This is a genomic window from Streptomyces sp. NPDC012510 (genome assembly GCF_042955065.1).
Lineage (GTDB): Bacteria > Actinomycetota > Actinomycetes > Streptomycetales > Streptomycetaceae > Streptomyces.
This window is the reverse complement of sequence record NZ_JBIBEN010000004.1, coordinates 237128-352470: the sequence shown is the minus strand read 5'-3', so window position 1 is coordinate 352470 and position 115343 is coordinate 237128. Positions and strand designations below refer to the sequence as shown.

The following is a 115343-nucleotide window of genomic DNA, read 5'->3' as shown; positions in this document are numbered from 1 at the left end:
TGGCACCCCCGACGGAGGAGGACCCCGGGTGAGCAGGAGACGCTACGTCGCCCGAGGCGTGCCCGGCGGCTACCGCATCTACGACAACCGCCCCCGGGGCTGGTGGGGCGACCTGTACGAACTCTGCCCGGACGACCTCCTGACCGAGCTGAACGCCGGCAAGGAGCCCGACAAGCTGTCCCGCCTCCTGAAGCGCTACCGAGCCCTGAAGCGATGACGACCGGAGCGATCCCCCACTCCCCGAGAGGGTGAACGACTCCCGGTCGCCCAGGCGCTCCGACGCTCGATCCGCTCAAGCACGTTCATGGTCGGACGCAGCCCAGGCGGCGCTCCGTCGGCCCCCACGAGGGCATGCACCGCATCTTCCCCGAACGGCCCGAGTCGCCAGTCGCACCGACCTCGACCGCCTCAACGACTGGCTCGACCGTGCGGGCACCGTCACCCGCGCGGAAGACCTGTTCGTCGGGAGCTCTGAGGCGTAGGCGGACGTCGTCATGCAGCCGCCGCGCCGACCTAGGTCACGTCGCCGCCGCGACCACCACCACCGTCGTCATCATCGTCGCCGCCGTGAGGGCCGCCGCGGCGGCCGTCGCCGTTTCAGCCATACGGCGGAGGGCGGGGTCGGCCCAGTGGTGTGCGGCGATCTCGGTCATGCGGCGCTTGGCCGGGGAGTCGTCGGAGCCGGCGTCCGGGAAGGCGAGGGTGTGGAGGTCGGCGTGGTGGAGGAGCGAGATCAGGGCGGCGGTACGGGGATCCGGTTCCGCGTTCGTCAGGACGACCTCCGTCAGACGGCCACGCAGGGCGGACTCCACCGTTCCGTCGGCCTCCGGATAGCGGGTGGTGCGGAAGACGAGGAGGACGCGACGCTTCTCCTCACGGATCAAGTCCTTCTTCAACAGGCCCCGCAGAGCGGTCTCGTACTCCCTCGTGCTGTTCGCACGGATCCAGGTCTCGGCGTCCTCCGGGAGGACCGCATCGTCCCCGGCCAGGGACCGCTCCAGCAGGGCCGCCGCCGCGATCGCGTAAGGCGTTCGCAGAGGGAGCCGTGCCTCACCCGTGGTGTCGTCCAGAGAGAGAAGGAGAATCTCCTCCCCGAGAGTCATGGGGGTGGGAGCGGCGCCGGGAAGAGCGTCGCCGAAAGGGTCGGACGACATGGTCATGATCAGCAGGACGCGGGCGGCGCCCCGGTAGTTCCTGAGCCGCCAGAGCAACGTACGAGAGGGCGCTCGGAGTTCCTCACGACCCGGACGCCCCGAACATCCTGGATGTTCTGAGTATCCCTGACGTCCTGAACCACCGGCTCCATGCCCAGCGCCGTGCGCGCCGCGTGCACATGGCGCAGTCCCTCGATCGCCGTCCCGGTGACCTGCGCGTACTCGTCGGACGTGCGAGCCCTGATGAGCTGGGCGCGAGCGGTGCGCAGGCATTCGGTGGCGTCGGTCAGGGACTCGGCCGCGCTGCCACCCGCTCCGGCCTGCGCCCGGACGTCGATGCCGGCCAGACTGCCGCCGAGCCGCACCACCCAGCGGTTGGCGTCGGCCTCCGCGTCCAGGTCGGACGTCGGTCCGGGCTCGTCCACGGACCGCCGCTGCGCGACGATCGCGACCACCGCCCCGACGATCAACAACACGGCCACCAGCACGGCCAGCTTCATGTCCTCCTCCAGCGTTCCGCTACGTTCCGTCCCGTACGGGGTTCCTCACCCTGTACGTCCCATGACATCCCTTCCCGCTGTGCCCCTCCGTCGAGAAACCTGTGCGTCCCCTGATGACTTGCCCCACCCCGACCCCGACAGCCACCCCGGCCCCAACAGCAACACCGACCCACACGGGTACCCGATTCCAGGGATGAGAGCACGGCGAAGGCTTGGAAGCCCTCGAATGGGAGTTCCGGGTTGCCGCAGCCGGAGGGCCCGAGCACGGCGGCCAGGGCACGCACCGCCCGGTGCCTTTTCCCGCGCATGCGAAAGGGACCTGAAATCGACGGACGATTCCAGGTCCCCTTCCGATGGGCCGAAGAGGCCCGTACGAGGGCTTGCCCTACTTCGGCTGCGGCTTCCGCACCGACAGGTGCAGTTCACGCAGCCGCGCCTCCTCCAGCTCCGTCGGCGCGCCCATCATCAGGTCCTGGGCGTTGCCGTTGAGCGGGAAGGCGATGGTCTCGCGGATGTTGGGCTCGTCCGCGAGAAGCATGACGATGCGGTCGACACCGGGCGCGATGCCACCGTGCGGCGGGGCGCCGAAGCGGAACGCGCGCAGCATGCCCGCGAACTGCTCCTCGACGGTGTCCCGGTCGTAGCCCGCGATCTCGAAGGCCTTGAGCATGATGTCGGGCTCGTGGTTCCGGATCGCGCCGGAGGACAGCTCGACGCCGTTGCAGACGATGTCGTACTGCCAGCCGAGGATGTCCAGCGGGTCCTGGGTCTCCAGGGCCTCCAGACCGCCCTGCGGCATGGAGAACGGGTTGTGCGAGAAGTCGATCTTGCCGGTCTCCTCGTCCTTCTCGTACATCGGGAAGTCGACGATCCAGCAGAACCGGAAGACGCCCTCCTCGAAGTGCCCGGCACGCTTGGCGGCTTCCACCCGCACCGCGCCCATGATCTTCGAGACCTCTTCGAACTCGCCCGCGCCGAAGAACACCGCATGGCCGGCGGCCAGCGACAGGCGCTTGGTCAGCTCGGCGACGTTCTCCTCGGTGAGGAACTTGGCGATCGGACCGGACAGCGAACCGTCCTCGGCGACCCGCACCCAGGCCAGACCCTTCGCGCCCTGCTCGATCGCGTACTCGCCCAGCTGGTCGAAGAACTTGCGCGGCTGAGCGGAGACGTCCGGCACGGCGAGCGCGCGCACGTGCTTGCCGGCGAACGCCTTGAACTCCGAGCCCTCGAAGACATCGGTGATGTCCACCAGCTCCAGCTGGGCGCGCAGGTCCGGCTTGTCGGAGCCGTACTTGAGCATCGCCTCGCGGAACGGGATGCGCGGGAACGGGGAGGTGACGTGGCGCCCGCCCCCGAACTCCTCGAACAGCTCGGTCATGAGCTTCTCGATGGGCTGGAACACGTCCTCCTGCTCCACGAAGCTCATCTCGACGTCGAGCTGGTAGAACTCGCCCGGCGAACGGTCCGCGCGCGCGTCCTCGTCACGGAAGCAGGGCGCGATCTGGAAGTACCGGTCGAAGCCCGAGATCATCAGCAGCTGCTTGAACTGCTGCGGGGCCTGGGGGAGGGCGTAGAACTTGCCCGGGTTCAGGCGCGACGGCACGACGAAGTCGCGGGCGCCCTCGGGGGAGGTGGCGGACAGGATCGGGGTCGCCATCTCGTTGAAGCCGAGAGCCGTCATCTTGTGACGGATGGCGCTGATCACGGCCGTACGCAGCATGATGTTGCGGTGCATGCGCTCGCGGCGCAGGTCGAGGAAGCGGTACTCCAGGCGCCGCTCCTCGTTGACCCCGTCCTCGGTGTTGATGGTGAAGGGGAGCGGGGCGGCCGCGCCGAGCAGCTCGACCTCGCCGACCTCGACCTCGATCTCACCGGTCGGGAGGTCCGGGTTCACGTTCTCGGCGCCGCGCGAGACGACCTTGCCGTCGACACGGACGGTCGACTCCTTGGAGATCTTGTCCAGCGCCTCGTACGCCGGGGTGCCCGGACGGGCCACGAGCTGCGTGATGCCGTAGTGATCGCGGAGATCGATGAAGAGGATGCCGCCCAGGTCGCGCCGATTGTGCAGCCAGCCGCTCAGCCGGACGTCGGTGCCGACGTCAGAGGCGCGGAGCTCGCCGCAGGTGTGGGACCTGTACCGATGCATCGTCGTTCATCCAGTCTTCGCTGATCGGGGATCTGGGCGGGTGTCTCACCACGGCCGGTCCGCGTCACCGTCGGCGGTCACGGCCGGTGTTTCACGTGAAACAACCCCCAGGGTACCGGCCACCCCGAGATCGCCTCCCCACCATTTACCACGAGGCGCCCCGGCCCTCACGACTCGCCGCCCCCGCACCGCCAGGGCACCGCTCGTACACCGCTGCCCAAGGAGCAAGCCATCTCATGCACTCAGCCGTCCTCCTGACCGGATACGCACGGTCATAGCCATGGGCAGGACCGCAAGCGGTTACTGTCGCTAGCGTCGATTGTCGTCACCTCCGTCGCCACCGGTCGTGGTCACTCGTCATGGCTTCGCCATGACCCCGGTACCGCTCGGTGCCCGCTACAGCTTCGGTGGCACGGTCCGATCAGCTGTTCTTAGAGTGGGTCAATGCGCACTGGTGAGCCCCCGCCCACCGTGGGGGACGTCCTGTCCGCCCTCGCGACGGGACTGTGGACCTGGGACAGCGCTGCCGGAACCGTCACCCTGGACGCCGAAGCCGCCCGGCTCATGGGTCTGCCCGCGGAGCCGACGACGCTCACCCAGGCTGGGGCACGGGCACGTCTGCACCCCGTCGACTGGAACGAGATCGTCTCGGTCGTGCAGCTCGCCGTCGTCGAGGACACCCTCGCCGAAGTACGGGTCAGGGTCATGGACGACCGGGGCCGCGTGATCCGCACGGTCCGCAGCCGCTCCAAGCCCGCCTTCGAACCGGTGCGCAAGTCCTTCGAGCTGATCGGCACCATCCAGGAGGTCACCGAGCCCTCACCGGAGAGCGCCGTCCGCGCCCCCGCCGTCACCGGCGACTGGCGGCGCTCACGCGAGGCGTTCCTGCTGGACGCGGGCCGGGCGCTGGCCGAGGCTCGGTCCACGGCGGAGGTGCTGCGGGTCGCGGCGGGCCTGGCGATGCCCGGCTTCTCCCCGGACGGACTCGCGGTCTTCGGCGTGGAGGCCGACCGCCTCACCGTCATCGGACACCACGGGCAAAGCCAGGGTGACGAGGGCCCCTTCACCCATATGCCGCTGGAGACGGACTACCCGGCCGCCGAGGTGGTCCGCACCGGCCGCGCCGTCTACCTCTCCTCCCCCGAGGACTACAAGGCGCGCTACCCCACGGCCTGGCCGCTCGCCGAACAGTTCGGCCGCCAGTCCTGGGCGTTCCTGCCGCTGATCGTCGCCGGCCGCACGATGGGCGCGTGGATGGCGGGCTTCACCTACCCCGTCACCTTCACACCGGACGAACGCTCCGTCCTGACCACCGTGGCCCGCATGCTCGCCCAGGCCCTCTCCCGCGCCGGCGCCGCCGAGACCGAACGCGAGCTGACCGACGGCCTCCAGCGCACGATGCTCCCCACGCTCGGCCCCGAGATACCCGGCATGAGCGTCGTCGCGCGGTACGTCCCCACCGGCGGCGGACTCCAGGTCGGCGGCGACTGGTACGACATGATCGCCCTGCCGAACGGCCGCTTCGCCCTGGTGATCGGCGACGTCCAGGGCCACGACGTACGCGCCGCCGGCCTCATGGGCCAGCTCCGCATAGCGCTGCGCGCCTACGCCTCCGAAGGCCATCGCCCGGACGCCGTCCTCTCCCGCGCCTCCCGCTTCCTGCACGGCGTCACCAACGACTCCGCCGCCGACTTCACCGACCTGCGCTTCGCGACCTGCCTCTACGTCGAGGTCGACCCGGTGTCCGGCGTCCTCGACATCGCCCGTGCCGGGCACCCCGACCCGGTGATCCGCATGGCCGACGGCACGGTCCTCGTCCGCCCCACCCCCGGCGGTCTCCCCCTCGGCATCGACCCCGACGCCGACTACCCCACCACCCGGCTCGTCCTCGAACCGGGCGAGACCATGCTCCTGTGCACCGACGGCCTCATCGAAACGGGCGGCCACGACCTCGACACGGGCTGGCGCCGCATCCGCACGATCCTCGAGTCCTTCGACTCCGTCGACGCGAGCGCGCACGAGGGGGAGGGGACGGCCGGGGGACCGGGCGTCGAAGCGCTGGGGGTCGAAGGACTCGGTGTCGAAGCGCTGGAGGTCGAAGGACTCGGTGTCGAAGGACTAGGTGTTGAAGCGCTCGGCGTCGAAGGAGTCGGCGTCGACAGGCAGAGGATCGGACGGCTGAGGGTTGAGGGGCCGCATGCCGGTGATCCGCGCGGCGGTGGCCTCACCGCCGACGGGCTGGACGCGGTCGGGCGCACACCAGCCCTCGATCAGGCTCGCGTCGAACCGAGCCGCCCGGAAGCGGCCGGCCTCGCCCCCGACCGTCTGGAGGCGCTGGCCGACGCGCTGGTCCAAGGAGTGCACGGGCCGTCGTCCCACCACACCCCCGGACCGCTCGCCGACCGGCGCGAGGACGACATAGCGATGCTGTTGCTGTGCCGGGAGAGCGAGGGGCCCGACCACGGGGACAGCACCGTCGTACGGCCTCCCGTACGCCGCACCGCGCTGACCGTCGCCCAGGCGGAGCCGGAGCGCATAGCCGGCGCCCGCCAGCAGGTGCGCGAACTCCTTCACGACTGGAACTGCGGCGACCAGGTCGACTCGGCCGTCCTCCTCGTCTCCGAGATGCTCACCAACGTTCTCGTCCACACGGACGCGGACGCACTCCTCGTCGCCGAGATGACCGGCGACGGCGGCAAGCGCCGCATGCGCATCGAGGTCACCGACGCCAGCGACGATCTCCCCCACAAGCGCCACCCCGGCGAACTCGCCTCCTCCGGACGCGGCCTCGTCCTCATGGACGTGCTCGCCGACGCCTGGGGCGTGGACCCGCGCGGCGAAGGCAAGAGCATCTGGTTCGAGCTACAGGAAGCGGCCCCACCGAACAGCTCGAACGGTGGCCCGCCGAGCTAGGGATCTTCGCCTCGCCCCCAGCCCGTCATCCCCGGTCGATCAGGAACACCTGCCGAGCCGCGTCCGCCCCGGCACGGCCCGCCCCCTCCACACACGGCTCCGCCACGGCCACCGACTCGACCTCCTCCGCACCCCCGCGGATCCCCACACACACCGACTCGCCCTCTACCGGCCGCAACCGCCACCCCTCGGCGCCGGCGGCCTCCGCGCCCTCCACCGACCCGGCCGGCTCGATACGGAACAACTGTGAGTTCCCCCCGGCACGACAGTCGGTCCATGGTTCGAACCTGTCCTTGAACTCCCCGTGCTTCAGCAGGGTCAGACACCCCGGGCCGTGCTGAGGGTGATCCCACTGGATGCGATACAGCCCGTCGTCCGCCTTCAGCAGATACGTCTTCGGCGGCACGGCCTCGGCACACGGCCGCTGCATGGCCACCACCTTCGACGTGCCGCTCTCCGCCCGCGCGTCCCCGTCAGTGACACACAGCTCGGGGGCGCGCGCGGGTCGAATACGGGAGAGCCCATGCGCCGGCCCGGCCCGCTCGGCACCCGACGGCCCGTCCCCCTGTGGCCACCACACCACGGCAGCCACGACGAGCACCGCGACGGCGGCGAGAGAAGCGACGACGGCCACGGAGGCGCCACGGGCCCGACCGCCACCAGCGGCAGCATCGGAGCCAGGCGTCCCAGTGGACCCCTCGTCGGCCATCGAGGCGAGCCGCTCCCGGGCGGCCAGCCACCCGGACTCGTCGACCCCCGGGCCCCCTTTCCCCGCCCCCTTCTCCACCCCGCAGGCGCGGACCAGCGCGGCAACGAGTTCGGCACGGGGCAGGGCATCACGCCGCAGCACGTCCGCGACGGTGCTGCGGGCCAGGACGTCCCCGCGCTCGGCGGCCCTCCGCTCCAACTGGCGGTACGTCAGCCCACTGCGCTCCTTGAGCAGTCGCAGCAGGGCGACGTACTCAGCGGGGTCGCGCGCACCGTGGGGATCCAGCTCCCCTAACTCCGCCGTGCCCCCGACCGCGTCTCCGGTTCTGTCCCCCGTGTTCGCCATGGGGTCATTCTGTTCCCGCCGACCACGGCCGACAACCCCCGTCCCGGCCACGTCGCGCGCCCCGCCCGTACCATCCGGACAAGCCCCTGACCAGCACGGACAGCCGTACGCCTGTCCGGGACAGGGGAAACCGTTGCCGGACAGGATCCGGCGCCCCAGGCTCGGTTGCTGTCGCGACGGCCGGCCCCACGGGGGTGGACCGGCCGCGCGTCCCCACTCGACCGACCGAAAGGAAGTCGCCCATGCGTACGTACTCCTCGCGTACCTCTCTCGCTCCGAAGGCCGCGGTCACCGCCCTGGCCGGCGGTGCGCTGGTGCTGGGCTGTCTGGCCGACCCGAGCTGGTCCGCCACAGCCGCGCCCGCCGCCAAGTACCCGGGACAGGGCAAGTGCCCGCCGGGCGACTACCAGCTCTGCATCAACGGTGGTCCCGGCGGCTTCACCATCAAGGGCCGGACGTTCTCCGGCCACGACAACGCGATCCTGCTCCGCAACGTCTCGAACGTCACGATCACCGGAAACACCTTCAAGAACCTCAGTGGCAAGACCGGTTACGCCGGCGTCCATGTGAAGAACTCCTCCGGCATCGTGATCAGGAAGAACACGTTCAGCAATCTCCGCAACGCGGGCCACATGCACGGCGTCTACCTCGTCAGGACCTCGGGCAGCACCATCACCGGCAACAAGTTCACCTCCATCACCGGGGACCCCGTACGCCTCCGCGACGGCAGCCGCAACACCACCGTCAGCGGCAACACGTTCACCAAGTCCGGCACCTACGCCATCGTCAGCGAGTGGCGCGACGCGAAGAAGAAGGAAGCCTGCGGAGCCGGCAACACCGTCAAGAACAACAAGTACGGCCCCGGCTACTACGGCAAGCGCCTCCCTCTCATCCGCTGGGGCGGCAAGGGCGGCGGCAAGACGGGCCCCGACAAGCTCACCTGGAACACCTGCAAGAAGGCGACCATCGTCAACAAGGGCGGCAACAGCAGGCTCTGACCCGGCACCGCCCGACGGCCGTGCGCGAAGCGTCAACCAGGGGGACGCTTCGCGCACCGTCGCAGGTCACGCGCTACCTGGAGCCGACCCGGGCTGCCGACCCTTCGCGGCGGCCGGTGACGCCGCCTTCCTCAGAGTCCGCCCTCGGTCATCCCGTGCACCGCCGGGATCGTCCCGAGCCGGCCCTTCTGGAAGTCGTCGAACGCCTGCTGCAGCTCCTCGCGGGTGTTCATGACGAACGGCCCGTAGTGGGCCATGGGCTCGCGGATCGGCCGGCCGCCGAGGAGCACGATCTCCAGGTCCGGCGCGTGGGAGTCCTGCTTCTCGTCCGCCCGGAAGGTGAGCGAGGAGCCCGCGCCGAAGACGGCCGTCTGGCCGAGGTGGATCGGACGCCGGTCCACACCGACGCTGCCGCGCCCGGCGAGCACGTAGGCGAGGGCGTTGAAGTCCTCACGCCACGGCAGGGTGATCTCCGCGCCCGGCGCGACGGTCGCGTGGAGCAGGGTGATCGGGGTGTGGGTGATGCCCGGACCCTCGTGGCCGTCCAGCTCACCGGCGATGACGCGGAGGAGCGCGCCGCCGTCGGGGGTGGTGAGCAACTGGACCTGACCCCCGCGGATGTCCTGGTACTTCGGGGCCATCATCTTGTCCCGGGCGGGGAGGTTCACCCAGAGCTGGATGCCGTGGAAGAGACCGCCGGACACGACGAGGGACTCCGGCGGCGCCTCGATGTGGAGAAGGCCCGAACCGGCCGTCATCCACTGGGTGTCACCGTTGGTGATGGTGCCGCCACCGCCGTGGCTGTCCTGGTGGTCGAAGATCCCGTCGATGATGTAGGTGACGGTCTCGAAGCCGCGGTGCGGATGCCACGGGGTCCCTTTCGGTTCCCCAGGCTGATACTCCACCTCACCCATCTGGTCCATCATGATGAACGGGTCGAGGTGGCGGTAGTCGATCCCGGCGAACGCGCGGCGCACCGGGAAGCCCTCGCCCTCGAAACCACTGGGCGCGGTCGTCACGGCGAGCACCGGACGGTCCACCGCGTCGGTCGGCGCGGCGACACGGGGCAGGGTCAGCGGGTTCTCGACGGTCACTGCGGGCATGTCGGTACCTCCTTGTGCGCTCAGTTTAGTTGATTGTTGAACTTTCCGCCAGACTCAACGGCACACAGACCGCATCTCATTCCCTCCCTCGACCGAACAGCAGAACGCCGCCGGCCACACTGGCCGGCGGCGAGGTCCCACCCTCCGACATGAACGGTTCAGCAAACCCACGAAGGGCCCGAGACAGCCAAGCGAAGGGGCGCGGGGAACTGCGCGAGCAACCCCCGCGACGAGCGGAGCCACTCGCGGAGCTACCCGTACATCCGCCGCATCGCGAACTCCACCATCTGCTCCACGGCCTTCGCGTCGAACACCATCCGGTGCTCCCCCTCCATGTCGAGGACGAAGCCATAGCCGGTCGGCAGCAGATCGATCACCTCCGCGCCGGTGATCACGAAATACTTGGACTCCTTGCCGGCGTACCGGCGCAGCTCCTTGAGCGAGGTGAACATCGGGATCACGGGCTGCTGGGTGTTGTGCAGCGCCAGGAACCCGGGGTTGTCGCCGCGCGGGCAGTACACCTTGGACGTCGCGAAGACCTGCTGGAAGTCCTCCGCCGCCATCTGCCCGGTGGTGAAGGCGCGCACCGCGTCGGCGAGGGAGGGTGGGGACGGCTCCGGGTACAGCGGCGGCTGCTGCCCGTAACCGCCGCCCATCGGGCCGCCGGGCATCTGCTGCCCGGGCATCTGCTGCTGCGGTGGCGGGGCGTACTGCTGCTGAGTGCCAGCGCTCTGGTCGTAGCCGTACATGCGGCAAAGCGTAACGAGTCACAGATGACCCGATCGGGGTTGCTTCTTATTACTGATGGGTAGCATCATCGACACAGAAGCTACTTGTTGGTATATGAACTAGCGCGAGGATCCAGTGCCTCGCCGATCTCTTTACGGAGCCGTCGCCATGGGGCACTACAAGTCGAATCTCCGCGACATCGAGTTCAACCTCTTCGAGGTCCTCGGGCGCGACAGGGTGTACGGCACCGGCCCGTTCGCGGAGATGGACACGGACACGGCCAAGAGCATCCTGGAGGAGATGACCCGTCTCGCGGAGAACGAGCTGGCGGAGTCCTTCACGGACGCCGACCGCAACCCGCCGGTCTTCGACCCGGAGACGAACACCGCTCCGGTCCCGGCCTCCTTCAGGAAGAGCTACAAGGCCTTCATGGACTCGGAGTACTGGCGTCTGGGCCTGCCCGAGGAGATCGGCGGCACCACCTCCCCCCGCTCCCTGATCTGGGCGTACGCGGAGCTGCTGCTCGGCTCGAACCCGGCCGTGTGGATGTACTCCTCCGGCCCGGCGTTCGCCGGCATCCTCTACGACGAGGGCAACGACGTACAGAAGAAGATCGCGCAGATCGCCGTCGAGAAGACCTGGGGCTCCACCATGGTGCTCACCGAGCCGGACGCCGGCTCGGACGTCGGCGCCGGCCGCACCAAGGCGATCCAGCAGGAGGACGGCTCCTGGCACATCGAGGGCGTCAAGCGGTTCATCACCTCCGGTGAGCACGACATGGAGGAGAACATCCTCCACTACGTCCTCGCCCGCCCCGAGGGCCACGGCCCCGGCACCAAGGGCCTGTCCCTCTTCCTCGTCCCGAAGTACCTCTTCGACTTCGAGACCGGCGAACTGGGCGAGCGCAACGGCGTCTACGCCACCAACGTCGAGCACAAGATGGGCCTGAAGGCCTCCAACACCTGCGAGATGACCTTCGGCGACCGCCACCCGGCCAAGGGCTGGCTGATCGGCGACAAGCACGACGGCATCCGCCAGATGTTCCGCATCATCGAGTTCGCCCGCATGATGGTCGGCACGAAGGCGATCTCCACGCTCTCCACGGGCTACCTGAACGCGCTGGAGTACGCCAAGGAGCGCGTCCAGGGCCCCGACCTGGCGAACTTCATGGACAAGACCGCGCCCAAGGTCACCATCACCCACCACCCCGACGTCCGCCGCTCGCTGATGACGCAGAAGGCGTACGCGGAGGGCATGCGCGCGCTGGTCCTGCACACCGCCTCCATCCAGGACGAGATCCAGGTCAAGGAGGCGGCGGGCGAGGACGTCTCCGCCCTGGAGGCCATGAACGACCTGCTCCTGCCCATCGTCAAGGGCTACGGCTCCGAGAAGGGCTACGAGCAGCTCGCCCAGTCCCTGCAGACCTTCGGCGGCTCCGGGTTCCTCCAGGAGTACCCGATCGAGCAGTACATCCGCGACGCCAAGATCGACACCCTGTACGAGGGCACCACCGCGATCCAGGGCCAGGACTTCTTCTTCCGGAAGATCGTCCGCAACCAGGGCGCCGCGCTGAACTCCCTCGCCGAGGAGATCAAGAAGTTCCTGGCGCTCGGCGAGGGCGGCGAGGAACTGGCCGGTGCCCGTGAGCACCTCGCCAAGGCCGCGGTCGAGCTGGAGTCCCTGGTCGGCCTGATGCTCACCGACCTCGCCGCCACCGAGCAGGACGTCAAGAACATCTACAAGGTGGGCCTGAACACCACCCGCCTGCTGATGGCCTCCGGTGACGTGGTCGTCGGCTACCTGCTCCTCAGGGGCGCCGCGGTCGCCGCCGACAAGCTGCCGACGGCCTCCTCCAAGGACGTGGCCTTCTACACCGGCAAGATCGCGGCGGCGAAGTTCTTCGCGGCCAACGTCCTCCCGGGTGTCACCCTCGCCCGCAAGGTCTCCGAGGGCGTCGACCTGGACCTGATGGAGCTGGACGAGGCGGCCTTCTAGGCACCGGACGAGGCGGCCCTTTGGACAACCGTCCCTCGGCCGCACCCCGGCCGTGGCGCCGGACGGACCCTGCCCGTCCGTCCGGCGCCCTCTTGTCCGCACGCTCACCACGAGGGCCCGTTCCCGTCCCCCGGGAACGGGCCCTCGTACGTCGTTAAGGTGAACCCCATGCGCACACCCCCACGCTTCGATCGCGGCCACACCGACGACCTCATGACCTTCCTGGCGAGCAGCCCGACCCCGTACCACGCGGTGGCGAGCGCCGCGGAACGGCTGGAGAAGGCAGGCTTCCGGCAGGTCGCCGAGACCGACGCGTGGGACGGCTCGCTCGGCGGGAAGTACGTGCTGCGCGGCGGCGCGATCATCGCCTGGTACGTGCCGGAGGGCGCCACGCCCCACACCCCCTTCCGCATCATCGGTGCCCACACCGACTCCCCCAATCTGCGGGTGAAACCCCGCCCCGACAGCGGCGCGCACGGCTGGCGCCAGGTCGCCGTCGAGATCTACGGCGGACCGCTGCTCAACTCCTGGCTCGACCGCGACCTCGGCATTGCCGGCCGCCTCTCCCTGCGCGACGGCACCAGCCGCCTCGTCAACGTCGACAGACCCCTCCTCCGCGTCCCCCAACTCGCCATCCACCTCGACCGGTCCGTCACCTCCGAAGGCCTCAAACTCGACAAACAGCGTCACCTCCAGCCCATCTGGGGCCTCGGCGACGACGTCCACGACGGCGACCTGATCGCCTTCCTGGAGGGCGAACTGGGCCTGCCCGCAGGCGAGGTCACCGGCTGGGACCTGATGACCCACTCCGTCGAACCCCCCGCGTACCTGGGCCGCGACAAGGAACTGCTCGCCGGCCCCCGCATGGACAACCTCCTCTCCGTGCACGCCGGCACGGCCGCCCTCGCCTCGGTCGCCGGCTCCGGCGACGCACTCCCGTACATCCCCGTCCTCGCCGCCTTCGACCACGAGGAGAACGGCTCCCAGTCGGACACCGGCGCGGACGGCCCGCTCCTCGGCGGCGTGCTGGAGCGCTCGGTCTTCGCCCGCGGCGGCTCCTACGAGGACCGGGCGCGGGCCTTCGCCGGCACGATCTGTCTCTCCTCCGACACCGGCCACGCCGTCCACCCCAACTACGCGGAGCGCCACGACCCGACCCACCACCCCCGCGCGGACGCCGGCCCGCTCCTCAAAGTGAACGTCAACAACCGCTACGCCACCGACGGTTCGGGGCGCGCCGTCTTCGCCGCCGCCTGTGAGAAGGCCGGGGTGCCGTACCAGACGTTCGTCTCCAACAACTCCATGCCCTGCGGCACCACCATCGGTCCCATCACCGCCGCCCGCCACGGCATCCGCACCGTGGACATCGGCGTGGCCATCCTCTCCATGCACAGCGCCCGCGAACTCTGCGGCGCCAAGGACCCCTATCTGCTGGCGAACGCTCTGGTGGCGTTCCTGGAGGGCTGACTCCCACGCCCCGTCCGCGAGGGCCCGTTACTGACCGCCCTGTCCGGGTACCCGGAAGCGACCGGTAGGACCGAACGACCGGAACGACCGGCCGACCCAACCGGACTTGGAGGGAACACTCATGGGCCTGGGCGGGTGCATCATCCTGATCGCCGTGGGAGCCATACTCACCTTCGCCACCGACTGGGACATGCAGGGGGTCAACCTCGACCTGGTCGGCATCATCTTCATGATCGTCGGACTCATAGGGGTCGCGACGTTCAGCAGCATCGCCAAGCGGAAGCGGGTCGTGGTGCCGCCCACGGCGCCGGTCCTCGACGAGGACCCGCACCGGCGGGGCGGGTACTAGGGCGAGTTACGGCCCCTCGTCCATCCCCGCCAGCACCAGCGGCAGCCGGTCCGCCCCGCCCTCCGTGAGCCGGACCGGCACGCCCCAGTCCTGCTGGTGGACGTGGCAGGCCGGGTACTCGTTGGCCGGGTCGTCGTCGCAGGAGGCCGCCATCGCCGAGACATGGAGCACGCCCTCGGATATGGACGGGTCCAGTTCGAGCACGCGGGACAAGGCCGTGTCCGTTCCCTCGCCCGCGAGCAGCAGTTCGGGCGGAGTGGCGGAGACCAGCAGCCGGGTCGAGGGCCCGTACCGTTCGTCGAGCTTCTGCCCCGCCGGGGCCTGGAAGACGACGTCCAGCCGCAGGCTGCCGGGAGCCACTTCGGTCGCCGCGCGCCGGGTGCGATGGGCGACGGCATCGACCCTCACCGTCTCCTCCGGCAGACGCAACCGGGTCAGCCGATGACGGGCGGACTCGACGACCACGATGTCCGCACCGACGAGCACCGCGTCGCTCGGCTCTCTCAGGTCCGTGGCCAGCGTGGTGACCTCACCTGTCGCCGGGTCGTAGCGGCGCAGCGCGTGGTTGTAGGTGTCGCTGACCGCCACCGACCCGTCGGGCAGGGCCGTGACCCCCAACGGGTGCTGGAGCAGCGCCTGTTCAGCGGCGCCGTCCCGGTGCCCGAAGTCGAAGAGCCCGGTCCCGACGGCCGTGCGGACCGTCCCGTCCAGGTCCAGCCAGCGCAGTGCGGACGTCTCGGAGTCGGCCAGCCAGAGCCGGTCGGCGGTGGCGGCGAGCCCGGAGGGCTGCGCGAACCAGGCTTCGGCGCCCGGCCCGTCCACGAGCCCCTCGTTCGTCGTGCCCGCCGCCACGGCGACCGTGTGGTCGACCGGGTCGTACGTCCACAGCTGGTGGACACCGGCCATCGCGATCCACACCTTGCCGCCGAAGAGGGCCACGTCCCACGGCGAGGACAGATCGATCTCCAGGGCGGGACCGGAGGTCGGCGCGCCCTGCCACCACTGGCGGCCCGTGCCCGCGAGTGTCGTGACCCGGCCGGTGGCCGGGTCGAGCCGGCGCAGCGCGTGGTTCACGGTGTCGGCGACGACCACGGCGCCGCCGTCCAGCAGCGCCAGTCCCTGCGGCTCGCTGAAGCGGGCGTGCTCCGCGTCGCCGTCGACGAACCCGCGTGCGCCGGAGCCGTAACGCCGTACGACGGTCTCACCGTCCGCCGCCAGCCGGACCAACTGGTGCCGGGTGGTGTCGCTGACGAGGAGGTCACCGTCCGGCAGGAGCAGCGCCTTGCCGGGGAAGCGCAGCACCGTCGGTTCGGGCTCGGGCGCCACATACGGTCCGTCGCCGCGCCGTAGCGTGCCCTTGCCCTCGTGCTCGGCCTCCAGCTCGGCGACCAGCCGCTCGATGGCGTGTGCGTGCCCCTCACCCGCGTGCTGGGCGACGACGTATCCCTCCGGGTCGATCACCACGAGCGTCGGCCAGGCCCGTACCGCGTACTGCTTCCAGGTGGCGAGCTCCGGATCGTCGAGCACCGGGTGCTCCACCCCGTACCGCTCGACGGCGTCTACCACCGCCCCGTGCTCGGCCTCGTGCGCGAACTTCGGCGAGTGCACACCGATGACCACCAGGGTGTCCCGGTGCTTCTCCTCCAGCTCGCGCAGCTCGTCCAGGACATGCAGACAGTTGATGCAGCAGAACGTCCAGAAGTCCAGCACCACTATCCTGCCTCGCAGGTCAGCGAGGGTGTACTGCTTCCCTCCCGTGTTCAGCCAGCCGCCCTTCCCGATCAGCTCGGGGGCGCGGACACGGACACGGCGGGATGCCGGGCGCTCGGTCGTGGAATCGCTCATGGATCAAGAGTGCCACTTGTCGGCGGTCCGCTCGCGAGGCTGTGGAAAACCTCGGACATCGGCCTGTGGAAAACTCCGCTGAACGGCCTCCACCTGCGGCGACAGGCCACCGGACGGAAACCGGACTGAGCCCTTCGGCCTACCGGCGACGTTTCGCAGCGGGTCGCGGGGAACGCCTGGATGCATGAGATTCCTCGTACGCGACCGGCTCCTCGGCCTCGGTGACGACTACTGGATCGAGGACGAGCACGGCACGAAGGCCTTCCTCGTCGACGGCAAGGCGATGCGACTGCGGGACACCTTCGAGCTGAAGGACCCCGAGGGGAACGTCCTGATCGACATCCACAAGAAGATGTTCGCCCTGCGCGACACGATGGTGGTCGAACGGGACGGGCAGCCCCTCGCCACCGTCCGCCGCAAACGCCTGTCTCTCCTGCGCAACCACTACCGGATCTCCTTGGCGGACGGCACCGAGCTCGACGTCAGCGGCAAGATCCTCGACCGTGAGTTCGTCGTCGAGTACGACGGCGAACTCCTCGCGCACATCTCCCGCAGATGGCTGCGGGTCCGCGAGACCTACGGCCTCGACGTCGTACGCGACGACGCGGACCCGGCCCTGCTGATCGCCGTGACGGTGTGCGTGATCCACCTGGCGGAGAAGGAGAGGGGGGACGACTGACCCGGGTGCCTCACGGCCGCCGACGGCCGGGTGGGTCAGCGGCGCGGGGGCTGCAGTCCCAGTGACCGGTCCTTCAGCGCCGGGAACTGCTCGCGGGTCGTCGCGACCTTCGCGGGGTCGAGGTCGACGGTGAGGACCTCCTCCTCGGAGCCGGCCTCGGCCAGGACCTCTCCCCAGGGGTCGACCACGATCGAGTGACCGGCCTGGGGAACTCCCGCGTGCGTACCGGCCGTTCCGCAGGCGAGGACGTACGCCTGGTTCTCCACGGCACGGGCCTGGGCCAGCAGCGTCCAGTGGGCGCGGCGGCGTTCGGGCCAGCCTGCGGGGACGACGAAGGTCTCGGCGCCGGCGTCGACGAGGCCGCGGAAGAGTTCGGGGAAGCGGAGGTCGTAGCAGGTGGCGACGCCGAGGGTCGTCTCCGGCAGGCGGAGCGTCACCAGTTCCGAGCCCGCGCCCATCAGCACGGCCTCGCCCTTGTCGAAGCCGAAGCGATGGATCTTGCGATAGGCCGCGGCGAGGTCCCCGGAAGGTGAGAAGAGGAGGGAGGTGTTGTAGAGGATTCCGCCACCCGAGGCGGAGCCACCGCCGGCTTCGGCCCGTTCGGGGATCGAGCCCGCGTGCAGCCAGACGCCCGCGTCGCTCGCCGCCTCGGCCATCGCCTCGTACGTCGGCCCCTCCAGCGGCTCCGCCGCCTCGTCGAAGGACTCGAACGCGAAAGCGCCGGTGGTCCAGAGCTCCGGCAGGACGACAAGATCGGCACCGGCCTGGTCCCGAACCAGCGACGCCACACGCCGCCGACGCGAATCGACCGATTCGTCCTCGTCTACACCGATCTGGATGAGGGAGGCGCGCACACTACCACCGTCCTGGCATTCGAGCCGTCCATACGGGCCTACGATCGTCACACGAAAGCACTGCCGGGGTGCCTCACGGCAGCGTAACTTAACGTTCCACAGCACCCACCGACAGCCGCCGACGCCCACTCACCGCCGTCAACGCCGACGCCCCTACTGAAAACCGTCTCCCCATACCGATACGCACCGACCGTACTGACAGGTACCGACCGCCCGAGGGGTCCCGTTCCGTGAGTCTGCATCCCACTCTTCAGCCGTACGCCGACGCCTGGACCCACTCCGTGGACGCGATATCCGAGCTGGTGACGCCGCTCGTGGAGGGTGAGTGGAACCGGCGGACCCCATGCCCCGGCTGGTCGGTGCGCGATGTGGTCTCCCATGTCATCGGTCTGGACTGCGAGATGCTCGGCGACCCCCGGCCGATCCACACCCTCCCGCGCGACCTGTACCACGTACGGACCGAGCACCAGCGGTACATGGAGATGCAGGTCGACGCCCGCCGCCACCACACCGCCCCGGAGATGACCTCCGAGCTGGAGTACACGATCATCCGGCGCAACCGCCAGTTGCGGAACGAGTCGCGCGACCCGGGTCACAAGGTGCGCGGCCCGCTCGGCACGGAGCAGACCCTCGAACAGGCCATGCGCAACCGCGCCTTCGACGTGTGGGTCCATGAGCAGGACCTGCGCGCCGCGCTGGGCCACCCGGGGAACCTGGACTCGCCGGGCGCGTACGTCGTCCGTGACGAGCTGCTGTCCGTGCTGCCGAAGGTCGTCGCGGAGGACGCGCAGGCGCCGCGCAGTTCGGCTGTCGTCTTCGATGTGCACGGCCCGGTGGAGTTCATCCGGACCGTCCGTGTCGACATCCAGGGTCGCGGCACCCTGGAGACCTCCCCCGCCCTCGGCCCCGCCGCCACCCTCACCCTCGACTGGGAGACCTACGTCCGCCTGGCCTGCGGCCGTGTCACCGCCGACCTCGTCGCCGACCGCATCAAGGCCGAGGGCGACCCCCATCTGATCGCGGCGATCCTGCGGGCCTTCGCGGTGACGGTGTAGCCGCCGGGCGTCGCGAGCTTTTGGGCAGCCCCGGCGCCGGGGTAGCCCCGGCCTCGGGTAGGCCATGTTCCATGCAGCCCCAGGACTCGGACAGCCCAGGACTCGGACAGGCCAGGGACTCGGAGAGGCCTTGTTCAGGCAGGCCAGGTCTCGGGCGGTCCCGGCCGCTACGCCGGTACGTGCACCGTCTCCACCCGGCTCGCGACCAGGCGTTCGCGTTCACGGCGGGCGGCGCGGCCACGCAGACGGAGGATCTGGCTGAGGCCCAGGGCCTGGAGGACGAAGACGGCGGAGAACGCGACGCGGTAGTCGTCACCGGTCAGGTCGAGGAGGACGCCGACCGCGAGCAAGGTCGTCATGGAGGCGACGAAACCACCCATGTTGGTGATGCCGGAGGCGGTGCCCTGACGCTCCGGCGGGTTCGCGGGGCGGGCGAAGTCGAAGCCGAGCATCGAGGCCGGGCCGCAGGCACCCAGCACCGCGCAGAGCACGATCAGGAGCCACATCGGCGCGTGCTCGCCGGGGTACAGCAGCGTGCTCGCCCAGACCGCCGCCGTCGCGAGGACCGTGCCCAGCGCCAGCGGAAGCCGCGCCGCGTGGTGCCGGGCGACGATCTGCCCGTACACCAGTCCGACGGCCATGTTGGACAGGACGACGAGGGTGAGCAGTTCACCGGCGGTGCCCCGGCTCAGGCCCTGCGCCTGGACCAGGAACGGCAGCCCCCACAGCAGCAGGAACACCATGGCCGGGAACTGGGTGGTGAAGTGCACCCACAGCCCGAGGCGGGTACCGGGCTCCCGCCACGACGCAGCGATCTGCCGCCGGACGTACGCCGCCCCGTGGTGCGGGAACGGCTCCGGCTCATGCCCCTCCGGGTGGTCCCTCAGGAACAACAGGGTCAGGACCAGGACGACGAGCCCGGCTACCGAGCTGCCCGCGAACGCCGCCGTCCAGCCCACCCCGTGCAGCAGCCGGGCCAGCAGCAGCGTCGAGATCAGGTTCCCCGCCATGCCGACCAGACCGGCCGTCTGCGCGATCAGCGGCCCCCGCCTGGCCGGGAACCAGCGGCTGCCCAGCCGCAGCACGCTGATGAACGTCATCGCGTCGCCGCAGCCCAGCAGCGCCCGCGAGGCCAGCGCCATGCCGTACGACGGGGCCAGCGCGAAGCCGATCTGGCCGGCTGTGAACAGCAGGATGCCCAGGGTCAGCACCTTCTTGGTGCCGAGCCGGTCGACCAGCAGGCCGACGGGAATCTGCATGCCCGCGTAGACCAGCAACTGGAGGATCGAGAAGGTCGACAGGGCGGAGGCGCCCACATGGAAGCGGTCGGCGGCGTCGAGGCCGGCCACCCCCAGCGACGTACGGAAGATGACGGCGACGAAGTAGACGGAGACGCCCACACCCCAGACGGCGAGCGCGCGGCGGCCTCCGGGCGGGTCTCCGGGCAGGGACCCGGCGGACGAGGACATGACGGGGCGGCTCAACGGACTTCCCCCCGAGCCAGGTTCGAGAACCAGCTGACGTGCCGGTGCACAAGGCCCACGGCCGCCTCCGCGTCGCCCGAGCGCAGCGCCTGGAGGATCTCCTCGTGCTCGCTGAGCGTCTTGGTGATGCGGTCGGGGTGGGCGTGCATCACGGCGACACCCATCCGCAACTGCCGGTCACGGAGCTGGTCGTAGAGACGCGAGAGGATCTCGTTCCCCCCGCTGCGGACGATCTCGGCGTGGAAGCAGCGGTCGGTCACCGCGGCGCCCGCCAGGTCCCCGGCGGCGGCCTGCGCCTTCTGCTGCTCCAGCAGGCCCTCCAGGCGCTCGATGAGCTGTGGCGAGGCGGGGACCGTCTTGCGCACCGCGTGCTCCTCGACCAACTGCCGGGTCTCGACCACATCGGCGATCTCCTGCGCGGAGACGGGCAGGACCAGGGCGCCCTTCTTCGGGTAGAGCTTGATCAGCCCCTCGACCTCCAGCCGCAGCAGGGCCTCCCGCACCGGTGTCCGGGACACCCCGACCGCCTCGGCCAGCTCGCCCTCGGTGAGCAGTGTGCCGCCCTCGTAACGACGCTCCAGGACACCCTGTTTGACGTGGGCGTAGACGCGGTCGGCGGCGGGGGGCTGCTTCACGGCGGGGGCGGGGGCGGGAGAGGGGGCGGAGGACATGCCCACAGCATAGATACAACACGTACCCATCGCCGCTCCCGTCCACGATCCGGGACGGCGAGCCGGCCCGAATCCACTCTGAACCTGTCAAAAAACCGTGAGATGGACCTGAATTGACCCCCGACTCACCCGGAGCACAACCTTTTGTGCTACTCACTTGTCACACGAGAAGCGGCCCTGCTTGCCCGAAACCCGGAGCCCAAGTGGCCGCGCTCCACAGACATTTGACGCAATCGGGGTACTTGACTTGATTACCGCCATAAAGGGCGCACGTGTCCGCAGAGCCGCTGCAGTCGTCGTAACCACCGGTGCGATGATCGCGACGGGAGTGGTCAGCTCCGCTCCCGCGCAGGCCGCTCCGGCGAAGCCCACGATCACCGCCAAGGGCGGGTTCGTGATGAACAACGCCAACAGCAAGGTGTTGTACACGAAGGCCGCGGACACCAAGCGGTCCACGGGCTCCACCACCAAAATCATGACCGCCAAGGTCGTGCTGTCGCAGAAGAACCTGAACCTGAACGCCAAGGTCACGGTTTCGAAGGCGTACAGCGACTACATCGTCAAGAACCAGGCGTCCCACGCAGGCCTGATCGTCGGCGACAAAGTCACCGTCCGCCAGCTCCTCTACGCCCTGATGCTCCCGTCGGGCTGCGACGCCGCGTACGCGCTCGCCGACAAGTTCGGCACGGGCACAACGCGTGCGGCGAGGGTGAAGTCGTTCATCTCCAAGATGAACTCCACCGCCAAGAGCCTCGGCATGAAGAACACGAAGTTCGACTCGTTCGACGGCATCAGCAACGGCTCGAACTACTCGACGCCGCGTGACCTCACCAAGCTCGCCAGCAACGCGCTGAAGAACTCCACGTTCAAGTCGATCGTGGGCACGAAGACCACCAAGCAGAAGGTGACCACCAAGAGTGGCGGCTACCGCTACTACACCTGGGAGAACACCAACAAGCTGCTCGGCTGGAAGGGAACGTTCGGCGTGAAGACCGGCTCCGGCACCCAGGCCAAGTACTGCCTCGTCTTCGCCGCGACCCGCAACGGCAAGACGATCGTGGGCACCGTCCTCACGTCCACCAATGCGACCACCCGCACAGCGGACGTGAAGAAGCTGATGGACTACGGCTTCGCGACGCTCTGAGCCCGCCACACCGGACCCATGGGAAGGGGGCCACCGCTCACCGCGGTGGCCCCCTTCCCATTTCTTGGCGCAAGCCAATCAGGCTTACTTACCTCGCAATAGTGAACTTGGCTAACCCAGCTGGCATATTCGATTTCCGCCTCCGTACGTTCCACAGCGGAGGTGGTTCACATGATCGAACCCAGCAAGCACCAGCCCAACCCGCGCACCCAGCGCGACGCGATCGACGCCGGCGACTTCGTCTACGCGGCTACCGGAGCCCGCGTCCGCCGACTGACCATGCCGGACGGGACGCACTGGTTCCCGGCGGTGGATGTCTGCAAGGAGTTGGGCTACACCACGCCTCGCAAAGCTCTCACCGACCATGTCCCGGAGGAGCATCGAGAAATTCTCGAGACAGTGACTGGAGGTCACGGTCTCAGCGTTCCCGCAGGTCGAGAGTGGCGTCGAGACCTGAATCTGATCGATCTCCAGGGCCTGATCCTTCTCGTCAGCGCCTGCACCAAGCCCGAGTGCGCGCCTTTCAAACAGTGGGTCGCCGAAGTGATCGAGACCATTCAGCGCGAGGGCTCCTACACCCTTGAGGAGGCCGAGGTACAGCCCTCCGAGCCGGGCGCGCCCATTGCCTACGCCATGCCCGAGCAGGTCGCGGAGGCCATCGTCCGGCTGGAGGAGCGCAACCTCCAGGCGGACGAGCAACTCGCGGTCACACAGCACAAGTCACTTGATCTGCAGCACAAGTCATTTGACCTGCAACACAAGTCGATCACCCTGCAGGAGCAAATGGTGGAGTTGCACAGCGCCACCCTCATCGCCCAGCAAGCCATCGCCCAAGCCATGGAACGCATCGCGAACCGGCTCGACGCACTGGCCCTCGACCGGCCGGTACCCGATGCCACGGCCTTCTCCACTCACCCCACCACGGAGTCACTGCTGGCCGACTGGCGGGAGCGGTTGTCCGTGACGACGGACGTGTGGACGGTGGCCGTGGTCATCGCCCCGGTGCTCGTGGAGACGGGTGAACTGCGGCAGCCGTTGGAGGCGATCGCGGCCCGTACGGGGCTGTCCGTGCACCGCGTCAACGAATGCCTCCGGCTGCTGCGCAAGCACGCCTGCATTCACCCCATGGGCGCGGCCGAGGACGGGGCGCCGGTCTATGTACTCAACCGACACTGACGGACGTTGAGCAGAGTCCAGAACGAAGAGGGCGGTCGCAATCCGAAGTTGCGGCCGCCCCCTTCGCTTCAAGCCTATCCAGTCGGCGACCTCACGCCCACGTCAGCAGCCTCTTCGGCTGCTCCAGAATCGCCGCCACATCCGCCAGCACCTTGGAGCCCAACTCCCCGTCCACCAGCCGGTGGTCGAAGGAGAGGGCCAGCGTGGTGACCTGCCGGGCCTTCACCTTGCCCTTGTGGACCCACGGCTGGAGCTTGATCGCGCCGACCGCGAGGATCGCCGACTCACCGGGGTTGAGGATGGGCGTGCCGGTGTCGATGCCGAAGACGCCGACGTTGGTGATGGTGACCGTGCCGCCCTGCATGGCGGCCGGGGAGGTCCGGCCCTCCTTGGCCGTCGAGACCAGCTCGCCCAGTGACTCGGCCAGCTGCGGCAGCGTCTTCGCGTGGGCGTCCTTGATGTTCGGGACGATCAGACCACGCGGGGTGGCGGCCGCGATGCCCAGGTTCACATAGTGCTTGACCACGATCTCCTGGGCGGCCTCGTCCCAGGACGCGTTGATCTCCGGGTTGCGCCTGATCGCCACCAGCAAGGCCTTGGCGATCAACAGCAACGGGTTGACCCGCAGCCCCGCCAGCTCCCTGTCCTGCTTCAGCTCCTCGACCAGCTTCATCGTGCGCGTCACGTCGACCGTCACGAACTCGGTGACATGCGGCGCGGTGAACGCCGAGCCGACCATCGCCGCCGCCGTCACCTTCCGGACGCCCTTGATGGGCACACGGGTCTCGCGCGTACCGTCGTACGACACCACCGGCGCCGGGGTGACCGCGGGGGCGGTGGGGGCCGCGGGGGCCTCCGTCACGGGCTCCGGGGCCTTGGGCGGGGCCACGGCCGCGTGGACGTCCTCGCGGGTGATGATGCCGTCCGGGCCGGACGGGGTGATCGTCGCCAGGTCCACGCCGAGGTCCTTGGCGAGCTTGCGGACCGGCGGCTTCGCCAGCGGACGCTGCTCGCCGGGAGCCTGACCGTGACCGTGTCCGTTCAGCTCGCTCTGGACGCCCTGGATCGCGGTGGCCGCGTACAGCGTGTCCTCGGCCGGGGCCGCGGCGGCCGGTACACCCCTGCGGGGGCGCCGCTTCGTGGACGACTCGGCGACGCCGTACCCGACGAGGACCGGCTTGCGGCCCGCAGGCTTCTTGGCCGCCGGCTCCGGCCGGGGCCGGGACGGGGCCGGCGGCTGCGGCTCCGCCTTCGCGGGGGCCGCCTCCTCGGCCGGCGCCCCGCCGCCCGCCACGGCCACCGCGATGATCGACGTGCCGACGTCGACCGTGGTGCCCTCGGGGAAGCGCAGCTCGCGTACGACACCGTCGTACGGGATGGGCAGTTCGACGGCGGCCTTGGCCGTCTCGACCTCGCAGACGACCTGGCCGTCGGTGACGGTGTCGCCGGGCTGGACGTACCACTTGAGGATCTCGGCCTCGGTGAGCCCCTCGCCCACGTCGGGCATCTTGAACTCGCGCAGAGACGTGTCTGTCATCGTCGTCACGGACCTTCCCCTCAGTACGCCAACGAGCGGTCGACGGCGTCGAGCACCCGGTCCAGGCCCGGCAGGTACTCCTCCTCCAGACGGGCCGGCGGATACGGGGCGTGGTACCCACCGACCCGGAGGACGGGGGCCTCCAGGTGGTAGAAGCACCGCTCGGTGATGCGGGCGGCGATCTCCGCGCCCGAGCCGAAGAACACCGGTGCCTCATGGACCACGACCAGACGGCGGGTCTTCTCCACGGACGCCTGGATCGAGTCGAAGTCCAGGGGGGACACCGACCTCAGGTCCAGGACCTCCAGGGCCCTGCCCTCCTCGGCGGCCGCGTCGGCGACCTCCTGGCAGAGCTTCACCATCGGGCCGTACGCGGCGAGGGTCAGGTCGGTGCCCTCGCGGACGACACGGGCCTTGTGGAGCGGACCCGGGATGGCCTCGGCGTTGACCTCCGCCTTGTCCCAGTAGCGCCGCTTCGGCTCGAAGAAGATCACCGGATCGTCGCTCTGGATGGCCTGCTGCATCATCCAGTAGGCGTCCGAGGCGTTCGACGGGCTGACCACCTTCAGGCCCGCGACGTGTGCGAACAGCGCCTCCGGGGACTCGGAATGGTGCTCGACCGCGCCGATGCCGCCGCCGTAGGGGATACGGACGACGACGGGGAGCTTGACCTTGCCCAGTGAGCGCGCGTGCATCTTGGCGAGCTGGGTGACGATCTGGTCGTACGCGGGGAAGACGAAGCCGTCGAACTGGATCTCGACCACCGGGCGGTAGCCGCGCAGCGCCAGGCCGATGGCGGTGCCGACGATGCCGGACTCGGCGAGCGGGGTGTCGATCACCCGGTCCTCGCCGAAGTCCTTCTGCAGGCCGTCCGTCACCCGGAACACGCCGCCGAGCTTGCCGACGTCCTCGCCCATGACGAGGACCTTGGGGTCGGCTTCGAGGGCCTTGCGCAGCGATTCGTTGATCGCTTTGGCGATCGCCATGTTCTTCACAGCGGACTGCCCGGCGGTCTGCCCTGCCGTCTGCGCTGTTGTCTGCGTGGTCATCGCTACTTGCCCTCCTCTTCGTCCACATCGGCGAACGACGCCTGATAGTCGGCGAACTGGGCGCGCTCCTCGTCCACGAGCGCGTGTCCGTCCGCGTACGCGTTCTCGAAGATGGCGAAGTGGTCCGGGTCGGGCATGGCACGCACCACTTCGCGCACTCGCCTTCCCAACGCCTCGCTCTCGGCTTCGAGTTCCGCGAAGAATCCCTCGTTCGTGTCTGTTTCGGACTCGAGGTAACCGCGCAGACGCGCGATCGGGTCCTTGGCCTCCCAGGCCACCCGCTCGTCGTCGTGGCGGTAGCGGGTCGGGTCGTCGGAGGTGGTGTGGGCGCCCATGCGGTACGTGTACGCCTCGACCAGGGTGGGGCCCTCGCCCCGGCGGGCGCGCTCCAGCGCCCACTTGGTGACCGCGAGACAGGCCAGGACGTCGTTGCCGTCGACGCGGACGCCCGGGAAGCCGAAGCCCTGGGCGCGCTGGTACAGCGGCACGCGGGTCTGCTTCTCGGTGGGCTCGGAGATCGCCCACTGGTTGTTCTGGCAGAAGAACACGACCGGCGCGTTGTAGACCGCGGAGAAGGTGAACGCCTCGGCGACGTCGCCCTGGCTGGAGGCGCCGTCACCGAAGTAGGCGATGACCGCCGAGTCGGCGCCGTCCTTGGCGATGCCCATGGCGTAGCCCGTGGCGTGCAGCGTCTGGGAGCCGATGACGATCGTGTAGAGGTGGAAGTTGTTCTTGTTGGGGTCCCAGCCGCCGTTGTTCACGCCCCGGAACATGCCGAGCAGGTTCGTCGGGTCGACGCCCCGGCACCACGCGACGCCGTGCTCGCGGTAGGTCGGGAAGACGTAGTCGTCCTCGCGGGTGGCCCGCCCGGAGCCGATCTGGGCGGCCTCCTGGCCGAGCAGCGAGGCCCACAGGCCCAGCTCGCCCTGGCGCTGCAGGGAGGTGGCCTCGGCGTCGAAGCGACGGGTCAGCACCATGTCGCGGTACAGGCCGCGCAGCTCGTCGGGGGTGATGTCGGCGACGAACGGGTCGTACTCGGCGTTCTTGACGCGCTTGCCCTCGGGCGTCAGCAGTTGAACGAGTTCGGGCCGGCCGTCGGTCGGCTTCTTGGCGGTGGCTCGCCTGGCGCCGGTGGTGCCGGTCTTGCCTGCGGCGCTGCGTCGCGGCTTGCGCGCGGCAGTGCTCTCCACGGTCACGTGTGCTCCTCCGTCGGTCCGGCCCCCGGGATTGCCGGAAGACCAGTGCGGCTCGCCTGATCCCGGAATCCGTGCACGGGGTGGGTGCCCTTGGCCGGGAACAGACGTGACAGGTGCCCCGGCGAGCGCCCTGCACAAGGCACGTTACCCAGTGCGCCACATTCCTGTGAAACCCCTACTGACCTGCGATTTTCCTTGGATTTCCAAGTAATTCGGTCCTAGGGGGTCCAAGTGGATCGCCGTCCGTGGGGAACTTTCGCTGGTCACAGCATTGGCAGGGGGCCGGAACACCGGCACGTTATCCCGGCCACCCCGGTCACGGGAAGACTTCGCCGAGGGTGGGCGCGAAGATCGACCCCGAGAATTGCTCCGAATGGAGACGGTGAATTCACCTTTTTCCCCGTCCTCGACAGCGCTTCGAGCTGCAGTTCGATTCTATGTGTAGGGTGACCGGCGAAGACTGTCCGTGACGAACGTGAGGTCAGTACGAGTCGTACAGAGGTCAGTACGTGTCGCACAGGGGAGTACGACACGTACGCGAGGCGTTCGTGGAATGACCTCCGGAGGGTCACTCCACGCGCCGTGTCAGGGGCGGGCCCGGGAGGCTCACTCCACGAGCCACGTCATGGGCGGCCGACCCGCAGGATCATCCCTCGCCCTCGTCACCGCCGATGCCGCCCGGAAGGCCGGTGTCACCGCCGCTGCCACCGCCGCCGCTGGTGTCGGGCGACTCGCTCGCCGGGGGCGACTCCTCCCCCTCGTCCGAGGGCGTCGGATCCGTCGGCGTCGACTCCTCCTCCGTCGGCTGCTCCTCCGGCTGGCTCTGCGTCGGCGACTGGCTGAAAGTCGGGGACGGCGTGTACGACGGCGTGTAGGTCGACCCGCCGCTCGAGCCGGTGTCGTCGTCCGCGGTCTCCTCGGTCGGCTTCTCGCTGGGGGACTCGGTGGAGTCCTTGTCCTTGCTGGACGTCGAGGCCGTCGGCGACTTCGTGGTCTCGGTGCCGTTGCCGGCGTCGCCCTTGTTGTTCAGCGCCAGCGCGACGCCCGCCGCGATGGCGATCACCGCGAGGACGGCGAGGATCCACAGCTTGCCCCGGCCGCTGCCCCGGTTGCCGTTCCCCTCGAAGCCGCCGTCGTCCCGGCCACCGCCGCCGTACCCCGGCAGGATCGGCTGCGGGATCTGTGAGGTCCCGGGCTCCCCCGGGTGCGGCATGACGGTCGTACCGGACATCCCGCCCGGCGGCGTGTGCCGGCCCTCGTGCATGGTCACGGGCCCGGTGTTCCAGGTTCCGGTGTGACCGCCCTGGTCGTACAGCATCTGCAGGCCGTACTGGACCAGGCCGCGCATCTCCTCGGCCGTCTGGAACCGGTCGTCCGGCTCCTTGGCGAGGGAGCGCATGACGAGGCCGTCGAGCTCCGGCGGCGCCGTCCCGTCCGAGACCTCGGAAGGGGGCACCGGAATGTCCTGGACGTGCTGGTAGACCACCGACAGCGGGGTCTCACCGACGAAGGGCGGACGGAGCGCGAGGAGTTCGTAGAGCAGACAGCCGGTGGCGTACAGGTCGGAGCGGTGGTCGACGGCCTTGCCGAGCGCCTGCTCCGGCGACAGGTACTGCGGCGTGCCCATGACCATGCCGGTCTGCGTCATCGTCGTCGACGCCCCGTGCAACGCGCGGGCGATGCCGAAGTCCATCACCTTCACCGCGCCGGTGGTGGTGATGATGACGTTCGCCGGCTTGATGTCGCGGTGCACGATGCCGTGCTGGTGCGAGTAGGCCAGCGCCTCCAGGACGCCGGAGACGATGATCAGCGCCTGCTCGGGGCCGGGTGCCTCCGCGTTGATCAGCAGGTCACGGATGGTGCGACCCTCGACCAGCTCCATGACGATGTACGGCACCGGGGTGCCGTTCACGACGTCTTCACCGGAGTCGTAGACCGCCACGATCGAGTGGTGGTTGAGACCGGCCACCGCCTGGGCCTCACGCGTGAAGCGGGCCTTGGAAATGGGGTCTTCGGCGAGGTCGGAGCGGAGCAGTTTGACCGCGACCGTACGACCGAGGCGCACGTCCTCGGCCGCGAACACCTCGGCCATGCCGCCCCGGCCGAGTCTGTGGGTCATCCGGTACCGGCCGTCACCGACAAGCCCGCCGTTGCCCCACAACTCCGGCGCGTCCGACATGCCGCCGCCAGTCGCCTCGGGGTCGGACGGGCCCTGAGAGCGCTGCTGCTGTGCCATCAGTCCTCGCCGTCGTTTCTGCCCGCGGTCCGCGCGGTACTTGTTACGGTCTCCGTCGGCCACGCTACAGCCTTCACGCAACGGGCCGGTCCGAGTTGGAGCGCGGCCGGCAATCGGGGATCGCGACGGATTCACGGTGGATTCGAAGGCTGACCGGCCATGAAACCCGCAGCGCGCGCACTCGTGCAAGTTGTGTGTACCGGGCGTACGCCCCCTGTAACGCTTCCGCGACGCTTCTTTCGCGTACGGTCACGGATCGGGCACCGCGCTTGACGTGTCAGTGCCCTGGGGCAGACTTGGCCGGGAATAGCACAAAGGATCACCAGCATCATCAGGGATCACCGATCGCGAGAGCCACGCCAGCAGCTTTCGCGCGCGCCGATGGGGGACGCAGGAAGATGAGCCAGGACGCCGCACAGGGCCGGTATGCGGGACGGTCGCTAGCCGGCGGCCGCTATCAGCTGCGTGACCTGCTCGGTGAGGGCGGCATGGCATCCGTCCACCTCGCGTACGACTCGGTGCTCGACCGACAGGTCGCGATCAAGACACTCCACACCGAACTCGGTCGCGAACAGGCCTTCCGCGAGCGTTTCCGCCGCGAGGCCCAGGCCGTGGCGAAGCTCACCCACACGAACATCGTCTCGGTCTTCGACACCGGCGAGGACGAGATGGACGGCATGACGACGCCGTACATCGTCATGGAGTACATCGAGGGCAAGCCGCTCGGCTCGGTGCTCGACACGGACGTCACCCAGCTCGGCGCGATGCCCGCCGACAAGGCGCTCAAGATCACCGCTGATGTGCTGGCGGCGCTGGAGATCAGCCATGAGATGGGCCTGGTCCACCGCGACATCAAGCCGGGCAACGTGATGATGACCAAGCGCAACGTCGTGAAGGTCATGGACTTCGGCATCGCCCGCGCCATGCAGTCCGGTGTCACGTCGATGACCCAGACCGGCATGGTCGTCGGCACCCCTCAGTACCTCTCGCCCGAGCAGGCCCTCGGCCGCGGTGTGGACGCCCGCTCCGACCTGTACTCGGTCGGCATCATGCTGTTCCAACTGACCACCGGACGACTGCCGTTCGAGGCGGACTCGCCACTGGCCATCGCGTATGCGCACGTCCAGGAGGAGCCGGTCGCTCCCTCCTCGATCAACCGTTCCCTGCCGCCGGCCGTGGACGCCGTCGTCGCCCGCGCCCTGAAGAAGAACCCGAACGAGCGGTTCCCGAGCGCCGAGGCGATGCGCGACGAGTGCCTCCGGGTGGCCGCGTCCCTCCAGCCGGTCGCGCCGAGCATCGTGCCGGGTGCGCAGACATCCAGCGGTGCCGGGGTCTCCTCGGCGGTCTTCCCGCCCATCGACCAGACGGGCACTCCGCAGTCGGGCAGCGTCCAGACGCCGTACCAGCCGCAGCAGACGGGCGGGTACGGCCCGCCGACGCCCGCCCCGTCCTACGGCTATCCGCAGCAGGGCGGCTACCAGACGCCGCCACAGACCTCCGCGTACACGCCCCAGCAGGGGGCGGCCACCCCGCCGCCGTACACCATCTCGCCCCAGCAGTCCTCGCTCTCCGCGGGGCGTTCCGGGGGCGACCGGAGCAACAAGGGCGTCATCGTGGGAGCGATCGTGGTGTCACTCCTCGCGATCGGCGGCCTGATCGCGGCGCTCAGTCTGAACACCGGCACCGAGGCCAAGAGCGGCGACAGCGGCACGGACGTGTCCGCCTCGCCGACCGTGGTCGAGGGACACAAGGGTCCGGACACGTCGAAGGTCATCGACTCGACCGAGTGCACGGAGCCGACGGAGTCGTACAACGACCCCGACAAGATCGAGCTGCCTGACTTCACCTTCAAGAACATCGACTCGGTGAAGAAGTGCCTCCAGGCGGCGGGCTGGCAGTACGACGTGCGCAAGGTCGACGAGAACACGTACGGCGAGGGCACGGTCATGGAGCAGTTCCCGACGGCCGACGAGGACGTCAACCCCAAGGACATGCCGTCGATCATCCTCAAGGTCTCGACGGGCAACCCGGCCTGAGGCCCGCGGCGCTGTGGCCGACCTCGGGGCCGCCCGACGCTCTCGGTGGTTTCGGCCGTAGGAAGGGCCCGGCACTGCAGGTGCCGGGCCCTCTGTTTGCGTACGGGTGGGGGGTGGGGCGGAGGCTCAGAGGTACGGGCCGCCGGAGCGGCCGAGCGTGCGCGGGTCGTCGTCACCGTCGTGTCCGCCGACGCCGGGCGGAAGAGCGCGGCGCATCTGCTCCAGTTGGGCCCGCGCGGCCATCTGCTGGGCGAACAGCGTCGTCTGGATTCCGTGGAAGAGACCTTCGAGCCAGCCGACCAACTGGGCCTGCGCGATCCGCAGCTCCGCGTCGCTGGGGATCGCCTCGTCCGTGAAGGGCAGGGAGAGCCGCTCCAGCTCCTCGACCAGCTCCGGCGCCAGGCCGTCCTCGAGTTCCTTGACCGAGCTGGCGTGAATCTCTTTCAGCCGGGCCCGGCTGGCCTCGTCGAGGGGCGCCACCCGCACCTCTTCGAGCAACTGCTTGATCATGCTGCCGATGCGCATGACCTTGGCCGGCTGTTCCACCATCTCCGTCACCGGGACCTCGCGGGAGTCATCGTCTCCTCCACCGCCCACCGCCATGCCGTCCTGGCCCACGACCAGGATGTGGGGCTGTTCGGGCGACCGTTCGTTCCTCGGCATCTCCATGCCGCCATTCTCTCGCACGCGTACACCTCACCACCGTGGTGCCCCCGACGCGGGGTGATCCACCGTTCACGTACGAGTTTGTCCGTGTGCCGGCTCAGTCCCGCCGTATCCGCAGCCCCACGAAGGCGAGGCCGAGGCCGAGGCCCATCAGCATGAGGCCGCTGCCGAGGGCGAGGGCCGGCAGGACGCGCTCCTCGGCAGTGCCGCCGCCGGCCCCTGGTGGGGCGGGCGGTACGGGCAGGGCGGCGTTCTGCGACGGCTCGGGGGCGACGGTGGGGTCCGGGCCGTCCGGTTCCGGGGCTGGCTCCTCCGTCGGTGGTGTGTCCACCTCGGCTTCGGGTTCCACCGGGCCGGCGTCCTGCCGCCCAGGCCTCTCCCTGCCCTCGCCCGCACGGCTGCCGGCCCTGGAGGGGGCGGGGTCGAGCTCCCCGGCCCCGGCCCTGGAGGCGACGGGGTCAGGCTCCCCGGCGGCGGACGCAGCCGGTATCGCCCCCGTCATCAGCAGCACGAGCAGCCCCGTGACGAGAACCAGTCCCCCAACGCGGGCCGGGCGAAGCGAAGAAGCCACGCCCTCAGCGTCACATGGCCCTCCGCACCCGGCATCCCGACCCGACGCCGCCCCCGAAGGCCGCCCGGCCCTTGCCGGTGGCCTCGGGCACCCCCGGACTGGACCGGATCCCCCGGACCGGATGGATTCCCCGAACCGGACCGGACCGGATCTACCGAACCGGATGGATTCCCCCGAACCGGATGGATTCCTAGAACTGGACGCTCACCGGAGCGGAGGGGCGCCAGGACCGTCGAGTCCCGAGCCCGCCCATCCCCGCTCGGGTGCAGTCCGCTCGGGTGCAGTCCGCTCGGGGGACCACTGCTCCGGACGGGTGCCCATCGCCCGGACGCCCCCGCTTTGCATTCCGACGCTGCGGCGTTCCGGCGGTCTTACGGCACGACCAGGAGCACCTTGCCGACGTGACCGCTTGCCTCCAGTACCCGGTGGGCCGTGGCCGCGTCGTCCATGGGGATCTCGCGGTCGACGACCGGGCGGATGTGGCCGCCGTCGACCAGCGGCCACACGTGCTCGCGTACGGCGGCGACGATGGCGGCCTTCTCCTCCAGCGGCCGCGCGCGCAGCGAGGTCGCGCTGATCGCGGCGCGCTTGGTGAGGAGAGCGCCGATGTTCAACTCACCCTTGATGCCGCCCTGCATGCCGATGATCGCGAGGCGACCGTTGACGGCGAGGACCCGGACGTTGCGGTCGAGGTACTTCGCGCCCATGTTGTCGAGGATGACGTCCGCGCCCTTGCCGTCGGTGGCCTTGCGGACCTCCTCGACGAAGTCCTGCTCGCGGTAGTTGATCAGGACGTCCGCTCCCAGGGCGGCGCACTGTTCCAGCTTCTCCTTGGTGCCGGCGGTGACGGCGACCTTGGCCCCGACGGCCTTCGCGAGCTGTATGGCCATGGTGCCGATGCCGCTGGAGCCGCCGTGCACGAGGAGGGTCTCGCCGGGGCGCAGGTGGGCGATCATGAAGACGTTCGACCAGACCGTGCAGGTCACCTCGGGCAGGGCGGCCGCCAGGTTGAGGTCGAGGCCGGCGGGCACGGGCAGGAGCTGGCCGGCGGGGGCGACGACCTTCTCTGCGTAGCCACCGCCCGAGAGCAGCGCGCACACCTGGTCACCGACGTTCCACCCGGACACGCCCGGCCCGATCTCCGCGATTCGCCCGGAGCACTCCAGGCCGGGGTAGGGGGAGGCGCCGGGCGGTGGGTCGTAGAAACCCTGCCGCTGGAGCAGATCGGCGCGGTTCACGGCGCTCGCCGCCACCTCGATGAGCACTTCGCCCTCGCCGGGCACCGGATCGGGAACCTCGTCCCACACCAGCGCCTCGGGTCCACCGGGTTCCGGAATCGTGATCGCATGCATGAGAGGGACGCTACTCCTCGCCCACCACGCCCTGTCTCGGTCCCATCCCCTTCGCCCACGGCCCTGCCCGGCCCAGCGGTCGGCGGCGACCGTATCGAGGTCGTCGTCCCCGGCCGCGCGGAGCCCCCGGCCGCCATCAACCGCCCGCCCGACCAAGGCCGGCCCGCGTACCCGGCCGCTGCGGCCCCTGCCGGTCTGCCCGGCCGGGAAATCCAACGCACCGACGGCGGATTCCACTACTTCTCGCCCCGGTACTTCTCGCCCCGACCGACCTACGTCGCCGCGCCCATTGCCACTGGGCCCCTGGTCGTAAAAGGGGTGCGATCCGTCGCCATCGGAGAGACCGTGGACCCTTACGGTCGCACGGTTCTCGTCGGCGCGCTCCGCCTCGATGCCGGAGCAGTCGCAATGTCCCGCGCGGCGACCGATGAGTTTCGGCGGTCCCGGTGGTCTCCCCTTGCGTAGCCCCGGACACGGGCCCCGTACGCGGAAGGATCTCAGACATGAGCGCACAGACATCCGGCCTCGCGATCGAGACCGCGGGTCTGGTGAAGACGTTCGGCGAGACGCGGGCCGTCGACGGCGTCGACCTGGCCGTGCCGGCCGGCACGGTCTACGGCGTCCTCGGCCCGAACGGCGCCGGCAAGACGACCACGGTGAAGATGCTCGCGACTCTGCTGCGACCCGACGGCGGCGAGGCGCATGTCTTCGGTCACGACGTCGTGCGGGACGCCGACGAGGTACGCGGCCGGGTGAGCCTGACCGGGCAGTACGCCTCGGTGGACGAGGACCTGACGGGCACCGAGAACCTGGTGCTGCTCGCCCGGCTCCTCGGCCACGACAAGCGGGCGGCCCGGCTCCGGGCGGAACAGCTACTGGAGGCCTTCGGTCTGAGCGAGGCGGCCGGGAAGCAGGTCAAGCACTACTCGGGCGGCATGCGGCGGCGTATCGACATCGCCGCGTCCATTCTCAACACCCCCGACCTGTTGTTCCTGGACGAGCCGACGACCGGCCTCGACCCGCGCAGCCGCAACCAGGTCTGGGACATCGTGCGCGCGGTGGTCGCCCAGGGCACGACGGTGCTGCTGACCACGCAGTATCTCGACGAGGCCGACCAACTGGCGTCACGGATCGCGGTCATCGACCATGGCAAGGTGATCGCGGAGGGCACCAAGGGCGAGCTGAAGGCGTCCGTGGGCGCCGGTTCCGTCCATCTGCGGCTGCGCGACGCGGCCCAGCGGCCGCAGGCCGAGGAGGTGCTGCGGCTCGCCCTCGACGCCGATGTGCAGCGGGAGCCGGACCCGGTGGCCCTGACGGCACGCGTCGGCGCGGGATCCGCCAACGGGCAGGGCGCCGCCGAGGCGGCCGCCCGAGCCCTCGCCGAACTGGCCCGTACCGGCATCACCGTCGACAACTTCTCGCTGGGCCAGCCCAGCCTGGACGAGGTCTTCCTCGCCCTCACCGGACACGACACCAAGGCATCAGCCGCCGCACAGGCCGGCGACGACACCCCCGAGACGAAGGACGAGGCGGCGGCATGAGCACCGCGACCACCACCGAGAACAAGGAACTCGCCCCCGTCAGCGCCGAATCGCTCGCCGCGCTACTCATCGCCAAGGAGCGGCCGCCGCGACCCAGCGCCCTGTCGGCGTCGCTGACCTTCGGCTGGCGGGCCATGCTCAAGATCAAACACGTGCCGGAGCAGCTCTTCGACGTCACCGCCTTCCCGATCATGATGGTGCTGATGTACACGTACCTCTTCGGCGGTGCGCTGGCCGGCTCTCCCGAGGAGTACATCCAGTTCCTGCTGCCGGGCATCCTGGTGATGTCGGTCGTGATGATCACGATGTACACCGGTGTCTCGGTCAACACGGACATCGAGAAGGGTGTCTTCGACCGGTTCCGCTCCCTGCCGATCTGGCGGCCGTCGACGATGGTCGGCTATCTGCTGGGCGACGCCCTGCGCTACGCCATCGCGTCCGTGGTGATGCTCACCGTCGGCATGATCCTCGGCTACCGCCCGGACGGCGGGGTGGTCGGCGTGGTCGCCGGGGTCGCGCTGCTCATCGTCTTCTCGTTCGCGTTCTCGTGGATCTGGACGATGTTCGGACTGATGCTGCGCACCGAGAAGTCCGTGATGGGCGTCAGCATGATGGTGATCTTCCCGCTGACCTTCCTGTCCAACGTCTTCGTCGACCCGAAGACCATGCCGGGCTGGCTCCAGGCGTTCGTCAACAACAGCCCCGTGACCCATCTCGCCTCGGCGGTGCGCGAGTTGATGGCGGGCGAGTGGCCGACCGCGGAGATCGCCTGGACGCTGGGCTGGTCCGCCCTGTTCGTGCTGATCTTCGGCCCGATCACGATGCGGCTCTACAACCGCAAGTAGCGACCCGCCCGAGCCGGTTCCGCCCGGACCGGTCGGCCCACGCCATGAGGCGCCCCGGGGACATGTCCCCGGGGCGCCTCATGGCGTGACTCCCGTTTCCCGTCGCCCGCCCGCTAGGGCAGGTGCTTCGTCTCGGGGGTGACCTTGGTGCTCGGCGTGGCACGGACGATGGTGATGAGGCGGTCGGTCAGTTGGAGTTCGCCGATGGACGGGTCGTCGTAGCCGAGCACCCGGTGCCCGCGCAGGACGCTGACCACCAGGTCGTCCGTCTCCCGCACGCTGCGCCCCACCTCTGCCTTTATGACCGGACGTTCGGCGATGTCGAGCCCGCTGCCCTGTTGGATGAGGTCCTCCATGACCATGCCGGCGGCAGGGCTGAGCACGGAGAGCCCGAGGAGCCGTCCTGCCGCGCTGGCGCTGGTGATGACGACATCGGCCCCGGACTGCTTCAGCAGCGGCGCGTTCTCCTCCTCTCGTACGGCCGCCACGATCTTCGCCCCACGGTTGAGCTGGCGGGCGGTCAGCGTGACCAGTACGGCGGTGTCGTCCCGCGCGGTGGAGATGATGATCTGCCGGGCCTTCTGCAGCTCGGCCCTCAACAGCACATCACTGCGGGTCGCGTCCCCGATGACCCCCGTGTAGCCCTCGGACGTCGCCGCCTCGATGGCTTTCGAGCTGGGGTCGACGACGACGACCTGCTCCTTCTTCAAACCCGTCGCACAGACGGTCTGGACCGCCGACCGCCCCTTGGTCCCCCAGCCGACGACAACGGTGTGCTCCCTCAAGGCCGCCCTCCAGCGGTTCAGTCGCCATTCCTCGCGCGTGCGCTCCGTGAGGACCTCCAGCGTGGTGCCGACCAGGATGATCAGAAACAGCACACGCAGCGGCGTGATCACGAAGATGTTGGTGAACCGGGCGGCATCACTGACGGGGGTGATGTCCCCGTACCCGGTGGTGGAGAGGGTGACGGTGGCGTAGTAGAACGCGTCGAGCAGATCGACGGAACCGTCCGAGTTGTCGGTGTATCCCTCATGGTCGGCGTAGACGATGAACGCGGTCGCAATCAGCACGAACAGCGCCATGGCGAGCCGTGTGCCGACCTGACGGATCGGTCGTTCGACCTCTCGTTTCGGCAGTCTCACCTGGTGGGTCACGTGACGCTCGTCCGCGTTGCGGGCGATCGCGTCATGGCCCGGCAGTTTCACGTGAAACACTCCCCGTTTCGACGTACATCCCCTGGCTGTACTTCGCCTCCGCATGCCCCTTGTTTCACGTGAAACATCGCTGGTCTTACGCCCAGTTGGGCATCTGGACGTTTCACGTGAAACATACCTGGAGCCCCGCCGTCGCCCAGGGCAGTTCGAGCAGTTCCAACTCCTGCCCGGAGCGGGCGCCGCCGGGCGTTACGACGGCAAGGGCATCGGCGGTGGCGATGCCGCGGAGCATAGCGGGACCGTTGTAGTGCAGCGGTACGGCATCGTCACCGCGCAGGGCGACGGGAACGAGCCGGGTGTCATGGGGATGCCCGTGCACCGCCTCCCGCAGGGGCATCGTGTACGGCTCCGGGGCGGCGCGTCCAGCGAGAGTGCGCAGCAAGGGCTCGGCGAGTGTGAACAGTCCGGAGACAGCGGCCAGCGGGTTGCCGGGCAGCCCCACGAGGTGCTGGTTCTGCTTGAGGCGGGCCAGCAGCATGGGGTGGCCCGGCCGCACCTTCACTCCGTCGACGAGCAGTTCGGCGCCGACGCGGCGCAGGGTGGGGTGGACATGGTCGACGGGTCCGGAAGCAGTGCCCCCCGTGGTGACGATGAGGTCGGCGGAGGACTTCTTCACGGTCCGGTACAGGGCGTCGGCGTCGTCCCCGAGGCGGCGTACGGCGGTGACCTCGGCGCCGAGTGCCCGGAGCCAGGACGGCAGCATCGGGCCGAGGGCGTCCCGGATCAGCCCCTCGCGCGGAAGCCCTTCGGTGAGCAGTTCGTCGCCCAGGACGAGCAGTTCGACGCGCGGACGGGGGAGCACCGCCAAGGTGTCGTACCCGGCGGCCGCCGCGAGTCCGAGTGCGGCCGGGGTGATCTGTGTGCCCAGCGGCAGCAGTTGGTCACCGGTACGGCACTCCTGACCCCGCGGGCGGATGTCCTGACCGTGTGCCAGGTCCCGGGTCGGGTGCAGTCGCCCGCTGTCGTCGGTGCGGCCGTGCTCGCGGCGCAGGACGGCGGTCGTGTCGGACGGGATGCGCGCCCCGGTCGCGATACGGACCGCCTCCCCGTCCGTGAGCCGCCCGGAGTCGGCGTGCCCTGCGAGCACACCGTCCTCCCGTACCTCCCAGGGGCCGGGACCCGCGACCGCCCAGCCGTCCATCGCGGAGGTGTCGAAGGAGGGGAGGTCGGTGAGGGCCGTGAGGGGAGCGGCGAGGACTAGACCGAGGGCGTCTTCGACGGTGACGGACACGGGGGCCGGGCGTCCGGCCGAGAGGGCCGCACGTTCGGCCACGGCACGGGCCTCGGGCCAGGTGTCGGCCCGGTGGTGGGGATCGTCCTTCGCCCGGTGCGCGTCGGCGTGTCCGGCCGTAGGGGTTTCGCGGGCGGCGGGCTGCACCGGCCCCCGGGCGGCTCTGTCGTTGGCCACGGCCAGCGCCTCCTCCACGTCGAGTTCCTCGGCGTCCTGGGCGGTCATCCGGCGTCCGGGGCGGTCTCCGGGCCGGACGCGGCGTCCGCCTCGGCGCCGGGCTCGCCGTCGGAGGTGTCCTCGTCGGACCAGCGCAGGGCCAGAGCGACGGCCTTGCGGGCGGCCTCGGTGACCGCCTCGGGTCCTCCCCCGGCCTTGGCGGCCGCATAGCCGACCAGGAAGGTGGTCAGCGGCGCGGCGGGCCGGGCCACGTTGTGGGCGGCGTCACGGGCGAGGTCGAGCAGCTCGGTGCGGTCGACGTCGAGGTCGATACCCAGCTCGTCCTTGACTGCGGAAATCCATTCATCCAACACGTGGCCATGCTCCCTGATCCGTGCGCGGGCGGCGGCGATGTCGTCCCAGGTGTCGCAGTCGAAGGATGCGACGGGGTCGGTGATACGGGTGAGGCGCAGCCCTGCCGTCAGCCGTCGCAGGGGGAGCCCGGTCGGTCCGCCGTGCTCGACGGCGAGCCGGGCGAGCTCCCGGCGCAGGGCCTCGGCCCGGTAGGCGGCGACGAGGGGCTGGTCACGGCCGTCGGGATCGGTGACCAGGACGCCGTCGGTGGTTCCCGCGCCCTCGCGGAGGCCGTCGAGCAGTCGCCGGACCGTCTCCTCGTCCAGGAACGGCAGGTCGGCGGAGAGGACGAGGACGTAGGGCGCGGTGGTGTGCCGGAGTCCGGCGTCGAGCGCGGCGAGCGGGCCACCGCCGGGAGGATTCTCGCGGGCCCACCGCACGGGTCGCGCGGTCGGGCGGGGGTCGGCGACGACGACGGTCGCCCCGGCCCCGGCGCAGGCGGCCAACACCCGGTCGAGCAGGGCCCGGCCGCCCACACGCACGGCGGGCTTGTCGGCGCCGCCGAGCCGCCGGGCGGCTCCTCCGGCGAGCACGACGGCGTCGAACTCCTCGGTACCGGGGCCGCCCGGCGGCTCGTACGCGGTCATCTCTCGAGTATGCGTGCCCGCGCGATCACAGGGAACGCGGGGGAGACCGCGCGATCACGGTCCGGCCGGGCCCGGTGGCGGAGCATGATCGGCCCCGGGGGAGCGAACCCGCTGGTCAGAGCGTGCGCAGCAGCACCGCCGGCTGTTCGACGCAGTCCGCCACGTACCGCAGGAAGCCGCCCGCCGTGCCGCCGTCGCACACCCGGTGGTCGAAGGTGAGCGAGAGCTGCACGACCTGCCGTACCGCCAGTTCGCCCTGGTGCACCCAGGGCCTGGGGACGATGCGACCGACGCCGAGCATGGCGGCCTCGGGGTGGTTGATGATCGGAGTGGACCCGTCGACGCCGAAGACGCCGTAGTTGTTCAGGGTGAAGGTGCCACCGGTGAGCTGGGCCGGTGTCAGCGTCCCGGTCCGGGCGGCCTCCGTGAGGCGGGCGAACTCGGCGCTGAGCGACTCCGCGTCCCTGCCGTGGGCGTCCCGGACGACGGGCACGACCAGTCCTCGTTCGGTCTGCGCGGCGAACCCGAGGTGCACCTGGTCGAGCCGGACGATCTCGCGGGCCTCCATGTCGACCGTCGAGTTGAGCTCCGGGAAGCGGGCCAGCGCGGCGGTGCAGATGCGGGCGAGGAGCGCGAGGAGGGAGATCTTCGGGTTGCCGGCCGCGTTCATGGCCGTGCGGGCGCGCATCAGCTCCGTGGCGTCGGCGTCCACCCAGCAGGTCGCGTCCGGGATCTCCCGCCGGCTGCGGGAGAGCTTGTCGGCGACTGCCCCCCGTACGCCCCGCAGCGGAATGCGGGTGCCGGAGCCGGCCTCCGCGCGCTCGGCGGCGGCGCCCGTCAGCGGCTGCGCGAGGGGGGCTGCGACCGGCGGTGCCACCACGGTCTGCGAGGCCTGCACCGGGGCCGTGGCCGTCCGAAGCGCGTGCTCCACGTCCGCCCGGAGGATCAGCCCGTCGGGGCCCGAGCCGTGCAGCCGCCGCAGATCCAGGCCGTTCTCCCGGGCGAGCCGACGGACGAGTGGAGAGATGACCGGCACGGGGCCGTCCGGGCGCTCGGGAGCGGCGACCGGTGGGGTCGCGCGCCCGACGACAAGGGCGGGCTTCGCCGTCGGAGCCGTCGGCGCCGCTGAAGCCGTCGGCACCGTCGGCGCCGTTGAAGCCGTCGGCACCGTCGAAGCCGCTGGACCCGTCGGACCCGTCGGCGCCGTCTGGCTCGTCGGCATGGCGGCCCGGACCGGCTCCCCCGGCCGTACCCTCCTGCGCCGCGCCGGAGGCGCCCCGGTGCCGTAGCCGACCAGCACATTGCCGGAGCCCTCGTTCTCCTCGGCGGAGATCCCGCCCGCTCCCTTCGAGGCGCCGTCGACGACCGTGCCCGCGCGCCCAGCCGCACCGTCGGCGACCGGCGCCCCCACCGCGACCGTCAGCAGCGGCGCTCCCACGGGTAGTTCCGTGCCCTCCTCGCCGAAGCGAGCGGTGACGACGCCACCGTAGGGGCAGGGAACCTCGACCATGGCCTTGGCCGTCTCGACCTCGACGACGGGCTGGTCGACGGCGACGACGTCCCCGACCTGGACCAGCCAGCGGACGATCTCCGCCTCGGTGAGGCCCTCACCGAGGTCGGGCAGCTTGAACTCCAGCACCTGGGCCATCAGCTCTCCGCCTCCCACTGCAGGCGCCCCACGGCGTCCAGGATCCGGTCCACGCCGGGCAGATGGTGCCGCTCCAGCATCGGCGGCGGGTAGGGGATGTCGAACCCGGCGACGCGCAGGACGGGCGCCTCCAGGTGGTGGAAGCAGCGCTCGGTGACCCGGGCCGCGATCTCGCCGCCCGGTCCGCCGTACCCACCGGACTCGTGGACGACGACGGCGCGCCCGGTGCGCCGTACCGACGCGGCGACCGTCTCGTCGTCGAACGGCACCAGGGAGCGCAGGTCGACAACTTCGAGGTCCCAGCCCTCCGCCGTGGCGGCCTCGGCGGCCTCCAGGCAGACGGGCACGGACGGGCCGTAGGTGATGAGCGTGGCGCTGCGGCCGGCACGGCGCACGACCGCACGGCCGATCGGCTCGACGGTCTGCGGCTCCTCGGGGTTCCAGGAGTCCTTCGACCAGTACAGACGCTTGGGCTCCAGGAAGACGACCGGGTCGTCGGAGGCGATGGCGGCACGCAGCAGCCCGTAGGCGTCGGCGACGGTGGCGGGCGTGACGACATGGAGCCCGGGAGTCGCCATGTAGTACGCCTCCGAGGAGTCGCTGTGGTGCTCGACGCCGCCGATGCCGCCGCCGTACGGGACGCGGATGGTGATCGGCAGCGCCATCGCCCCGCGCGTGCGGTTGCGCATGCGGGCGACATGGCTGATGAGCTGCTCGAACGCCGGGTAGGCGAACGCGTCGAACTGCATCTCCACGACCGGCCGGAGCCCGTACATGGCCATGCCGACGGCCGTGCCGAGTATGCCCGCCTCCGCGAGCGGGGTGTCGGTGACCCGGTCCTCGCCGAACTCCTTGGCCAGGCCGTCGGTGACCCGGAAGACACCGCCGAGGGTGCCGACATCCTCACCCATGACGTGCACGGTCGGGTCGGCGGTCATGGCGTCGCGCAGGGCACGGGTGAGCGCCTGTGCCATGGTGGCGGGCTTGAGAGCGACGGTGGTCATCGGTGCGCCCCTTCTTCTTCCGCCGCCAGCTCGGCCCGAAGCTGTGCCTCCTGCTCGCGCAGTTGCGAGGTGGGCTCGGCATAGACATGGGCGAAGAGGTCCATGGGGTCGAGCACCGGGTCCTGGTTCATGCGCTCGCGCAGGTCGGCCGCCATGGCCTCGGCGGCGTCGCGGGCGTCCCGGATGCCGTCCTCGTCCAGGAGGCCGCGGTCGGTCAGCTCGTGCTCCAGGAGGGCGATCGGGTCGTGGGCCCGCCAGGTCTCGACCTCGGCATCCACCCGGTAGCGGGTGGCGTCGTCGGCGTTGGTGTGGGCGTCGATGCGGTACGTCACCGCCTCGACCAGCGTGGGGCCGCCGCCCGCGCGCGCGTGGGCCACCGCTTCGGCGAGCACCTGGTGCACGGCGACCGCGTCGTTGCCGTCGACCAGGCGGCCCGGCATCCCGTAACCGACGGCCTTGTGGGCCAGCGAGGGTGCTGCGGTCTGCTTCTCCAGGGGCACGGAGATCGCGAAGCCGTTGTTCTGGACCAGGAAGACGACCGGGGCCCGCCACACGGCGGCGAAGTTCAGCGCCTCGTGGAAGTCGCCCTCGCTGGTGCCGCCGTCGCCGACCAGGGCGAGCGCGACCACGTCGTCGCCCTTGAGGTGGGCGGCGTGCGCGAGCCCCACGGCATGCGGGAGCTGGGTGGCGAGCGGGGTGCACAGGGGTGCGACCCGGTGCTCGTGCGGGTCGTAGCCGGTGTGCCAGTCGCCGCGGAGCAGCGTGAGCGCCTGTACGGGGTCGAGGCCGCGGGCGACGGCGGCGAGGGTGTCGCGGTAGCTCGGGAAGAGCCAGTCCCGCTCCTGGAGGACAAGCGCGGCGGCGACCTCGCAGGCCTCCTGGCCGGTGCTGGAGGGGTAGACGGCGAGCCTGCCCTGCTTGGTCAGGGCCGTGGCCTGCGTGTTGTAGCGGCGGCCACGCACCAGCTCGGCGTAGAGCCGGCGCAGCAGCGCGGGGTCGGCGTCGGCCGCGGCGTCGGTGCCGAGCACGCGGTACGGCCGCGCGTCGGGCAGCAGGGGCGCGGGGTCCGTGCGGGGCTGCCAGGCGGGCGGCGGTGTCGGGCGGTACGCGCCCCGCTGCTCCATGACCGTCATACGGCACCTCCTCGTGGGAGTGGCTCAGGGACGCGGCACGGCTGTGACACGTCTCACCTACCGATTGTTCGGTCGTTGGCGCATTTTGGCTACAGGCACCCCCAGGCTGTGGACAAACGGTTCTGCACAGCCTGCAATGAACGCAGTACGTCCATGGCAGAGAGGCGGGGGCACATGGCATCTGAACAAATGGCCGAGCCGCCGGAGCACGGCCCGGCCCTGCCGCCCCCTCGACCACTGGACGCCATAGATCAGGACATCCTGCGCATGCTCCAGGCCGACGGTCGTGCCTCGATACGGTCGGTCGCCGAACGCGTCCATGTCTCGCGCGCCAATGCCTACGCACGTATCAACCGCCTCATCGAGGACGGCGTGATCCGCGGTTTCGGGGCGCGCGTCAACCACGAGCGCGCCGGAAAGGGCACCTCGGCCTACATCACCCTCAAGATCGTGCAGAACTCCTGGCGCACGGTCCGCGAACAACTGCGCCAACTGTCCGGCGCCGCCCACATCGCCCTGGTGGGCGGCGACTACGACGTCCTGCTCCTGGTGCACACCTCGGACAACCGGGCCCTGCGCGAGGTCGTCCTCACCAAGCTCCAGGCCATCCCGGAGGTGCTCAGCACACGCACCCTGCTGGTGTTCGAGGAGGAGGACGTGGAACCGGAGGGGTGATCGGCCCGGACAGGTTGGGGACATCCGGCGCCGCGGGCTCCGGCACCGCGGGCCCCGAGGGGAGGCGGCTCAGTCCTGGGCGCGCAGCCCCGCGAAGACCAGATGCGCCACCGCTTCGGACACTTCCCGCTCGCCCATGCCCCGCCCGTCCGGCCGGTACCACTCCACGATGGAGTTGATCATTCCGAAGACGAGCCGCGTGGCGAGCCGCACCTCCACGTCACCGCGTACGTCCCCGTCGGCGGCCGCGGCCTTCAGCAGTTCGGCGACCCGGTGGTCGAAGTCGCGGCGCCGCTCCAGGGCCCAGCGCTCGGTGTCCGTGTTGCCGCGCACACGCAGCAGCAGCGTCACGTACGGCAGCTCGTCGATCAGGACCTCGACCATGCGCCGCACGACGTGCTCCAGCCGCTCCACCGCGCGCCCCGCGCGCGCGGGTTCCTCGTCGAGGATCCCGAAGAGCCCGTCCAGCGCCCGGCTGACGGCCCGGCGCAGCAGCTCCTCCTTGCCCGTGACGTGGTGGTATATCGACGACTTGGAGATACCGGCCGCCTTGGAGAGATGCTCCATCGAGGTGCCGTCGTAGCCGCGCTCGTTGAAGACCCGGACAGCGACGGAGAGCAGGGTCTCCGGGGTGTAGGTGTCGCGCTTGGCGGTGGTCATGAGGAGGTGCCCTCCCGCTTGTCGGAAGCGTAGGCGTGGCGGTAGAGGGCGAGGGACGGCGCATATCGCCCGGAGGGGTCGCGCAGGTGCAGGTCGTCCAGGAGGGCGTACGCCCAGTTGCGGCCCAGCCTGCGGCTCCATTCGAAGGGGCCGAGCGGATAGTTGACGCCCAGGCGCATGGCCGTGTCGATGTCCTCCTCCGTGGCGACCCCCTTGGCGACGGCGTCGTGCGCGAGATCGACGATCCGGGCCACCGTGCGGGCGACGATCATGCCGGGGGCGTCCCCGATGACGCTGACGTCCTTGCCGAGCGCCTGGAAGAGCCCGGTGGCCTCGGCGAGGGTCTGCGGGGCGGTGTCCTGGGAGGCGGACAGGGCGATCCGGGTGGCCTTGCGGTAGTCGAGCGCGAGGTCGAAGTAGACCACGTCGCGGAACTCCACGGAGGTCTGCCCGTCGGCGAGGGCCAGTTGACCACCGCTCGGCAGGACGAGCCGGGTGCCGTGGTCCTCGTCGTCCTCGCGGACGGGGATGCCCGCTTCCCGGATCAGCCCGACCAGGTCGGAGGCGGGACCCAGGTCGCCCTCGACGGCGACGTACGCCGGCGGCGGGACCGGTTCGGCGGTGTGCGGCTCGGGGCGCTCGGCGTCGTCGGTGTAGTCGTACCAGCCCTGTCCCGTCTTGCGGCCGAGCCGACCGGACTCGACGAGTCTGCGCTGGGCCAGCGAGGGAGCGAAGCGCACGTCCTGGAAGAATGCCTGCCACACGGAGTGGGTGACGGACTCGTTGACGTCCTGCCCGATGAGATCGGTCAGTTCGAAGGCGCCCATCCGGAATCCGCCGCACTCACGCAGCACCGCGTCGATGGTGGCGGGCTCGGCGGCCTGCGCCTCGTACACCGCGAAGGCCTCCGCGTAGAAGGGCCGTGCGATGCGGTTGACGATGAAGCCAGGGGTGTCCGCACAGGCGACCGGCGTCTTTCCCCAGGCACGGGCGGTCTCGTACGCGCGCGTGGCCGACGAGACGTCCGTGGCGAAACCGGAGACGACCTCGACAAGGGGCAGCAGCGGCGCGGGATTGAAGAAGTGCAGACCCACGAAACGGCCCGTGTTGCGCAGGGCGCCGCCGATGGCCGTGACGGACAGCGAGGAGGTGTTGGTGGCGAGCAGACAGTCCTCGCCGACGATGTCCTCCAGCGCCCGGAACAGCTCCTGTTTGACGTCCAACCGCTCCAGGACCGCCTCGACGACGAGGGAGCAGTCCGCGAGGTCGGCGAGGCTCTCCGCCGCGTGCAGCCGGGCGCGCGCCGCGTCCCGGTCGGCACCGGTCATACGGTCCTTCGCGACGAGCCGGTCGAGTCGGCCGCCGATCGCCTCGGCCGCCGCCCCGGCGCGGCCGGGCACGGCGTCGAACAGCCGTACGGGGTGGCCGGCGGACAGCGCCACCTGGGCGATGCCCTGGCCCATGGTGCCGGTGCCCACGACGGCCACGGGGCTGCTGGGGTCGAGTCCTGTCATGTGCGCGATCCTCCCGCACGGGGTCGTCCACCGATGAGGCGGACCCCCTTGTCCCGACCGATCGTTCGGTTACTCTAACTCTGTCCGCCTGTTCCTGCCCCGGTCAGGGCTCAGCGAAGAGCCCCTGACGTGAGGAGTTGGTCAAGCATGGCCGCCGAAGCGTCCGCGCACACCCTGATCGCCAAGCACCGGCCCACCCTCGACCAGGCGCTGGAGGCGATCCGCACGCGCGCGTACTGGTCGCCCCACCCCGAGCACCCCAAGGCGTACGGCGAGAACGGCAGCCTGGGCATGGCCGAGGGCAAGGCCGCCTTCGACGCCCTCCTCGGCACCCGCCTCGACCTGGACCAGCCCGGCACCGACGACTGGGTCGGCGGCGAGACCTCCCCGTACGGCATCGACCTGGGCGTCACCTACCCGCACGCGGACCTCGACGCGCTGCTGCCCGCCATGAAGGCCGGCCAGCGCGCGTGGCGCGACGCGGGCGCCGAGGCGCGCGCGGCGGTGTGCCTGGAGATCCTCAAGCGGATCGCCGACCGCACCCATGAGTTCGCCCACGCGGTCATGCACACATCCGGCCAGGCCTTCATGATGGCCTTCCAGGCCGGCGGCCCGCACGCCCAGGACCGAGGCCTGGAGGCAGTCGCGTACGCGTACGCGGAGCAGGTCCGCACCCCCGCCGAAGCGGAGTGGACCAAGCCTCAGGGCAAGCGCGACCCCCTCGCCCTCACCAAGCGGTTCAAGCCCGTGCCGCGCGGCATCGCCCTGGTCATCGGCTGCAACACCTTCCCGACGTGGAACGGCTACCCGGGCCTGTTCGCCTCCCTCGCCACCGGCAACGCGGTCCTCGTCAAGCCCCACCCGCGCGCGGTCCTGCCGCTCGCCCTCACCGTCCAGGTCGCCCGCCAGGTCCTCACCGAGGCCGGCTTCGACCCCAACCTGGTCGCGCTGGCCGCCGAACGTCCCGGTGAAGGCATCGCCAAGGACCTGGCCACCCGCCCCGAGATCCGCATCATCGACTACACCGGCTCGACCTCCTTCGGCGACTGGCTGGAGGCCAACGCCCGCCAGGCGGAGGTCTACACGGAGAAGGCGGGCGTCAACACGGTGCTCGTCGACTCCACCGCCGACTACAAGGGCATGCTCTCCAACCTGGCCTTCTCCCTGTCCCTGTACAGCGGCCAGATGTGCACCACCCCGCAGAACCTGCTGATTCCCCGCGACGGCATCACCACCGACGAGGGCCCCAAGTCCTACGACGAGGTGGTCGCCGACCTCGCCAGGTCCGTCGGCGGCCTGCTGGGCGACGACGCGCGCGCGAACGCGCTGCTCGGCGCGATCGTGAACCCGGAGGTGAAGGCCCGCCTGGAGGCGGCCGCCGCGCTCGGCGAAGTCGCCCTCGCCTCAAGGGAGATCGTGAACCCGGAGTTCCCGGACGCGGTCGTCCGTACGCCGGTGATCGTGAAACTCGACGGCGCGCGAAAGTACTGGGAGCGCGCCGAGGACGAGGCCGCGTTCATGAGCGAGTGCTTCGGTCCGGTGTCGTTCGCCGTCGCCGTGGACTCGACGGCGGACGGGGTGGAGCTGCTGCGGCGGACCATCAGCGACAAGGGTGCGATGACCGTCGGCGCGTACACCACCTCCGACGAGGTGGCCGAGACCGTCGAGGAAGCCTGCCTGGAGGAGTGCGCACAGCTCTCGCTGAACCTCACGGGCGGGGTGTACGTGAACCAGACCGCCGCGTTCTCCGACTTCCACGGCTCGGGCGGAAACCCGGCCGCGAACGCGGCACTGTGCGACGGGGCGTTCGTGGCGAACCGCTTCCGGGTGGTGGAGGTGCGCCGAGAGGCGTAGGCCTACGAAGGCGAGCCCCCGGTCGCGCTCCAGTGGTACAGCGTCATCGCCACGCTCGTCGCCAGGTTGTAGCTGGAGACCTGAGGCCGCATCGGCAGGGAGAGCAAGTGGTCGGCCCGGGCTCGCAGTTCGGTGGACAGACCACTGCGCTCGGAACCGAAGGCGAGGACGGCGTCGTCCGGGAGCTTCGAAACCCGGATGTCTTCGCCCTCGGGATCGAGCGCGAAGAGCGGCCCCGGCGGCAGCTCCGCCACCTCCAGGCGCTCGACGGCGGTCGCGAAGTGCAGCCCCGCACCACCGCGGACGACCGTGGGGTGCCAGGGGTCGAGGGTGCCCGTGGTGACCACCCCGGTCGCGCCGAAACCGGCGGCCAGCCGGATGACGGCACCCGCGTTGCCCAGATTGCGCGGGTTGTCGAGAACCACGACCGGCGCGGTGCGCGGCGTGCGCCCGAGCGCCGCCAGTTGCGCCGCGCGCTCGGGACGTACGGCCAGGGCGGCGACGGCAGTGGGGTGCGGACGTGGCACCAGCGTGCGGTACGTCTCCTCCGGAACCTCCTGGAGCAGACGTGCGAGCCGGTCCCGTACGTCCGGGGCCAGGTCGTCGGCCAGAGCGAGCGCCGCCGTACGGTCGGCGGTCACGGCCACCGGGACCTCGGCGCCGAAACGCACGGCGTGCTTGAGGGCATGGAAACCGTCGAGCAGGACGGAGGTGTCGGCGAGGCGACGCCAGGCCCGTACGGGGTCGAGCGCCGGGCGGTCGTCGTCCACCGGTCCACTCACCGGATCGTTCACCGGTCCGCTCACCGGATCGTTCATGCGGTGAAGCCTACGCGCGCCTGCTCGCCGCTCGTCCCGGTCTGCTCGTAGAGCGACGGCGGCTGCTCCGAACGCGGGCCCGGCAGCGTCCGGCCGCGCCCCGGCGGCACACGGCGCAGGACGCGGTCCCGCCCGCGTACCGCCAGGCCGCCCAGGCGCTTGAGGAAGGGAGTGGGAAGGAAGACGGCGTCGGCAGCGATCATGGCGAGTGAGAAGAACGGCAGTCCCAGCACGACGGCGATCACGGCGTGCTCGGTCATCATGATCGCCAGCAGGACGTTCTTGACGCGCCGGTTGAAGAGGGTGAACGGGAAGGCGACCTGCACGATCACCGTCCCGTACGTCGCCAGCATCACCATCGTGCCGCTGGACGACATCAGCTCGGAGAGCGTGGCCCACGGCGAGAAGTAGTCCAGATGGAACGGGTAGTAGGCGGCCGTGCCGTCCTGCCAGCGCGAGCCCTGGATCTTGTACCAGCCGGCGGCCGCGTAGATCAGGCACGCCTCGGCCATGATCACGACCAGGGCGGCGTTGTGCACGAGATTGCCGACGATGTCGAGGAGCACACGCGGCTTGGCGTCGGACTCGATGCGACCGACGGCCCACCACAGGCCGTACACCGCCCACAGCCCCCAGAAGAACGTCAGCCAGCCCCCCAGCCGACCACCGGGGACGAGCCCGCCGAACGTCGCCACCAGCAGCGCGAACCCGAGCACGCTCCACAGGGCGGGGCCCACCCGGTCCGCCGATGCCCTCCCCTCCCGCTCCAGGCGCTCGCCCGCGCGCCGTGCGCGCCGCGCGTCCAGCGACCAGACCTGGGCGCAGCGGACGAACACAAGGTAGATCGCCATGAGGTGGAGGACGTTGTCACCACCGTCCCCCATGAAGACGCTGCGGTTCTGCAGCGAGAGAACACCCACCATGAAGAGCACGCTCATGGCACGAGTGCGCCAGCCGAGCAGCAGCAGAACGGTCGACAGGACGGCGACGCCGTAGACGATCTCGAACCACACCATGCTGTCGGACCACATCAGCACCGTGAAGGCGTCGTTGTCCGCGATCAGCTGCTGGGCCAGCTCCCAGCTCCAGGGACCGTCAGGGCCGTACAGCTCACGCCGGTGCGGGAACTCACGCAACAGGAACAACAGCCAGGTCGCGGAGAAGCCGATGCGGATGATCGCGCTCTGGTACGGGCCCAGCGCGCGATCGGTGGCCCGGGTGATCCCGTTGCCTATCGCGGCCGCGAGACGCCCGATCGGGCTGCTCGGCGTGGTCGAGGCGGCCGGGGTCGTCGAAGTGATCGAACTGTTCGGGGTGGTCGAACTGTTCGGGGTGGTCGGGCTCGTGGAGCTCATTCGGCGCTCGCCTCCGTGCGGCCGGTGACGTTCCGGCCGGCGCCGCCCACGTGGGTGGCAGCGTCCGTCCGGTCGTTCTCAGTCACCGACCACCAGGGCAGTTCCCGGAGAACAGGCTTGTCGGACACCTTTTCCTCGCTCCACTCGGGCGGCGGGACGTTGGTGGTACGGGACCGGAGCTGGATCCGTTCGATCACTGCTCCGGGACCACCGGCCCCCTCACGGTCGAGGCGCATCACCACGATGCGGCGCACATAGCGCTCGGAAAGGTCCCCGCGCGAGGTGGTGGCGCGGTTCTCGCCGTCGTGCGTGGCGACGTAGAAGTCCCAGGCCCGCCGCAGTTCGTTCTGCTGGGTGTGGCTCGGCGCGGGGTTCCGGTCGATGGCGGCGCCGTCCAACGCCGACAGGTCGTACCAGCCGGTCGTGAGCACCTCGCCCTCAGCCGAGCGGACCTCGGCGCGCGCCTGCACCGCGATGTTCTGCTGCAACGGGTTCGGGGCGAACAGCTTCCAGTTCTGCTCGAACTCCGGATACACCCATTCGTCCACCGCCCGGCCGTGTTCTTTCGTCAGCGTGTTCGAGGGGGCGATATGCAGAAACACCAGCCCGAGATGCACACAGGCCCCCACCGCCACGACCGCGAGCACCAGCGCCACGGCGATCTGGTAGGGGAGGGTGAGCGCCGCGATACCGGAGGCGGACTGCGACGGCGGGTCCGCCATGGACTCCGACTGCGACGGCGACTGCGACGTAGGCACTGGTTCGGACACGGGATGCGGGACAAGCCGGGCGTTCGAGCCCTCGTCGTACGCGTCCATTCCGCCCCGCTCCCCGATTCCCACGACCCGGTCCACTTCTCCACCGGAACTTACTCAGCCGCGCTCCTCCGGCACAGCCCCGACAGCCACAGCAGTCACATCGTCACACCGCTCACGCGGCACCCATGAGGTTATCCACAGCCGGGGCCACCTTACGGCGCGGTGGTCCACCATGAAGTCGGAGCAGATCAAGAGGGGGATGTGGGGTGCCGTTCCCCTGGCCCACTCAACGGCATTCCCTTCTTCTAGAACCTGTTCTATCTTGGCGCCCCGTCATCGGCGACACGGAAGGGGCGGGATCGTGGACTTCACGTTCACCGAGGAGCAGCAGGCGGCGGCCGACGCGGCGAAGGCGGTGTTCGCCGGGGTCGTGCCGGACGGCGTGCCGAGCCCGTCGCTCGTGCCGGGAGCCGTGGCTGAGGACTTCGACCGGTCGCTGTGGGCGAGGCTCGCCGACGCGGACCTGCTCAGCCTGCTGCTGCACCCCGCGTACGGCGGGTCGGGGCTCGACGCGATCGCGCTGTGCCTGGTGCTGCGCGAGTCGGCGAAGGTGCTGGCCAGAGTGCCGTTGCTGGAGAGCACCGCGGCCGCGGTGGCCGTGCAGGCACACGGGAGCGAGGAGCTGAAGGCGGAGCTCCTCCCGCGAGTCGGCCGGGGCGAGTCGGTCCTCACCGTCGCCGCACACGGCCGCACCGGGCACGACCCGGCCGAGCTGGCCGTGACCGCACGGCGGGGTGCCGACGGCGTCTGGGTCCTGGAGGGTGTGCAGACGGCGGTGCCATGGGCGTACGACGCGGACTTCGTCCTCGTCCCCGCGACGGTCCCACCGGAGCCGGTCACGCCCCGTGCCCCCGACGACCGACCGGACCCCGACGCCGTCGGCGCAGGTGACGGCGCCGGTGACAGCGCCGGTGACGGCCGCGTCGTGCTGGCCCTGGTTCCCCGCGTCCACGAAGGGGTGGTCCTCGCCGAGCAGATCTCCACCACCGGTGAACGGCTCGCCGAGCTACGGCTGGAGTCGGCACGAATCGCCGAGCGGGACGTCATCGACACGGACGGCGCCTGGGAGCGGCTGCGGGAGCTGCTGGCCACCGGGACCTGTGCTTCGGCCCTCGGGCTGGGCGAGAACGTACTCGGCATGACCAGCGAATACGCCGGCAAGCGGGAACAGTTCGGGTTCCCGATCGCCTCGTTCCAGGCCGTCGCCGTACAGGCCGCCGACCGCTTCATCGACCTGCGCGCGATGGAGGCGACCTTGTGGCAGGCCGCCTGGCGGATCACTTCCGGGGCGGGTGGTGCGCTGCCCGCGGCCGGGGATGTCGCCGTGGCCAAGATCTGGGCCTCGGAAGGCGTACGACGGGTGGTGCAGACGGCGCAGCATCTGCACGGCGGCTTCGGCGCCGACGTCGACTACCCGCTGCACCGCTACCACGCCTGGGCCAAGCACCTCGAACTGTCACTCGGCCCCGCGGCGGCTTACGAGGAAGCGCTGGGTGATTTGTTGGCAGCACACCCGCTGGGCTGAGCGCCGCGCACGCCGCGGCTCGGGGCACACACGAGCCCACCCGCACGCCGCCTGCCGGGAGCAGGACCTGCCTCGTACGCCCCCTGTCGAGACGACGCCCGCCCCCCACGTTCCTGCCGGCACAGCCGCTGCTCGCGCGGCCCGGACGCGCCCTAGAGGACGAACCCGGCCCCGCCCTTGTCATCCACCACCGGCCGACCGGTGGCGGCCCAGACCTGCATGCCGCCGTCCACGTTCACGGCGTCGATGCCCTGCTGGACGAGATACATGGTGACCTGCGCCGAGCGCCCGCCCGAGCGGCAGATCACATGGACCCTGCCGTCCTGCGGCGCCGCGTCGGTGAGCTCGCCGTAACGCGCCACGAACTCGCTGATGGGGATGTGCAGCGCCCCTTCGGCATGACCCGCCTGCCACTCGTCGTCCTCACGGACGTCCAGCAGAAAGTCATCGTCCTTGAGGTCCCCGACCTCGACCGTGGGCACACCAGCTCCGAATTGCATGCGTACGACGCTACCCGACCGAACAGCCGACGGGCCGAGCCGTCGCACACCGATCCCGCCCCGAGCCGGTCACGCGGCTGCCCGGCCCACTCGCCCACTCGCCCACTCGAAACGTCAAGAAAGGCTCGTTCCGGCCTACTCGTCCCGGCCGAGCAGCCCCGCCAGCTCCGCCTCACGCTGCTCGACCTCCGCCAGCAACTGGTCGGCGATCTCGTCGAGGAGACGGTCGGGGTCGTCGGGGGCGAGACGGAGCATCGAGCCGATGGCCCCCTCCTCCAGCTCCCGTGCGAGCAGCGCCAGAAGTTCCTTCCTCTGGGCCAGCCATTCGAGGCGGGCATACAGTTCCTCGGCACGACTCGGCCTACGCTCCTCCGGTACGGGCCCCGCCGCCCACTCCTCGGACAGCTCCCGCAACAGCGCCTCGTCACCCCGGCCGTACGCGGCGTTCACCCGAGATATGAACTCGTCCCGCCGCTCGCGCTCCTTGTCGTCCCGCGCCAGGTCCGGGTGGGCCGCGCGGACCAGCTCGCGGTAGAGCCTGCGGGCCTCGTCGCTCGGACGGACCCGCTCCGGAGGGCGTACGGGCTGATCGGTCAGCATGGCGGCGGCCTCGGGGAACAGGCCTTCCGAGTCCATCCAGCCGTGGAACAGCTCCTCCACGCCCGGCATGGGCATGACCCGGGCCCGCGCCTCCTGTGCCTTCCGCACATCCTCGGGGTCGCCCGTGCGCGCGGCCTTCGCCTCGGCGATCTGGGCGTCCAACTCGTCGAGCCGCGCGTACACGGGGCCGAGCTTCTGGTGGTGCAGCCGGGAGAAGTTCTCCACCTCGACCCGGAAGGTCTCCACGGCGATCTCGTACTCGATCAGCGCCTGCTCCGCCGCCCGCACGGCCCGCTCCAGCCGCGCCTCAGGCCGCTCCGCCCCGTCACCCTCACCCTCGACGGGCGCCTCCGCCTCGGAAAACGCGGCACCCTCGCCGGAGGCCTCGCTCTCGGCAGACGCGGCTCCCTCGGCACGTTCCGTGCCCCCATCGGGCTCTACTGGCTCGGCGGGGCTCTCGGCGGACGGTGTCTGCTCGGCTTCCGGGGTCGTCACCCGACCCAGCCTAGGCCACGGCTCCGAGCCCGACCGAAAGCCACCGGCCGACCGGGCCGCTCCGTCGACCCTCCCCTCAGACCCCCGTCTCCGCCGCTATCCGCCCCGCCCGTACCGCCTCCACCAGATCGGCGTGGTCCGCCTCCGTGCGGTCCGCGTACGTCGCGGCGAACGTGGCGATCGCCTCGTCGAGTTCGTCGTTCTTGCCGCAGTAGCCGGAGATGAGGCGAGGGTCGGCGCTGTGGGCGTGGGCGCGGGCGAGGAGGGCGCCGGTCATTCGGCCGTAGTCGTCGATCTGGTCGACGGAGAGAGCCGCGGGGTCGACGCTGCCCTTGCGGTTGCGGAACTGACGCACCTGGAAGGGAAGCCCGTCGACCGTGGTCCAGCCCAGGAGCATGTCACTGACGACTTGCATGCGCTTCTGGCCGAGGACCACCCGGCGACCCTCGTGCTCCACCTCCGGCACCTCGAAGCCGGCGATCGTCAGATGCGGTTCGAGCGCCGACGGGCGAGCCTCCTTCACCTGGAGGACGAGTGGTTCGCCGCGGTGGTCCAGAAGCAGCACCACGTAGGAGCGCGTGCCCACGCTGCCCGTGCCGACCACGCGGAACGCCACGTCGTGCACGGCGTAGCGGGCGAGCAGCGGGTGGCGGTCCTCGGAGAGCGTGTCCAGGTACTGTGCCAGGGAGGCGGCCACCGCCGCGGCCTCCTCGTCGCCCACGCGGCGCAGCACCGGCGGGGCGTCCACGAAGCGGCGGCCACCGTCCTCCACCTGTTCGGTGGCCTTGGCCGCGAAGCGGCCGCTCGTGTTCGCGCGGGCCTTCTCCGAGACCCGCTCGAGCGTGCCCAGCAGGTCATGGGCATCGGTGTGGGAGACCAGTTCCTCGTCCGCGATGGCGTTCCACGCGTCGAGCGCCGGAAGTTTGGCGAGGAGCCGCATCGTGCGCCGGTAGGCGCCGGTCGCGTCGTACGCCGCCTTGCGGCAGATGTCTTCCCCCGCGCCCGCCTCGCGGCCGGCGAGCACCAGGGAGGCGGCGAGGCGCTTGAGGTCCCACTCCCAGGGGCCGTGCACGGTCTCGTCGAAGTCGTTGAGGTCGATGACGAGGCCGCCGCGGGCGTCTGCGTACAGGCCGAAGTTGGCCGCGTGGGCGTCGCCGCAGATCTGGGCGCCGATGCCGGTCATGGGCGTACGGGCGAGGTCGTGGGCCATGAGGCCGGCCGAGCCGCGCAGGAACGCGAAGGGGGTGGCCGCCATCCTGCCGACCCGTATCGGGGTGAGGCCGGGGATCCGGCCCCGGCTGGACTCCTCCACGGCGGACACGGCGTCCGGCCGGTCGGTGGTGAGCACCAGGTCCGCGTGTGCGCTGCGGGGCACAGTCACGCGCAGGGCCTTGCCGTCGTCCTTGGGCGACCCCTCCGAGGGCCACCGCGCGAATCCCCGCACCCCTGGCACGCGCGGGCCGCCGGACCGCGACGCCGCTGTCTCCTCCTCGGCCTTCCGGCTTTCCGCCGACTCCTTTTCGGCCACCGGCCTCGCCGTCGTCGTACCAGCCTCCGTCACACCGACCGCCTCCCCCGCACACGTCCACGCACGAACATCAACTTGCGACGACGTTACAGCCGGTGGCCGAAACGCGTCAGACCCTGTGGACAACTCCGCGCTCCGACCGTCCGCGCCTGTGGAAACCCGGTCGGTCGGCACTCCGCCAAAACGCGGGCCGCACCGCCGGACCGGCCCCAGCCCGGGCCCGGACCTGGGCCCGGGTGAACGGTGGACGACGCGCAGCGGCCGTCTACCCCGAAGGCCCCGAAAGTCCGAAGAATCCGAAGGGTTCGAGAAGCGCCACGGGCGACCGCCGCGTCCGGGGAGCGACCGCCCGTGGCGATCCGGCCGTCAGGCCGCGTACGTCGCGTTCTGCGCGGTGGTCACCACCGTCTGGCCGTCGGCCTGGCTCAGCAGGCCGGCCGACACCCAGGAGTCGACGGTCGACCGCACACGCGCCACCAGCGCCCCCTTGTCGGCGAAGGGGGCCCCGGCCCAGATCTCGTCGAGCAGGGTCGTGCCGTCGGGCTTCGCCGGGTTGGCGACGCCCGAGTCGGTCCCCCCGAACACGACCTTCGGTTCGGAGCGCCTGACGTAGGCGTGCGTCGGGTCCTCGGTGCCTTCGTAGAAGGGGGCGAATTCGGTGCCGTTCAGCGTGTAGTGCAGCGGCTTTCCGCTCACCGGGGTGAGGGAGGGCAGCAGATCACCGGAGAGCCCGGCGTTGCGATACAGACCGAACGCCAAGTAACTCGTACTGCTGTTCCTGCCGACCAGGTTGACCGGCCCGTAGAACAGGGTCTGGAGCGACGGGTCGTCGAGCGCCTTCTCCACCCGCAACCGGAACGGGATCGTCACCCGTACGACGTCCCCGCTGCGCCAGGTGCGCGAGGGAATCGTGAAGTAGCTGCCGGCGGCCGGGGTGCCGCTCACCGCACTGCCGTTGACGGTCACGCGGAAGCCGGCCGTCGCCCAGGACGGCACCCGCAGCCGCAGTTCGAAGGCCGCGCTGCCGCCCCCGATGGTGATCGTGGTGCCCTGCTCGCGCGGGTAGTCGGTGGTCTGTGTGACGGTCACGCCCTTGGCCGACCAGTCCAGCGTGGCGGCGCTGTACAGGTTGACGTAGAGCGCGCCGCCGTCGGCCTTGGTGAAGTACACCGAGTCCTGGTACTTGGTGGCACTCTCCATGCCGGTGCCCTCGCAGCAGGTGGTGCCCTGCTTGGGGGTGTAGTCGCGCACATGGCCGGGCTGCAGCCCGATGAAGTACGTGACCAGCGGTTTCTCCGCGTCGGCCTTGTCCTGCTTGGAGCCGAGGACCTGGTTGAGCAGGGCTCGCTCGTAGTAGTCCATGTACTTCGGGTCCTGCTCGTGGAAGAACAGGCTCCTGCTCAGCTTGAGCAGGTTGTACGCACAGCAGGTCTCGGCGTTGGTGTCGCTGATCGTCCCCGAGACGATCCCGCGCGCCTTCCAGAACTCGGCCGTGCTGGTGCCGCCGATCCCGTACATGCGCTGCGGGATCACCATGCCCCAGAAGTTCTTCGCGGCGGTCAGATAGCGGGTCTCACCCGTCGCGTCGTACAGCCGGACGTAACCGGTCATGATCGGGATGTGCTGGTTGGCGTGCAGGCCGTCCAGGATGTCGGTGTTCGCGGCGCAGGCGTCGATGAGCTTGTCGAGGTCGAACAGCTTGGCGAGCGCGAGATGGTCGGCCTTGCCCGTGATCGAGTACAGGTCGACGATCGCCTCGACGATGCCGCCGAACTCGCCGCTGGAGAAGATGCCCCACATCCGCTGGAGTGTGGCGTCGGGCAGCTTGGACAGCCGGGAGTACATCCAGTCGCACAGGCCGGACGCCAGGTCGAGCGCCCGGGCGTCGTCCGTGGCGAGGTAGGCGTCGAGCAAGCCCTTGAGGATCTTGTGCGCGGTGTAGTACGGCGCCCACACCTTGGTGTAGTCGGCGCTGGTCCGCGTCTCCAGATCGATGAACTGCGTCTCCGGGTACGCGGCGAGGAAGCCGGCGTGGCTGGGTCCGCCCCAGGTGCGGCGCAGCGTGGCGGTCAGAGCGCGCCCGGAGGCGTCGTCGAAGGTTCCGCCGGAGGTGGCGAAGAAGTAGTACGACGCGAGGTTGCCGAGCCCTGCGGAGGACCTCTTGGCCTCGTTGGTCTGCAGCGAGGTGATCTCAGCCGCGGTCAGGGCCCGCGACCAGACGTTGAACTCGTCGAAGGCGCCCGCGAAGACCGGGTCTCCGGCGTAGTTCGAGCGGCCCAGCCAGTTGTTCGTCAGGGTGCCCAGGACGGACGGGTTCAGCGTCATCGAGGTGTTCTGGGCGACGGCGGTGCCGTTGACGTAGAGCGTGCCCGTGCTGCCGGAGATGGTCACCGCCAGATGGCTCCACTGGTTCAGCGGCAGCGCGGTGGTGCCGTTGAGAGCCTGTTCCCCGCCCGCGCCGCTGGTGGTGATGGCGAATCGGGGTACCCCGCTTCCATTGCGGGAGGCCAGGTACATGTACCGGCTGGTGTTGTTGCCGAAGTCGAATATCCGCTGCCAGTTGGCGTTGTGGGTGGGCTTGACCCAGACCGACAGGGTGATCGCCGAGGCCCCGCCGAGCACGGCGGCCGGCAGGTCGATGTACTGGTACGAGCCCCGGACGTTCTCGTGCGCGCCGCCCCACTTGCCGGCGACGGCGAGCATGCGCGGATCGTTGCGCAGCGCCTCCCGCACCTCGGTGAGCGCACCGACCATGGTCCGGATCTTGTCGGCGTACACCTGATCCCCGGTGCTCGCGTACGCCTGCGCCAGCATGGTCAGGAAATGCCCCGTGTAGTGACCGCGCAGGTTGCCGTTGGCCTCGCCGTCGAGCCCCTCCCAGCCGCCGGGGGCCACCGCGCCCTTGGTGGAGAGCCCCGCGTTGGCGCGAAAGACCTGCAGCATCCGGTCGACGTCGTAGCCACGGCCGTGGTCGAGCATCAGTTGCCGTTTGTCGGCGAACAGACCCTGGCCGAGCTTCACGTCCTTGAGCTCGAACGGCCGGACCGACCAGGTGGACGGCGTAGGAACGGTGGCGGCGACCGCACGGCCACCGCCCGCCCCGAAGGAGAATCCGGGTGCGGCCGCGGCGAGCATCGCGGACTGGAGGAGAAAACGTCTGGAGAGGGGCGGTGCCATGTGCGCCTCGTCTCTGGGAGGTGTGGGGGCACTGGAAGGTCACCCCAGCATGAGCGTGTTCGACATTACGAACGTTGTGCGATTTTCCGACCAGAAGATAGGTACACGACAGGCGAGCGTCAACGGTACTGACGTATTTCTCGGGACCGAAGCGGTGCGGGCCAGCACGCGAACAGCCACTCGGCACCGTTTCACGTGAAACATCCCGCGTATGAACACTTACGGTGATTCACATCATGCTGACCTCGGCCGCACCTTGACCGCGCACACGGGACGGGGCACGCCCCCACGCCGTCTCGTGCCACCGGAAGCTGAAAGCCCTTACTGAATCTCCTGAGAGACTCCTCACACTTCAGGGCTCTCATGGTCGGCCGTGGAACCTCTTCGGCGCGACGGACCAGCAGACAAAAAGAAGCGGTCTCATCGTGATCACGATGAGACCGCTTCGCTGTGCGCGAGGGGGGAGTTGAACCCCCACGCCCTTGCGGGCACTGGAACCTGAATCCAGCGCGTCTGCCTATTCCGCCACCCGCGCATTAGGTGTGTCCTCGGGCCCCGTCCTTGCGGTGTTGGCGCCTTCCGACATCGAGAAGATTAGCACGCTGGCGAGGGTGGCTTCACATCACTTGTCCGCGGCCGTCCCCGGGCCACGGGGGCGTGACCGGCGGACCAGCGCTGACCGAACACACGGCCCCTCCGGGCGCGTATCAACGAGTGCTGCTTCGCGTATCAACCTCGTACCGGTCCCGGCCATCTCCACTGGAGAGGGACGGGGCGCACAGTCCGGTGCGGGACACTGGTCTCGCGCCGCCTCTACGATCCTTGCAGGAGTTCGGTCGGGGAGAGTTCGAAGAGCAGCTCCGACGGGAATCCGGGAGGGGACCTCAGTGGGCGTCGACACCGGGTGACACCGGTCGACCGGGCCGACAGGGGGAACCAGCCGATTTCCTGGCGCGTGGATACGATCAGTAAGCAGTACCGACGCGGTACGCAGAGCGGTGACGACGGAGGAGGTGCCCTATGGGAGTCCTGAAGAAGTTCGAGCAACGCCTCGAAGGTCTGGTCAACGGCACCTTCGCCAAGGTGTTCAAGTCCGAGGTCCAGCCCGTGGAAATCGCGGGAGCGCTCCAGCGCGAGTGCGACAACAACGCGACCATCTGGAACCGCGACCGCACGGTCGTCCCCAACGACTTCATCGTGGAGTTGAGCACGCCCGACTTCGAGCGCCTCAGCCCCTACTCCGGCCAGCTGGGCGACGAGCTCGCCGGGATGGTGCGCGACTACGCCAAGCAGCAGCGTTACACCTTCATGGGACCGATCAAGGTCCATCTGGAGAAGGCCGACGACCTCGACACCGGTCTGTACCGGGTGCGCAGCCGTACGCTCGCCTCCTCCACCAACCAACAAGCCCCCGGGGGCGCCCCGGCGAGCCCCGCCGCAGGCCGTCCCGGTGGTTACGGCTATCCGCCCACCGCCGCACCCGCGGGCGCCCCGCCGATGCCGGCCACGCCGCCGCCCGGCGGCCGCCCCGGCGCCGCCCCGCTCGGCCAGCGGCCGCCCGCCGCTCCGACGGCCGGTGGACGCACGCGCTACTGGATCGAGATCAACGGCACCCGCCACCAGATCTCCCGCCCGACGCTGGTGCTGGGCCGCAGCACCGAAGCCGACGTGCGGATCGACGACCCCGGCGTCTCCCGCCGGCACTGCGAGATCCGGACCGGAACGCCCTCGACGATCCAGGATCTCGGATCCACCAACGGCATCGTGGTGGACGGGCAGCACACCACCCGCGCTACGCTCCGCGACGGCTCGCGGATCGTCGTGGGCAGCAGCACCATCATTTACCGGCAAGCCGAAGGGTGAAGCGGGGGCAATGTCAGAGCTGACCCTCACGGTCATGCGGCTGGGTTTCCTGGCCGTACTGTGGCTGTTCGTGATCGTGGCCGTGCAGGTCATCCGCAGCGACCTGTTCGGTACGCGCGTCACCCAGCGGGGGTCGCGCCGGGAGAGCGCGCGGTCGCAGAACGCCGCCCGGCAGGCCGCGCCCCCGCAGCAGCGCGGCCAGCAGCCCGCGCCCACGCCCGCTTCCGGCGGCGGCCGCCGCGGGCGCAACGCCCCGACCAAGCTCGTGGTCAGCGAGGGCACACTGACCGGCACGACCGTGGCGCTGCAGGGCCAGACCATCACCCTGGGCCGCGCCCACGACTCCACGATCGTGCTGGACGACGACTACGCCTCCAGCCGGCATGCCCGGATCTACCCGGACCGCGACGGTCAGTGGATCGTCGAGGACCTGGGGTCCACCAACGGCACCTATCTCGACCGGAACCGACTGACGACTCCCACGCCGATTCCGCTGGGCGCGCCGATCCGCATCGGCAAGACCGTCATCGAGCTGCGGAAGTAGTGCTACATCATGAATGAGCGCGAGCGGAGCGAGCACGCAGTGGCGGCGCCCACCGCCGGCCCCGGCGCGCTCCCGACCGGAGGGTGGGCACCGTGCGGATGTACCCGGAGCCGACGGGCGAGGTGCGCATGAGTCTGTCACTGCGCTTCGCCGCCGGATCGCACAAAGGCATGATCCGCGAGGGCAACGAGGACTCGGGCTACGCCGGTCCCCGGCTGCTTGCGATCGCCGACGGCATGGGCGGTCAGGCGGCCGGCGAGGTCGCCTCCTCCGAGGTGATCTCCACCCTGGTCACGCTCGACGACGACATCCCCGGCTCCGACATCCTCACCTCCCTCGGCACCGCCGTGCAGCGCGCCAACGACCAGCTGCGCGCGATGGTCGAGGAGGACCCCCAGCTGGAGGGCATGGGCACCACGCTCACCGCTCTGCTGTGGACCGGCCAGCGGCTCGGCCTCGTGCACGTCGGCGACTCCCGCGCGTACCTCCTCAGGGACGGCGTCCTCACCCAGATCACCCAGGACCACACCTGGGTGCAGCGTCTGGTCGACGAGGGCCGCATCACCGAGGAGGAGGCCACCACCCACCCGCAGCGCTCCCTGCTGATGCGTGCGCTGGGCAGCGGCGAACACGTCGAACCCGACCTCTCCATCCGCGAGGTCCGCGCCGGCGACCGGTATCTGATCTGCTCCGACGGCCTGTCCGGTGTGGTGTCCCACCAGACGATGGAGGACACCCTCGCCAGCTACCAGGGCCCTCAGGAGACGGTGCAGGAGCTGATCCAGCTCGCGCTGCGCGGCGGCGGCCCGGACAACATCACGGTCATCGTCGCCGACGTGCTCGACCTCGACACCGGTGACACCCTCGCCGGGCAGCTCTCCGACACCCCGGTCGTGGTCGGGGCGGTCGCCGAGAACCAGCTGCACCTGCAGGACAACGGCATCATGCAGACCCCCGCCGGTCGGGCCTCCGGCCTCGGCCGACAGGGCCACGGCCAGGGCGGAGGCGGCGAGTTCGGCCCGCCCGGCTCCGGCGGCACCACCGGGTACATGCCTGCGGCGGGCAGCTTCGGAGACTACTCCGACGACGACTTCGTCAAGCCGCGCAAGAAGCGCAAGTGGCTCAAGAGATCCTTCTTCGGCATCCTCGCCCTCGCCGTGATCGGCGGGGGCCTGTACGGCGGCTACCGCTGGACGCAGACGCAGTACTACGTGGGCGCCAACAAGGACCATGTGGCGCTTTACCGCGGCATCAGCCAGGACCTGGCGTGGATCTCGCTCTCGAAGGTGGAGAAGGACCACCCCGAGATCGAACTCAAGTACCTGCCGTCGTTCTGGCAGAAGCAGGTCGAGGCCACGATCCCGCAGGGCAACCTGGGCGACGCCCGGAAGAAGATCGAGGAACTGTCCACCCAGGCGTCGGCGTGCAAGAAGAACGCCGAGCGCCGCGAGGCGGCGGACAACAACGCCAAGACCGGCGAGGGCGAGGCCGGCGGCGTCACGGGAACCACGAAGACCTCCCTCACGTCCAAGGCCACACCGTCCCCGACGTCGAGCCCGTCGACGTCCCCCACCCCGACCCAGACCGCACCCACACCGTCGACCGGCCCCAGCCTCTCGGAGGAGGAGCAGGAGCTGGTCTCGCGGTGCGGTGAGCAGTAGGCAAGCCGCGAGGGGCCCACGCACACGATGAGCAGTACTACCAACACGTCGACGCAGCACACGTCCACGATCGGCGCGATCGGCGCTCCGAGCCGACGCAACACCGAGCTGGCGCTGCTGGCGTTCGCGGTCGTCATCCCGGTGTTCGCCTACGCCAACGTGGGTCTCGCCCTCAACGACAAGGTCCCGGCCGGACTGGCCGCCTATGGTCTCGGTTTCGGTCTACTGGCCGGCATCGGCCATGTCGTGGTCCGCAAGTTCGCGCCGTACGCGGACCCGCTGATGCTGCCGCTGGCAACGCTGCTGAACGGGCTGGGGCTGGTGGCCATCTGGCGCCTGGACCAGTCGGAGCGGCTGCAGCTCAGCCGCACGTACGTCGAGGCCTCTCCGCGGCAGCTGCTGTACTCCGCGCTGGGCGTCGCCCTGTTCATCATCGTGCTGATCTTCCTCAAGGACCACCGCGTCCTGCAGCGCTACACGTACATCTCCATGGCGGCCTCGCTCGTCCTGCTGATGCTGCCGCTCGTGCCCGGCCTCGGTCTGAACGTCTTCGGCGCGAAGATCTGGATCTCCATCGCCGGGTTCACGATTCAGCCCGGTGAGTTCGCGAAGATCGTCATCGCGGTCTTCTTCGCCGGCTACCTCATGGTCAAGAGAGACGCTCTGGCCCTCGCCAGCCGCCGCTTCATGGGCCTGTACCTGCCGCGTGGCCGCGACCTCGGTCCCATCCTGGTCGTCTGGGCGATGTCCATCCTGATCCTGGTCTTCGAGACGGACCTCGGTACGTCACTGCTGTTCTTCGGCATGTTCGTGATCATGCTGTACGTCGCCACCGAGCGCACGAGCTGGATCGTCTTCGGCCTGCTGATGTCCGCCGCCGGCGCCGTCGGCGTCGCCTCGTTCGAGATCCACGTGCAGCAGCGCGTCCAGGCCTGGCTCGACCCCATGGGCGAGTGGGAACTCTCCAAGACCACGCTCGGCCACTCCGCGCAGTCCATGGAGGCCCTGTGGGCCTTCGGCTCCGGCGGCACCCTCGGCACCGGCCTCGGCCAGGGCAACTCCGACCTCATCGGCTTCGCCGCCAACTCCGACTTCATCCTCGCCACATTCGGTGAGGAACTGGGCCTCGCCGGTGTCATGGCGATCCTGCTGCTCTACGGGCTGATCGTGGAGCGCGGCATCCGCACCGCGCTCGCGGCCCGCGACCCGTTCGGCAAGCTGCTGGCAGTCGGTCTTTCCGGCGCATTCGGCCTCCAGGTCTTCGTGGTGGCCGGCGGCGTCATGGGCCTGATCCCGCTGACCGGTATGACGCTGCCGTTCGTGGCGTACGGCGGTTCGTCCGTCATCGCCAACTGGGCGCTGATCGGCATCCTGCTGCGCATCAGCGACACCGCGCGCCGCCCGGCACCGTCGCCCGCCCCGAACCCCGACGCCGAGATGACCCAGGTGGTCCGACCGTGAACAAGCCCCTGCGCCGGATCGCGATCTTCTGCGGGCTCCTCATCCTCGCCCTGCTCATCCGCGACAACTGGATCCAGTACGTCCAGGCCGACTCCCTGAAGACGGACAGCAAGAACCGCCGGGTGGCCATCGAGCGCTACGGCACCCCGCGCGGCGACATCATCGTCGACGGCAAGGCGATCACCGGGTCCGTCGAGACCAAGGGCACCGACTACAAGTTCAAGCGCACCTGGAAGAACGGCGAGATGTGGGCGCCGGTCACCGGCTACTCCTCCCAAATCATCGGTGCCACCCAGCTGGAGAGCCTCGAGGACGGCATCCTCACCGGGAACGACGACCGGCTCTTCTTCCGGAACACGCTGGACATGATCACCGGCAAGAAGAAGGAGGGCGGCAGCGTCGTCACCACCCTCAACGCCGCCGCGCAGAAGGCGGCCTTCGAGGGCCTCGGTGACAAGAAGGGCGCCGTCGCCGCGATCGACCCCAAGACCGGCGCGATCCTCGCGCTGGCCTCCACGCCGTCGTACGACCCGTCGACCTTCGCCGGGATCAGCAGCAAGGACAGCAAGGCCTTCCAGAAGCTGGACAAGGACCCCGACAAGCCGATGCTGAACCGCGCGCTGCGCGAGACCTACCCGCCCGGCTCCACGTTCAAGGTGGTCACGGCCGCCGCAGCGCTTGAGAACGGCGCCGTCTCGGACATCGACGACAAGACGGACAGCCCGGAGCCGTACCAGCTGCCCGGCACGAGGACCGACCTCACCAACGAGCACGGGGTGTGCAAGAACGCCACGCTCCGCTACGCGCTGGAGCAGTCCTGCAACACGGTCTTCGGCAAGCTCTCCGACACCGTCCGCAACGACAAGATGCGTGAGCAGGCCGAGAAGTTCGGCTTCAACGAGAGCGAGCTGGACATCCCGGTCCGCGCCGCCGAAAGCGTGTACCCCGAGGACAACCGTCCGCAGAACGCCATGGCCGGCATCGGTCAGGCATCGAACCGCGCCACCCCGCTCCAGATGGCCATGGTCGCCTCCGCCGTCGCCAACGAGGGCAAGCTGATGAAGCCGTACATGGTCGACCAGTTGCGCGCCTCCAGCCTCGACATCATCGAAAAGCATGAGCCCGAGCAGCTCTCCCAGGCGGTCTCGGCGGAGACCGCCCAGAAGCTGCAGGACATGATGGAGACCGTCGTCAAGACCGGCACGGGCACCAGGGCGCAGATCCCGAACGTCACCGTCGGCGGCAAGACCGGTACCGCGCAGCACGGCCTGGACAACAAGGAGAAGCCGTACGCCTGGTTCATCTCGTACGCCAAGCTCAGCGACGGCAGCTCGCCGGTCGCGGTGGCCGTGGTCGTCGAGGACGGTGCGGCCGACCGCGGTGACATCTCCGGTGGTGGTCTCGCCGCCCCGATCGCGAAGAGCGTGATGCAGGCAGTGATCAACAGCAAGAAGTGACCCCGCTCACGTCGCCTTCGCAAAGGTGCACGTTGTGATACCGGTCCTGTATCGGGTGACGCGGTTGGCCAGGTCACAGAAGGCGAGCCGGGTACCGTATGCCCGGAGCACAGCCGCCGGACCACACATGGGTGCGGTCGGGACCGACGGAGAGGGCTGGTAGGAAGCTATGGAAGAGCCGCGTCGCCTCGGCGGCCGGTACGAGCTGGGCCAGGTGCTCGGCCGTGGTGGCATGGCGGAGGTCTACCTCGCGATGGACACCCGCCTCGGCCGCACCGTGGCGGTGAAGACGCTGCGAGCGGACCTCGCGCGCGACCCCACCTTCCAGGCCCGGTTCCGCCGGGAGGCCCAGTCGGCCGCCTCGCTCAACCACCCCGCGATCGTGGCGGTCTACGACACGGGCGAGGACTACATCGACGGGGTCTCGATCCCGTACATCGTCATGGAGTACGTCGAGGGCTCGACCCTCCGTGAGCTTCTTCACAGCGGCCGCAAGCTGCTGCCGGAGCGGGCCATGGAGATGACCATCGGCATCCTCCAGGGACTGGAGTACGCCCACCGCAACCAGATCGTCCACCGCGACATCAAGCCGGCCAACGTCATGCTGACGCGCAACGGCCAGGTCAAGGTGATGGACTTCGGCATCGCCCGCGCCATGGGCGACGCCGGTATGACGATGACGCAGACGTCCGCGGTCATCGGCACCGCCCAGTACCTCTCCCCGGAGCAGGCCAAGGGCGAGCAGGTGGACGCCCGCTCCGACCTGTACTCGACGGGCTGTCTGCTCTACGAGCTGCTGACGGTCCGCCCGCCGTTCGTGGGCGACTCCCCCGTGGCAGTCGCCTACCAGCACGTGCGGGAGGAACCGCAGCCCCCGAGCGTCTTCGATCCGGAGATCACGCCGGAGATGGACGCCATCGTCCTGCGTGCCCTGGTCAAGGACCCGGACTACCGCTACCAGTCCGCCGACGAGATGCGCGCCGACATCGAGGCCTGCCTCGACGGCCAGCCCGTCGCGGCCACGGCGGCCATGGGCTCGGTCGGCTACGGCGGCTACCCCGACGACCAGCCGACCACCGCCCTGCGCGCCGACGCCGGTGCCACGACGATGCTGCCACCGGTAGGCCCGGACGACGGCTACGGCTACGACGACCGCCAGGGCCGCCGCCGCCAGCAGAAGAAGAACAACACCTCGACGATCCTCCTGGTCGTCGCGGGTGTCCTGGTGCTGATCGGCGCGATCCTCATCGGACAGTGGATGTTCCCGGGCAACGATGCCTCCAACGACACCCTCAAGACGCCGTACTTCATCGGCCAGACCGAGGCGGAGGCCAAACAGGCGGCCGGCAACGTCGACCTCAAGGTGACGACATCCAAGGACGAGTGCGAGGACCAGGCGACGGGAAACGTCTGCCAACAGACACCCGCCGCCGACGACCCCATCAAGAAGGGCGAAACCGTCGCCCTGGTGATCTCTACGGGCGCTCCCAAGGTCAGCGTCCCCGATGTCCAGGGAGTCCAGTTCGACGAGGCCCAGGCCACGCTCGAGAAGAAGGGCTTCGAGGTCGACAGGAAGACGGAGGAGTCCGACCGCACCCCGGGCATCGTGATCGAGCAGGACCCGGCCAGCGGCAAGCTCGAGAAGGGCTCCACGGTCACGCTGACGGTCGCCAAGGCTCCGGAGAAGGAAACCGTCCCGGACGTCTCCCGGCAGGACTGTGAGCGCGCCAAGAACCAGATGGCGGCCAACAACCTCGTCGGCACCTGCACCGAGGTGGAGACCGACGACGACAGCCTGGTCGGCAAGGTCGTCGCGACCAGCCCTGAGGCGGGGACCGAGCTCAACAAGGGCGACACGGTCACCATCCAGATCGGCAAGAAGGCCGAGGAGCAGAAGGCCAAGGTCCCGAACGTCGTCGGCCGAACCGTGGGGGAGGCCAAGCAGATCCTGCAGCAGGCCGGCTTCACCAACATCCAGTTCGCAGGCGGCAGCGACCAGAGCGACACCGCGTTCGTCACCGACCAGGACCCGGACGGCGGCAACGACGCCGACCCGGCCCAGACGACGATCACCCTCGCTTCGGTCGGCTTCGGCGGTGGCAACAACGGCAACAACAACAATGGCGGGAACGACGGCGGCGGCTTCTTCGACTAGCGTCACCGGTTCCCGCGGCGAGGAATGATCCACGGCCTCGTTCCCGGACAACGAAGGAGCCCCCGGCACCCTCTACCGAGAGGGTGCCGGGGGCTCCTTCGTTGTCCTGATGTTTCACGTGAAACCGGATGTTTCACGTGAAACATGCCTACGACTGAAGCACCGACCACGCGCTAGCGCAGTTCCTTCGGCAGGGTGCGCTCCGCGTTCACCCGCTCCACGCGCTCCAGCTCGCCCCAGACGATGTACCGGTACCGGGAGGTGTATACGGGCGTGCATGTGGTGAGGGTGATGTACTTGCCGGCCTTCTTCCTGCCGGACTCCTTGGGGATGTTCGAGAGGACCTTGACGTTGTACTTCGAGGTCTCGGTGAGGGTGTCGTAGACCTTGTAGACGTACCAGTTGTCACGGGTCTCGAAGACGATCGAGTCGCCCTTCTCGAGCTTGTCGATGTTGTGGAACTTGGCGCCGTGGCCGTCGCGGTGGGCGGCGAGGGTGAAGTTGCCGTCCTTGTCGGAGGTGGGGAGCGTCGCCTTGACCGGGTCGGTGTAGTAGCCGGCGACACCGCCGTTGAGGACCTTGGTGGAGGTGCCCTTCTTCACCAGGACCTCGCCGTTGTCCATGGCGGGCACGTGGAGGAAGCCGATGCCGTCCTTGGTGTCCAGGGCACCCGGGCTGTCGTCGGCCGCCGCCCAGTTGTCGCGGACCCCCTGCGCTTCCTTGTCCGCCTCACGGTCGGCGAGGACGTTGGTCCACCACAGCGAGTAGACGACGAACAGACCGAGCAACAGGCCTGCGGTGATGAGGAGTTCACCGAAGACACTGACCGCCATGGCGATCCGGCCCGTGCCACGGCGTCGCGGCGCGGTCTCGGACGTGTCCGTCTTCTCTTCGGTGTCCTCGGTGGTCACTGCCACAGTTTCTTCCGCCCTTGGTCGAGCCCCTACTGGACGAGCGCGTCGGGCTTCCCCTCACTGCGCGGCCGTTCCTCCACCATCTTGCCCCACACGATCATGCGGTACTTGCTCGTGAACTCGGGCGTGCAGGTGGTCAGCGTGATGTAGCGGCCCGGCTGTGTGAAGCTGGACCCCGGCGGTACGGGATTCAGCACACTGACGTTGGACGGAGGCGTCACCGGCAGGATCGCGGCCATGTCATAGACGTAGTACGTGTTCTGCGTCTCCACGACGATCGGATCGCCGGGCTTGAGCCGGTTGATGTACCGGAACGGTTCACCATGGGTGTTGCGGTGACCCGCGACACCGAAGTTGCCCGTCTTGTCCTCGGGCATCGCCGTCTGGTCGTAGTGCCCGACCATGCCGCGGTCCAGCACCGTCGGCTTGTGGATGCCCTCGGCGATGGGCACGACGACGTCCAGCTTGGGAATGTGCAGGATGGCGAAGCCCTGCCCCGGCTCGAACGCGCCCGGCGCCCGCTTGCCGTTCTTCCACTCCTCCTGCAGGCTCGTCGCCTCCCTGCCCGCCTGCTGGTGGGCCCGGATGTTCGACCACCAGAGCTGGTACGTGACGAACAGCAGCATCACCACACCGGTGGTGATGAACACCTCGCCGATGACCCGGCTCGCGATCACGCCGACGCTGGGCTTCTGCGCCCGGGCCGCCCGCCGTGCCTCGATCCGGGAGAGGGGTGCCGAGGTCGACGCCTCACCGGCCGTGGCTAAGGGCTTCTCGGGCTCCTGAGAGCCTCTGGAGGCCGCGTGGGCGCCCTGGGAGCCTCCATGCCTCCCGTGCCGTCTCGCGGCCTTACGACGGGCCGCACGGCCCACGGTGACGGCGGAGGGAGGTATCGCATCGGCCGCGGCGGCTGTGCGCCGAGCCTCCTCGACCCGGAGCGCCACGGTCTCCTCGTCGATGGGAGGGTGTTCCTGAGCGGTGTCGGTCCACATCCCCTCGGCTACGGTCGCCGTTCCGTACGCCTCGGACAGGCCGTCGTACGACGCCTGGGCACGCGGCTGATGGCCTTCGTACGGTTCGTAGGAGGGCTCCGGGTACGGCTGGTGCTGCCCGTACCAGTCACCCTGGGCGTGGTCCGGGAGCTGCTGGGCCTCTCGGACGGCCCACTGCTGCTGGGGCTCGGCCGTGGCGGCGTACGGCACCCCGGACGGGAAGGCCTCCGCCTCGAACGACTCGGCGCCCCCGTACGCGGCCTCGCCGCCGTAGGGGGCACTCTCGCGCTCGGGGCGCAGGGCCGTCACGCCGTAGCCCTGCCCACCACGGGGGCCAGCCCGGTCGACCTGGCCACGGCCCCTTGGTCGCCGCATTCGGTCAGCCAGTTGGCGAGCATGCGGTGGCCGTGCTCCGTGAGCACCGACTCGGGGTGGAACTGCACACCCTCCACGGGCAGTTCACGGTGCCTGAGACCCATGATGATCCCGTCGTGGGTGCGCGCCGTGACCTCCAGCTCGGCCGGTACGGTCGCTGGCTCGGCGGCCAGGGAGTGGTAGCGGGTCGCCGTGAAGGGGGTCGGCAGGCCCGCGAAGACCCCCTTGCCCTCGTGCTCCACCAGCGACGTCTTGCCGTGCAGCAGCTCGGGCGCACGGTCCACGACACCGCCGTACGCCACCTGCATGGACTGCATGCCGAGGCAGACGCCGAAGACGGGGACGCCGGTCGCGGCACAGTGGCGGACCATGTCGACGCACACGCCGGCCTCCTCGGGGGTGCCGGGTCCGGGGGACAGGAGCACGCCGTCGAAGCCGTCCTGGGCGTGCGAGGTCGTCACCGCGTCGTTGCGCAGCACCTCGCACTCGGCGCCCAGCTGGTACAGGTACTGGACCAGGTTGAAGACGAAGCTGTCGTAGTTGTCGACGACGAGGACCCGGGCGGGTCGGGCGGCACTCACTGGTCGTTCACCGTCACATCGTTGAAGGGCAGCAGGGGCTCCGCCCAGGGAAAGACGTACTGGAAGAGGGCATAGACGACGGCCAGGGTCAGCACGACGGAAATCAACGCCTTCACCCATACGTTGCCCGGCAGATGTCGCCAGATCCAGCCGTACATGCCGTCCCTTCCTTCACACCACGGCACCGGTCTCACGCCGTACCGCCACCAGACTAACGGCGTAGTGCCTCCGGTTTCCCGGCCTCCACAGGCTGTGTGGATTCCAGATGCCCCCAGACGATCAACCGATGGCTGTGTCCCCACTCCGGGTCGCATGTCGTCAACGTCAGATAGCGGCCCGCGCGTGTGTACCCCGATTTCTTCGGCACGGGGTCGATGACCTGGACGTCCGTGGGCAATGTCCGGTGAGGTCCCTTGTCGATGACGTACGTGAACCAGGTCGCTCCGTCGCTCAGGACGACCGCGTCGCCGGGGCGCAGCTCGGGAAAATCTTTGAAGGGATCACCGTAGGTACGGCGATGGCCGGCCACCGCGAAGTTCCCCTTCTGCCCCAGCTGCGCGGTGTTCGCATAGTGACCGAGCCCTTTTTTGAGAGTGCCCGTCTTTGTGCCTTCGAGGACAGGCTTGCTCCACGTGAGACCAAGGCGCGGGACGTACATGAGGGCGAAGGGCTCGGCGTCCTCGTACGGGGCGGGCGGCTCGGGAGCCGCCGAGGCGCCCGGGGCGAACGTGGGCCGCGTCGGCTGCTGCGCCCACCGGTCCTGGAGGATCTCGACCTGGTGGTCCATCTCGGTGTCGGCCTTCACACCGGTCCAGAACAGCACGTAGACGACGAAGAGCACGATCAGGGTACCGACGGTGATGCAGAGTTCGCTGACGGTCCTGACGATCACGCGCACCGACACGGGCCCCCCGGCTGCCGTTACTCCACGGGCTTCGCGTACTTCAGATCCACTGTGCCCGAGTAGCCGGGAAGAGTCACCGGCCCGTCCTCGGTGACTTTCCACCCCAGCCCGTAGACATTGACGTACACCATGTAGTTCTGGATGGCCTCGCTCGCGGCGAGCGCCCTCTGGAGCTTCTCCGGGTCCCCGACCGCCTGGATCTTGTACGGGGGTGAGTAGACGCGGCCCTGGAGGATCAGGGTGTTGCCGACGCAGCGCACGGCGCTGGTGGAGATCAGTCGCTGGTCCATGACCTTGATGCCCTGGGCGCCGCCGAGCCACAGGGCGTTCACCACGGCCTGCAGGTCCTGCTGGTGGATGACCAGGTAATCGGGCTGAGGTTCGGGGTAGCCGGGCAGCTTGGCGGTGGCGTCCGGCGGGGCGTCGTCGAGGGTGACGGTGAGAGCCTCGCCCTTGAGCTTCTGGGTGCCGGCGTTCTTCTCCAGCGCCTTGAGCCGGGCGTCCTCGGCATCGGTGCTGCCGTCGTCCCGTTCGGCGAGGGCCTCGACGTCGTCCCGGAGCACCGCGTTGGACTCGTCGAGTTGTCCGTTCTTGTGGCTGCGTTCCTGGATCAGGTCGGAGAGTCTGAGCAGCGAGGCGTCCGTCCGGATGTTGGTGCCCTTGGCCGTGTCGAAGCTGGTGAAGAAGATCAGCCCGGCGAGGGCGAAGACTCCGACGGTGAGCACACGCACGGGCCGGAAGCCGCCTCGGGAGGAGGCGTCGCCGTTCCCGGCGGCGTCGGTGCCTGTCCCGGAGGAGTCGGTGGCACCGTCCTCCAGGGGGGTGCCGGAACCAGCCTCGGGGGAGTCGGCTGAATTGCTCAACGTACCCTTATCTCCTTAGGCGCCGCGGAAGCACTACGCTAACGGACGCCCGGGGGAGCATTCAGTGTCCCCTTGTACGCTGCCCCGGAGCCCGCCACAGTTCCCTGCGCGGCCACGCAGCGCATCGACAGGAGAGACCCTCGTGCCGAAGTCACGTATCCGCAAGAAGGCCGACTACACGCCGCCGCCGTCCAAGCAGGCCACGAATATCAAGCTGAACAGCAGCGGCTGGGTGGCTCCCGTCATGCTGGCCATGTTCCTCATCGGACTGGCATGGATCGTCGTCTTCTATGTGACCGACGGCTCGTTGCCGATCGACTCTCTCGGCAACTGGAACATCGTGGTCGGCTTCGGCTTCATCGCCGCGGGATTCGGCGTCTCGACCCAGTGGAAGTAGCGGTCTCCGCTCGGTGGAAGCAGCTCTGACCAGAGCTATCCACGGAGTTATCCACAGGCGTTTTCCACAGTGGGGAAAAAGAACGACGATCTGTGGATAACTCACTGGACGTTGACGCCGGTATGACTGCCCCATCACCAGCCGCAAGCATGTTCGCCCCCTGCCTGACCTGCACAAACGCAGGTCAGCGACAGGGGGCACACATGTTCCCGCACCCTATGCACAAGATCCGCCACGGTCTGTGGACAACAGTGCCGCACCGATGCCGAACGGGTGCCTGACCTGTGACGGACCGGAGTCATCTCAGGTCAGCTGGGTGGTCCTGATCAGTGTCATGATCACCACGGCGATCAGGACAAGGGCACACACCCCGTACTGGATCAGCGCCCGGCGCTCCCGGGGTGCGTGCACCATCGCATAACCGATCACGACGCCGCCCACGAGCCCGCCCACATGCGCCTGCCAGGAGATGTTGAACATCGGGCTGAAGGTGAAGATCAAGTTGATCACCAGCAGGATGATCAGCGGGCGCATGTCGTACTTGAGGCGGCGCATGAGCACGCCGGTCGCACCGAAGAGGCCGAAGATGGCGCCGGACGCACCGAGCGAGTGTTGATCGGGCGCGGCCAGCAGGTAGGTGAGCACGCTCCCGGCGAGACCGGAGACGAAGTAGAGCGTCAGATAACGGGCACGGCCGAGGGCCGCTTCCAGCGGACCGCCGATCCACCACAGGCTGAGCATGTTGAACAGGATGTGGGTGACGCCGATGTGCAGGAACATCGATGTCAGCAGCCGGTACCACTGACCCTCGGCGACGCCCTGGAGCGAGGAACCCAGTCCCGGAACCCAGTCCTGGCCGATCAGGTCGAACCGGTCGGTGAAGCGGTCACCCGCCTGCATCTGCACCAGGAAGAGGAACAGGTTCACGCCGATCAGGATCTTGGTGAGGAGGCGGGGATCAGCGGTGACCGTGCCGCCCGCGACAGTGCGCGGGGCGGAGGCGGACGGCGCGTGGCCCGTGCCGGAGCCACCGCGGACGCACTCGGGGCACTGGAAGCCCACGGAGGCGCTCACCATGCACTCGGGGCAGATGGGGCGCTCGCAGCGGGTACAGCTGATACCGGTCTCGCGGTCCTGGTGTCGGTAGCAGGTGGGCAGGCTCCGCGCGTCCGGCGAACTGCTCGGCACCTGGTCCATGGGGTCCCCTCCGTCTCGAGTGTGGAACCAATCGCCCCGCCCATCCTTACGGATGAGCGGGGCGATTGGTTCCCTTCGGGACCTTGTGGAACCTTTCGGGTCCGTGGGGAGCCAGGCACGCTCAGCCCTGGCGGTGAACCCCGAGAGCTCAGCCCTGGCGGGTCTCGACGACGACCGACTCGATCACGACGTCGTTGACCGGCCGGTCGGTGCGCGGGTTGGTCTGGATGGCCGCGATGGCGTCCACGACCTTCTGGCTGCCCGCGTCGACGACCTCACCGAAAATGGTGTGCTTGCGGGTCAGCCACGCCGTCGGGGCGACGGTGATGAAGAACTGCGAGCCGTTGGTGCCCGGACCCGCGTTGGCCATGGCCAGGAGGTAGGGCTTGTCGAAGGCGAGGTCCGGGTGGAACTCGTCCGCGAACTGGTAGCCGGGACCGCCGGTACCGTTGCCCAGCGGGTCACCGCCCTGGATCATGAATCCACTGATCACCCGGTGGAAGACTGTGCCGTCGTAGAGCTTGTCCGTGGACTTCTGGCCGGTGGCCGGGTTGGTCCACTCACGCTCGCCCTGGGCGAGCTCGACGAAGTTACGGACCGTCTTGGGCGCGTGGTTCGGCAGCAGCCGCACCTCGATGTCGCCGTGGTTGGTCTTCAGGGTGGCGTACAGCTGCTCAGCCACGATCTGCCTTCCGTTGTCCTCTGTGACTCCCCCGATCCTCGCACGGACCACGCTGTCCGTCCCCCGACGCCCACGCTCTTGTACGACAGGTGCGCGGAAAACCGGTCGAGTACCCCCGGTATCGGAGCGCTTCGCGACGATCCGTGGCATTGTCGGCACTGTCGTGGACAAGTTCCCGTTGCCCCCGATTCATCCTCTCTTGCACGTGATCGGTTCATGACCGGCTCCTGCTCGATGATCGGCCGGAGCCGGTGCCCATGACCCGGATGCCCGCCCGCACATGCCCCGGAGCGCTCCGGGAGGCATGATCCCCAAAAGGGTGGAAAGTCGAATTACCGTACGCCACCGAGGAGGAGGATCCCGTGACCCGCATCGACAGCGTGCGCGCCGCGACCGGCTCGGCGAAGGACAGCGTGCTGCACGCCGCGGAAGTGGTGGCGCCCTACGCCGACACGGCCAAGGACAAGGCCTCGCACTACGCGCACGAGGCACGTGTACGACTCGCGCCGAAAGTGTCGCAGGCCGCGGAACAGGCACGCGTCCAGTACGGCGCCCATGTCGTCCCGCGCTTGGAGCAGGCACGCACGCATGTACCGCCGAAGGTCGACCACGCGGCCCACGAAGCCGCAGTCCGCACCCGTAAGGCGGCCCGCCAGGCCGCCGACTACTCCCGTCCACGCATCGAACAGGCCGTGGCCGCCGCAGGTCCTGTCCGTGACGAGGCCACCGCCCGCAGTGCCGCGGCGCTGGCCGCACTGCGCGGGCAGGTCTCGCCCCAGCAGATCCAGAAGCTGGTTCGCAGGCAGCAGCGCCGCGCGAAGGCCGGCCGCGCCTTCAAGGGGCTGGCCGCAATGGGCGTCCTGGCCGGCGGTGCCTTCGCCGCCTGGAAGTGGTGGGACAAGCAGGCCAACCCTGACTGGCTGGTCGAGCCCCCCGCCGCAACCGAGGTCTCCGAACCCGGCCATCTGTCCTCCGTCGACGGCAGCGGCCAGTCCGTGCTCGATCCGGAGGTCCAGGCCAAGCAGGCGGAGGAGGAGGCAGCAGCCGACCGCGACGACCGTCCCTGAGGTTTGGCAGCCGAGAGATTTGTCCTCACGGAGCCGAGCCGTGCCAGGGCGTGTTCCCCCTGGGCCGTCGCTGCCCGAGGGGGCCTTCGCCAGGACATCTCACCAACAGCCCTGTGGGGCAGAAGACTTGAAGATCTTCTGCCCCACAGGGCTGTTTCACGTGAAACTCTCCCCGTTCCGAACCACGGGCGGCCAGCGATCGGAATGTATTGATCCGGTTGCGAAGGGTGATCTACACATTCAGGGCTCAGCTGCGTGATCCAGGCCACCTGTTTCGCATGTGCGCACGTCGACACGTGCCACCACCCGTCACCCCGCGCCAACGGCCATTTTCGCAGGGAGCGCACAGATAGCGATCGCGACGGGAAGGACCCGAGAGCTCTTCTACGACCCAGCCTCGACAGGACAAGAAAAGGGCCGGGCCGGATGTCCTACGACATCCGGCCCGGCCGATCCGCTGTGGAGCCTAGGGGAGTCGAACCCCTGACATCTGCCATGCAAAGACAGCGCTCTACCAACTGAGCTAAGGCCCCGGAAGGGAAGCGTCCACCCGGAGGAACGACCGCCGAGGGGCTTCGCAGACCAGAGTACCGGGTCACCCCCGGGATCTCGCAAAAAGATTGGGGGTCCCCGTGAACGACCACTCTCCGTAAGATGCTCGTCGTGGTTCGCTACAGCGAACCACGGTATTTGGGGAAGCGATGGGGAGACGCAATGGACACCGCACAGCAGGAAGCGACCGCAAGAGCCCGGGAGCTGCAGCGGAACTGGTACGGAGAGCCGTTGGGGGCGCTCTTCCGTAGGCTCATCGAGGACCTGGGCCTCAACCAGGCCCGGCTCGCGGGGGTGCTGGGTCTGTCCGCACCGATGCTGTCGCAGCTGATGAGCGGTCAGCGTGCCAAGATCGGCAACCCGGCGGTGGTCCAGCGGGTGCAGCTGCTGCAGGACCTGGCCGGGCAGGTCGCGGACGGCAGCGTGAGCGCCGCCGAGGCGACCGAGCGCATGGACGAGATCAAGAAGTCACAGGGGGGATCTGTGCTCACCAACACCACGCAGTCGACGACGAGTTCGGGAGCGCCCACGGTCAAGCGGGTGGTCCGCGAGATCCAGTCGCTGCTGCGCTCGGTGGCGGCGGCGGGCGACATCATCGAGGCGGCGGACACCCTCGCCCCCACCCACCCGGAACTGGCAGAGTTCCTCCGGGTGTACGGCGCGGGCCGCACCTCCGACGCGGTGGCGCACTACCAGTCCCACCAGAACTGAGCTCAAGGCCCGGTCCCCGAAAGGGGGTTCGGCGACCGGGCCGAGGCAAAGCGGGGGACAAGGGGTCTGTAGGCCCCTCGTGAGCCACGCGGCGTGGACGTAGGCTCCAGAAGAGCCGAGAACGGGTAGCGGAACAGAACGGGACATCGGAGGGACAGAGCCGAAACAAGCTCCGAGGAAAGCCGGGCACGGGCAAGCCGGCTCCGCAGAGGGCGACGCGAGCGTCGTGTCCTCCGCGACAGACAGCCAAGGGGGGAGCCGAAGGGGGAACGACGCACAACCATGGGTGAGGTCTTCGCCGGCCGGTACGAACTGGTCGACCCGATCGGGCGCGGGGGAGTCGGCGCGGTCTGGCGCACCTGGGACCACCGCCGCCGCCGTTATGTGGCCGCCAAGGTACTGCAACAGCGCGACGCGCACGCCCTGCTGCGCTTCGTCCGCGAGCAGGCCGTACGGATCGACCATCCCCATGTGCTCGCGCCCGCCAGTTGGGCCGCCGACGACGACAAAGTCCTGTTCACCATGGACCTGGTCGCGGGGGGCTCCCTGGTCAACCTCGTCAACGACTACGGCCCCCTCCCGCCCGCCTATGTCTGCGCTCTGCTCGACCAGTTGTTGTCCGGCCTCGCCGCCGTGCACGCGGAGGGTGTCATCCACCGTGACATCAAGCCCGCCAACGTGCTGCTGGAGGCCACCGGCACAGCCCGACCCCGCCTGCGCCTGTCCGACTTCGGCATCGCCATGCGCCTGGGTGAGCCCCGGCTGACCGAGACCAACTACGTGGTGGGAACACCGGGTTACTTCGCCCCCGAGCAGATGCTGGGCGCCGACCCCGACTTCCCGGCCGACCTCTTCGCGGTGGGCCTCGTCGCCCTCTACCTGCTGGAGGGCGCCAAACCCGACGCGAAGGCCCTCATCGAGCACTTCGCCGCCCACGGCACTCCCAAGGCCCCGCGAGGCATACCGGAACCTCTGTGGCAGGTCATCGCCACGCTGCTCCAGCCCGACCCCGACTCCCGGTTCCGCACCGCCACCGGCGCCCGCAAGGCCCTTGCCGCAGCCGTGGAGCTTCTGCCCGAGCCGGGCCCCGACGACGAGTTGGTGGACGTCTTCGACCAACTCGGTCCGCTCCCCAAGGGGTTCGGTCCTCAAGGCCCACTGCAGCAAGCATCGGGGCTGGACAAGACCGGCACGAACACCGGCGGCACGTCCTCGTCGACTCCCCGCCCCGGAACGGGCTCTTCTCCCGGCTCGTCTGGCGGGCCGTCCTCCGCATCGCCGTCGCTCCCTCCCGCCCCCTCGCCTCCCGCCTCCCCACCACCCGCCGGATCACCGCCCTCTTCCTCGGTGCCCTCGTCCCTGTCCTTCTCGCCCTCGGTCTCGGCCTCACCATCAGCCTCGGGTCCGGCGGTGGGAGGCGTCCCGGCATCCGGTGCGGACGCGACACCGCCGCCGCCCCACGATCCGCCGTCGTACAGCCCGCCGCCCCAGGACGCACCACAAACCGGCACAGGCACCGCTACACCGCGGCCCGGCACAAACACCACCCCACCGGCACCGAGCACTGGCGCGATGCCCCAGCCCCCTTACACGGGCTCCATATCCCCGCCGCCCATGCCCACCACTGCACCGGCCCAGACCGGCCCGTCGAGCTCAGGCACAAGCACGGGCACGAGGACCGGTATCGACGCTGGGCAATGGGCCCAGGATTCCGGCTCTCTGCCTGCCGCGTCCTCGGCATCTTCGGCGCACACCGGTCGCGTATCGCCCGAGTCGCCCCCGGCCGCCGTACCGCCGCGTCCCGAGCGCGACCCCGTACCACCGCAGCCGTCCACCATGTCGGACACCGGCAGCTTCCATCTGCCACCGCCCGAGGTGCTCGCCGCCCACTCGCTCACGCGCCAGACCCAGCAGCACGCCCCCGGCCACCCACAGCACCAGCCCGAGCAGCAGGTCACTCCCCCTGCGGCGACGCCCGTCCGCGCCGTCCCGGCTTCGCATCCCGAACCCTCGCATGTGTCCTCCCCCCAGCCGCATCCGCCGCTGGACCTCTCGCAGGTCCCGACCCCGGCGATGCAGCAGCACGCGTACGCCTCTACTGGTTCATACACCGCTCGCCCCACGCAGGTTCCCCGTCGGTCGAGAGCACTTCCGCGGCGCCGTCCGGGGCCGCCGGCCAAGGTGGCCGTGCCGATGCTGCTAGTCGCCCTGGTCTGCTTCGCCGTGGGATTCTGGGCGCTGGGCCAGCTCTGAGCCCGGCGGACGACGCCACCGCCAAGTCGCGGCCGCCGACAGCACGGCCCGTTCTGCCGATCCTCGCCCCTCACGGCCGACGACGGCACAGGCCAGACAGGCCTCCAGCTCGGCCCGGCCCCCAGCCACTCCCCTCACCGCCCCCGTGACGCCCCATGCCGCCCTCGTGGCGCCGTGCCCGCCCCGGACAGCTCCGGCCCCGCTTCGCCGGACGCACGCCTGCGCGCCACGAGTGTCCACACCACCAGCACCAGGACCAGCAGGGTCCCCATGCCGATACCGCCCGCCGCGACGGCGGTCATGGCGAGACGCCGGTCGTCGGCACCCGAGGTGCTCCCCGAGCCCTCTCCGCTCCCGGAGGTCCCCTCGTCCCCTCCGCTGCCGCCGCCGTCCACGGCACCGTCCAGTGTGTCCCCCGTCGCCCCGTTCTCCGCGGCCTCCTCGTCCCCCTCGGTGACCTCGAAGACCCCGCGTGGCTCGGCGGTGCCCAGATATCCCGGACCGGCCCCGGCCTCACCGTCCAGCCGCACCCTCAGAGTCAGTCCGAGAGGTTCCTCGCCGTACCGGTCGGCGACCGACGTCCCGAGATGCACCACCAGGTAGTACCAGCCCGCGAACCGCATCCCGTTCACTTCGTCGTCGCGGGAGAAACGGTTCTCGTACGCGACGGGCGGGAGAGGCCCCAGGGCGGCGGACCGCTGCGTGCCGCCGTAGTTGGCGGTCCTGTCGTCGACGAGGCCGCGTACGGGGTTGTAGAGGGACACGACGAAGGCGTTCCCCACATGGCCGTCGCCGTCGGTCGTGCTGCCCAGCTCCGCAGTGGCGTGGAACTGCTGCCCCCAGCCGACGGGCACCTTGTAGAACAGCGTCTCCCCGGCCCTGATCCCGGCCTCGTCCTGCCAGACGCCCTGCGCCACAGGGCTCGCCGCGGCGAAGCCGCTGCCACCGCGGCGATGCTCGGGCTCCCCGGACAGCCCCTCGGGGGACGCGGAATTCCAGCCCTCGGGCGCATGCGTCGAGCCCCCCTTCTTCACCAGAGGCTCCGACACGACCCCGAGCTCCAGTCCCCACTCCTCCGACGAGGTTTCCCCAGCGGATCCCGACGTCGAGCCGGAAGCCGAACCCGTACCACTCGTCCCCGTACCACTCGCACCGGTGCCACTCGCACCGGTGCCACTCGCACCCGTACTCGTTCCCACGGCCGCACCGACCCGTTCGACGACGAGGTAGTACACCCCGGCCGCCTGGCACATGTACTCGTCGCTGCCGATCTCACGCGAGGCCCAGGCGGTGACGGGGTGGGCACTGCGGGTGGAGCCGAAGCGGGCGGTGTCGGAGGAGCACTGGTGCGCGTCGGCGTCCTGCAGCGACACCCTGACGCCGTCCGAGGACGCGGCATCCGAACCCGCCTCCGGTACGGCCGTGGCCGACACGTACGCGTCGGATGCGGCGTCGAGGTGGAGGCGGTAGTAAAGCTTCCCGTCCGGGCCGATGGTGCTCCGGTACGTCTTGCCTGCTACCAGCCGCACGGCTCCCGTACTGCTCGCGGCGCCCGCAACCGTGGTCGCGTCCTCGGCGTAGGAATACGGAGTGGGCTTCTCGGCCGCCGCGACGGGGGCGGACAGCGTCGTCATCGCCCACAGGGCCGCTCCCACGGCTGTCGCAGCTCGCCACCAGACCGTGCGCCGCCCCATCCCGCGCCACCCCTCGTCGTAGCCCCGAAGTCGCGGCCCTAAGTCGAAGCCCGCAGTCGAAGCCCGGAAAGGGCTTCGGCCGTCGGTGCCCGGACCGAGCCGACACCGTGATCCGACACCAGTCGTAACAGGTGCGCCTGAGCCCACCGTCGCCTGATCCAACCGTCGTGTTCCGCAGCCCCAGCCCACAGGTCGTGGCGACGAACGCGCCCATCCTGCCGGGACTTGGGCGTCGATGCCCGCTCGCTTACGGATGAGCGGCCGAAAACGACCTCTACGCCGACCGCTGTTCCGCAGCCGCGAACGCGGCCTTCACCGCAGCGAAGCCAAGCCCCGCGCGATGGACGTACATGCCCGGGCCGCCACACCCGAGCGACACAAAACCCCGACCGCTGGTGCGGCCGGGGTCTGCTCCGAGACTGATGTCGACGTTCACGAACCCGTGGGCACGGAGTCAGTCGCCTCCGTCCACAGATCCTGCTCGGCGCGATCCGCCTGGATCTGGCGGTACACGAGGAGCCCGCCGATGGCGGCCAGTGCGACCAGGAGAAGCTTCTTCACCGCGCGACCTCGTCTTTCCTTGACGTAGGGGACCTCTGGCGCCCGACTATACACACCGACCGATACCGATCGGTGACCTGTGTCGGCCCCTCAACTCCCGTCGGGAGTCCCCCAGTAGAACCGGATGTAACTGTTCCGATCGCAGGCTCATCACACAGGTCCATCACATCTCGCACACCTCGACGGACCCCGCGAGCCTCACGCCACCTCCTTCCGGCCCGCTCCCCAGGGCTTTCGACGGTCCTTGCACCCATCCGGGTGGTGTTCATCTGACGATCAAAGCGCCATGGGCGTCGGTCCACGATTTCGGAGCCCACATACACATCATGAGGAAAGTACGCAAATCGCCCAACCCGAAAGTGAGGGGCCATGGCCCAGAACAAGGTCATGAAGCTGTGGACCGCCATCGTCACCGCCTTCCTCGCGCTGTGCACGGCGCTCGGACTCGTCACGACCACGGCCTCCGCCGCGGTACCGCAGACCGGCACCTTCCACAACTGCGCGGTCCTCACGACGATGCCGGCGATGTCCCTCCCGGGCCGCCCCCACGACCGGGCCCTGCCCCCCACGATGAAGCAACGCATCCGGGCCGAGGCCCATGGCTCCTCCCCCTCATGCCGCCACCGCACGGCCTTGGACACGGCCACAGACAGGGCCGCCGCCATGCATCTCACCAGCCAGGCAACCGCTCCGGACACATCCCGCCCGCATGCCGAGCGTCCCGTCGCACCTCTCCAGCGCTGATCCCGGCATCGAAGAACAACCACACAGAACAACCGCACAACGGCGATCTTGCGTACGACGCCTGAGGACAACCGGCAGCCAGCAACCGAACAGACAACCCACAATCGACAACCGTGAGTGACGAAGACCCTCGGCCGACATCCGGCCGAGGGTCTTCGTGTGGGAGGGATCGGGCAAACCTGTCCGGGGCCGAGCGTGGCCGGCCTCGATCGACGGCGCTGGGCTCGCGACCGGAACCCTTACCGAGGGTGTCGAGGTCCCGCTACCGAGGGTGTCGAGGTCCCGCCCGAACTGGCTGGTGCAGGGGGGCGCGGTGGCGCGCCCCCGGTGGCGCGTGCCGTCGTCCTCGATGATGTCCAGCGGCACTTCCCGACCACGTCAAAGGCCCCCGACCGTGACCGGTCGGAGGCCTTATCGCTGGTGGGGCTAACAGGATTTGAACCTGTGGCCTCATCCTTATCAGGGATGCGCTCTAACCAACTGAGCTATAGCCCCGCCGCGCTCTGCGGTGTGTGTCCCGCGCGCTGACTCCTGAAGATTAGCGCACGACGTGGGCAGTCCCAAAATCGATACCCCGGGGAGGCCCGCCCCATGGTGCGGCACCTCATGGGGGACGGGTTCGAGCCGTCCCCGCAGGCCCCCTCCACGCGAACCCGGCGGTTACTCGTCCTCGGCCAACGTCAGCTCGACGCCGCCCACGAAGCCCGCGGAGAGGTTGTAGATGAAGGCGCCGAGGGTGGCGAGGGCGGTAGCGAGGACGACGTCGATGACCGCGATGATCGTGGTGAAGATCAGGACGTTGGGCAGCGACAGGAACGCCTGCAGATCGAACCCGTTGGACTCGTTCGAACCGGTGGCCTCGGAGATGGTGGCGCCGACCGAGGAGAAGACACCCATCGCGTTCATGACCATCCACAGCACCGCGGCCGCGACGACGGTGCAGATACCGAGGGCGATGGAGAGCAGGAAGCTGACCTTCATCACGGACCACGGATCAGCCTTGGCCACCCGCAGCCGCGCCTTGCGCGTACGAGGCGTCGTACGCGCCCCCGGACGCGGCTTACGGGACGTGCCCTCCGGCGCCGGCGGGTACGCCTGCGGCGGATGGTACGGCCCCGCCTGCTGCTGCGACTGACGCTCCCCGGGCAGCGCCGAACCGCCGGCCCGCGCCGGGGTCTGGGGCTGCGCCGAGGTCGGACGGGCGGCCCCGGCCGCAGCCGCAGCCGCGGCCGAGCCGCCGGCCGCGGGCGGCTGGGTCTGCGGACCTCGGGTGTCCGTCACAGTTCCCCCCTGGGATCCTGGCTTGTCCGTCGAGGGCGACGCCGAGTCGGTCGTACTCGGCTTGATCGCCTTGAGCTGGGTCGTGTGCGTGTCCATCGCACGCGCGGCGGAGCCACGGCCGCCGCCGTCCGCTTCCGACTCGGTCGAAGTGCCGGCCGAAGTACCGGACGATCCGGCGCCCGTGGCTCCGCTCACGCTGACTCACTCCTCGTGCTACTCGGACGAGGGCGCCTCACCCTCGTCCGTACCGACCGTCGCGGCGCTCTCAGCGGTCTCGTCGACGGCGTCTTCGCCGTCGACCTCCTCCGCCTCGCGCCCCGCCTCGGCGTTACGGGCGATGCCGACCACGGCATCGCGCTTGCCCAGGTTGATCAGTTGGACGCCCATGGTGTCACGGCCGGTTTCCCTGATCTCATTGACTCGCGTACGAATCACACCGCCCGACAACGTGATGGCGAGGATCTCGTCGGTCTCCTCGACCACCAGCGCGCCGACGAGCGAACCGCGGTCTTCGACGATCTTGGCGGCCTTGATACCGAGGCCACCGCGACCCTGGACGCGGTACTCGTCGACGGCGGTCCGCTTCGCGTACCCGCCGTCTGTGGCAGTGAACACGAACGTACCGGGTCGAACAACATTCATCGAGAGCAGCTCGTCCCCCTCACGGAAACTCATGCCCTTGACACCCGAGGTCGCACGGCCCATGGGCCGCAGTGCCTCGTCCGTCGCCGTGAAGCGGATCGACTGAGCCTTCTTGCTGATCAGAAGGATGTCATCCTCCGCCGATACGAGTTCGGCTCCGATCAGTTCGTCATCAGAACCGTCCTCCTTCTCACGGAGGTTGATCGCGATGACACCGCCGGAGCGGGGCGAATCGTAATCCTTCAGAGGCGTCTTCTTCACAAGTCCGCCCTTGGTGGCGAGCACCAGATAGGGCGTGGCCTCGTAATCGCGGATCGCCAGGATCTCGGCGATCGCCTCGTCCGGCTGGAAGGCCAGCAGGTTGGCGACGTGCTGTCCACGCGCGTCACGCCCGGCGTCCGGGAGCTCGTAGGCCTTGGCCCGGTAGACACGGCCCTTGTTGGTGAAGAACAGCAGCCAGTGGTGGGTCGTGGACACGAAGAAGTGGTCGACGATGTCGTCTTCCTTGAGCTTCGTGCCGCGCACCCCCTTGCCGCCGCGCTTCTGCGCCCGGTAGTCGACCGTCTTGGTCCGCTTGACATAGCCGCCACGCGAGACCGTGACGACGATGTCCTCCTCGGCGATGAGGTCCTCGATGGACATGTCGCCGTCGTAGGGCACCAGCATGGTCTTGCGGTCGTCGCCGTACTTCTCGACGATCGCGGCGAGTTCGGCGCTGACGATGCCGCGCTGGCGGACGGGGGAGGCGAGGATCTCGTTGTACTCGTTGATCTTCGCCTGGAGCTCGGCGTGCTCCTGGAGGATCTTCTGGCGCTCCAGGGCGGCCAGTCGGCGCAGCTGCATCTCGAGGATGGCGTTGGCCTGGATCTCGTCGATCTCCAGGAGGTCCATCAGGCCCGTGCGCGCGATGTCGACGGTGTCGCTGCGCCGGATCAGCGCGATGACCTCGTCGATGGCGTCCAGCGCCTTCAGCAGACCGCGCAGGATGTGCGCGCGCTCCTCGGCCTTGCGCAGCCGGAAGCGCGTACGGCGGACGACGACCTCGATCTGGTGCGTCACCCAGTGGCGGATGAACGCGTCCAGGGAGAGCGTGCGCGGCACGCCGTCCACGAGCGCCAGCATGTTGGCGCCGAAGTTCGTCTGCAGGTCGGTGTGCTTGTAGAGGTTGTTCAGGACGACCTTGGCGACCGCGTCCCTCTTGAGCACGATCACGAGCCGCTGGCCCGTACGGGACGACGTCTCGTCACGGACGTCCGCGATGCCGCCGATCTTGCCGTCCTTCACGAGGTCGGCGATCTTCTGCGCGAGGTTGTCCGGGTTGACCTGGTAGGGCAGCTCCGTGACCACCAGGCACTGTCGGTTCTGGATCTCCTCGACCTCGACGACCGCGCGCATCGTGATGGAGCCACGGCCGGTGCGGTACGCCTCCTCGATGCCCTTGCGGCCGACCACGAGGGCGCCGGTCGGGAAGTCGGGGCCCTTGATGCGCTCGATCAGCGCGTCCAGGAGGTCCTCGTGGGAGGCCTCGGGGTTCTCCAGGTACCACTGGGCGCCGGCCGCGACCTCGCGGAGGTTGTGCGGCGGGATGTTGGTGGCCATGCCGACCGCGATACCGGCCGAGCCGTTGATCAGCAGGTTCGGGAAGCGGGCCGGCAGGACGGTCGGCTCCTGGGAGCGGCCGTCGTAGTTGTCCGTGAAGTCGACGGTCTCCTCGTCGATGTCGCGGACCATCTCCATCGACAGCGGCGCCATCTTGCACTCGGTGTAGCGCATGGCCGCCGCCGGGTCGTTGCCCGGAGAGCCGAAGTTGCCGTTGGAGTCCACCAGCGGCATGCGCATCGACCACGGCTGCGCGAGGCGGACCAGCGCGTCGTAGATCGAGGAGTCGCCGTGCGGGTGGTAGTTGCCCATGACGTCACCGACGACACGGGCGCACTTGTAGAAGCCCTTCTCGGGCCGGTAGCCGCCGTCGTACATGGCGTACAGGACACGGCGGTGGACGGGCTTGAGACCGTCGCGTACGTCGGGCAGCGCGCGGGACACGATGACGGACATCGCATAGTCCAGGTACGAACGCTGCATCTCCGTCTCGAGCCCGACCGGCTCGATGCGCAGTGTCGTCTCGCCTTCAGAAGGCTCAGGCATGACTGGAGTGTTCTCGTCGGCCATTGCTGGTGGGGATCCTTCCTGATGCGGTCAGCTGAGACCGACTCAGATGTCGAGGAAGCGGACGTCCTTGGCATTACGCTGGATGAACTGGCGCCGGGCCTCGACGTCTTCACCCATGAGCACCGAGAACAGCTCGTCGGCCTGGGCGGCGTCGTCCAGCGTGACCTGGCCGAGGACGCGGTGGTCCTGGTCCATGGTCGTGATGCGCAGTTCCTCTGCGTTCATCTCACCGAGACCCTTGAAGCGCTGGATCGAGTCTTCCCTGACGCGCTTGCCGTTCTGCCGGCCGAGCTCGATCAGGGCGTCGCGCTCACGGTCCGAGTACGCGTACTCGAAGTCGTCCCGGCCCCACTTGATCTTGTACAGCGGGGGACGGGACAGGTACACGTGCCCCTTCTCCACCAAGTCCCGCATGAAGCGGAAGAGGAAGGTCAGGAGCAGGGTGTTGATGTGCTGGCCGTCGACGTCGGCGTCCGCCATCAGGATGATCTTGTGATAGCGGAGCTTCTCGATGTCGAAGTCCTCGTGGACCCCCGTGCCGAAGGCGGAGATCAGCGCCTGGATCTCCTGGTTCTGCAGGATCTTGTCGATCCGCGCCTTCTCGACGTTGAGGATCTTGCCTCGGATCGGGAGGATCGCCTGGTACTGCGGGTTGCGGCCAGACTTGGCCGAGCCGCCGGCGGAGTCACCCTCGACGATGAAGATCTCGCACTTGGTGGGGTCGTTCGACTGGCAGTCGCTCAGCTTGCCCGGCAGGGACGCCGTCTCCAACAGGCCCTTGCGGCGGGTCAGGTCACGGGCCTTGCGGGCCGCCACGCGCGCGGTGGCCGCCTGGATGGACTTGCGGATGATGTCCGCGGCCTCGACCGGGTTGCGGTCCAGCCAGTCCGTCAGGTGCTCGTGGACGACCTTCTGCACGAAGGTCTTGGCCTCCGTGTTGCCCAGCTTGGTCTTGGTCTGGCCCTCGAACTGCGGTTCGCTCAGCTTGATCGAGATGATCGCGGTCAGACCCTCGCGGATGTCGTCACCCGTGAGGTTGTCGTCCTTCTCGCGCAGCAGCTTCTTGTCGCGCGCGTAGCGGTTGATCAGACCGGTCATCGCCGCACGGAAGCCCTCTTCGTGCGTACCGCCCTCGTGCGTGTGGATGATGTTGGCGAAGGAGTACACACCCTCGCTGTAACCGCTGTTCCACTGCATCGCGACCTCGACGGACAGGGCCTTGTCCTTGTCCTCGGCCTCGAAGTCGATGACGGAGGGGTGCACCACGTCCCCCTTGCGGGAGTTGAGGTGCTTCACGAAGTCGACGATGCCACCCTCGTAGTGGTACGAGACGGTCTTGACCTCGTGCTTCTCGTCCTCACCGGCCTCGTCCGCCCCGGCGGTGGCCTTCGCGGACTCGCGCTCGTCGGTGAGGTTGATGCTCAACCCCTTGTTGAGGAACGCCATCTCCTGGAAACGCCGCGAGAGCGTCTCGAAGGAGTAGTCGGTGGTCTCGAAGATGTCCGGGTCGGCCCAGAAGGTGACCGAGGTGCCGTGTTCCTCGGTGGCCTCGTGCTTGGCCAGCGGGGCCGTCGGAACGCCGAGCTTGTAGTCCTGCGTCCAGCGGTGCCCGTCGGTCTTGACCTCGACGGCCACCTTGGTCGACAGCGCGTTCACGACGGAGACGCCCACTCCGTGCAGGCCGCCGGAGACCGCGTAGCCGCCGCCGCCGAACTTGCCGCCCGCGTGCAGGACGGTCAGCACGACCTCGACGGCCGGCTTGCCCTCCGACGGGACGATGCCCACGGGGATGCCACGGCCGTTGTCGACGACCCTGACCCCGCCGTCGGGCAGGATCGTGACGTCGATGGTGTCCGCGTGACCGGCCAGGGCCTCGTCGACGGAGTTGTCCACGACCTCCTGCACGAGGTGGTGCAGACCGCGCTCACCGGTCGAACCGATGTACATGCCGGGCCGCTTGCGGACCGCGTCCAGCCCTTCGAGGACGGTGATGGCACTGGCGTCATACGCCGAGGGCGAGGCCTCGGCCGTTCCGGCCAGGGCCTCGATGGACGGGATGTTCTCGTTGGGGTTGCCGGAATCGGCCACGAAGCGCCCTTTCTGGCACAGCACAAGCCAGGCTCCCGGCGGGTTTGCCGGAGCGGCTGCGGCATGTTGCGGTGGAAGCCTTTTGTCAGCGTTGCACAGTGTTTCCGAAGCGGTCCCCACGAATGGGGCGGGATTAGCTTCCAGTCTACCGGTAGCGCCGACAGTGATGGGGGTTTGCCGGTACCTGAGTCCGCATGTGCCGCCCTGAACCGGTCTCTCCCGACTCCCCATATGCGGAGCGGGGCTCCAAGAGGCTCACAGCGGCACTCAGCGCTTCCGTGTGTGAACCCTTTGCTACTCCCGGGTCAGCTCGATGTTCGCAACCGCATGCGAACGCGCGCACCGCGACGGAAGGCCGTTCGCCGCCCCGTGGGAGCCAAGCGGAGAGGGGCGCCGAAGCACCCGGAAATGTGACTACCCTCACCCGTAGGTATCGCCGGGACCGGTGCTTCCCGGGGCGCGCAGGGGCCCGTAGCGGCGGGCGGAGCCGCCGGGGCCGTGCACCTTGAGCAGCCGTACGGTGCCGTGGCCGAGGTCCTCGTTGAGCCGGGCCACGAGCTGGGGGGCGAGCATCCGCACATTGGTCGCCCACGCCGTGGAGTCGCACCGCACGTGCAGGACCCGCTCGTCCTCGTCGTACCGCTCCGGCACGCACCTGCGGGCCAGCTCCTCGCCGACGATCTGCGGCCAGCGGCCCATGACCCCGCCGACGGCGGCCGGGGTCTCCCAGCCGCGCTCGGTGATCAGACGGTTGATGGCGGGGCCGAGCGGCATGGGGTCGCGTCCGTCGGCACGGGCGCCGGAACGCAGCCCACCGCCGCGTCTGGCCTGTGTCTGCCGCTGGGTGGCCTCGCCACGCGCGCGTGCCGCCTCCTTCGCGGCCCGCAGCGCCACCCGTGCGAGGTCCACGCCGGAGGGTTCGGGAGGCTTCGGGGCTCCCTCGGATCCGCTCATACGCGCTCCACCGTCCCGTCGGACACGGTGTACCGCGTCCCCGTCAGTACGTCCGGTACGTCGTCGTCGACCGCGGCGGTCACCAGCACCTGCTCGCCCGGCGCGACCAGCTCCGCCAGGCGTTCCCTGCGCCGGGCGTCCAGCTCCGCGAAGACGTCGTCGAGGATCAGCACCGGCTCGTTGCCCTCGGCCCGCAGCAGGTCGTACGAGGCGAGCCGCAGCGCCAGGGCGTAGGACCAGGACTCGCCGTGCGAGGCGTATCCCTTGGCCGGCAGCTGACCGAGTTTGAGGGTCAGATCGTCCCGGTGGGGGCCGACGAGGGTGACGCCCCGCTCGATCTCCTGCTTCCGGCTCTCGGCGAGAGCGGCCGTGAGCTGCTCGTACAACTCCTCGCGCGCGTGACCCACGATGCCGGGTGAGGAGGGCTTGTACTCCAGACTCACCGGTCCGCCGCCGGGCGCCAACTGCTCGTACGCCTTGTCGGCCAGTGGCTGGATCGCCGCGACCAGGTCCAGGCGCTGGGCGAGCAACTCCGCGCCCACGCGCGCGAGGTGCTGGTCCCACACGTCGAGGGTGGACAGGTCCATAGTGCGGCCGCCGTGCCTACGGGCCAGCGCGGCCGTCTTGAGGAGCGTGTTGCGCTGTCTGAGGACCCGCTCGTAGTCCGACCGCACCCCCGCCATGCGCGGCGCCCGCGCGGTGATCAGCTCGTCGAGGAAACGCCGCCGCTCGCCGGGGTCGCCCTTCACCAGGGCGAGATCCTCCGGCGCGAACAGCACCGTCCGTACGATGCCGAGCACATCACGGGGTCTGACCTGCGAGGACCTGTTGATGCGGGCACGGTTGGCCTTGCCGGGGTTCAGCTCCAGCTCGACCAGTTGCTGCCGCTCGCCCTGCCTCACCTGCGCCCTGATCACCGCGCGGTCGGCGCCCATGCGGACCAAGGGCGCGTCGGAGGAGACGCGGTGGCTGCCGAGGGTGGCGAGATATCCGACGGCCTCGACCAGGTTCGTCTTGCCCTGTCCGTTGGGGCCCACGAACGCGGTGACGCCCGGGTCGAGCGGGACCTCGACCCGGGCGTAGGAGCGGAAGTCGGCCAGCGACAGGTGCGTGACGTGCATGGTCGGGTGCCGACCTCCCCCAGGGTTGTGGACCGCCGTGCGGTCCTGTGGATGACTTCTCGTCGACCGTTCCGCGGACCGGCCGTTGCTCGTCCTTGTGGTTCCTGGCGTGTCTCGCCTCGGGCTACTTCTTCTTGACCGCGTGGCCGCCGAACTGGTTGCGCAGCGCCGCGATCATCTTCATCTGCGGGGAGTCCTCCTGACGCGACGCGAACCGCGCGAAGAGTGAGGCCGTGATCGCGGGCAGCGGCACGGCGTGGTCGATGGCCGCCTCCACCGTCCACCGGCCCTCGCCGGAGTCCTGTGCGTAACCCCTGAGCCGGTCCAGGTGCTCGTCCTCGTCCAGGGCGTTCACGGCCAGGTCGAGCAGCCAGGAACGGATGACCGTGCCCTCCTGCCAGGAACGGAAGACCTCGCGGACGTCCGTCACCGAGTCGACCTTCTCCAAGAGCTCCCAGCCCTCGGCGTAGGCCTGCATCATCGCGTACTCGATGCCGTTGTGGACCATCTTCGCGAAGTGCCCGGCTCCTACCTTGCCGGCGTGCACCGCGCCCAGGTCGCCCTCCGGCTTGAGGGCGTCGAAGACGGGCCGCACCTTGGCGACGTTCTCCGCGTCGCCGCCGTACATCAGCGCGTAGCCGTTCTCCAGGCCCCAGACGCCACCGGAGACACCGCAGTCGACGAATCCGATGCCCTTGGCGGCCAGCTCCTCTGCGTGCTTCTCGTCGTCCGTCCACCGCGAGTTGCCGCCGTCCACGACGACGTCACCGGGCTGGAGCAGCTCGGCCAGCTCGTCGATCGTCGACTGGGTGGCGGCACCGGCCGGCACCATCACCCACACGACCCTCGGGGCCCTGAGCTTGCCCACAAGCTCTTCGAGGCTGTGGACATCGGCGAGATCCGGGTTCCGGTCGTATCCGATGACGGTGTGGCCCGCGCGGCGTATCCGCTCACGCATGTTGCCGCCCATCTTGCCGAGGCCGACGAGACCGAGCTCCATCAGTTGTTCCTTAGGTTGCGACGTGGCATGAGGGCACCTGCGTACCCGTGCACGAGCCTAAACCCGGACGCTCACGCACACCTGTGGGCATACGCGCTCATACGTACGCCTCGACCTGCGGCTTCTTCGCCGGGGCCCGGTGACCCCTCCACCGGGCTCCACAGCGCTGTGGACAACCGTCGGCCACATCGGAACCGATCGAGCCGGTCAGCCGCTGAGCCGCACCGGCATGATCAGGTACTTGTAGGCCTCGTCCGCCTCGGCGTCCACGGCCGGCTTGCCGCTGAGCAGCGCGGGCTTGGTGGACGTCGTGAAGGACAACTGGGCGACCGGGGAGTCGATGGCACTCAGCCCGTCCAGCAGGAACGTCGGATTGAAGGCGATCGAGATGTCGTCGCCCTCCAGCTGTGCGTCGACCCTTTCCACAGCCTGTGCGTCGTCGCTGGAACCGGCCTCCAGGATCAGCACGCCCTGCTCGAAGCTCAGCCTCACCGGGGTGTTCCGCTCGGCGACCAGGGCCACACGCTTGACGGCCTCCACGAAGGGAGCGGTCTCGATGACGGCAATGCTGTTGAACTCCGTCGGAAACAGCGTGCGGTACTTCGGGAGGTCGCCCTCCAGCAGCCGCGTGGTCGTCCGGCGGCCCGCGCCCTCGAACCCGATCAGGCCCTCGCCCGAGCCGGATCCGGAGAGCGCCAGGATGACGCTGTCCCCGCTCGTGAGCGCCTTGGCGGTGTCCAGGAGCGTCTTGGCGGGCACCAGGGCGACGGCGGACGCCTCGGGGTTCTCCGGCTTCCACAGGAACTCACGGACCGCGAAGCGGTAGCGGTCGGTGGAGGCCAGCGTGACCGTGTCGCCCTCGATCTCGATGCGCACACCCGTGAGGACGGGCAGGGTGTCGTCACGGCCCGCGGCGATGGCCACCTGGGCGGCGGCGGAGGCGAAGACCTCACCCGGGACGGTGCCCGTGGCGTTCGGCATCTGGGGCAGCGCCGGGTACTCCTCCACAGGCAGTGTGTGGAGGGTGAACCGTGAGGAGCCGCAGACCACGGTCGCCCGTACACCGTCTGTGGAAATCTCCACCGGTCGGTTGGGGAGGGCACGACAGATGTCTGCGAGGAGCCGGCCGGAGACGAGCACGGTGCCCTCCTCGTCGACCTCCGCTTCCACCGACACCCGTGCGGAGACCTCGTAGTCGAAGCCGGAGAGGCTCAGCTGGCCTTCCTCGGCCTTCAGCAGGAGGCCGGCGAGGACAGGAGCCGGCGGACGGGCCGGGAGGCTGCGCGCCGCCCAGGCCACTGCCTCCGCGAGTACGTCGCGTTCCACCCGGATCTTCACCGTTGCCGCCTCCTGCTGTTGCCGGCGCTTCTCGCCCTGCCTGGCTTCGTCGTCTGTCTCGGTGTCGCTGGCTCCTGTGACGGGGAGGACACCGGGGACCAGTCTGACGCACGCCACTGACACTCGGAGCCTCTCGGGGTCAAGTCGTGACGAGGCGCGGTCGGGCAACCCGGAGCGAGTTGTGCACAGGGCCCACTTCGAAACGGATTCCCAGCTCTCTCTAGTTGGGAGTAGTAGTAGGGCCTGTGGAAACCGTGGATAACCCCGTTTTCCCAGCTCAGAGGGGAAATTTTGTCCACCGGTCCTGTGGGTGGAGGCGGTGGACAACTGGGGGTATCTGTGGAGAACAGAAAGTTCTGCACACCTCGTGCACAGCCCCAGGGCACTTCTCCCCAACGGTGTCCCCAGGTTTACCCACCTTTCCCACAGCCCAACCAGGCAACTTCATGTGACGCCTTTCACTCGACACGGTGAGCAGGCACGTGAGCTTGCCGAACAGTGGACAGCCATGTGGAGAAGCCAGAGATCGCTGGGGACAACCGATCACGGCCTGTGGGTCGTCGGTGGACAACTTCGTCCACAGCCTGTGGACCCTCACCTTGTCCACAGCCTGTGGAGATCTTTCGTCCACGGATCCACAGGCGCCTGACCTGGCCAGATCATCCCTCAACAGCTCACCCTGTGGACACGGTCTGCATAACTTCCCGGTCCCCAGGGTGTGGATGGGAGAAAGTCCCCGAATCTGTGGAGGAAGGCCGTAACGCGGCAGGTATTCGAACACCCGATGACGGCCTGGCGGCGGACGCAGCTTCGCCGGAACGCCCGGAGAACCCGTCGGGCACCCCTCCCGGAACGCCGAAGGCGCCCTCGGGAACTCGTCCCGGGGCGCCTTCGGCGACGTACGACGGCCCTCTGTCAGCCGTTCTTGATGCGGTTCGTCAGCTCCGTCACCTGGTTGTAGATGGAACGCCGCTCGGCCATCAGCGCGCGGATCTTGCGGTCGGCGTGCATGACGGTGGTGTGGTCGCGGTTGCCGAACTGAGCACCGATCTTGGGCAGCGACAGGTCGGTCAGCTCACGGCACAGATACATGGCGATCTGGCGGGCGGTCACCAGGGCGCGGCCGCGCGAGGTGCCGCAGAGATCCTCGACCGTGAGCCCGAAGTAGTCGGCCGTCGCGGCCATGATCGCCGTGGCGGTGATCTCCGGTGAGGCGTTCTCGCCGCCCGGAATCAGGTCCTTGAGGACGATCTCGGTCAGCCCGAGGTCCACCGGCTGTCGGTTCAGCGACGCGAACGCCGTCACCCGGATCAGTGCGCCCTCCAGCTCGCGGATGTTGCGCGAGATACGGGAGGCGATGAACTCCAGTACCTCCGGCGGGGCGTTGAGCTGCTCCTGCACCGCCTTCTTGCGCAGGATCGCGATCCGCGTCTCCAGTTCGGGCGGCTGGACATCGGTGATCAGACCCCACTCGAAACGGTTCCGCAGCCGGTCCTCCAGGGTGACCAGCTGCTTCGGCGGCCGGTCGCTGGAGAGCACGATCTGCTTGTTCGCGTTGTGGAGCGTGTTGAAGGTGTGGAAGAACTCCTCCTGCGTCGACTCCTTGTCCGCGAGGAACTGGATGTCGTCGACGAGCAGGATGTCCATCTCCCGGTACCGCTTGCGGAAGCTGTCGCCCTTGCCGTCGCGGATGGAGTTGATGAACTCGTTGGTGAACTCCTCCGAGCTCACGTACCGCACCCGGGTGCCGGGGTAGAGGCTGCGCGCGTAGTGCCCGATCGCATGCAGCAGGTGCGTCTTGCCGAGCCCCGACTCCCCGTAGATGAAAAGGGGGTTGTAGGCCTTCGCCGGTGCCTCGGCGACGGCCACCGCGGCGGCGTGCGCGAAGCGGTTCGAGGCCCCGATGACGAACGTGTCGAAGAGGTACTTCGGGTTCAGGCGCGCAGTGGGCTCGCCGGGACCGGGTGCCGGCGCGGGCTGCGCCGCCAGCGGGCCGGGCGCGCTGCTGGTGGGGCCACCCCGGTGCACATGCCCCGAACCCGGCGGCGGATCGGGCAGCTCGCGCCGGTCGGGTCGGCCATAGTCGGAATCGGCACCCGGTCGGTCGTAGTCACCGCGCGGCTGGTCGTAGTCGGCACGCGCCGAGTCGTACTCGGCACGCTGCTCGTACGGCGGTCGCTCCCTCGACTGCGAGCGGTAGTCGGGCGTCGGCGAGGCGTACGGGTCCCGCTCCGGGAAACCGAGCCGCTGCTGCTGCCATCCGTAGTCGTCCTGCGACGGCCGGGGCCAGGCGCCCGGCTCGGGGCGCTGGTACTCGGACGGATACGCGGGGCGCGCGGTCGGCAGGCGATCACCCCGGCCGGTGGACATCTGCTCCGTGCGCGGGGACGGCAGCTGGTCGCCGGGACCGCCGGTCACCTGGTCGCCGCGACCCGGGCCCCGGTCGTCGGCGCGATGGCGGCCGTACCCCTCGTAGGGATCGCGGGCCTGGCCGTCGTACGAGTTCGGGGTGTCGTAGGCGTTCTGGTTCTCGTAGGAACCGCGCGCATCGCGCCCCTGGCCCTCGTACGGGTCCCTGCTGTCATAGGCGTCGCGGTTCTGACTCGGGACGGAGGGAGGCTCGGACTCCTCGAAGCGGGGCTGGACCGGTGGGGGCGGGGGTTCGCCCACCGAACTGTCGACGGTGATCGCGATACGGATCGGGCGGCCGCACTCCCGGCTCAGGGTCTCGCTGACGATCGGTGCGAGACGGCCCTCCAGTACGCCCTTCGCGAACTCGTTCGGTACTGCCAGAAGAGCGGTGTCCGCGACCAGCGCGAGTGGCTGGCAGCGCTTGATCCAGCGCTCGTCCTTCACCTCGACGCCTTGACCGCGGCCCTCACCGAGGAGCTTCTCCAGTACGCGTGGCCACACTGCGGCAAGATCGGCAGGTACGTCAGCCACAGGGCACGCTCTCTCACAGGTCCCACGAACGTGTGGTTCTGGGACGGGTCGGTTTGAAACTCGGGTGGGGCCCTCGGAACGAGGTGCTGATGGAAGGGTCGGGGCCCAGCAGCCAAGGGAAAGGGTACGAATCGGAGTTCAGCACGGTAGTCACGGCGGCCGGTACGGTTCAAGTTGTTGTCCCCAGCCTGTGGATAGTGTCTCCCCGTGGCTGCTGGTTTGACCGGATGGCGTAGCCGCGCGTACCGTAACCAGGTCGAGTTGTCGATGGCTGCTGCCGCCTGCCTCCGATGGGCACAGATCACGTCAGGTGATCGAAAAGCGGTGCACTCGGGCGTGAATACGAGCTACTCGTGGGCGCACGGTGACAGCCAGGACGGCACCCGCAAACCCCGATTTATCTCTGGAGCCCCCGAGTGAGCAAGCGCACCTTCCAGCCGAACAACCGTCGTCGCGCGAAGACCCACGGCTTCCGCCTGCGGATGCGCACCCGTGCCGGCCGCGCGATTCTCGCGAACCGCCGCAGCAAGGGTCGCGCAAGCCTGTCCGCCTGATCCCGATCAGGTCATGACGTCGTGCTGCCTACCGAGCATCGGCTGAGGCGGCGCGAGGACTTCGCGACCGCGGTACGACGAGGACGCCGGGCCGGACGCCCACTCCTCGTCGTTCACCTACGTAGCGGTGCCACGGGCCCGCACGCGCCTGGGGAGAGCGCTTCCCCGACGCGTGCGGGTTTCGTCGTGAGCAAGGCCGTCGGCGGCGCGGTCGTACGCAACAAGGTGAAGCGCAGGCTTCGCCATCTGATGCGCGATCGAGTCGCCCTGTTTCCCCCCGGTAGCCTGGTAGTCGTACGAGCGCTGCCCGGAGCGGGTGACGCCGACCACGGACAACTGGCCCAAGACCTGGACGCCGCCCTGGGGCGGCTGCTGGGAGGGGGCGCACGATGAAGTACCCGCTGCTGGCGCTGATCAAGCTGTACCAGTGGACGATCAGTCCCCTGCTCGGGCCGGTGTGCAAGTACTACCCGTCGTGCTCCCACTACGGGTACACGGCCATCGACCGGCACGGTGCGCTCAAGGGCACGGCCCTCACCGCCTGGCGCATCCTGCGGTGCAACCCGTGGTCGCTCGGCGGTGTGGACCATGTCCCGCCGCGCAAGCGCCCACGGTGGCACGAGATGGTGCGTGGCACGTGGCGCGCACGCAAGGGCGGGTCCTCCGCCGCCGAACCGGCCACCGAGGGGCACGATCCTTCGAGCCCGGCCGCCGAGAGCCCGTCCCATGCCCAAGGAGCATGATTAGTGGACACGATTGCCAGTCTCTTCAGCTTCATCACGACACCCGTCTCCTGGGTCATCGTCCAGTTCCACAAGGTGTACGGCGCCCTCTTCGGCGCTGACACAGGGTGGGCCTGGGGCCTGTCCATCGTGTCCTTGGTGATCCTGATCCGTATCTGCCTGATCCCGCTGTTCGTGAAGCAGATCAAGGCGACCCGGGCGATGCAGACGCTCCAGCCCGAGATGAAGAAGATCCAGGAGCGCTACAAGAACGACAAGCAGCGTCAGTCCGAAGAGATGATGAAGCTGTACAAGGAGACGGGCACCAACCCGCTCTCCTCGTGCCTTCCCATCCTGGCGCAGTCCCCGTTCTTCTTCGCCCTGTACCACGTGCTCAACAGCATCGCGAACAACGACACCATCGGTGTCATCAACGAGAGCCTGCTGGAGAGCGCGCAGAAGGCGCACATCTTCGGCGCTCCGCTGGCCGCGACGTTCACGGACACCGCCGCCGAGGCCACGGCCCTCGATGCCTCGATCACGACCGTTCGCATCGTCACCGCGATCATGATCGTCCTGATGTCGGCGTCGCAGTTCTACACGCAGCGTCAGCTGATGACGAAGAACGTCGACACCACGGTGAAGACGCCGTTCATGCAGCAGCAGAAGATGCTGATGTACATCTTCCCGATCATGTTCGCCGTCTTCGGCATCAACTTCCCGGTCGGTGTCCTCGTCTACTGGCTCACCACCAACGTGTGGACCATGGGCCAGCAGATGTACGTCATCCACAACAACCCGACCCCGGGTTCCAAGGCTCAGGCCGCCTACCTGGAGCGCCTCTTCAAGCACGTCACGCGACACGGCAAGACCCGCAACCGCCGCGAGCGCGCCATCGTCAAGGCGATCGTCGTCAAGGGCCGCGACCGCAACGAGTACGAGCGGAAGTTCATCACCGGCCTGGGCAAGGAGGGCCTCGCGGCCCAGAGCGACGGCACCGTGGTCAAGAGCGAGGCCTCGACCGTCGCCGTGGCCGAGGACGGTACGCCGGCGACCCCCAAGCGTCAGCAGCCCAAGCGACAGACCAAGGCCCAGCGTCAGTCCGGGACCACGAAGACCGCCGATGACGTCGAGCCGAAGAACGAGCCCACTTCGCTGACCAAGTCCGACGAGCCGGAGGACGCCAAGCCGGCCCCCGCGGCCAAGAAGACCGCGCCCAAGTCCGGCACCGGTGGCCGAAGCAAGGCCCAGTCCGGTCAGCGCAAGGGCCAGCAGCGGCCCAAGTCCCCGTCCAAGAAGTAAGAAGAGGAGCCCATCCCGTGACGGAAGGCACCACCTCCGCCGCCTCCGAGGGTGGCGACACCCTGACCCGCCTGGAGCAGGAGGGTGAGATCGCCGCGGACTACCTGGAAGGTCTGCTGGACATCGCCGACCTCGACGGCGACATCGACATGGACGTCGAGGCCGACCGTGCCTCTGTCTCGATCATCAGCGACTCCGGCAGCCGCGATCTGAACAAGCTCGTCGGCCGTGAGGGCGAGGTGCTCGAGGCGCTCCAGGAACTCACGCGCCTCGCCGTGCACCGCGAGACCGGCGACCGCAGCCGTCTGATGCTGGACATCGCGGGCTACCGGGCCAGGAAGCGTGCCGAACTCTCCGAGCTGGGTGCCAAGGCCGCGGCCGAGGCCAAGAGCACCGGTGAGCCCGTGAAGCTCAAGCCGATGACGCCCTTCGAGCGCAAGGTCGTGCACGACGCGGTCAAGTCCGCGGGCCTGCGCAGTGAGTCCGAGGGCGAGGAGCCGCAGCGCTTCGTCGTCGTGCTTCCTGCCTGATTCGGCACGTACGTTCCTTCGGCCCCGTCTGCCCGCAGGCGGGGCCGAAACTTTGTCAGCCTGTTGTTCTGGTGTCAGCGCCCAGTGCGCTCTTGCGGTACGGAAGGACGGTCCCCGTGACGGAGGCAGCGGAGCTTCCCCCTGCGCCCGAGCAGGCGCGCGACGTATTCGGCGATCGCTACGCGGACGCGGTCCGATACGCCGAGCTCCTTGCTGAGGCGGGAGTGCAGCGGGGACTCATCGGTCCCAGGGAGGTGCCCCGCCTGTGGGAGCGGCATCTGCTGAACTGCGCGGTGCTCTCCGAGGTCGTGCCCGAAGGGGTGACGGTCTGCGACGTCGGCTCCGGTGCGGGACTGCCAGGCATTCCGCTGGCCCTGGTCCGGGACGATCTGAAGATCACGCTGCTTGAGCCACTCCTGCGGCGGACGAACTTCCTGACCGAGGTCGTCGAACTTCTGGGTCTCGACCATGTGACCGTCGTCCGGGGCCGGGCAGAAGAGGTCCTCGGGTCACTGCAGCCGGTCCATGTGGTGACGGCACGGGCGGTGGCACCACTCGATCGACTGGCCACCTGGGGCATTCCATTGCTGCGTCCTTACGGAGAGATGCTGGCGCTCAAGGGGGACACCGCCGAGGAGGAGCTGAAGAGTGCCGCCTCGGCCCTGAGTAAGCTCGGTGCGGTGGAGACCTCCATCCACCATGTCGGAGAAGGCGTGGTTGATCCGTTGTCCACCGTCGTCCGTGTGGAGGTCGGGGAGAGCCCGGGTGGGGTGCGCTTCGCGGCCAAGCGGGCGAAGGCGGCCAGGACTGGGCGAACACGTCGACGCCGATGAGGTTGATCTGGACGTTCGCTGATCCGTCCTGAGGACGAGTCGTACTCCACACAAGCTTCCAAACCTACCCATCTCGGAGTGTCGCGCGGGCGTGGCCTGTGCCGCTGGGCATCGTGTTTCACGTGAAACGTCGCTCACTGCTGCACGGCATCATCAGTCGTGGCCGCGCCGCGGCCGAACCGCGCGACCGGAAGCCTCTCGGGTCACTCGGAGAGGTGGCGGAGTTTTCCACAGAGGTGGAATTCTCCACAGAACCCCAGGCCTCACTGGTTCATGACCCCGAAGACATGGGAGGCTCTGTTCATTGCGAGCCTGAAGTCGAGGAGAGTGAATCCTTGCGGTCCGACGCCAACATCGCGGGACCGATGACCGATCCGGTCCCCGGTCCCCGTACCGAGTCGATGGGGGAGGATGTTTCACGTGAAACACCGCCCCCGATGGACGACACTCCCATCGGTCGTGCTGCCCAACTGGCGGTAGAGGCTCTGGGCCGCGCCGGCGAAGGATTGCCCCGGCCTGAGCAGACCAGAGTCATGGTCGTCGCCAATCAGAAGGGCGGCGTCGGCAAGACCACGACGACAGTCAACCTCGCCGCTTCGCTTGCTCTACATGGCGCCCGTGTCCTCGTGGTCGACCTCGACCCTCAGGGCAACGCATCCACCGCGCTGGGCATCGACCATCACGCCGAGGTGCCGTCCATCTACGACGTGCTGATCGACAGCAAACCGTTGGCGGAAGTCGTCCAGCCCGTTCCTGATGTGGAGGGTCTCTTCTGCGCCCCCGCCACGATCGATCTCGCCGGTGCGGAGATCGAGCTGGTGTCCCTGGTGGCCCGTGAGAGCCGACTGCAGCGAGCGATTCAGGCGTACGAGCAGCCCCTGGACTACATCCTCATCGACTGCCCGCCCTCGCTCGGTCTGCTGACGGTCAATGCCTTGGTCGCCGGCCAGGAAGTCCTCATCCCCATCCAGTGTGAGTACTACGCGCTGGAGGGCCTCGGTCAACTGCTCCGTAATGTCGACCTGGTACGGGGGCACCTCAACCCTGTCCTCCATGTGTCGACCATCCTGCTCACCATGTACGACGGCCGGACGCGCCTTGCCTCCCAGGTCGCCGAGGAGGTGCGCACCCACTTCGGTGAAGAGGTGCTGCGGACGAGTATTCCGCGCTCGGTCCGTATCTCCGAGGCACCTAGCTATGGGCAGACGGTGCTGACCTACGATCCAGGATCGAGCGGTGCCCTCTCCTACCTTGAGGCGGCACGAGAAATCGCACTGAAGGGCGTGGGCGTGGGCTATGACCCGACGCACGCTCATATCGGTGCTCAGAACAATCCGAGTGTGGTGGAGGGGATCCAGTGAGCGATCGACGGAGGGGGTTGGGCCGTGGTCTCGCCGCACTGATCCCAGCGGCCTCGACAGGAGAGAAGGAGTCTTCGGCAGCGGGAGCGTCCGGATCCACACCACCGGCCGCGACATCTGTCTTCACCCCCGAGCGTGGGGTGGCGACCTCGAAGCTGGCTGCTCTCCCGCCTGTTTCACGTGAAACAGAGGAGCTCTCGACCAACGGCGCGATGGATCTGCCCGCAGCACCCATCGGCGCCTACTTCGCCGAGCTGCCTCTCGACTCCATCACTCCGAATCCCCGCCAGCCGCGCGAGGTGTTCGACGAGGACCTCCTCCAAGAGCTCGTCACGTCCATCAAGGAGGTCGGCCTCCTCCAGCCCATCGTCGTACGGCAAGTGGGCCCGGCCCGCTACGAGCTCATCATGGGTGAGCGGCGCTGGCGAGCCTGTCATGAGGCCGAGCTGGAGGCGATTCCCGCGATTGTGCGGGCCACGGACGATGAGAAGCTTCTCCTGGACGCGCTCCTGGAGAACCTGCACCGTGCCCAGCTGAACCCGCTGGAAGAGGCCTTTGCCTACGACCAGTTGCTGAAGGACTTCAACTGCACGCACGACCAGTTGGCGGACCGTATTGGTCGGTCCCGCCCGCAGGTCTCCAACACCCTGCGTCTGCTGAAGCTTTCGGCCGCGGTCCAGCGGAGGGTGGCCGCCGGTGTGCTCTCGGCTGGTCACGCCCGGGCGCTGCTCTCAGTCGAGGATTCGGAGGAGCAGGACAAGCTGGCTCACCGGATCGTGGCCGAGGGACTCTCGGTCCGAGCCGTCGAAGAGATCGTCACGCTCATGGGGTCGCGGCCCAAGGCCGCCTCGAGGTCCAAGGGACCACGAGCCGGCTCGGTGCCCTCCCCGGCACTGGGCGAGCTCGCGACCCGGCTTTCGGATCGCTTCGAGACGCGAGTGAAAATCGATCTGGGTCAGAAGAAGGGCAAGATCACTGTGGAGTTCGCCTCCACGGAGGACCTTGAGCGGATCCTGAACACGCTCGCTCCGGGCGAGAAACTCGCCCTTCAGAGGAGTCTCCTGGACGACGACTCGGAGGACTCGGAGGACTGAGTCTTCGAATAGGCAGGACAGCCTTCGGCTGGTCGACCGCATCAGCGGGCTGTGTCCGATGTATACCGGACACAGCCCGCTCTTTGCTTTCAGGCGGTGTCTCAGCAATCTCATCGTGGATACGATGCGTGCGGGTATGGCGCATCGACCTGGCGGATCTTCTGTGGAGAGGCGGGGGCCATGCGAACCGTGAGCCGTTCCGGACTGGTGACCGCAGGACTGGGGCTGGGGGCGCTCGGCGGCTTCGTCGGTAGTCTGCTCAGGGAGCGGAGCGCTCTGACAGCCGCTCGCGACGCCGCGGGCGAAGGAAGCGAGGAACAGCCTTCATGGGGCGTCGGCTCGTACCGCTCACGCTGGACAACCTTCAGGACCTTCCCAAGCGCTGCCGCTCGTGCGTCTTCTGGGAGTTGGACCCAGTCAGTGGCGCGGCCGCGGTAAAGGCGGGGACCCCTGCCCTGGAGAAGGAGGCATGGATCTCCGCCGTCCTCCTGGATTGGGGGTCCTGCGGTCGGGTCGTCTACGTGGACGAGGTACCGGTGGGCTTCGTGCTGTATGCGCCTCCGGCCTATGTGCCCCGCTCCACCGCGTTTCCCACGAGCCCGGTGTCTCCTGACGCGGTCCAGTTGATGACCGGCTTCATCGTGCAGGGATACCAGGGGCAGGGACTCGGACGGGTGATGGTGCAGACGGTTGCCAAGGATCTGCTGCGACGGGGATTCAAGGCGATCGAGGCCTTTGGAGACGCGCGGTGGAAGGAGCCGACGTGTGTCCTTCCGGCCGACCATCTGACGGCCGTCGGCTTCAAGACGGTCCGCACTCATCCGACTCATCCCCGGCTGCGCTTGGAGCTGCGTACGACACTCTCCTGGAAGGAGGACGTCGAGCTGGCCCTGGACCGGCTACTTGGGGCCGTTCAGAAGGAGCCGGTGCTACGGCCGCTATGAGCGAACGAGCCTCGCTTCAACGAGCAGGCTCATGGCAAAGCGAAGGGGCCAACCCGAGTGGGTTGGCCCCTTCGCTGTTTCACGTGAAACATCACTCGGCGATGAAGTCCTCAAGGTCACGGACGATCGCGGCCTTCGGCTTGGCGCCGACGATGGTCTTGGCGACCTCGCCGCCCTGGTAGACGTTCAGCGTCGGGATGGACATGACGCCGTACTTCGCAGCCGTGGCCGGGTTCTCGTCGATGTTGAGCTTGACGATCTCGATCTTGTCGCCGTACTCCTGGGCGATGGCTTCGAGGGACGGCGCGATCTGGCGGCACGGACCGCACCAGGCGGCCCAGAAGTCCACCAGGACGGGCTTGTCGTTCTTGAGGACGTCCTGCTCGAAGGAGTCGTCGGTCACGTTCTTCAGAGTGCCGGCCACTGAGGGCTCCTAACTGGTTGGTGCGGTGGGGCGGGAGGGGGTCAGACGGTGGTCTTCTCGGGCTCGGCGGCCTGCTCGCCGTCGGCGAGGGCCGCGAGGTAGCGCTCTGCGTCGAGGGCGGCGGAGCAGCCGGTGCCGGCTGCGGTGATCGCCTGGCGGTAGGTGTGGTCGACGACGTCACCGGCGCCGAAGACACCGGTCAGGTTCGTCCGGGTCGACGGCGCGGCCACCTTCAGATAGCCCTCGTCGTCCAGGTCGAGCTGACCCTTGAAGAGTTCCGTGCGCGGGTCGTGACCGATCGCGATGAACAGACCGGTCACCGGCAGGTCGGAGGTCTCGCCCGTCTTGGTGTTGCGCAGCTTCAGTCCGGCGAGCTTCTGGTCGCCCTGGATCTCGGCGACCTCGCTGTCCCAGATGAAGGAGATCTTCGGGTCGGCGAAAGCACGCTCCTGCATCGCCTTGGAGGCACGCAGCGTGTCTCGGCGGTGGACGACGGTCACCGACTTGGCGAACCGGGAAAGGAAGGTCGCCTCCTCCAGAGCGGTGTCACCGCCACCGATCACGGCGATGTCCTGGTCCTTGAAGAAGAACCCGTCACAGGTGGCGCACCAGGAGACACCACGGCCGGAAAGCGCGTCCTCGTTGGGCAGCCCGAGCTTGCGGTGCTGGGAGCCGGTGGTGACGATGACGGCCTTGGCGCGGTGCACGGTTCCCGCAGTGTCCGTGACGGTCTTGACCTCGCCGCTCAGGTCGACGGCGACGATGTCGTCCGGGACGAGCTCGGCACCGAAACGCTCGGCCTGGGCCCGCATGTTGTCCATGAGGTCGGGGCCCATGATGCCGTCCCGGAAGCCGGGGAAGTTCTCGACCTCGGTGGTGTTCATCAGCGCGCCACCTGCGGTGACGGCTCCTTCGAACACCAGCGGCTTCAGCGACGCGCGCGCGGTGTAGAGCGCCGCCGTGTAGCCGGCGGGCCCGGACCCGATGATGATCACGTTACGGACGTCGCTCACGGCTTGGTTCCTCGTCTCTGGAGACTGCTGCGTTCTGCCGGTGGGAGCTGCTCTTGGAACTCTCACCCCACCCAACGGATCCTAAGGGGCGTCCATTCCCGGTGTGTCCGGGCACACGGAGACAGGACACCGCACAGGGATGCCATGGGCCATGGGCGGCACAGCGTGGAAGACGGTTCTCAGGGGCGGTCGTAGGACCGTTTCACGAGAACATCACCGGAGAGCGCCGAGGCCTTGTCCAGGCAGGAGGCGTCGACGACGTAGGCCGTGACGCGTGAGGCGTCGGAGCGGTCCGGCAGCAGCACGAGATACGCGGCGGCTCCCCGATAGGTACCCGGCTCGGAAGCGATCGCGCCGGTGATGTCGCCGATGCCCTTCGCGATACAGACGGGCACGTCGGTCTTGAAGACCGTCTTCGTGTTCTTCTCAGGGGACGTCGCTGTCCCGAAGGTGTCCTTGTCCCGCGTGCCTTCGGCCCCGGTCTTACTCAGGAGGTCATCAACCCGCTTCTCCAGCTTGACGCCGGAGAAGATGGGAGAGGCCTGTGTCGGAGTTGAGCTCGGAGGAGCGTCGCTGTCACCGATCGACTGGACGAACACCGCACCGAATCCGAGGGCTGCGATCGCGAAGGCGGTGCCGAGGGCAGTCCTGCGGCGGTTGCGGCGCTTCTGGCTTGTGCGTCCAGGGCCGGTGGACGCGCGTGGACGACCGGCAGGGCGATCCACCACAGGTGATGTTTCACGTGAAACATGCGCGTCGCCCTCGCCCACCGCCGCGTGGGAGGCGCTGGCAGCGGCATGCTCCCCAGGTGTCTCGTGTCCGGGTGCCGTCGCGTTCAGCAGGGCTTCTGCGGCCAGTGCGGCGTCGATGCGTCCTGCCACATCGTCGGGCATCCGCACAGGGCCCGGCAGGGTGCCCAGCGTGCCGCGGATCTCCTCCAGTGAGGCGTACACGTCGGCGCAGAGGGGGCACTCGTCCAGATGCCGACGGACATCCGCGGTACGCGAGGGGGTGAGCAGACCCTCGGTGAGGTCGGAGATCTCCGTGATCTCCGGGTGTCCGGCCGTGTCAGTCGTGGATGTCACGCTCGCCCACCTCCGCCCTTCACAGCTGCTGAATCGCTTGGCCCTGCATCATGTGGTCCCGCTGCGAGTGGGACGGATGCCCCCTGAGCCCGGTTCCTTCCACTCACCGACTTTCTGCCGCCCGCACCCTCTCCGTCGGTGCGGAGGTGGGACAGAAGCGGCAGAAGTCTGGCTCTGCCACGGGCGCAGCGGCTTTTCACGGTGCCGGTCGGCACATCGAGGATCCGTGCTGCCTCCGCCACCGGGTAGCCCTGCATGTCCACCAGGACCAGCGCCGCGCGCTGATCCAGGGGCAGGGTGCCCAGGGCCTCCCAGAGCTGGCGATGCAGATCGTTGCGCTCGGCCGGTGCTGAAGCCGCCTCGTGCGGCTCCAGGAGCTGCTCCAAGCGCTCTGTGTCGTCGACGGGTGATGTCTTGCGGGACGCCGCCTTGCGAGCACGGTCCAGACAGGCGTTGACCGTGATGCGGTGCAACCAGGTGGTGACAGCCGACTGTCCACGGAACGTGTGGGCGGCCCGATAAGCGGACACCAGCGCGTCCTGCACGGCGTCGGCGGCTTCCTCACGATCCCCCAGGGTCCGCAGCGCCACCGCCCACAACCGGTCGCGGTGGCGCCTTACGAGCTCACCGAAGGCATCGGGGTCGCCCTGGACATGCCGGGCCAGGAGATCCTGATCGCTTGCCCCGCTGTGGTCAGCGCCGTGCGCCACCGGATCCCCCTTCCTCGTGCCCTCTCAGCCCGTGAACTTCACGTCAGTGATCGCCTGCTTGTAGCCGGGGTCGCTGAACTGGTCGCCACCGGCCTTGGGTACATCCGTGAGCCAGACGAGAACGTATCGGGTCTTCACCGGTTTCTTGGCGGAGATCTTCAGTTCCGTCCCGGTCGTCGTGTTCGTGGCGATCTTCGTCATCGAGCTGAGTGGAGCGGACGACGACAGCGAGTCGGCCCCGTAGAGGGTGGCCGTCGTGCGGTCGCCGGGGTAGTACAGCCTTATCGAAGCCGCTGACACCTCCTGGACCGAACCGAGGTCGTAGACGATGCCGACGCCCTGCTTGTACGGCGCCAGCGTAGGCCCGCCTTGGAAGGAGTAGGTACGCCAGTACGTCGAAGCACTGCTGTCGTACGTCAGTCCCACGTCGTTCGCGTGCTGGGGCTTCCCGTCCGGGTAGTACTCCGCGGCGCCCTTGATGCTGAGCGTCGTGACCGGCTTGGCCTTGTCGGTGTCCTTGTTGTTGCCGTCCGGCGTCTGGCTTGTGTCCGGCTCGCTGGACTGGTCCCTGCGGTTCATGAGCGCGTCGGCGAGTTGCCAGCTCCCCAGACCCAGCGCGGCGATCAACAGCGCCGAGACGGCCCACTTGAGGACTTTGCCGGTCCGGCTCTGCAACGGGGGCGGCGGAGTCTGCAGCGGCTGGGTGGCACCCGGGTGCGCCGTCTGCCGACCGTACGACCCCTGCTGGTACGTCGTGCGCTGATAGTCCGGCGGCGCGGTGAACGCGGGCTCCGGCGGGCGGATGCGGGGCATCTCACCGATCGCCTTCACCAGCTCCTCCGGCGTCGTGCACGGGGAATCGTGGCGGGAAGCCGTGGCGCCGTCATTGACGAGCGCGCGCATGGCGAGCTCCGACAGCCCTCGATGGACACCGGCCCGCACCTGGTCGGGTGCGATGAGTCCGACCCCCTTGGGGAGGCCGGAGAGGCCGTGCGCGTCGTTGTCGTAAGGCCAGCGCTGGGTGAGTGCCGCGTACAGCAGCGCGCCGATCGCCTCCGTGTCCGTGCGCTGCGGGCTGTCCGAGCCGATGCCACGCAGCGCGGCGTTCACCGCGAGACCGCGGATGCGCCACTGACCGGCGGCGGAGCGCAGCACGGCGCTCGGGTTGAGCCGCAGATGCGAAAGGCCCTCGCGGTGCGCGGCGGCCATGGCGTGGGAGACCTGGCTGACCATCTGGTACGCGTCGTGCGGTGCCAGCGGGCCGGAGGCCAGCAGCGCCGTCAATTCCGTGGCGTCCGGAAGCCACTCGTGCACCACGTACACGAGGTCGTTCTCCTCGACCGCGTCCAGTACCTGGACGAAGCGGGGATCACCCAGCAGAGCCGAGGAACGAGCCGCCGCCAGCACGGAACGGGCGCGCGTGTGGTCGGAGGGCAGCACATGCACCCCGACCGCACGGCGCAGTTTCTCGTCCACCGCGCGCCAACTGCTGAAACCGTCCAGACGGGTGACGCACTCTTCGAGTCGGTAGCGTCTGGCGAGTTTGTGGCCGCTGTGCAGTTCGGGCGGTGTCGTCTTCGCAGGGGTCTCGGTACCGCCGCTCCCCTGTTCCTCTTCGCTCGCCGAGCTTTCCGTGTCCCGCTCCCGGTTCTGGGCCTCCCCGTCGGCCGTGGACTGGTCCGCCTGTGCGGTCAGCGGCTCTTCGCCACTGTTGTCTGCCACGTCGACGGCAGCCGTGCTCCGTTCCGCCACCGTCGTTCCTGCCTCCCCATCCGTTGAGCGCTCTGCGACGCCAAGCCAATTGTGCCCACAGTCCGCCGCTATGAGCGACACGCGACGACGGACGATGGTTGTGCGCGTACCCCAGCCTCAGCGCCCCAGCCGCCCACGGACCATGCCGACCATCGAGTTGAGCTCTTCGATGCGCATGCGCCGCGCGGCGACGTAGAAGACCCCGAGCAGAACGATTCCTCCTCCGACGAGTGCGAGCATCGAGCCGCCGACGCCCTGTCCCAGGGCCCGGCTGATGCCGTAGCAGGCCGCGCCGCTGAGCAGTGCCGCGGGCAGCGAGGCGATCGACAGCCGCGCGTATGTCCGCATGACCCTGGCTCCGTCGAGGTCTCCGCCCAGCCGCTTCTTCAGCCGTCGCCACGCGACTCCGACGCCGGTCATGTAGGCCAGACCGTACGAGGCTGCCATGCCGACCACGGCCCAGCGGGCCGGGATCACGAAGAAGCAGACCGCGGAGGCACTCGCGTTGACGGCGGCGACGATGACCGTGTTGTAGAAGGGCGTTCGGGTGTCTTCGTACGCGTAGAAGGCGCGAAGGACGACGTACTGCACGGAGTACGGGATCAGGCCGAGTCCGAAGGCCATCAGCATGAAGCCCATGTTCGTGGCCGAGCTGATTCCGGACGAGCCGAAGATCAGCGTGCACATCGGGACGCCGAGCGCCACGAAACCGAAGGCGATCGGCACGATGGCGACCGCCGTGGTGCGCAGGCCCTGTGAGATGTCGTCACGGACGGCGCCGGCGTCGTCCTCGGCGGCCGAGCGCGAGATGCGCGGCAGGAGGGCGGCCATGAGCGAGACGGTGATGATGGCCTGTGGCAGGCCCCAGATGAGCTGGGCGTTGGCGTAGGAGGCGAAACCCGTGCCCTTGACACCGGCGTCGATGCCGGCGGCGGTAGCCAGCTGGGTGACCACGAGCGCGCCCGCCTGGTTGGCGAGCACGAACAGGATCGTCCACTTGGCGAGCATCGCGGCCTTGCCGAGGCCGTGACCCTTCCAGTCGAAGCGCAGCCGCAGCCGGAAGCCGGTCTCCCGCAGGTACGGGATCATAGCCAGGGCTTGGACCACGAGGCCCAGGAGGATGCCGATGCCGAGCAGCCGCACACCCTCCGGCGGGATGTTGCTCACCTGCATGTTCGAGTCGGCCGCACTGCCGTAGACCCAGAGGAACGCGCCGAGGGTAACGATGATGACGATGTTGTTCAGGACCGGAGTCCACATCATCGCGCCGAAACGACCACGGGCGTTGAGGATCTGACCCATCACCACGTGGATGCCCATAAAGAAGATCGAGGGCAGGAAATAGCGGGTGAATGTGACGGCGACTTCGTTGGCTGCGGGGTTGTTGGCGACTCCCACCGACAGCGCGCGGACCAGAAGCGGTGCGGCGAACATCGCAAGGGTCGTGAGGAGACCGAGGATCACCATGACGAGCGTCAGCAGCCGGTTGGCGTAGGCCTCGCCGCCGTCCTCGTCATCCTTCATGGCGCGTACGAGCTGAGGCACGAAGACTGAGTTCAGACCACCGCCGACGGTCAGGATGTAGATCATCGTCGGCAGCTGGTACGCCACTTGGAAGGCGTCGCCCAGTAGGGACAGACCCAACGCTGAGACGATCATCGCCGAGCGGATGAAGCCCGTGAGGCGCGAGACCATGGTGCCCGCCGCCATCACGGCACTCGACTTCAGCAGGCCCGAGGCCCGCCCGCCCTTCTTCGCGGCAGGTGCGGGTGCGGGTGGGGGCGTCGGAGCTGGGGCGGACACCGGCTCCTCGTAGGTCGGGCGGCCCGGACCGGGCGCCGGGGCCGGGGTCTGACCGGGAACGGACGGCTGCCCGGGAGGAACATGACCGCTCTGCTGCTGGTCGCGAAAGAGATGGGCGAATGCGTCCGGCTCGTGGCGCTCCTCGCCGGCCTGCGTCACCAGGTCGTCCACCCCGACGAACTGGGTCGTGCGGGCGTCGTCGCCGTACGGCAGATGCCGTGTCGGCCCGTCCGGCTCGGGCGCCGGCGTCTGGGCCCACACACGAGGGTCGGGGGCGTACTGCGGTGCCGACGGCTGCCCGTAGAGCGGCTGGTGCGGCTCGGGGGCGCCCTGACTCGGCGGCGGATGCGCGGCACGGTCGTAGAGCGCCTCGGCCACCGGGTCCGGTGCACCCAGGTCCTGGGAACGGTAGGGGTCCTGGGCGTAGGCGTCCTGGAGGTACATGTCCGCCGGAGGTTGCGGCGGCACCTGGCCCGGCCCGGGCAGCGGGCCGTCGGGATACCCCGAGTCGGCCGCGCCCTGGCCGCGGTCACCGTCGTACGGCGCGTTCATGGTTACCCCACCTCATCGTCCCCGGGCCAACCGGCCACGACAATCGCTCAACGGTCCACTCTCTCACCCGTGCCGGACGGGTCGGCGTTTCCCGGAGCGGTGTCCGGTGCCGGGTCACTCGGGTGCTCCGGCTCGTCCGTCCCTGGCTTCACCGGGGACTGCTCCTCGGCAGTGTGTACGAGTGAGGCCGCTCCGGCGTTCGCGTCATCGTTCGGCGAGGTGCCCTCCGGCGCGTTGTCGTCCGTCGAGGCCCCCTCCGTCCCCAGCCGCGCGGCGGCGCGCTTGCGCTGTGTGTACATCCGGAACCCCGCGAGGACGAGGAGCAGGACGCCACCGGCGATGACCAGCATCACCGTGGGAGTGATCTCCGTGACGTTCACGACGAAGGTGACCTCGTCACCGTACTTCTCACCGTCCGCCGTGTAGAGCTGGGCGACGACGGTGACCGGTCCGTTGGCCTCGGCGTTCGTTGTGAACTTCACCGACTCGCTGTGCCCGCCGGAGATGTCCACGGACCGTTCGTCGAAGGAATAGTCACCGATCTTCAGACGCTTCGGGGCCTTCGAGGTGAGGCGCAGCGTCAGCCTGTCGACGCCCTGCACGAGGTTGTTCTGCACCGTCACGGGGATCGTCGCGCTACGGCCCGAGAGCTTGGTCTCGGACTTCTCGATCAGCCGTACCTGGCCGGTGAGCGAGTTGAGATACGACTGCACGTCGTTGCGGTAGACCGCGGCCTCCATGGAGTGGCCACGCCAGGAGGTGGACATCTCCCGGTCCATGCTTCTGCCGAAGGGGGTGACCACACGGGACTGGTCGGAGAGGATCACCTTGAAACGGTCGAGGTCGGTTTGGGTGTCCTGGATCTCCTCGAACGCCGACTTCGGCAACGACGGCTTGCGCAGCGACGAGGGGTACGCGGAAGCCGGCGGGATCCTGGTGTTTGCGCCCGGATCGGGCTTCGCGGCAGCGGCCGCGGACAGTTCCTGTGTCTGCGACCACGTGCCCCCTCGGAGCGCCGTCAAAGCCTGCGCCATCGTCTGCGCCTGGCTCGCGGACGGCATGCGCTGCGGGGCGATCACGATGCTGCGCTGCTTGTTGTTCTGGAGGTCCGTCATCAGGCTTTGGGCGAGGAACCTCTGTACCGCCAAGGTGGAGCTCTCGGCTTTCGTCATGTCGCCCTGGAAGGCCGTCGACAGCCGGGCGTCCGCGACCACGGCCGTGGTGCCGCCACCGATGGGCCGTGCCGCGTTGGGTGTGTAGGACAGACCGCTGTTCTCCTGCAGGCTGTCGCTGCGGGCGATCACCTTGTCGGCGCCGGCGGAGATGGCGACCTTGACGATCGACGGGTCGACGGCGCCGTTCACGGGCCAGGCGAAGTCCGTCTCAGGCACCACCCGGAGAATGTTCTCGACTGTGTCGGAGGCCACATCAGTGGCGTCCTTCAGGCGGCTGAGAGAGCCGGTGACCTTCTTGCCGCTGTGGGCCAGCGACGCCAGATCGGGGTCCGCGAAGGGGAGAGCGATCACCTCCTCGCCCTGCACCGCCGTTTCCAGTTCCGCAAGCCATTCCCTGGCGACGGCTTCGTTCTTGCCGGCGACGGTGGTGTTCCCACTCCGGACCTGGTAGCTCTCCGTCATCGCCACGACGGACGCCAGCAGGTCCGGATCGATCACCCAGGTGATGTCGAGGTCCTTGCCCAGCGTCAGCATCTGCTCCAGGCGTCCGCCTGGCGAAATCTCCTTGGCCAGGTCGTCATTGAGGAAGACGGGGGTCTGCTGCTCCCCGGGCCCTGTCTCGGCTGTGAGATGGGTGGTGGAGATCAGAGGCCAGAGGTACGTCGTCTTCGTCTGCGTGCCCGCCTCGTCGGGCTGCCACGGCAGGAAGGTGCGCTGGATGCCGAGGACCTGGTCGTACGGAGCTGTGGATGTCTTGCCCGAGACCGACACTCCGAGCTGGTAGACACCGTCCGAGCCGAGGTCCAGCTCCTTCACGGGCACCGAGATGGTGAAGGGCTGGGCCACACCGGAGGTGAGACTGGAGAACTTCTCCACGTACTTCCCGCCGACCTCCTCGCCGTCGGTGTACTGGTCGAAGCCGGTTCGCTTGGCGGCGTCGTCGATCGCCGAGCGGCCCGTGATGGCCGCCGAGGCCACGCGCAGGCCCACATGGGCCTCTGTGACGGTCTGCTTGCCCTTGTTCGTGACCGTGCCGGAGACCGTGACCGTGTCGCCGTCGGTGGGCACGCTGGGGCTGAGCGAGTCGAGGGAGACCTCGACGGTGTTCGCCCCCGTGGTGGCGGCCGGGGAGGTCTTCTGCGTCGCCTGCGCGTACGGGGCCGTGGGGAGCTGGAAGAGGCCGGCCAGCAGGGGCGCCCCGGCGAACAGCGCTCCAGTGCGCAACAGCCACCGGCGGGCAGGTGAGGGACTCATCCCCTGGAAGTCTGCCGCCTCGGCCACGCGCTCGCCCGTCCCTCGTCGTCGTCAGTGGTCGTCGAAATGTGCGTCCACGCATGGTAACGATGTGCGCCGAGGGGAAGTGCCGCGGTCCGCTCCACAAGATCGGCGGCGCGGCCGGGCTGTCCCCGTATGTGCGCGTATCAAAGGGGTCGGCGACGGGGTCACCCGCGCGAAGCCCTTGTGCACGTTCAATGGAGGCGACCGCTGCCACCGGGGCCCCGTACCCTTTTCTGTTGTGCCGAACGCCAACGAAGACATCAGTGCCCTGAGCCAGGTGCAGCACCGCGCGGTGAGTGAACTGCTGAGGGTGTCCCCTGTCGCCGACGACCTCGCCCGCCGTTTCCAGGAGGCCGGGTTTTCGCTCGCCCTGGTCGGCGGCTCGGTCAGGGACGCACTGCTCGGCCGGCTCGGCAACGATCTGGATTTCACCACAGACGCTCGCCCTGAGGACGTGTTGAAGATCGTGCGTCCTTGGGCGGATGCCGTATGGGAGGTCGGGATCGCCTTCGGCACAGTGGGGGCGCAGAAGGACGGCTACCAGATCGAGGTCACGACCTACCGCTCCGAGGCGTACGACCGGACCTCGCGCAAGCCCGAGGTGTCGTACGGCGACTCGATCGAGGAAGATCTCGTCCGCCGTGACTTCACCGTGAACGCGATGGCGGTGGCCCTTCCCGAGAAGGAGTTCATCGACCCCCACAGCGGGCTCGAGGACCTCTCGGCCCGTGTGCTCCGTACCCCGGGCACACCTGAGGAGTCCTTCTCCGACGACCCGCTGCGCATGATGCGGGCCGCACGGTTCGCCGCGCAGTTGGACTTCGAGGTGGCCCCCGAGGTCGTCTCGGCGATGACCGACATGGCCGGTCGTCTTGAGATCGTCTCGGCGGAGCGCGTGCGGGACGAGCTGAACAAGCTGATCCTGTCCACCCACCCTCGCAAGGGCCTCTCCCTGCTGGTCGACACCGGTCTCGCCGAGCACGTCCTGCCGGAGCTGCCGGCGTTGCGGCTGGAGCGTGACGAGCACCACCGGCACAAGGACGTCTACGACCACACTCTGATCGTCCTGGAGCAGGCGATCGCGTTGGAGGAGAGCGGACCGGACCTCACCCTCCGGCTTGCCGCGCTGCTGCACGACATCGGCAAGCCCCGCACACGCCGCTTCGAGAAGGACGGCCGGGTCTCCTTCCACCACCACGAGGTGGTGGGCGCCAAGATGACCAAGAAGCGCATGACGGCCCTCAAGTACTCCAACGAACTCGTCAAGGACGTCTCACGCCTGGTCGAACTGCACCTGCGCTTCCATGGTTACGGCACCGGCGAGTGGACCGACTCCGCTGTCCGCCGCTATGTGCGCGACGCCGGCCCGCTGCTGGACCGACTGCACAAGCTGACACGCTCCGACTGCACCACCCGGAACAAGCGCAAGGCGAAAGCACTCTCTCGCGCGTACGACGGTCTGGAGGAGCGCATCGCCCAGTTGCAGGAGCAGGAGGAACTGGACGCCATTCGCCCTGACCTCGACGGTAACCAGATCATGGAGATCCTGGGTGTCGACCCCGGCCCGGTGATCGGCCAGGCGTACAAGTTCCTGCTGGAGCTACGGCTGGAGAACGGGCCGATGGAACACGACGAGGCAGTGGCGGCACTCAAGGACTGGTGGGCTCAGATGCCGTAGGTGTTGTTGCGGTAGATCCTCCGTGACGTCCTGATGTAGCGAGGCGGTGCGATGTTTCACGTGAAACATTACACCCCCACGGGAGAAAATGAGAAGACACATAAGGGGGGGGGAG

General features: G+C 69.0%; 95 protein-coding genes and 3 tRNA genes (1 of these 98 cut by a window edge). 38 read left to right on the top strand and 60 right to left on the bottom strand.

All coding sequences use genetic code 11. From position 1 onward, the window contains the following. Together ACFY9I_RS09375 and ACFY9I_RS09370 are read left to right on the top strand one after the other, a co-directional pair. Nucleotides 1-32 carry the final stretch of a hypothetical protein gene (locus tag ACFY9I_RS09375; RefSeq protein WP_390998771.1) on the top strand. It extends 676 nt beyond the left edge of the window, so only the last 32 of its 708 coding nucleotides appear in the window; its start codon lies beyond the left edge, outside the window; the stop codon is at nucleotides 30-32. Beyond that, nucleotides 29-217 (top strand): hypothetical protein, encoded by a 189-nt coding sequence (locus ACFY9I_RS09370; protein WP_390998769.1) that lies wholly within the window; start codon nucleotides 29-31, stop codon nucleotides 215-217. Before ACFY9I_RS09375 ends, ACFY9I_RS09370 begins: the two co-directional genes overlap by 4 nt. Before the next feature lie 301 nt (nucleotides 218-518). Here ACFY9I_RS09370 and ACFY9I_RS09365 read toward each other — a convergent pair whose 3' ends face one another. The 3 genes from ACFY9I_RS09365 to aspS all read right to left on the bottom strand — a co-directional run bounded on the left by ACFY9I_RS09365 (nucleotide 519) and on the right by aspS (nucleotide 3803). Then, nucleotides 519-1154 carry a GPP34 family phosphoprotein gene (locus ACFY9I_RS09365; RefSeq protein ID WP_390998767.1) on the bottom strand — a complete coding sequence of 212 codons (636 nt, stop codon included), beginning with the start codon at nucleotides 1152-1154 and terminating at the stop codon, nucleotides 519-521. A gap of 8 nt (nucleotides 1155-1162) precedes the next feature. Next, nucleotides 1163-1654, bottom strand: coding sequence for a hypothetical protein (locus ACFY9I_RS09360; protein ID WP_390998764.1), 492 nt, complete (start codon nucleotides 1652-1654; stop codon nucleotides 1163-1165). Nucleotides 1655-2039: 385 nt separating this feature from the next. Next, the gene (gene aspS / locus ACFY9I_RS09355; protein ID WP_390998762.1) at nucleotides 2040-3803 is read right to left on the bottom strand and encodes an aspartate--tRNA ligase; all 1764 of its coding nucleotides are present in this window, start codon (nucleotides 3801-3803) and stop codon (nucleotides 2040-2042) included. Nucleotides 3804-4247: 444 nt separating this feature from the next. On the opposite strand from aspS, the gene ACFY9I_RS09350 reads away from it, so the two are divergent. Continuing rightward, entirely contained in the window at nucleotides 4248-6716 is a 2469-nt protein-coding gene (locus ACFY9I_RS09350; protein ID WP_390998759.1) for a SpoIIE family protein phosphatase, read from the top strand. A gap of 25 nt (nucleotides 6717-6741) precedes the next feature. On the opposite strand, the gene ACFY9I_RS09345 is transcribed toward ACFY9I_RS09350, so the two are convergent. Next, a complete protein-coding gene (locus ACFY9I_RS09345) occupies nucleotides 6742-7770 on the bottom strand; it encodes a helix-turn-helix domain-containing protein (RefSeq protein ID WP_390998757.1) in 1029 nt (342 codons plus the stop codon). Between the two features lie 242 nt (nucleotides 7771-8012). On the opposite strand from ACFY9I_RS09345, the gene ACFY9I_RS09340 reads away from it, so the two are divergent. Beyond that, nucleotides 8013-8768 carry a right-handed parallel beta-helix repeat-containing protein gene (locus tag ACFY9I_RS09340; protein ID WP_390998754.1) on the top strand — a complete coding sequence of 252 codons (756 nt, stop codon included), beginning with the start codon at nucleotides 8013-8015 and terminating at the stop codon, nucleotides 8766-8768. A gap of 131 nt (nucleotides 8769-8899) precedes the next feature. Here the strand turns inward: ACFY9I_RS09340 and ACFY9I_RS09335 are convergent, their stop codons facing one another. After that, the gene (locus ACFY9I_RS09335; RefSeq protein ID WP_390998751.1) at nucleotides 8900-9871 is read right to left on the bottom strand and encodes a pirin family protein; all 972 of its coding nucleotides are present in this window, start codon (nucleotides 9869-9871) and stop codon (nucleotides 8900-8902) included. A gap of 251 nt (nucleotides 9872-10122) precedes the next feature. Beyond that, entirely contained in the window at nucleotides 10123-10620 is a 498-nt protein-coding gene (locus tag ACFY9I_RS09330; RefSeq protein ID WP_189780811.1) for an SseB family protein, read from the bottom strand. A 148-nt stretch (nucleotides 10621-10768) separates the two neighbouring features. Here ACFY9I_RS09330 and ACFY9I_RS09325 point away from each other — a divergent pair, with 148 nt between their 5' ends. The 3 genes from ACFY9I_RS09325 to ACFY9I_RS09315 all read left to right on the top strand — a co-directional run bounded on the left by ACFY9I_RS09325 (nucleotide 10769) and on the right by ACFY9I_RS09315 (nucleotide 14411). Next, nucleotides 10769-12595 (top strand): acyl-CoA dehydrogenase C-terminal domain-containing protein, encoded by a 1827-nt coding sequence (locus ACFY9I_RS09325; RefSeq protein WP_390998748.1) that lies wholly within the window; start codon nucleotides 10769-10771, stop codon nucleotides 12593-12595. Nucleotides 12596-12763: 168 nt separating this feature from the next. Continuing rightward, nucleotides 12764-14062, top strand: coding sequence for a M18 family aminopeptidase (locus tag ACFY9I_RS09320; RefSeq protein ID WP_390998745.1), 1299 nt, complete (start codon nucleotides 12764-12766; stop codon nucleotides 14060-14062). Between the two features lie 121 nt (nucleotides 14063-14183). Beyond that, entirely contained in the window at nucleotides 14184-14411 is a 228-nt protein-coding gene (locus ACFY9I_RS09315) for a hypothetical protein (protein ID WP_390998743.1), read from the top strand. A 6-nt stretch (nucleotides 14412-14417) separates the two neighbouring features. Here ACFY9I_RS09315 and ACFY9I_RS09310 read toward each other — a convergent pair whose 3' ends face one another. Continuing rightward, nucleotides 14418-16256, bottom strand: coding sequence for a thioredoxin-like domain-containing protein (locus ACFY9I_RS09310; protein WP_390998741.1), 1839 nt, complete (start codon nucleotides 16254-16256; stop codon nucleotides 14418-14420). Between the two features lie 184 nt (nucleotides 16257-16440). Between ACFY9I_RS09310 and ACFY9I_RS09305 the strand changes: the two genes are divergently transcribed. Continuing rightward, complete coding sequence (locus tag ACFY9I_RS09305) at nucleotides 16441-16935, top strand: LURP-one-related family protein (RefSeq protein ID WP_390998739.1); 495 nt, start codon at nucleotides 16441-16443, stop codon at nucleotides 16933-16935. A gap of 35 nt (nucleotides 16936-16970) precedes the next feature. Here ACFY9I_RS09305 and ACFY9I_RS09300 read toward each other — a convergent pair whose 3' ends face one another. Next, on the bottom strand, nucleotides 16971-17789 hold the full coding sequence (locus ACFY9I_RS09300) for a nitrilase-related carbon-nitrogen hydrolase (RefSeq protein ID WP_390998736.1): 819 nt from the start codon (nucleotides 17787-17789) through the stop codon (nucleotides 16971-16973). Between the two features lie 230 nt (nucleotides 17790-18019). On the opposite strand from ACFY9I_RS09300, the gene ACFY9I_RS09295 reads away from it, so the two are divergent. Further along, nucleotides 18020-18844: a maleylpyruvate isomerase family mycothiol-dependent enzyme gene (locus ACFY9I_RS09295; RefSeq protein WP_390998734.1), complete on the top strand. Its 825-nt coding sequence runs from the start codon at nucleotides 18020-18022 to the stop codon at nucleotides 18842-18844. A gap of 167 nt (nucleotides 18845-19011) precedes the next feature. Here ACFY9I_RS09295 and ACFY9I_RS09290 read toward each other — a convergent pair whose 3' ends face one another. Together ACFY9I_RS09290 and ACFY9I_RS09285 are read right to left on the bottom strand one after the other, a co-directional pair. Then, nucleotides 19012-20313 (bottom strand): MFS transporter, encoded by a 1302-nt coding sequence (locus tag ACFY9I_RS09290; protein ID WP_390999162.1) that lies wholly within the window; start codon nucleotides 20311-20313, stop codon nucleotides 19012-19014. Between the two features lie 11 nt (nucleotides 20314-20324). Then, nucleotides 20325-20999 (bottom strand): FCD domain-containing protein, encoded by a 675-nt coding sequence (locus ACFY9I_RS09285; RefSeq protein WP_390998731.1) that lies wholly within the window; start codon nucleotides 20997-20999, stop codon nucleotides 20325-20327. Nucleotides 21000-21312: 313 nt separating this feature from the next. Here ACFY9I_RS09285 and ACFY9I_RS09280 point away from each other — a divergent pair, with 313 nt between their 5' ends. Together ACFY9I_RS09280 and ACFY9I_RS09275 are read left to right on the top strand one after the other, a co-directional pair. Continuing rightward, nucleotides 21313-22143: a D-alanyl-D-alanine carboxypeptidase family protein gene (locus tag ACFY9I_RS09280; RefSeq protein ID WP_390998729.1), complete on the top strand. Its 831-nt coding sequence runs from the start codon at nucleotides 21313-21315 to the stop codon at nucleotides 22141-22143. 171 nt (nucleotides 22144-22314) lie between these two features. Further along, nucleotides 22315-23319 (top strand): BRO family protein, encoded by a 1005-nt coding sequence (locus tag ACFY9I_RS09275; RefSeq protein ID WP_390998727.1) that lies wholly within the window; start codon nucleotides 22315-22317, stop codon nucleotides 23317-23319. Nucleotides 23320-23410: 91 nt separating this feature from the next. Here the strand turns inward: ACFY9I_RS09275 and ACFY9I_RS09270 are convergent, their stop codons facing one another. The 4 genes from ACFY9I_RS09270 to ACFY9I_RS09255 all read right to left on the bottom strand — a co-directional run bounded on the left by ACFY9I_RS09270 (nucleotide 23411) and on the right by ACFY9I_RS09255 (nucleotide 29337). Further along, nucleotides 23411-24865 (bottom strand): 2-oxo acid dehydrogenase subunit E2, encoded by a 1455-nt coding sequence (locus tag ACFY9I_RS09270; RefSeq protein ID WP_390998725.1) that lies wholly within the window; start codon nucleotides 24863-24865, stop codon nucleotides 23411-23413. Nucleotides 24866-24876: 11 nt separating this feature from the next. Next, the gene (locus ACFY9I_RS09265; RefSeq protein WP_390998722.1) at nucleotides 24877-25905 is read right to left on the bottom strand and encodes a transketolase C-terminal domain-containing protein; all 1029 of its coding nucleotides are present in this window, start codon (nucleotides 25903-25905) and stop codon (nucleotides 24877-24879) included. Nucleotides 25906-25907: 2 nt separating this feature from the next. Beyond that, on the bottom strand, nucleotides 25908-27101 hold the full coding sequence (gene pdhA, locus ACFY9I_RS09260) for a pyruvate dehydrogenase (acetyl-transferring) E1 component subunit alpha (protein ID WP_390998719.1): 1194 nt from the start codon (nucleotides 27099-27101) through the stop codon (nucleotides 25908-25910). Between the two features lie 646 nt (nucleotides 27102-27747). Then, a complete protein-coding gene (locus tag ACFY9I_RS09255) occupies nucleotides 27748-29337 on the bottom strand; it encodes a protein kinase (protein WP_390998716.1) in 1590 nt (529 codons plus the stop codon). Nucleotides 29338-29735: 398 nt separating this feature from the next. Between ACFY9I_RS09255 and ACFY9I_RS09250 the strand changes: the two genes are divergently transcribed. Further along, entirely contained in the window at nucleotides 29736-31373 is a 1638-nt protein-coding gene (locus ACFY9I_RS09250) for a protein kinase (protein WP_390998714.1), read from the top strand. A 126-nt stretch (nucleotides 31374-31499) separates the two neighbouring features. Here ACFY9I_RS09250 and ACFY9I_RS09245 read toward each other — a convergent pair whose 3' ends face one another. The 3 genes from ACFY9I_RS09245 to ACFY9I_RS09235 all read right to left on the bottom strand — a co-directional run bounded on the left by ACFY9I_RS09245 (nucleotide 31500) and on the right by ACFY9I_RS09235 (nucleotide 33962). After that, on the bottom strand, nucleotides 31500-32042 hold the full coding sequence (locus tag ACFY9I_RS09245) for a proteasome activator (RefSeq protein ID WP_390998711.1): 543 nt from the start codon (nucleotides 32040-32042) through the stop codon (nucleotides 31500-31502). Nucleotides 32043-32136: 94 nt separating this feature from the next. Beyond that, nucleotides 32137-32610 (bottom strand): hypothetical protein, encoded by a 474-nt coding sequence (locus ACFY9I_RS09240; protein WP_390998709.1) that lies wholly within the window; start codon nucleotides 32608-32610, stop codon nucleotides 32137-32139. Nucleotides 32611-32981: 371 nt separating this feature from the next. Then, complete coding sequence (locus ACFY9I_RS09235) at nucleotides 32982-33962, bottom strand: zinc-binding dehydrogenase (RefSeq protein ID WP_390998706.1); 981 nt, start codon at nucleotides 33960-33962, stop codon at nucleotides 32982-32984. Nucleotides 33963-34465: 503 nt separating this feature from the next. Between ACFY9I_RS09235 and ACFY9I_RS09230 the strand changes: the two genes are divergently transcribed. Next, nucleotides 34466-35503 carry an ATP-binding cassette domain-containing protein gene (locus ACFY9I_RS09230; RefSeq protein WP_390998704.1) on the top strand — a complete coding sequence of 346 codons (1038 nt, stop codon included), beginning with the start codon at nucleotides 34466-34468 and terminating at the stop codon, nucleotides 35501-35503. Next, nucleotides 35500-36348 (top strand): ABC transporter permease, encoded by an 849-nt coding sequence (locus ACFY9I_RS09225; RefSeq protein ID WP_390998701.1) that lies wholly within the window; start codon nucleotides 35500-35502, stop codon nucleotides 36346-36348. The genes ACFY9I_RS09230 and ACFY9I_RS09225 overlap by 4 nt, the downstream gene beginning before the upstream one ends. A 113-nt stretch (nucleotides 36349-36461) precedes the next feature. Here ACFY9I_RS09225 and ACFY9I_RS09220 read toward each other — a convergent pair whose 3' ends face one another. From ACFY9I_RS09220 to pdhA (ACFY9I_RS09195), 6 genes are all read right to left on the bottom strand, one after another. Continuing rightward, nucleotides 36462-37553 carry an NAD-binding protein gene (locus ACFY9I_RS09220; protein WP_390998699.1) on the bottom strand — a complete coding sequence of 364 codons (1092 nt, stop codon included), beginning with the start codon at nucleotides 37551-37553 and terminating at the stop codon, nucleotides 36462-36464. 112 nt (nucleotides 37554-37665) lie between these two features. Continuing rightward, nucleotides 37666-39018 carry a molybdopterin-binding protein gene (locus ACFY9I_RS09215; protein WP_390998697.1) on the bottom strand — a complete coding sequence of 451 codons (1353 nt, stop codon included), beginning with the start codon at nucleotides 39016-39018 and terminating at the stop codon, nucleotides 37666-37668. Further along, on the bottom strand, nucleotides 39015-39950 hold the full coding sequence (locus tag ACFY9I_RS09210; RefSeq protein ID WP_390998694.1) for an NTP transferase domain-containing protein: 936 nt from the start codon (nucleotides 39948-39950) through the stop codon (nucleotides 39015-39017). The genes ACFY9I_RS09215 and ACFY9I_RS09210 overlap by 4 nt, the downstream gene beginning before the upstream one ends. 115 nt (nucleotides 39951-40065) lie before the next feature. Continuing rightward, nucleotides 40066-41598, bottom strand: coding sequence for a 2-oxo acid dehydrogenase subunit E2 (locus ACFY9I_RS09205; protein WP_390998692.1), 1533 nt, complete (start codon nucleotides 41596-41598; stop codon nucleotides 40066-40068). Beyond that, nucleotides 41598-42602 (bottom strand): transketolase C-terminal domain-containing protein, encoded by a 1005-nt coding sequence (locus ACFY9I_RS09200; RefSeq protein WP_390998689.1) that lies wholly within the window; start codon nucleotides 42600-42602, stop codon nucleotides 41598-41600. The genes ACFY9I_RS09205 and ACFY9I_RS09200 overlap by 1 nt, the downstream gene beginning before the upstream one ends. After that, the gene (gene pdhA / locus ACFY9I_RS09195; RefSeq protein ID WP_390998686.1) at nucleotides 42599-43735 is read right to left on the bottom strand and encodes a pyruvate dehydrogenase (acetyl-transferring) E1 component subunit alpha; all 1137 of its coding nucleotides are present in this window, start codon (nucleotides 43733-43735) and stop codon (nucleotides 42599-42601) included. Before pdhA (ACFY9I_RS09195) ends, ACFY9I_RS09200 begins: the two co-directional genes overlap by 4 nt. 189 nt (nucleotides 43736-43924) lie before the next feature. Between pdhA (ACFY9I_RS09195) and ACFY9I_RS09190 the strand changes: the two genes are divergently transcribed. Then, a complete protein-coding gene (locus ACFY9I_RS09190; protein WP_152174088.1) occupies nucleotides 43925-44410 on the top strand; it encodes an Lrp/AsnC family transcriptional regulator in 486 nt (161 codons plus the stop codon). A gap of 69 nt (nucleotides 44411-44479) precedes the next feature. Here the strand turns inward: ACFY9I_RS09190 and ACFY9I_RS09185 are convergent, their stop codons facing one another. Further along, nucleotides 44480-45070: a TetR family transcriptional regulator gene (locus ACFY9I_RS09185; protein ID WP_390998683.1), complete on the bottom strand. Its 591-nt coding sequence runs from the start codon at nucleotides 45068-45070 to the stop codon at nucleotides 44480-44482. Further along, a complete protein-coding gene (locus tag ACFY9I_RS09180; RefSeq protein WP_390998680.1) occupies nucleotides 45067-46584 on the bottom strand; it encodes a 3-hydroxyacyl-CoA dehydrogenase in 1518 nt (505 codons plus the stop codon). Before ACFY9I_RS09180 ends, ACFY9I_RS09185 begins: the two co-directional genes overlap by 4 nt. A 147-nt stretch (nucleotides 46585-46731) precedes the next feature. On the opposite strand from ACFY9I_RS09180, the gene paaN reads away from it, so the two are divergent. Continuing rightward, nucleotides 46732-48438 (top strand): phenylacetic acid degradation protein PaaN, encoded by a 1707-nt coding sequence (gene paaN / locus ACFY9I_RS09175; protein ID WP_390998678.1) that lies wholly within the window; start codon nucleotides 46732-46734, stop codon nucleotides 48436-48438. 2 nt (nucleotides 48439-48440) lie between these two features. Here the strand turns inward: paaN and ACFY9I_RS09170 are convergent, their stop codons facing one another. From ACFY9I_RS09170 to ACFY9I_RS09160, 3 genes are read right to left on the bottom strand one after another with little or no spacing between them, the layout of a single operon-like run. After that, entirely contained in the window at nucleotides 48441-49256 is an 816-nt protein-coding gene (locus ACFY9I_RS09170) for a TrmH family RNA methyltransferase (RefSeq protein WP_390998675.1), read from the bottom strand. Further along, nucleotides 49253-50611 (bottom strand): HTTM domain-containing protein, encoded by a 1359-nt coding sequence (locus ACFY9I_RS09165; protein WP_390998672.1) that lies wholly within the window; start codon nucleotides 50609-50611, stop codon nucleotides 49253-49255. The genes ACFY9I_RS09170 and ACFY9I_RS09165 overlap by 4 nt, the downstream gene beginning before the upstream one ends. Then, on the bottom strand, nucleotides 50608-51429 hold the full coding sequence (locus ACFY9I_RS09160; protein ID WP_390998669.1) for a DUF5819 family protein: 822 nt from the start codon (nucleotides 51427-51429) through the stop codon (nucleotides 50608-50610). Before ACFY9I_RS09160 ends, ACFY9I_RS09165 begins: the two co-directional genes overlap by 4 nt. A 301-nt stretch (nucleotides 51430-51730) precedes the next feature. On the opposite strand from ACFY9I_RS09160, the gene ACFY9I_RS09155 reads away from it, so the two are divergent. After that, nucleotides 51731-52954: an acyl-CoA dehydrogenase family protein gene (locus ACFY9I_RS09155; RefSeq protein ID WP_390998666.1), complete on the top strand. Its 1224-nt coding sequence runs from the start codon at nucleotides 51731-51733 to the stop codon at nucleotides 52952-52954. 152 nt (nucleotides 52955-53106) lie between these two features. On the opposite strand, the gene ACFY9I_RS09150 is transcribed toward ACFY9I_RS09155, so the two are convergent. The 5 genes from ACFY9I_RS09150 to ACFY9I_RS09130 form a co-directional block, all read right to left on the bottom strand. Continuing rightward, the gene (locus tag ACFY9I_RS09150) at nucleotides 53107-53436 is read right to left on the bottom strand and encodes a rhodanese-like domain-containing protein (RefSeq protein WP_390999159.1); all 330 of its coding nucleotides are present in this window, start codon (nucleotides 53434-53436) and stop codon (nucleotides 53107-53109) included. 153 nt (nucleotides 53437-53589) lie between these two features. Further along, on the bottom strand, nucleotides 53590-54549 hold the full coding sequence (locus ACFY9I_RS09145; protein WP_390998664.1) for a hypothetical protein: 960 nt from the start codon (nucleotides 54547-54549) through the stop codon (nucleotides 53590-53592). Nucleotides 54550-54625: 76 nt separating this feature from the next. Beyond that, nucleotides 54626-56110, bottom strand: a complete 1485-nt coding sequence (locus ACFY9I_RS09140; protein ID WP_390998662.1) for a DUF2252 family protein — start codon at nucleotides 56108-56110, stop codon at nucleotides 54626-54628. A gap of 333 nt (nucleotides 56111-56443) precedes the next feature. After that, nucleotides 56444-59254, bottom strand: coding sequence for a beta-L-arabinofuranosidase domain-containing protein (locus tag ACFY9I_RS09135; RefSeq protein WP_390998659.1), 2811 nt, complete (start codon nucleotides 59252-59254; stop codon nucleotides 56444-56446). Nucleotides 59255-59705: 451 nt separating this feature from the next. Then, nucleotides 59706-59789: transfer RNA gene (locus ACFY9I_RS09130), tRNA-Leu, on the bottom strand. Between the two features lie 485 nt (nucleotides 59790-60274). On the opposite strand from ACFY9I_RS09130, the gene ACFY9I_RS09125 reads away from it, so the two are divergent. The 6 genes from ACFY9I_RS09125 (at nucleotide 60275) to pknB (ending at nucleotide 68395) form a co-directional block, all read left to right on the top strand. Then, nucleotides 60275-61117, top strand: coding sequence for an FhaA domain-containing protein (locus tag ACFY9I_RS09125; RefSeq protein WP_390998657.1), 843 nt, complete (start codon nucleotides 60275-60277; stop codon nucleotides 61115-61117). Nucleotides 61118-61127: 10 nt separating this feature from the next. Beyond that, nucleotides 61128-61661: an FHA domain-containing protein gene (locus ACFY9I_RS09120; protein ID WP_390998654.1), complete on the top strand. Its 534-nt coding sequence runs from the start codon at nucleotides 61128-61130 to the stop codon at nucleotides 61659-61661. Between the two features lie 98 nt (nucleotides 61662-61759). Beyond that, entirely contained in the window at nucleotides 61760-63322 is a 1563-nt protein-coding gene (locus tag ACFY9I_RS09115) for a Stp1/IreP family PP2C-type Ser/Thr phosphatase (RefSeq protein ID WP_390999158.1), read from the top strand. Nucleotides 63323-63349: 27 nt separating this feature from the next. Further along, nucleotides 63350-64783 carry an FtsW/RodA/SpoVE family cell cycle protein gene (locus ACFY9I_RS09110; protein ID WP_390998651.1) on the top strand — a complete coding sequence of 478 codons (1434 nt, stop codon included), beginning with the start codon at nucleotides 63350-63352 and terminating at the stop codon, nucleotides 64781-64783. Further along, the gene (locus ACFY9I_RS09105) at nucleotides 64780-66240 is read left to right on the top strand and encodes a penicillin-binding transpeptidase domain-containing protein (RefSeq protein ID WP_390998648.1); all 1461 of its coding nucleotides are present in this window, start codon (nucleotides 64780-64782) and stop codon (nucleotides 66238-66240) included. Before ACFY9I_RS09110 ends, ACFY9I_RS09105 begins: the two co-directional genes overlap by 4 nt. Nucleotides 66241-66409: 169 nt before the next feature. Then, nucleotides 66410-68395: a Stk1 family PASTA domain-containing Ser/Thr kinase gene (pknB, locus tag ACFY9I_RS09100; protein ID WP_390998646.1), complete on the top strand. Its 1986-nt coding sequence runs from the start codon at nucleotides 66410-66412 to the stop codon at nucleotides 68393-68395. A 173-nt stretch (nucleotides 68396-68568) separates the two neighbouring features. Here pknB and ACFY9I_RS09095 read toward each other — a convergent pair whose 3' ends face one another. From ACFY9I_RS09095 to ACFY9I_RS09070, 6 genes are read right to left on the bottom strand one after another with little or no spacing between them, the layout of a single operon-like run. After that, complete coding sequence (locus ACFY9I_RS09095; RefSeq protein ID WP_390998644.1) at nucleotides 68569-69306, bottom strand: class E sortase; 738 nt, start codon at nucleotides 69304-69306, stop codon at nucleotides 68569-68571. Nucleotides 69307-69338: 32 nt separating this feature from the next. Continuing rightward, the gene (locus ACFY9I_RS09090) at nucleotides 69339-70610 is read right to left on the bottom strand and encodes a class E sortase (protein ID WP_390998642.1); all 1272 of its coding nucleotides are present in this window, start codon (nucleotides 70608-70610) and stop codon (nucleotides 69339-69341) included. Beyond that, on the bottom strand, nucleotides 70607-71257 hold the full coding sequence (locus ACFY9I_RS09085; RefSeq protein ID WP_390998640.1) for an aminodeoxychorismate/anthranilate synthase component II: 651 nt from the start codon (nucleotides 71255-71257) through the stop codon (nucleotides 70607-70609). Before ACFY9I_RS09085 ends, ACFY9I_RS09090 begins: the two co-directional genes overlap by 4 nt. Continuing rightward, complete coding sequence (locus tag ACFY9I_RS09080; RefSeq protein WP_390998637.1) at nucleotides 71254-71415, bottom strand: hypothetical protein; 162 nt, start codon at nucleotides 71413-71415, stop codon at nucleotides 71254-71256. The genes ACFY9I_RS09085 and ACFY9I_RS09080 overlap by 4 nt, the downstream gene beginning before the upstream one ends. A 53-nt stretch (nucleotides 71416-71468) precedes the next feature. Next, a complete protein-coding gene (locus tag ACFY9I_RS09075; protein ID WP_390998635.1) occupies nucleotides 71469-72155 on the bottom strand; it encodes a class E sortase in 687 nt (228 codons plus the stop codon). A 23-nt stretch (nucleotides 72156-72178) separates the two neighbouring features. Next, nucleotides 72179-73024, bottom strand: a complete 846-nt coding sequence (locus ACFY9I_RS09070) for a DUF881 domain-containing protein (RefSeq protein WP_390998632.1) — start codon at nucleotides 73022-73024, stop codon at nucleotides 72179-72181. A 142-nt stretch (nucleotides 73025-73166) separates the two neighbouring features. Here ACFY9I_RS09070 and crgA point away from each other — a divergent pair, with 142 nt between their 5' ends. Then, a complete protein-coding gene (gene crgA / locus ACFY9I_RS09065) occupies nucleotides 73167-73421 on the top strand; it encodes a cell division protein CrgA (protein WP_033530586.1) in 255 nt (84 codons plus the stop codon). Nucleotides 73422-73724: 303 nt separating this feature from the next. Here the strand turns inward: crgA and ACFY9I_RS09060 are convergent, their stop codons facing one another. Both ACFY9I_RS09060 and ACFY9I_RS09055 read right to left on the bottom strand, forming a co-directional pair. Then, nucleotides 73725-74618, bottom strand: coding sequence for a rhomboid family intramembrane serine protease (locus ACFY9I_RS09060; RefSeq protein ID WP_390998628.1), 894 nt, complete (start codon nucleotides 74616-74618; stop codon nucleotides 73725-73727). A gap of 148 nt (nucleotides 74619-74766) precedes the next feature. Beyond that, nucleotides 74767-75300, bottom strand: coding sequence for a peptidylprolyl isomerase (locus ACFY9I_RS09055; RefSeq protein ID WP_390998625.1), 534 nt, complete (start codon nucleotides 75298-75300; stop codon nucleotides 74767-74769). A gap of 362 nt (nucleotides 75301-75662) precedes the next feature. Between ACFY9I_RS09055 and ACFY9I_RS09050 the strand changes: the two genes are divergently transcribed. Further along, nucleotides 75663-76367, top strand: coding sequence for a DUF5324 family protein (locus ACFY9I_RS09050; RefSeq protein WP_390998622.1), 705 nt, complete (start codon nucleotides 75663-75665; stop codon nucleotides 76365-76367). A gap of 460 nt (nucleotides 76368-76827) precedes the next feature. Here the strand turns inward: ACFY9I_RS09050 and ACFY9I_RS09045 are convergent. After that, nucleotides 76828-76900 (bottom strand) — tRNA-Ala (locus ACFY9I_RS09045). 181 nt (nucleotides 76901-77081) lie between these two features. On the opposite strand from ACFY9I_RS09045, the gene ACFY9I_RS09040 reads away from it, so the two are divergent. After that, nucleotides 77082-77630: a helix-turn-helix domain-containing protein gene (locus tag ACFY9I_RS09040; RefSeq protein WP_390998619.1), complete on the top strand. Its 549-nt coding sequence runs from the start codon at nucleotides 77082-77084 to the stop codon at nucleotides 77628-77630. 282 nt (nucleotides 77631-77912) lie between these two features. Continuing rightward, nucleotides 77913-79883: a protein kinase gene (locus tag ACFY9I_RS09035; RefSeq protein ID WP_390998617.1), complete on the top strand. Its 1971-nt coding sequence runs from the start codon at nucleotides 77913-77915 to the stop codon at nucleotides 79881-79883. 134 nt (nucleotides 79884-80017) lie between these two features. On the opposite strand, the gene ACFY9I_RS09030 is transcribed toward ACFY9I_RS09035, so the two are convergent. After that, nucleotides 80018-81517 (bottom strand): hypothetical protein, encoded by a 1500-nt coding sequence (locus ACFY9I_RS09030; RefSeq protein WP_390998614.1) that lies wholly within the window; start codon nucleotides 81515-81517, stop codon nucleotides 80018-80020. 492 nt (nucleotides 81518-82009) lie between these two features. After that, nucleotides 82010-82138, bottom strand: a complete 129-nt coding sequence (locus ACFY9I_RS09025) for a DLW-39 family protein (protein ID WP_003999697.1) — start codon at nucleotides 82136-82138, stop codon at nucleotides 82010-82012. A gap of 369 nt (nucleotides 82139-82507) precedes the next feature. On the opposite strand from ACFY9I_RS09025, the gene ACFY9I_RS09020 reads away from it, so the two are divergent. Next, a complete protein-coding gene (locus ACFY9I_RS09020) occupies nucleotides 82508-82882 on the top strand; it encodes a DUF6344 domain-containing protein (protein ID WP_390998612.1) in 375 nt (124 codons plus the stop codon). A gap of 418 nt (nucleotides 82883-83300) precedes the next feature. On the opposite strand, the gene ACFY9I_RS09015 is transcribed toward ACFY9I_RS09020, so the two are convergent. The 9 genes from ACFY9I_RS09015 to dnaA form a co-directional block, all read right to left on the bottom strand. Continuing rightward, nucleotides 83301-83377, bottom strand: a tRNA-Ile gene (locus ACFY9I_RS09015). A gap of 165 nt (nucleotides 83378-83542) precedes the next feature. Then, nucleotides 83543-84358, bottom strand: coding sequence for a DUF3566 domain-containing protein (locus ACFY9I_RS09010; RefSeq protein ID WP_390998610.1), 816 nt, complete (start codon nucleotides 84356-84358; stop codon nucleotides 83543-83545). 18 nt (nucleotides 84359-84376) lie between these two features. Beyond that, entirely contained in the window at nucleotides 84377-86974 is a 2598-nt protein-coding gene (gyrA, locus tag ACFY9I_RS09005; RefSeq protein WP_390998607.1) for a DNA gyrase subunit A, read from the bottom strand. Between the two features lie 42 nt (nucleotides 86975-87016). After that, entirely contained in the window at nucleotides 87017-89062 is a 2046-nt protein-coding gene (gyrB, locus tag ACFY9I_RS09000) for a DNA topoisomerase (ATP-hydrolyzing) subunit B (RefSeq protein WP_390998604.1), read from the bottom strand. 420 nt (nucleotides 89063-89482) lie between these two features. Then, complete coding sequence (locus ACFY9I_RS08995; protein WP_390998601.1) at nucleotides 89483-90016, bottom strand: DciA family protein; 534 nt, start codon at nucleotides 90014-90016, stop codon at nucleotides 89483-89485. After that, complete coding sequence (gene recF / locus ACFY9I_RS08990; RefSeq protein ID WP_390998598.1) at nucleotides 90013-91137, bottom strand: DNA replication/repair protein RecF; 1125 nt, start codon at nucleotides 91135-91137, stop codon at nucleotides 90013-90015. The genes ACFY9I_RS08995 and recF overlap by 4 nt, the downstream gene beginning before the upstream one ends. Nucleotides 91138-91261: 124 nt before the next feature. Continuing rightward, the gene (gene gnd / locus ACFY9I_RS08985) at nucleotides 91262-92137 is read right to left on the bottom strand and encodes a phosphogluconate dehydrogenase (NAD(+)-dependent, decarboxylating) (protein WP_390998596.1); all 876 of its coding nucleotides are present in this window, start codon (nucleotides 92135-92137) and stop codon (nucleotides 91262-91264) included. Nucleotides 92138-92344: 207 nt separating this feature from the next. Next, entirely contained in the window at nucleotides 92345-93475 is a 1131-nt protein-coding gene (dnaN, locus tag ACFY9I_RS08980; protein WP_390998594.1) for a DNA polymerase III subunit beta, read from the bottom strand. Nucleotides 93476-94390: 915 nt separating this feature from the next. Then, the gene (dnaA, locus tag ACFY9I_RS08975; RefSeq protein ID WP_390998591.1) at nucleotides 94391-96418 is read right to left on the bottom strand and encodes a chromosomal replication initiator protein DnaA; all 2028 of its coding nucleotides are present in this window, start codon (nucleotides 96416-96418) and stop codon (nucleotides 94391-94393) included. A 416-nt stretch (nucleotides 96419-96834) separates the two neighbouring features. Between dnaA and rpmH the strand changes: the two genes are divergently transcribed. The 9 genes from rpmH to ACFY9I_RS08930 all read left to right on the top strand — a co-directional run bounded on the left by rpmH (nucleotide 96835) and on the right by ACFY9I_RS08930 (nucleotide 103758). Then, nucleotides 96835-96972 carry a 50S ribosomal protein L34 gene (rpmH, locus tag ACFY9I_RS08970; protein ID WP_005482975.1) on the top strand — a complete coding sequence of 46 codons (138 nt, stop codon included), beginning with the start codon at nucleotides 96835-96837 and terminating at the stop codon, nucleotides 96970-96972. Nucleotides 96973-96993: 21 nt separating this feature from the next. Continuing rightward, nucleotides 96994-97365, top strand: coding sequence for a ribonuclease P protein component (gene rnpA, locus ACFY9I_RS08965; protein WP_390998588.1), 372 nt, complete (start codon nucleotides 96994-96996; stop codon nucleotides 97363-97365). Then, a complete protein-coding gene (yidD, locus tag ACFY9I_RS08960; RefSeq protein WP_390998585.1) occupies nucleotides 97362-97715 on the top strand; it encodes a membrane protein insertion efficiency factor YidD in 354 nt (117 codons plus the stop codon). Before rnpA ends, yidD begins: the two co-directional genes overlap by 4 nt. Before the next feature lie 3 nt (nucleotides 97716-97718). After that, complete coding sequence (gene yidC / locus ACFY9I_RS08955) at nucleotides 97719-98996, top strand: membrane protein insertase YidC (RefSeq protein ID WP_390998583.1); 1278 nt, start codon at nucleotides 97719-97721, stop codon at nucleotides 98994-98996. A 17-nt stretch (nucleotides 98997-99013) separates the two neighbouring features. Continuing rightward, entirely contained in the window at nucleotides 99014-99526 is a 513-nt protein-coding gene (locus ACFY9I_RS08950) for a R3H domain-containing nucleic acid-binding protein (protein ID WP_390998581.1), read from the top strand. A 116-nt stretch (nucleotides 99527-99642) separates the two neighbouring features. Continuing rightward, entirely contained in the window at nucleotides 99643-100359 is a 717-nt protein-coding gene (rsmG, locus tag ACFY9I_RS08945; RefSeq protein WP_390998578.1) for a 16S rRNA (guanine(527)-N(7))-methyltransferase RsmG, read from the top strand. A gap of 287 nt (nucleotides 100360-100646) precedes the next feature. After that, on the top strand, nucleotides 100647-101720 hold the full coding sequence (locus ACFY9I_RS08940; protein ID WP_390999156.1) for an AAA family ATPase: 1074 nt from the start codon (nucleotides 100647-100649) through the stop codon (nucleotides 101718-101720). Next, the gene (locus ACFY9I_RS08935; RefSeq protein ID WP_390998576.1) at nucleotides 101717-102814 is read left to right on the top strand and encodes a ParB/RepB/Spo0J family partition protein; all 1098 of its coding nucleotides are present in this window, start codon (nucleotides 101717-101719) and stop codon (nucleotides 102812-102814) included. Before ACFY9I_RS08940 ends, ACFY9I_RS08935 begins: the two co-directional genes overlap by 4 nt. 326 nt (nucleotides 102815-103140) lie before the next feature. Next, on the top strand, nucleotides 103141-103758 hold the full coding sequence (locus ACFY9I_RS08930; RefSeq protein WP_390998574.1) for a GNAT family N-acetyltransferase: 618 nt from the start codon (nucleotides 103141-103143) through the stop codon (nucleotides 103756-103758). 91 nt (nucleotides 103759-103849) lie between these two features. Here the strand turns inward: ACFY9I_RS08930 and trxA are convergent, their stop codons facing one another. The 7 genes from trxA to ACFY9I_RS08895 form a co-directional block, all read right to left on the bottom strand. Next, complete coding sequence (gene trxA, locus ACFY9I_RS08925) at nucleotides 103850-104182, bottom strand: thioredoxin (RefSeq protein ID WP_045558506.1); 333 nt, start codon at nucleotides 104180-104182, stop codon at nucleotides 103850-103852. A 41-nt stretch (nucleotides 104183-104223) separates the two neighbouring features. Continuing rightward, nucleotides 104224-105195 carry a thioredoxin-disulfide reductase gene (trxB, locus tag ACFY9I_RS08920; RefSeq protein WP_390998572.1) on the bottom strand — a complete coding sequence of 324 codons (972 nt, stop codon included), beginning with the start codon at nucleotides 105193-105195 and terminating at the stop codon, nucleotides 104224-104226. A 179-nt stretch (nucleotides 105196-105374) separates the two neighbouring features. Continuing rightward, nucleotides 105375-106280 (bottom strand): anti-sigma factor family protein, encoded by a 906-nt coding sequence (locus tag ACFY9I_RS08915; protein ID WP_390998569.1) that lies wholly within the window; start codon nucleotides 106278-106280, stop codon nucleotides 105375-105377. Beyond that, nucleotides 106277-106990 carry an RNA polymerase sigma factor SigM gene (gene sigM, locus ACFY9I_RS08910; RefSeq protein WP_390998566.1) on the bottom strand — a complete coding sequence of 238 codons (714 nt, stop codon included), beginning with the start codon at nucleotides 106988-106990 and terminating at the stop codon, nucleotides 106277-106279. The genes ACFY9I_RS08915 and sigM overlap by 4 nt, the downstream gene beginning before the upstream one ends. A 24-nt stretch (nucleotides 106991-107014) precedes the next feature. After that, nucleotides 107015-108742, bottom strand: a complete 1728-nt coding sequence (locus ACFY9I_RS08905; protein WP_390998563.1) for a protein kinase family protein — start codon at nucleotides 108740-108742, stop codon at nucleotides 107015-107017. 117 nt (nucleotides 108743-108859) lie between these two features. After that, nucleotides 108860-111097 (bottom strand): murein biosynthesis integral membrane protein MurJ, encoded by a 2238-nt coding sequence (gene murJ / locus ACFY9I_RS08900; RefSeq protein WP_390998560.1) that lies wholly within the window; start codon nucleotides 111095-111097, stop codon nucleotides 108860-108862. Nucleotides 111098-111144: 47 nt separating this feature from the next. Continuing rightward, entirely contained in the window at nucleotides 111145-113553 is a 2409-nt protein-coding gene (locus tag ACFY9I_RS08895; protein WP_390998557.1) for a DUF6049 family protein, read from the bottom strand. Nucleotides 113554-113788: 235 nt separating this feature from the next. Between ACFY9I_RS08895 and ACFY9I_RS08890 the strand changes: the two genes are divergently transcribed. Beyond that, nucleotides 113789-115228 carry a CCA tRNA nucleotidyltransferase gene (locus tag ACFY9I_RS08890; RefSeq protein WP_390998555.1) on the top strand — a complete coding sequence of 480 codons (1440 nt, stop codon included), beginning with the start codon at nucleotides 113789-113791 and terminating at the stop codon, nucleotides 115226-115228. Nucleotides 115229-115343 lie beyond the last annotated feature (115 nt).

Bases quoted from the DNA above. Each gene is read 5' to 3' on its own strand.
- ACFY9I_RS09365 (WP_390998767.1), bottom strand. From the start codon at position 1,154: ATGTCGTCCGACCCTTTCGGCGACGCTCTTCCCGGCGCCGCTCCCACC.
- ACFY9I_RS09360 (WP_390998764.1), bottom strand. From the start codon at position 1,654: ATGAAGCTGGCCGTGCTGGTGGCCGTGTTGTTGATCGTCGGGGCGGTG.
- aspS (WP_390998762.1), bottom strand. From the start codon at position 3,803: ATGCATCGGTACAGGTCCCACACCTGCGGCGAGCTCCGCGCCTCTGAC.
- ACFY9I_RS09350 (WP_390998759.1), top strand. From the start codon at position 4,248: ATGCGCACTGGTGAGCCCCCGCCCACCGTGGGGGACGTCCTGTCCGCC.
- ACFY9I_RS09345 (WP_390998757.1), bottom strand. From the start codon at position 7,770: ATGGCGAACACGGGGGACAGAACCGGAGACGCGGTCGGGGGCACGGCG.
- ACFY9I_RS09340 (WP_390998754.1), top strand. From the start codon at position 8,013: ATGCGTACGTACTCCTCGCGTACCTCTCTCGCTCCGAAGGCCGCGGTC.
- ACFY9I_RS09335 (WP_390998751.1), bottom strand. From the start codon at position 9,871: ATGCCCGCAGTGACCGTCGAGAACCCGCTGACCCTGCCCCGTGTCGCC.
- ACFY9I_RS09330 (WP_189780811.1), bottom strand. From the start codon at position 10,620: ATGTACGGCTACGACCAGAGCGCTGGCACTCAGCAGCAGTACGCCCCG.
- ACFY9I_RS09325 (WP_390998748.1), top strand. From the start codon at position 10,769: ATGGGGCACTACAAGTCGAATCTCCGCGACATCGAGTTCAACCTCTTC.
- ACFY9I_RS09320 (WP_390998745.1), top strand. From the start codon at position 12,764: ATGCGCACACCCCCACGCTTCGATCGCGGCCACACCGACGACCTCATG.
- ACFY9I_RS09315 (WP_390998743.1), top strand. From the start codon at position 14,184: ATGGGCCTGGGCGGGTGCATCATCCTGATCGCCGTGGGAGCCATACTC.
- ACFY9I_RS09310 (WP_390998741.1), bottom strand. From the start codon at position 16,256: ATGAGCGATTCCACGACCGAGCGCCCGGCATCCCGCCGTGTCCGTGTC.
- ACFY9I_RS09305 (WP_390998739.1), top strand. From the start codon at position 16,441: ATGAGATTCCTCGTACGCGACCGGCTCCTCGGCCTCGGTGACGACTAC.
- ACFY9I_RS09290 (WP_390999162.1), bottom strand. From the start codon at position 20,313: ATGTCCTCGTCCGCCGGGTCCCTGCCCGGAGACCCGCCCGGAGGCCGC.
- ACFY9I_RS09285 (WP_390998731.1), bottom strand. From the start codon at position 20,999: ATGTCCTCCGCCCCCTCTCCCGCCCCCGCCCCCGCCGTGAAGCAGCCC.
- ACFY9I_RS09280 (WP_390998729.1), top strand. From the start codon at position 21,313: ATGATCGCGACGGGAGTGGTCAGCTCCGCTCCCGCGCAGGCCGCTCCG.
- ACFY9I_RS09275 (WP_390998727.1), top strand. From the start codon at position 22,315: ATGATCGAACCCAGCAAGCACCAGCCCAACCCGCGCACCCAGCGCGAC.
- ACFY9I_RS09265 (WP_390998722.1), bottom strand. From the start codon at position 25,905: ATGACCACGCAGACAACAGCGCAGACGGCAGGGCAGACCGCCGGGCAG.
- ACFY9I_RS09255 (WP_390998716.1), bottom strand. From the start codon at position 29,337: ATGGCACAGCAGCAGCGCTCTCAGGGCCCGTCCGACCCCGAGGCGACT.
- ACFY9I_RS09250 (WP_390998714.1), top strand. From the start codon at position 29,736: ATGAGCCAGGACGCCGCACAGGGCCGGTATGCGGGACGGTCGCTAGCC.
- ACFY9I_RS09245 (WP_390998711.1), bottom strand. From the start codon at position 32,042: ATGGAGATGCCGAGGAACGAACGGTCGCCCGAACAGCCCCACATCCTG.
- ACFY9I_RS09235 (WP_390998706.1), bottom strand. From the start codon at position 33,962: ATGCATGCGATCACGATTCCGGAACCCGGTGGACCCGAGGCGCTGGTG.
- ACFY9I_RS09230 (WP_390998704.1), top strand. From the start codon at position 34,466: ATGAGCGCACAGACATCCGGCCTCGCGATCGAGACCGCGGGTCTGGTG.
- ACFY9I_RS09225 (WP_390998701.1), top strand. From the start codon at position 35,500: ATGAGCACCGCGACCACCACCGAGAACAAGGAACTCGCCCCCGTCAGC.
- ACFY9I_RS09215 (WP_390998697.1), bottom strand. From the start codon at position 39,018: ATGACCGCCCAGGACGCCGAGGAACTCGACGTGGAGGAGGCGCTGGCC.
- ACFY9I_RS09210 (WP_390998694.1), bottom strand. From the start codon at position 39,950: ATGACCGCGTACGAGCCGCCGGGCGGCCCCGGTACCGAGGAGTTCGAC.
- ACFY9I_RS09205 (WP_390998692.1), bottom strand. From the start codon at position 41,598: ATGGCCCAGGTGCTGGAGTTCAAGCTGCCCGACCTCGGTGAGGGCCTC.
- ACFY9I_RS09200 (WP_390998689.1), bottom strand. From the start codon at position 42,602: ATGACCACCGTCGCTCTCAAGCCCGCCACCATGGCACAGGCGCTCACC.
- pdhA (WP_390998686.1), bottom strand. From the start codon at position 43,735: ATGACGGTCATGGAGCAGCGGGGCGCGTACCGCCCGACACCGCCGCCC.
- ACFY9I_RS09190 (WP_152174088.1), top strand. From the start codon at position 43,925: ATGGCCGAGCCGCCGGAGCACGGCCCGGCCCTGCCGCCCCCTCGACCA.
- ACFY9I_RS09185 (WP_390998683.1), bottom strand. From the start codon at position 45,070: ATGACCACCGCCAAGCGCGACACCTACACCCCGGAGACCCTGCTCTCC.
- ACFY9I_RS09180 (WP_390998680.1), bottom strand. From the start codon at position 46,584: ATGACAGGACTCGACCCCAGCAGCCCCGTGGCCGTCGTGGGCACCGGC.
- paaN (WP_390998678.1), top strand. From the start codon at position 46,732: ATGGCCGCCGAAGCGTCCGCGCACACCCTGATCGCCAAGCACCGGCCC.
- ACFY9I_RS09170 (WP_390998675.1), bottom strand. From the start codon at position 49,256: ATGAACGATCCGGTGAGCGGACCGGTGAACGATCCGGTGAGTGGACCG.
- ACFY9I_RS09165 (WP_390998672.1), bottom strand. From the start codon at position 50,611: ATGAGCTCCACGAGCCCGACCACCCCGAACAGTTCGACCACCCCGAAC.
- ACFY9I_RS09160 (WP_390998669.1), bottom strand. From the start codon at position 51,429: ATGGACGCGTACGACGAGGGCTCGAACGCCCGGCTTGTCCCGCATCCC.
- ACFY9I_RS09135 (WP_390998659.1), bottom strand. From the start codon at position 59,254: ATGGCACCGCCCCTCTCCAGACGTTTTCTCCTCCAGTCCGCGATGCTC.
- ACFY9I_RS09125 (WP_390998657.1), top strand. From the start codon at position 60,275: ATGGGAGTCCTGAAGAAGTTCGAGCAACGCCTCGAAGGTCTGGTCAAC.
- ACFY9I_RS09120 (WP_390998654.1), top strand. From the start codon at position 61,128: ATGTCAGAGCTGACCCTCACGGTCATGCGGCTGGGTTTCCTGGCCGTA.
- ACFY9I_RS09115 (WP_390999158.1), top strand. From the start codon at position 61,760: ATGTACCCGGAGCCGACGGGCGAGGTGCGCATGAGTCTGTCACTGCGC.
- ACFY9I_RS09110 (WP_390998651.1), top strand. From the start codon at position 63,350: ATGAGCAGTACTACCAACACGTCGACGCAGCACACGTCCACGATCGGC.
- pknB (WP_390998646.1), top strand. From the start codon at position 66,410: ATGGAAGAGCCGCGTCGCCTCGGCGGCCGGTACGAGCTGGGCCAGGTG.
- ACFY9I_RS09080 (WP_390998637.1), bottom strand. From the start codon at position 71,415: ATGTACGGCTGGATCTGGCGACATCTGCCGGGCAACGTATGGGTGAAG.
- ACFY9I_RS09060 (WP_390998628.1), bottom strand. From the start codon at position 74,618: ATGGACCAGGTGCCGAGCAGTTCGCCGGACGCGCGGAGCCTGCCCACC.
- ACFY9I_RS09040 (WP_390998619.1), top strand. From the start codon at position 77,082: ATGGACACCGCACAGCAGGAAGCGACCGCAAGAGCCCGGGAGCTGCAG.
- ACFY9I_RS09035 (WP_390998617.1), top strand. From the start codon at position 77,913: ATGGGTGAGGTCTTCGCCGGCCGGTACGAACTGGTCGACCCGATCGGG.
- ACFY9I_RS09030 (WP_390998614.1), bottom strand. From the start codon at position 81,517: ATGACGACGCTGTCCGCCCCCGTCGCGGCGGCCGAGAAGCCCACTCCG.
- ACFY9I_RS09020 (WP_390998612.1), top strand. From the start codon at position 82,508: ATGGCCCAGAACAAGGTCATGAAGCTGTGGACCGCCATCGTCACCGCC.
- gyrA (WP_390998607.1), bottom strand. From the start codon at position 86,974: ATGGCCGACGAGAACACTCCAGTCATGCCTGAGCCTTCTGAAGGCGAG.
- ACFY9I_RS08995 (WP_390998601.1), bottom strand. From the start codon at position 90,016: ATGAGCGGATCCGAGGGAGCCCCGAAGCCTCCCGAACCCTCCGGCGTG.
- recF (WP_390998598.1), bottom strand. From the start codon at position 91,137: ATGCACGTCACGCACCTGTCGCTGGCCGACTTCCGCTCCTACGCCCGG.
- gnd (WP_390998596.1), bottom strand. From the start codon at position 92,137: ATGGAGCTCGGTCTCGTCGGCCTCGGCAAGATGGGCGGCAACATGCGT.
- yidD (WP_390998585.1), top strand. From the start codon at position 97,362: ATGAAGTACCCGCTGCTGGCGCTGATCAAGCTGTACCAGTGGACGATC.
- ACFY9I_RS08940 (WP_390999156.1), top strand. From the start codon at position 100,647: ATGGGAGGCTCTGTTCATTGCGAGCCTGAAGTCGAGGAGAGTGAATCC.
- ACFY9I_RS08930 (WP_390998574.1), top strand. From the start codon at position 103,141: ATGGGGCGTCGGCTCGTACCGCTCACGCTGGACAACCTTCAGGACCTT.
- murJ (WP_390998560.1), bottom strand. From the start codon at position 111,097: ATGAACGCGCCGTACGACGGTGACCGCGGCCAGGGCGCGGCCGACTCG.